Genomic DNA, 114038 nt, shown 5'->3' with positions numbered 1-114038 from the left:
GAGGATCAGTTCCGCCACCTTCGGACCGGCCTGTTCGAGGCTGAAGGAGCGGCCCATCTGCAGCGACATGAGGTCGATGCCGAGGGCCTTGGTGACGCGGGCGCCCAGTTCCACCGCCATGAGCGAATCCAGTCCCAGTTCTGGCACCGGCACCGTCATATCGATCGAATCCACCGGCACGCCCATCACGACGGCGAGCTCCTCGGCCATCTTGCGGGCGATGAACGGCCCGCGCTTGTTTTCTTCCATTGCGACCAATTCGGCCCGCAGCCGCGCCAGCTCGGAGGTGTCCTTCGCGGAGGCCTTGGCCAGCGCGACCGTGCGGCCGGTGCGGGTCAGCTGCGGGAAGGTGCCGGTGAGTTTGGCCCAGTCGGTGGGAATGATCGCGGCTCGGGTTTCCCCCAATCGCAGTGTCTGCTCCAAATACGCGGTGGCGTCGGCCATGTCGATCGGACCGAAGCCGACCAGGTCGAGGTATTTGGCGGCCGTCTCGTCGGCGGCCATCCCGCCCGTCGCGCCCGACAGGTGGCCCCAGCCGATGCACAGCACCCGCTCTCCGGCCCGGGCCCACTCCTCGGCCAGTGCCTCGACCGCCACATTGGCCGCGCAATAGTTGTACTGGCCGTAGATGCCGTACATCGAGCCGCCGGAGGAGTACAGCACGAACATATCGAGCCGGATGCCCGCCTCGGTGATCGCGCGGTGCAACGCACGCGCACCGTGCACCTTGGGCCGGTACACCTTGGCGAGTTGCTCGTGCTCCATGAGTTCGATGCGGTTATCCGCCACCGAGCCCGCCGCGTGGAACACCCCGCGCAACGGATGCGCGGCGCTGTGCGCGCGGGCGACCACATCGGCGACGGCGTCGGCGTCGGTCACATCGACCAACTCCTCGATCACCTCGACGCCGACCGTGCGCCAGGCCTCGAGCTGCCGCCGCGCCTCCTCGGTCGTCGCGCCACCGCGTCCCAGCAAAACCAGCCGACGCGCGCCGCGCAAGACCAGCCAGCGGCCGGTTGCCAACCCGAATCCGCCGAACCCTCCGGTAATGAGATAGCTTGCGGCACCGTTGATCTCGATGTGGGGCAGGTACGGTCGAACGGGCGGCTCCGGCGCATCCATGCGTAGCGCGATCCGGGCGAGCCGCGACGACCGGATGACCTCCTCGAAGGCCTTGCCCACGTCCTGGGTCTCGAACAGCTCGTACGGCAGCGGCCGGTAGATACCGGCGAGGACCTTCTCGTACACCCGTTGTAGCAGCCCCGCCAGTCGCTGCGGCCGAACCGCGACCAGGCGGTCCAGATCCATCGAGAAATAGGCGAGGTTCTTGTCGAAATTGGCCATCTCCAGCAGGCCGCCGGTGTAGATATCGGCCTTGCCGACCTCGACGATGCGCCCGAATTCGGCGGCGGCATTGAAGTTCTGGCGCAGGATCTCCCCGGGGGCGCTGCTGAGCACGACCTCGGCGCCGACGCCATTGGTCAATGCCAGCACGTCGTCGACGAAGTCGAGCGACCGCGAGTTCACCGCGTGGTCGGCGCCGAGCGCGAGGATATGCGCCCGCCGCTCGTCGGAACCGGCCGTGCCGATGATCCGCGCCCCCTGCGCCTTGGCGACCTGGATAGCGGCCGTACCGACGCCGCCCGCCGCACCGTGGATGAGCACCGTCTCGCCCGGCTCCAATCGGGCCAGATCCAGCAGGGCGTATTCGGCGGTGGCGAAAGCGATTGCACTGGTGCAATATCCGGGATCGGCGTCGGCGGGCAGCGGGATCACCAGCTGGCGATCGACGATGGCGAAGCGCCGCATCATGCCCTTGGCCGCGACCGCGACCAGGTCGCCGACGGCGATACCGTCGACCTCGGCGCCGACCCGCACCACGGTGCCGACGCCCTCCATACCGGGCACGGTGCCGAAATACGTTGGCGCCAGCTCTCGTTCGCCGAGTAGACCGATGACCTTGAGCGGATCCTTGTAGTTCAGCCCGATGACCCGCATGCGGACCTCGACCTGACCGGGACCCGGGTCCCGGCGTGGGCACTGCCGCCAGGCCAGCGCCGACAGCAAACGGGTTCTGGGGAGTTCGAGCTCGAAGTTGACCTCCGGCTCGGTCAGCGGCTCGGCGGTGTCGAGCACCTCCAGGCGCTTCGCCAGGGGTTTGGTCACCACCGGGACCCAGCGCTTGCCCTCGCGCAGCAGCACCTCATCGGAGTTGTCGTGCGAGAACGCGCCCGGCACAGCCAATTCCGTGACCAGGTCGGCGATGGCGGTTTCTGGCTCCACATCGATCAGCCGCCACCGCAACGGTGTCTGCTCGTTCAACAGCACTCGCCGCGCCCCGGCCAGCGCCGCGTGGCCGGAATCCGGTGCAATCGTGCTGTCGGGCAACGTGAATGCCCGTTCGGTCACCAGGGTGACGTGGGAACTACCGTCGCCGAAGACCGTCCGCGGCGTCTCGTCGGCCGATGACGGATTGGCGAATTCGTCCACCGTGACCGCGATCCGCTTCAGGGTCCACAGGTCCGCCAGATCATCCTGGACCGGACCAACGACCACACAGACATGCAGCCGCGCGGTCTCCTCGGTCCGGGCGGCCCGCAGATTCGCGATCAGCTCCGCTTCCAGATCCGGCCCGGCCGGATCGACGAGATACAGCCGCGACCCCGGGATCGCGGCCGCCAATTGCTCAGCGCGGCCGGTCTTCCCGAGGGCGACCACAACAGTGGCAACCGAATCGCCGTCGGGCAGCGCGGCCGGATCGATGGGATCGCGTTGTTCCATGGTGTCGCCGTAGTAGAAATCGGCCATCCGGTGCAGAGGATCGTCGCCGGGTTTCAGCGCACCGATCTGCAGCCCGGTCAACCGCAGCACCAGATTCTGTTCGGCGTCCAGCAGATCCACATCGGCGCGCAGCCGCGCCCGCGGATCGCGGTGCGCGACCACGGTGACCTCTTCGGGAATCGGCGCGAGCAACCGGACCGCCGCCACCCCGACGGGCACCATGACGCCTTCGTTGATCCGCTCGTCGGCGAACAGCAGCGCCGCGGTCTGCATCGCCGCGTCGACCACCGCCGGATGCGCGAGATGTCCGGAGTCCGTGGCGATCGTGGCGTCGACCGTCGCCACCACCGTATCCTTGCCGACCCGCACCGAGGTCACTCGCCGGAAGGCAGGGCCGTATTGCAGGCCAGCCGCGGCCAGTCCGGCGTAGAACATCTCCGGATCGATATCGATACCGACGTCGATCGTGGGCACCGTCGCCTTCGACGGCGCGTGGCTGCCGGTCAGCGTCCGGCCGAACGAGTGGACGGTCCACGCCGTCCCGGTGGCGTTGCGCGATCTGATCAGGAAACGTCCGCTGGACTCCTCGACGCTCAGCGCCATCAACGGCACATCCGGTGCGGCCATGATCAGCGGCGCGACGAATCGAACCTGTTCGAGCGCAACCCTTTTGACGCCCAGGCGAGTGGCCGTGGCGCTGAGCGCGGCGTCCAGATATGCCGCGCCCGGCATGATCGGCACCCCGTTGACCACGTGATCGGCCAGCCAGGGCAGCAGTTCGGAACCGACCTGCAGCAGCCAGTCCGCTCGACCCTCCACATCCGGATCGCCGAGCATCGCGTAGCTGTCCGGGGTGCCGAGCCGTGCCTGCTCGAAAAGCGGTAGGGCCGAATGCAATCGGGTCCGCTGCCACGGGTAGCGGGGGAGCGGGACATGTGCGGTGAGGGGGCGATTCGCTGGGAACAGCGCCTCTTGGTTCAGCACACCGGCGCCGTGAAGACCGATCAAGGTGCGACGGATGCTCGCCGAATCCGGTTCTTTGCGGTCGAGTGTCGCGACCGTGGTGCCGTGCACATCCGCGTCCAGCAGCGCCTCGCGAATATTGCCCGACAGCACCGGATGCGGGCCGATCTCCAGGAACACCCGGCTGCCCGCGCCGATCGCCTTGGTGACGGCATCGAAGAACCGCACCGGCCGACGGACATTCGCGCACCAGTATTCGCCGTCCCAGTCGGCCTCGGTGACGAGTTCGCCGGTGACCGTGGAATACAACGGCACGGTCGGCGGCCGCGGGGTCAGGTCGGCGAGTTCGGCGCGCAGCTCGTCGAGGATCGGATCCATCAACCGGCTGTGATACGGCACCTCCACTCGCAGCCGCCGCGCGAAAGCGGCGTCCCCGGTGAGCTTTTCGGCGAGCTCGTCGAGCAGGTCGACATCGCCGGACAGGGTGAGGGAACTCGCGCTGTTGATTGCCGCGATATCCACGCGCGTGTCATCGCCGATGAGTTCGCGGGCCCGCTCGGGTGTCAGCCCGACCGCGAGCATGCCGCCCGTTCCCGCGGTGGTCGCCTGCAACCGGGCTCGGTGGTAGGCGACTCGTACCGCGTCCGGCAGCGACAGCATCCCGCTCACATACGCCGCCGACACCTCGCCCACGCTGTGGCCGACCACGGCGGCGGGCGAAATCCCGAACCGGGCAAGCTCGTCCACCAATGCCACCTGGACGAGGAAGTTGGCCGGTTGCGCTACCTCGGTGCTGGTAACGCGCGACTCCACTTCGGGCCGCAGCAGCTCCTCGATGATCGACCAGTCCGCGACCTTGCAGAACTCCGCATCGATCCGTTCCGCGGTATCGGCGAATACGCCGCGCGCGCACAGCAATTCGCGCGCCATACCCCACCACTGCGGCCCCATGCCGGAGAAGACGAATACCGGCTCGTCGTTACGGGAGGCGACCGTGCGCACGGCGTCCCGGCCCTCACCCGCGGCGAAGTGCCGCAGATCCCGGACCAGGTCCTCGGTGTCACCGACGAGTACGCCGGTGCGGTACTGATGGTGGGCCAACCGGGTCCAGGCGGCCTCGGCCAGGTGGTCCGGACTGGCGCCAGCGCTGATCAGATCGGCGAAGCGACCGGCAAGTGCGCGGGCGGCGCCGGTGCTCCGGGCCGAAATGGGCAGGATCCCGAAATGCCGTCCGGTGCTCGGCTCTGCCGGTTCCGCGTGGTACTCCTGCAGGATGGCGTGGGCGTTGGTGCCGCCGTATCCGAAACCGTTGACCGCGATCATCATCGGATCGGCTTGCGCGGGTAACTGTTCGGCGTCCACCTGGACGCGCAGGCCGAGCTCGTCGAACGGAATATCCGGATTGGGCTTGTCGAGCCACCCCTGCGGCGGAATCGTGCGATGCCGGATCGCCAGCGCCGCCTTGATCACGCTCGCGATACCGGCCGCGGCTTCGGTGTGACCGAGTGTCGCCTTGACCGAGCCGACGCCGAGGACGTTCGCGCGTCCGGCCGGTGCGCCGAAAGCGCGTCCCAGTGCACGCAATTCGACCGGGTCACCCACGAGGGTGCCGGTGCCGTGCGCCTCCACGTAGGTGATCGAGTCCGGTGTCAGACCGGCGCGCCAACATACCGTACGGGCCAGCGCCTCTTGGGATTCGGCGTTCGGCACGGTGATCGCCGTGGTGCGCCCGTCCTGATTGGCGCCGGTGGCCTTGACCACCGCGTAGATGCGGTCACCGTCGCGCACCGCGTCGTCGAGCTTCTTCAGCACCACCATGCCCGCGCCCTCGCCGCGCCCGTAGCCATCGGCGGCGGCGTCGAAGGATTTGCAGCGGCCGTCGGCGGCGAGGAAGCTGCCCTTGCACATCAGCACGAATGTCTCCGGCTGCAGCATGACGTTCACGCCACCGGCCAGCGCCACCCCGCAGTCGCCGTTGTCGAGTGCCTGGCAGGCCAGATGGAAGGCGACCAGCGATGACGAGCAGGCCGTGTCGATGGTGAGCGCGGGGCCGGTCAGGTTGAGCGCGTAGGCGATTCGGTTGGACAGCATGGTGTAGGAGGCGCTCGCGGGTGTGTGCATATCGGTGTGGAACAGCGCCGGGCCGACCACGCCGATCACCGACTGGTCCACCACGAAACCGCCCACATACACCCCGACCGGCGCACCGGCCGCCCGGCCCGCCATGCCGGCGTCATCCAGGGCCTCCCAGGTCACCTCCAGCATCAGACGCTGCTGTGGATCCAGCACCGTCGCCTCACGGGCCGAGATCCCGAAGAAGTCCGGGTCGAACGCCCAGGGATCGATCGTCATGAACGCACCGTGCTTGGTGTAACTGCGGCCCGGGGTGCGCGGATCCGGATCGTAATACCTGCGGTAATCCCACCGGTCGCCCGGAATCTCGACCACGCCGTCGCGTTTGTCGACGACGAATTCCCAGAACGTGTCGGGCGAATCGATCCCGCCCGCATACCGACAACCGATACCAACAATAGCGATATCCGACACGCATGTCCTCCCGGATGCGGGTATTCGTAATCGCCGCGCGCGTGGTCGGCGATACGCATTACAAAGTCCAGCGCAGTGGACAAACCGGGCTCGAGTCTATCGACGCCGAGACGAGACATGGGACATCCTGTAGATCACTTCAAATCGAGTTCTATCTACTGTGAAATGCCATAATTCAGGGCCCTTTACGGGCCGCGAGGATATGCTGATTCGACTGTGTGGGCAGCGCTTCAGGTGCACTTCACAATCGGCATGCCGGTCGAATTGTGTGCTGTCGGAGTTCTCGGCGGTCCCCGGGTGGAATGTGTTGTCATGGGTACGATCTGGCGGGTTCGCGGGGGCCACGATTCACGCATATTAGGGAGGCGACGATTGTTCGCCGATTTCACGCAGTGGGCAGATATCATCGTCCGACGGCGATTCACGGTGATCGGCGTGGTAGTTGCCGCAATGTTGGCGCTCGGTGCTTACGGATTCGGTCTCGGTGACGAATTGAGCTCCAGCGGATGGGACGATCCGACCTCGGAATCCGCGCAAGCGGCACGCCTGCGCGACCAGGTATTCGGGCGCGATCACAGCGGTGATGTGATTGTGCTGTACCACGCGCCAGCGGGAAAGACGATCGACGATCCGGCGTTCGGCACGACGGTCGTCGACTATCTGAACGACCTGCCACGGCGCTTTCCGAATGAGATCGCGAAGATCAACGGTACGTACTGGCCGACCGAAACCGGTGTGGCGGTACCGGATCTCTTCGGCTCCAAGGACCGCGCGCATGCGTTCGCCTCGATCGCAGTCAGGGGCAGCGACGACACCGAGCTGATGCGCAACTTCCACAAGGTCGTCCACGACTTCGACATCCCGGGCATCGATATGGAGGTCGCCGGCGGGCAGCCGGTCGGCGGTGCGCTCAACGACACCATGGTCCACGACCAGACGCGGATGGAGCTGTTCGCCATTCCCGCCGTGGCGGTCCTGTTGTTCTTCCTGTTCGGCGGTGTCGTCGCCGCGGCCCTCCCGCTGATCGTCGGCGGGCTCACCGTACTCGCGGCATGGGGGATCATTCGCGCCATCACCACCATCACAGAGGTGAATTCCTTCGTCTCCCCGGTGGTTTCGATGATCGGTCTCGGCCTGGCCATCGACTACGGGCTGTTCATCGTGAGCCGATTCCGCGACGAACTCGCCGACGGCCACGAGGTATCGGTCGCGGTCCGACGGGCGGTGTCGACGGCGGGCCGCACGGTGGTGTTCTCCGCGACCATCGTGGTCGCCGCGGCGGGCGGCATCCTGCTGTTCCCCCAGGGCTTCCTGAGGTCGTTCGCCTACGGTGCGATCGTCACCATCGCACTGGCCGCGCTCACCGCGATCACGCTCTTGCCCGCGCTGCTCGCCGTGCTCGGCCATCGCGTGGACATGCTCGGATTCGACTGGTTCCGCAGGACCAGGTCCGCCGACGACGTACCGGACAATTTCTGGGGCCGCGTGGCCGCGGCGGTGATGAAAAGACCACTCGCCGTGGCGATCCCGGTCTGCGCCGGGCTAGTGCTGCTCATCGCGCCGGTGCAGGACCTGGTATTCGGTGGTATCAGCGAGCGATTCCTGCCGCCGGATCATCCGACTCGACTGGCGCAGCAGCACTTCGACGATATCTTCCCGCTGCGCCGGATCGACCCGATCTACCTGGTCATGGTCACCTACCACAGCCCGGACGTCGGCGCGGTATTGACGCGAGCGAATCAGGCTCCCGGCCTGGCCGCACCGTTCCCGGCTCCGACACAGCGCCCAGCGCAACCCTTCGTCTACACCACCGAGACAGTGCTCGCCGGCCCCGACGACGCCGCCGCGACCATCGACTACCTGCGATCCATGGAACTGCCGAGCGGCACGACGCTGATGGTCGGCGGCCAACCGGCAGCCCAGCGCGACAGCATCGACGCGCTGCTCGACCGGCTGCCGCTGATGATCACGCTGGTATTCATCGCCACAACCGCGCTGCTATTTCTGACCTTCGGCTCATTGGTGTTACCGCTGAAAGCGGCCGCGCTCAACCTACTCGGGCTCGGGGCCACCATCGGCGTACTGACCTGGATCTTCGTCGACGGGCACGGAGCCGATCTACTCGGCTTCACACCCCAGCCGATCATGTCGCTGGTGCTGATGCTGATCGTCTCGGTGATCTACGGACTGTCCACCGACTACGAAGTCTTCCTGCTCGCCCGCATCGTCGAGGCGCGCGCGGCGGGCGCGTCCACCGCCGAGGCGATCCGCACCGGTGTCGCCCGCACCGGGCGGATCATCACCGCCGCCGCGCTGATCCTGATAGTGGTGACCGGCGTGTTCGCGCTCTCCGATCTGGTGATGATGCAGTACATCGCGTTCGGCATGGTCACGGCGTTGTTCATCGACGCCACCGTGCTGCGCATGCTCCTGGTCCCCGCGACGATGAAGCTGCTCGGCGACGCGTGCTGGTGGGCCCCGGCATGGCTGGCCCGCATCCAGCGCAGGGTGGTTGTCCGCGAGCCGATTTCCGACGATTCAGCAGGCCATTCCGGTGAGGTGGGGCCTGCGGCCGGTTTCGGCGGCGCGCACGGCGGCGGCGATGGCGACGACCGGCGGGATCCAGCGGGCCTCGCTGGGGGAAATCCCCCAGCAGGCCGAACCGGCCGACAGGCGGGTCGGCGGTAGCGGGATGCTGGCGCCGTCGGTGTGGACGATCGCGCCGACGCCGCGCAGCGCACCGATCGCCATGGCGGCCTTGGCGGCGCCGACGACCAGATGGATCTCGCGGCGCTGAGCCCCCGGGATCTCGATCACCGGACCGGACAGGTTGTTCGCCCGCAGGAACCGGCGCACGGTGGCGGCCAGTGCGCCGGTGAGCTCGATGGCCGATATCTGTTCGTCGGTGATCAGGCAGACGCCATTGGCCGTTTCCGCGACCGTCCACCCACGTCGGCGGCAGTCTCGCACCGTATCCGATGTGGCCTCGGTGACGGAACTCGGAAACATCGTGGGCACTGTCTTCTCCGTTCTGGCGTCAATCTGCGACCATGAGCGTCACATCCGTACCTGGGCATCAAATCTGTTGTGGCTTAGAGTTTCCCAACAGATTTCTTACGGCCCCGATTCTGCGTGGTCACCAGAGGCGGTGACATCGCCCTATGGTCGCGGGCCGGGTCCTCCTTTCGTCGGACTCCAGCGCCGATGTCATCCGGGCAAACCCCAGAATGCCCGTGCAGTCCTACCTGGGCGAAAGAGGCCGTGGCGGAGGCGGATCGCGTCGGGTGTAGCCGGATTCCATGCGCCCTTGGTTAGTCTTGAACGCTGGAGTAGCAGGCCTCCCGAGCCCGAGCCCGAGCCCGAGCCCGAGCCCGAGCCCGAGCCCGAGCCCGAGCCCGAGCCCGAGCCCGAGCCCGAGCCCGAGCCCGAGCCCGAGCCCGAGCCCGAGCCCGAGCCCGAGCCGCGAAGCCCCGAGCATGTCTGCCACCCGAACTAAGCGAGTCGCCGCGCGACCTCGCCGAGTCCGGCCGCGATGGCCTGCTGTTGTTCCGGAGTCAGCACATCGATGAGCACGCGGCGGACCGTCTCGACGTGGCCGGGGGCGATCTCCTCGAGGCGGTGGCGGCCGTCGGCGGTGAGGACGGCGGTGACGCCGCGAATATCGGTCGGGCAGGCCTCACGGCGGACCAAACCGGACTTCTCCAGCTGCGTAATTTGGTAGTTCAGGCCGCTTTTCGAGGTGTAGAGCGCATCGGCCAACTCCGTCATCCGTAGCTGGCCTTCGGGAGTCGCGGCGAGGCGGACCAAGACTTCGTACTGGGTGTGCGAGAGACCCTCCTGTTTGAGCTGCTGTTCGACCTGTCGGCCGACCAGCGCCCCGGCGGCCAGGAAGCCCTGCCAGGTTCGCATCTCCTGCTCGTTGAGCCATCTCGCATCAGCCACGGCATCCACCCTACTCACGTTGTTCAAATTTGAACAACCGGCTATAGTCGATTAGAGTTCAAATTTGAACTACTTGGATGGAGAACAGCGATGACCGGACAAATGCCGGTGCTCTACCTCTCACACGGCGCACCGCCATTGGCCGACCACCCACGGTGGCCCGGTGAGCTCGCCGCGTGGTCGCGCGAACTGCCCCGGCCCACGGCGATTTTGATGATTTCCGCGCACTGGGAGGCCGCGCCGATCGCGCTCGGCGCCACCACCACGGTGCCGCTGGTCTATGACTTCAGCGGCTTTCCCGAGCGCTACTACCAGGTGCGATACGCCGCGCCGGGTGCGCGGGAACTGGCGGACAAGGTGCGCAAACTGCTCGGCGGCGGCGTGGTCGATGTCCCGGATCGCGGACTGGACCACGGCGCCTATGTGCCGCTGAAGGAGATGTATCCGGATGCCGATATTCCGGTGCTGCAACTCTCGATGCCGACGCTGGACCCCCAGCGCCTGATGGAGGTGGGTCGCAAACTCGCCCCGCTGCGCGCCGAGGGGGTGCTGATCATCGGCAGCGGCTTCTTCACCCACAACCTGCGCGCCATCACCGCCGATGACGAGCACGTCTACAGCTTCACCGCTGAATTCGACGACTGGGGTCGGGAAACCCTCGCCGCACAGGATCTCGACGCCCTGCTCGACTTCGAGAACAAGGCCCCCGCGGCACATCTCGCGCATCCGCGCACCGACCATTTCGCGCCGCTGTTCGTCGCCCTCGGCGCGGGCGCGGACGATCTGGCCGACCAACGCACCGTGATCGACGGGTTCTGGCTGGGCATGGCCCGGCGCTCCATCCAGTTCGGCTGATTCCACCCCTGACGAAAGGCATTCACATGACCGCGACCCTCACCGCTCCCGCGCCGCACACCGAAACGGCAACGCCCACACAGACCTACGATCTCGGTCTGCTGGTACTGCGTCTGGCCGTCGGGCTCACCATGGCCGCACATGGCGCGCAGAAACTGTTCGGCTGGTTCAACGGCGGTGGCCTCGACGGCACCGGCAAGTTCTTCGCGATGAGCGGATACCCCGCGAGCAAGGCGATGGCCGCGGTCGCCGGTCTGAGCGAAACCCTCGGCGGACTCGCCCTCGCCATCGGCCTGCTCACCCCGCTCGCCGCGGCGGCGCTGGTCGGAACCCTCCTCAATGCGATCGCGGTGAAATGGGGTGGCGGCTTCTTCGCCCCGAAGGGGATCGAGTACGAACTGATCCTGACTCTTGCCGCGGGCTCGCTGGCCCTCACCGGCCCGGGCCGGTACGCAGCCGACCGCTTCATCCCCGCCGTGCGCACACACCGGCTCAGCTACGGCATTGCGGCCGTGGTGCTGGCTCTGGTTGTCGCGGGTGCGGTTCTGCTCGTTCGCAATTGACAGCGGGCGCAGAGGGTCACCTTGCGGTCCAGGACCGAACTCCGGCGAGCCGGTCGGAGAATCAGCTCCTGACCGTCTGATCGGACGGCAGTCGACCGCTCGGGGGCAGCAGGATCTCGGTTGCGCCAACGGCTTCCCGCACGCACACGGCGTAAGCAGCCACTCGCAACTCTTTATTCACTCTGCGCGGCTACTCCAAGCGAACAGCCCTACTGGGCAACACAATTCGGCCTCGTATCGAACGGCCACGTCAACCAGCTGGCAGCCGCCACGAATTTCGAGGCCCTCCGAGGTGTGGGCCGCACCTGAACGGCACCGGGCAGGATGTCACAGTCGCGCGAGTGTTCGCGTGCGACTGTGACATCCAGCGGGCGCTACCCGACGCGCGCCGCCTCGCGGGCGAGGATGCGGGCGCGTTGTTCTTCGAACTTGATGACGTCGCGAGTGAGTTTCTCGAGGTACTCGCCGAGTTCTTCGCGGCTGCGTTCGCCGCGTGCGGTGAAGTCCGTGCGGTTGAAGACTTTCCAGATCCGCAGGACCGGCAATACGACCTCGTCGAGGTGCTGGCGCAGGTCGTAGATCCCATGCTTGACCATCAAAACGCCATTGCGACGCCAGTTCGGCATGCCGGTGCCGGGCATGGAGAACGTTTTCACGATCTTGGTCACCGACTCGATCGTCTGGTCTGGAGCGATATCGAACGCGGCGCCGGTGATGTTGCGATAGAACATCATGTGCAGATTCTCGTCGGCCGCGATGCGTTGCAGCATCCGGTCGGCGATCGGGTCGTCGCAGACTCGGGCAGTGGTGCGGTGGCTGATTCGGGTGGCCAACTCCTGGAAAGTCACATACGCGACCTGATCGAGCACGCCACCGAAGTTCTCCGGCGCGTGGACACCGCGCGTCAAATGCACCATCCGGTCGTTCTCCAAGGCGACGGGATCGACAGCGCGGGTGCATACGAGGTAGTCGCGCATGGCGATGGCGTGGCGGTTTTCCTCGGCGGTCCAGCGGCCGACCCAGGTGCCCCACGCGCCGTCGTTGGTGAAGTTCTCGGAGATCACGCGGTGGTAGGAAGGCAAATTGTCTTCGGTGAGCAGATTCGTGATCATCGCGACTTTGGCGACTTCCGAGAGCCGGGACTGCTCGGGATCCCAATCCTCGCCGCCCATTGCTGCGAAGTTGCGGCTCTCGTCCCAGGGCACATAATCGTGCGGATACCAGTCCTTGACGGTGGTCAGATGCCGGTCGATGTTGGCAGCGACAACCGGCTCCAGCTCCGTCAGTAGTTCGAGTTGCGTCAAGTCCTTTGCCATGCAGCGCCTTTCGATTCGGTGGAACCAACCACGGAACACGTACCGCTGTTCACGCATTACTGACTTTGCGGCCTCGCCGCACACTCACACACTAGACGAGCGCAATCGATTCGGCGCACATCAACCCCAGTTCCATCCGCCGATCGGTCGACCATAGCGAGAAGCGTGGCCGCCCGGCCAACCGGGCGATTGCGTGGAAATAGCTCGAGACCGTGCCCTGATGGACGTACGCCGCGCCCGTTTTGTCCCGACGCGCCCGAAATCGCACACGAAAACGTGCGCGGTGCGCGAATTCGCGCGCGCGAACTTCCGAGTCAGGCGGGCCGATCGCTACCGCTGTCCTCGAGGCGGGCATCCTGCACGCGGGGTGCCCGCCTCGAAGACGGAGGGCTCGGTCGGCGACCGATCCGGCAATGTGTGAGCGGATCGGTGTCGGATCAAACCTCCGCGGTCAGCTGGCGGCAGGTTTGGCGTCGGTGCGGATCTCGACGATCGGCAGGATCAGCGCCGCAGGGGCTCCAGCAGGGACGACCGGGCTATTGGGGGCGATCGGCTGAATCCGTTCATAGGCGACGCCTTGCGGGGGGCGCAGATCCTCCTCGCCCTTGTTGGGCCAGTAGGCGGCGCAGCGTTCGGCTTGGGCGGTGATGGTCAGTGACGGATTCACGCCGAGGTTCGCGGAGACGGCGGCGCCGTCGACCACGCTGAGGGTCGGGTACCCGAAAACTCGGTGGTAGGCGTCGATTACGCCGGAGTCGCGGTCCGCGCCGATGGGTGCGCCGCCGAGGAAGTGGGCGGTGAGGGGGATATTGAAGACTTCGCCCCAGCTGCCGCCCGCCACGCCGCCGATCTCCTCGGCGACCTTGCGGGTCACCTCGTTGCCCGCCGGAATCCAGGTCGGGTTCGGTTCGCCGTGCCCCTGTTTGCTGGTGAGCTTGCGGCCGAATACGGTTCGCTTGGTGTAGGTGGTGATCGAGTTGTCGAGGTGCTGCATTACCAGCGAGATGATGGTGCGCTCACTCCAGTTCTTGACGCTCAGGAAACTGATGAGTGTGAACGGGTTTCGCACCACCTGGCCGAGGAAGCGCAGCCAGCGCGGCATCCGGCCGCCGCCGTCGACCATCAAGGTCTGCAGCAGGCCCATGGCATTCGAACCCTTGCCGTATCGGACCGGCTCGATATGGGTGTCGTGGGTCGGGTGGATCGATGAGGTGATCGCGACGCCGCGGGTGAAGTCGACGTCCGGGTTCACCTTGCGGGTCGCCGCGCCCACAATGGATTCGGAGTTGGTGCGGGTGAGTTCGCCCAGCCGGTCGGACAATTCGGGGAGCACGCCCTTATCGCGCATGGCGTGCAACAACTTCTGGGTGCCGAGGGTGCCCGCGGCGAGTACGACCTGGCCTGCGGTGTAGGTCTGCGGGTGCTTGCGGAACCACGCCCCGGTGCGCTCGGTCGAGACATCCCAGGTGCCATCGGGCAGCGGGCGGATCGAGGTCACCGTGGTCATCGGAATCACCTGTGCGCCAGCCTTTTCCGCCAGGTACAGGTAGTTCTTGACCAGGGTGTTCTTCGCGCCGTGGCGGCAGCCGGTCATGCATTCACCGCATTCGAGACAGCCGGTGCGATCGGGGCCGACGCCGCCGAAGTACGGGTCCGCCACGGTCTTTCCCGGTTCGCCGAAGAAGACGCCGACGGGGGTCTGCACGAAGGTATCGCCGCAGCCCATATCATCGGCGACCTTCTTGAACACCTCGTCCGCCGGTGTCAGATGCGGATTCCGCACCACGCCGAGCATCGTCTTCGCGCGCTCGTAGTACGGGGTGAGTTCCGCGCGCCAGTCGGTGATATCGCGCCACTGCTGGTCCTGGAAGAACGGCTCCGGCGGCACGTAGAGCGTATTCGCGTAGTTGAGCGAACCGCCGCCGACGCCCGCACCGCCGAGGATCAGCACATTGCGCAGTGGGTGGATGCGCTGGATGCCGTAGCAGCCGAGCTTGGGCGCCCAGAGGAATTTGCGCAGGTCCCAGCTGGTTTCGGGGAGCTCGTCGTCGGCGTATCGCCGCCCCGCCTCGAGCACCCCGACCCGGTAGCCCTTCTCGATCAGCCGCAGCGCGGTGACGCTGCCGCCGAATCCTGAACCTACGACGAGTACGTCGAAATCCGTCTCCCGCTGGTCCATGTGGTGCTCCTCGATCTGTGTCGCCGGTGACACCGGTAACACTACTACCGAGTAGCTAAGCCTCGCCCGAGGGCTCAGAGCTGGGTTTTCCACCAGGCGACGGTCGCCGCGACGGCTTGGTCGATGGGTGTCGGGTGCAGTCCGAGGCGCTGCTCACTAACGGCGGAGTCGAGCACGAACGGGCGGGTGACCTGGTAACTCATCTCGGCGAGTTCCCGCATCAGTTCGCTGGTCATGCCGAGCAGGCGCAGCATCGCGGCCGGTGCCGCGAAGACCTTGGGCGATTCGACGCCCGCCTGCGCCGCGATGGCGTCGATGAGTTGGCGCTGGGTGATCGGTGGCGCGGTGGGCGCGTGCAGGACGGAGTTCCAGACCGATTCGTCGGCGGCCGCGCGGATCATGGCGGCGGCGAGGTCGGGCATGTACGTGTAGGAGTGCGGGAGATCGAGCTTGCCGAATGTCTGCACGCGCTTGCCGGTGAGGATCGGGAGGAACAGTTGCTCTCCGGCCACCGAATTGCGCACATACGGGCCGAGGAAGTCGGCGGCCGCGACGCTCACCGTCGCGGCGGCGTGCGCCTCGCGGGTGCGCAGCAGCTGGGTCCGGACGGCTGGTTTGCCGAAATCGGCGTTGCGGGGCAGGTTTTCGGTAATCGGCCCGTCGACCTTGCCGTAGGAGTACAGGTTCTCCGCGAAAACCACTACCGTGTCGGCCTTTTCGGCCTCGTCCAGCACGACCCGCTCGGCCGGCGGCAGCTCGGCCTGCCAGACCTTCGCGGTGTACTCCGAGCCGCCCAGGCAGTGGTAGACGGCCGTCGCGCCGTCGAATTCGCCGGAAAGCTGTTCGGGCACTGTCACATTGACCTTGCGCCGCTCGACCAGCGGATGGTCGGGACCGCTGCCGGAGCGAGTGAGCACCCGCACCTGCTTGCCCGCTGCCGCCAGCTGCTCGGCGATGGTGGTTCCGGCGGGCCCGGCTCCGGTGATGATGTGCAATTCCGACATGGTGCATCCTCTGGCGTGAGTCTACTTTGGTGAGCGGTGCTCTCTATTGTGAACAAGCATGCAATCGACGGACGGCAAAGTCAAGAGCGGTGCTCGCATTAGTTGACATCGCTCTCGCAAGCGCGCAAGGTGATGAATATGGCGACGACACCACGCGCCCGTGCCAGGGCCCAAACCATGAACGATATCGTCCGGATCGGGCGCGAACATCTGGCCACCGACGGCGCGGCCGCACTCTCGCTACGCGCCGTCGCCCGCGATCTCGGTGTCGTCTCCTCAGCGGTCTATCGCTACGTGCGCAGCCGCGACGAACTGCTGACCCTGCTCGTGATCGACGGCTACAACGCGCTAGGTGACGCGGTCGACGCGGCATTGGCCGATGCCCCCGATGATCCGATCGAGGGCCTGCGCATCGTCGGCCGCACCGTCCGCGCCTGGGCGCTGGCCGAACCCGCCCGCTACGGCCTGTTATTCGGCACACCGGTCCCCGGCTACGACGCCCCGGCCGAACAGACCACCGTTCCCGGCACCCGGGTAATCGCCACGATGCAGACCCTCTTCGCCCGCGCCTACCAAGCAGGCCTGCTCACCGCTCCGGCGAGAGAGCGCCCGATATCCTCCGCGCTCACCAGCAATTTCGCCGATATCAGAGCCGTCTTCGCCCACGACATCCCCGACTGGCTCATCGCCCGGGGTATCACGATGTGGGTCGGCCTCTTCGGTGCCGTGACATTCGACGTCTTCGACCAGTACGGCACCGACACCTTCGCCGACCGCGCCGAGTTGTTCGAAACCCAACTCGATGGCCTACTCGACCAACTGGGCTATCACGGCTGACCAACCTGGCCGCTCGCACCCGCGCCGGGCATACCCACCAGGCGGTCGCGTTCGTTGCGGGTGCCGGAATGCGGTCAGGTGGTGAGGCGGGGTGGGGGTGCGCCGTGGGGGAGGCGGGGTCCGATGGCGACCAAGGCGCCCGCGGTGCGGCCCTTGCCCCAGCCGAGCTTTTCGCGGTAGCGGCCGATGTGATCCTCGGCGATGGGGCTGCCCGGGGGTAAGGGGGTCGATTCGGGATCGACGTACAGTGCATCGGTGGGGCAGTAGGCCTCGCACATGAAGCAGGTCTGGCAATCGGATTGTCTTGCGATGACCGGTATTCCGGACTCGGTGCGATCGAAGACGTTGGTGGGGCAGGCGTCGACGCATTTATCGCAGCCGATGCAGGCGTCGGCGAGTACGCGTTCGATCATGACGCCACCGCGGCCGTCGCGGTCCACACGGTGTCGAGGCCGCCGGACAGGATGTGGTGGTGCTGGGCCGGATCCAGGTCGGGATGGTCGGCACGCTTACTCATGCCGCGAGTCTCGGTGCGCGTCAATGTCGATTCGTACATGAGCCTGCCGACCGCGGTGATGGCGGCGGCCTGGCGGGCCCGGATGCGCTCGTCACCGGTGCGGCCGCCGAGCTCCGAACCCGCACGCTCCCAGAGGGTGTCGAGTTCGTCGAGCGCGGGCCGGAGTCGATCACCGTGGCGTAGGTAGTTCTTCTCGAACGGAATCAGCTCCTGCTGCGCCGCATCGACGACCTCGGCGGCCGAGAGCGTGGGGGAGCCCGTCGGCCGCAATCCGACACGCCCCGCGCCGCGCAAGGCCGCGTCGTCGGGCCGCGTCGAACCCAGCGCGAACCGTGCCGCGCCCGCGCCCGCCCAACTCCCCGACGACATCGCCCACGCCGAATTGTGGCTGCCACCACCGGTGAAACCGCCGCAGATCCGCTCCCTGGTCGCCGCGTCACCCGCCGCGAAGAGACCGGGCACCGTGGTCGCGCAGTCGTCGTCCACGACATCGATGCCGCCGGTGCCGCGCACCGTGCCCTCGGCGAGTAGGTCGACCTCGAAACGGTCGGTGAACGGGTTGATCCCGCGCCGATCGAACTGCAAGAAGAAGTTGGGCTGCCCGAGTCGCATCTGCGCCTGTACCGCCGCGTCGGCTCGGTCCAGTTGTGCGAACACCTTCTCCGACAACAGGGTTCGGGCGATCACCGATCGTCCCTTCGTCGACCCCGCGCCCTCGAGCACCCGCCCGTCCTCGTGGAAGAACGTCGCGTAACCGTAGTACGCGGTTTTCGTGATGGTCGAACCCTTCGGCACGATCGCGTAGGCGTTGGAGAATTCCATGCCGGAGAAGCGCGCCCCCACCTCGGCGGCCATCAGCGCACCGTCGCCGGTGTCGACATTGGTGCCCAGCGCTCGTGACAGGAACGCGCAACCGCCACTGGCCAGCACCACCGCACCTGCCGAAATACGGTAGTCGCGGTCGAGTCGACGCTGGTATCCGGCCGCGCCACGAACCGTGCCCGCATCGTCGACCAGCAGTTCGAGAGCCGGTGCGTGATCGAGGATCCGGACACCGAGCCGCTTGATCCACGCACGCATCCGGCGCATGTACTCCGGCCCCTGCACCCCGGTACGCACCTGTTCGCCGGTCGCGGGGTCGATCGGGAATGGGTACTTGCCCTCCACCGCGAGCCGATTCATATTCGTGTAGGTCTGATCGAGGACCCGATCCATCCAGTAGTGGTCGGCCAGATGGCCGCCGAGCGTCTCTCGACTCGCCTTCGCGTTCGCGCGGGCGGTCGCCTCCGGGGCGACGTACCAGACGCCGGTACCGGAAGGCGCTGTGGCGCCGCTGGTTCCGCAGTAGCCCTTGTCGACCAGAGTCACCTCGGCCCCGGCTTCCCGCGCGTGGATGGCCGCCCATGCGGCGGCCGGACCGCCGCCGATCACCAATACATCGGCGTCGGTCTGCCAGAGTTCACTCATGCGTCTGCTCCTGAGGCGTCGGGATTGCCACCGAGAATGGGCAATCGTCAGCGGAATGCGGGGTCAGCGCAGGGAATTCGAATGTACGAACGCCGCCGGCATCGCAAAACCCTTCGGATCAGCGCGATTTTGACGGTGCGGGCATTGGTACGCGAGAAATCCGCGCAGCGGGCGCAGAACCATTGCCGCACCCGCAACGCCCGGCGATAGTTCTGGCGAAATCCCGATCGGTAGAAATATCAGGAGGAACAATGACTGCCGCCGATCAACCCCGTTCGGGTGCCCAAGCGGTCGACCGTGCGATCCACGTGCTGAACTGCTTCGAGGGCGATGATCCGGAACTGTCGGTGAGCGAATTGGCGCACCGCGCGGGCCTGCCGGTCAGCACCACCTATCGGCTGGCCCGAGCGCTGGTGCGGGGCCGGTTGCTGGAGCAGGATCCGGCGACCGATCGCTATCGCATCGGACAGGGGCTCGCCTCGCTGGCCCGGCCCGCGCTATCGCGGTTGGGCATCGACGCGGCCGCACCGCACCTATATGCGCTGGCCGCGGGCATCAAGATAACCGTGAGCCTGAGCATCGCCGACGACTGCGATGCGGTCACCGTCTTCCAGGCGCGTCCGCCGGTGTACTTCTGCCCCAACCAGTTGCCACAGGCCCGCCAGCCGCTGCGGTCCAGCGCCGTCGGCCGGGCCCTGCTCGCCTTCGCGCCGGTCGGCGACGGATTCGATCGAAGGCCCGCGTCGCTGCCGACGACGGATCTGGATCGCGTGCGGCGCAGCGGTTTTGCCGTGGAGATCATCGAGCGCGAGGATCCGGTCCGCTCGGTGGCGGTGCCGATCCTCGGCCCGGATAAGCAGGTGTGGGGTGCGCTCGGCGTGCAGGCCCGCTCGGCGCGGTTGAACGAGGAGCTGGTGCGTGGCATTGTGCCCGCCATGCGGCAGATCGCGGGCCGGATCGGGCCACTGTTCCAATCCACCGCCGCCGTCACCGATGCGCCGGTGGAGTTGTACTCACGGTGATTTTCACAATGTGAAATCGGCATTGTCGTCCGTGGCGGTCGACTCCACTATGGACACAAAGCCGCGGGGTCGCCGCTTCTATCCGAATCCCATGAAGGTCGTTGACATGGTCGAATCCATTGCGCTGATCCGCCGTCGCACGGTGGATCTCATGCGCCTGCCACATGGAGTCTGTCGCGCCTGAATCCGCGGTCACCGCAGGCGGTCGCCGCATTAGATGAACAGGTAAACCTCCGCGCTTTACCTGCCGCTTCGGCATGTTCGATTCCGCTGCGGCAGTGCGCATTCCGTGAAAGAACTGCCATGACGCTGTCCCACAAGACCAGTCCGCGGATCGTCCGTGCGCTGGCCGCCGCACTCACCATTCCCGCCGCAGTCGCGGTGCTCACCGGTTGCGGCAGATCCGAGCCGGGTACCACTGCCGACGGCAAGGCCGTACTGCGCTACCAGGGATCGACCGGCCAGGTCTCGGCCTTCGAACTGGCGGACGATCTCGGCTACTTCAGCAAGATCGCGCTGCACTGGGAAGGCGACACCACCAGCGGCCCGGCGAATATCCAGGCCGCCGCGACCCGCCAGATCGAGTTCGGCAGCGCGTTCAACGGCGCGGTCGTCAAGCTGGTCGCGGGCGGTGCGGCGGTGACGTCGGTGCTCAGCTCCTATGGGGCCGATGAGCAATCGTTCACCGGCTACTTCGTCCGCGACGATTCGGGCATCAACTCGCCGCGGGATCTGATAGGTAAGAAGGTGGGCATCAATACCCTTGGTGCACACCATGAATTCATCACTCGGGAATGGCTGCACCAGCAGGGGCTGACAGATCAGGAGATCAAACAGGTCGAGCTGATCGTGGTGCCGCCGGCCAATACCGAGGACGCGCTGCGCAAGGGCCAGATCGATGTCGCCGCACTCGGCGGGGTCTTCCGGGAGAGCGCGGTCGGGCGCGGCGGTATCCACGCGCTCTACACCGACAAGGCCTTGTTCGGTCAATTCGACTATGGCACTTATGTTTTCCGCAAGGACTACATCGCTCAGAATCCGGAGGCCGTCAAGGACTTCGTCCAGGGGACCGCGCGGGCGACGCGCTGGCTGCAGGTGACACCGCGCGATGAGGTGGTGGCGCGCTTCGCCTCGATCATCAACAAGCGCGGGCACAATGAGAACACCGATCTGCTGAAATTCTGGCGGAGCCCGGGCATTCCGGTGCCCGGTGCGGTGATCGCGGAGAAGGAACTGCAGATCTGGATCGACTGGCTGGTCCGCAATGGTGATGTGCCTTCCGGAAAGCTGTCGGCCAAGGATCTGTTCACCAACAAGGACAACCCGTACGCCAATGGCACCTACGGGCCGACCTCCGGTCCGACCGGAGAGGCGGTCGCGAAATGAGTCAGGTGAAACTCGCACTCACCGGAGTGCGCAAACAGTTCCCGGTCCGAGGCTCGAACCAGGAGTTCACCGCGATCGAGGATATTTCGCTGGAACTGCGTGACGGCGAATTTCTCGTGCTGGTCGGCCCGAGCGGTTCCGGAAAGTCGACGCTGCTGGATCTGCTCGGCGGGCTCAGCAAGCCGAGCGCCGGGCGGATCCTGCTGGACGGCAAGCCGATCAGCGGTCCTGGCCTGGATCGCGGCATTGTCTTCCAGCAGTACGCGCTGCTGCCTTGGCGCACCGCACGGGCCAATATCGAATTCGGTTTGGAGGCGAAGGGTATCCGGCGTCGGGAGCGCCGGAGAATCGCGGCCGAGTACCTGGAGCTGGTCGGGCTGGATGGTTTCGGCGATCGCTATCCGCATGAGCTGTCCGGCGGGATGAAACAGCGCGTCGCCATTGCGCGCAGCCTCGCCTTCGATCCCGAGGTGCTGCTGATGGACGAGCCGTTCGCCGCGCTCGATGCCCAGACCCGGGAGTCGTTGCAGGACGAGCTGCTACGGATCTGGCGGGCGACCGGCAAGACGATTCTGTTCATCACCCACGGCATCGACGAGGCCGTGTACCTCGGCCAGCGGGTTGCCGTGCTGACGTCCAGACCGGGACGAGTCAAGGCCGTGATCGATATCGAGATCGATCGGGATTCCGGTGCGGATGTGCGTTCGAGCGAACACTTCCGGGAAGCCCGGCACCAGATCTGGTCGCAGTTGCAGAGCGAGGTTACCCGGGCGCAGGGACTCGAACGGGAGTCGCTGTCGGCCGCGAGCATCGAGAGGAAGCCGGTTCATGTCTAGCGCAGTGCAAGTCGTAGAGAAGCCTCGACCGGTCCTGGTGCGGAGCCGGGCCGAGTCCGTCACACCGCCGCAGGTCGGCGTGCCGCAAGTGTTGCGCGCGCTCGCGCTGCTGGCCTGGCGAATCTTCAAGCCTACCTTCGCCATTGGTCTGCTGGTCGGCGCGTGGGAGGCGGCCCCGCGTCTCGGGCTGGTGGACGAGGTGTTCCTGCCGCCGTTCTCGACGGTCGCCCAAGCCTTTGTCGACCTGGTGCAGAGCGGCGAGATGTGGGAGCACGTCTCGACCAGCCTGACCCGATCGGCGACGGGATACTCGCTCGCGCTCGTGGTGGCCATTCCGGTCGGTGTCGCCATCGCCTGGTACAAGCCGGTGGCGGAGTTCCTCAATCCGATCCTCGAATTGTTCCGCAACACCGCGGCATTGGCGCTGCTGCCGGTTTTCATCCTGATTCTCGGGATCGGTGAGACCTCCAAGATCGCGCTGGTGGTCTACGCGAGCTTCTTCCCGATCCTGTTGAACACCATCACCGGTGTCCGCACGGTAGACCCGCTGCTGATCAAATCGGCTGTCTCGCTCGGCTTCTCGCCGATTCGACTGTTCCAGAAGGTGATCCTGCCCGCCGCTGTGCCATCGATATTCACCGGTGTGCGGATGGCGGCCGCCTCCTCGATCCTGGTGCTCATCGCCGCCGAGATGATCGGCGCGCGAGCCGGACTCGGCTACCTGATCAACGCGGCCCAGCAGAACTTCCAGATCCCCGATATGTATGCGGGCATCGTGGCCATCTCGCTGCTGGGCTTGGCCTTCAACGGCCTACTCGTCGCCCTCGAACGCCGCCTGTCCCGGTGGCGCACCGAGCCCTCCCGTTAAGGACTCCGATGTCATTATCTCGCAAGCAATTCCATCTCAATGCTTTCCTCATGGGGGTCGGCCATCACGAGGCGGCCTGGCGGCATCCCCGGACCGAGGAACGCCGGGTGCTGGATGTGCGGCACTTCCAGGAACTCGGGCAGATCGCCGAACGCGGCAAACTCGATTCGGTGTTCTTCGCCGACGGGTTAGCGGTCGGACCGCGGCTCGAGCGCAATACCCTGGCCGTCTTCGAGCCGGTCACGTTGCTCGCGGCGATCGCCGCCGCGACCGAACGTGTCGGGCTGATCGCGACCGCGTCGACCACCTACAACGAGCCGTTCAACCTCGCGCGCAAATTCGCCTCGCTCGATCACATCAGCAGCGGACGGGCCGGATGGAACATCGTCACCTCGGCCAATGAACAGGAGGCGTTCAACTTCGGCTTCGACGCCATTCCGGAGCATGCCCGGCGCTACGAACGGGCACAGGAGTTCGTGGATGTCACCGTGCGGTTGTGGGACAGCTGGGAGTCCTCGGCGATCGTGCTCGATCCGGACGACGGCGTGTTCGCCGACCCGGACAAGGTGCACACCATCGACTACGCCAGCGAGCGCTTCCGGGTCCGCGGTCCGCTGAATTCACCGCGCAGTCCGCAGGGGCGACCACTGCTGGTGCAGGCCGGATCGTCGGAGAGCGGTAAGGATTTCGCCGCGCGCTACGCCGAGGCGGTATTCACCGCGCAACGATCACTGGAGGAAGGACAGGCGTTCTACCGGGATCTGAAGGCGCGGCTGCTGAAGTACGGTCGCTCGCCCGACGATCTGAAGGTGCTGCCAGGGCTGGTGCCCTTCATCGCCGACACACGTGAAGAGGCGCTGGCGCTCGAACAGGAATTCACCGACCTCATCTCGCCGGATTACGCACTGCGGCAACTGTCTTCGCTGCTGGGCGTCGATCTCACCGAACACGCACTCGACGCACCACTGCCGCCGCTGCCGCAGGAAAGCGATATCGAGGGCGGGAAGAGCAGATTCACCTTGGTGAAGGATCTGGCCGAACGCGAGAACCTCACGGTGCGCCAGCTCATCGGCAAGCTCGGCGGTGGACGCGGGCATCGGACCCTCGCGGGCACACCCACCGATATCGCCGACGAACTGCAGTCGTGGTTCGAAAACGATGCCGCCGACGGATTCAACATCATGCCGCCGTATCTGCCCGGCGGGCTCGAGGATTTTGTGGACCGGGTGGTGCCGATCCTGCAGGAACGCGGCCTGTTCCGCACGGACTACACCGCGACGACCCTGCGCGGGCACTACGGGCTGGCGCCGGTGGAAAGCCAGTTCGCGCGGGTGCGGACCGAAGTCGGCGCATGAATATCCGTCTGACCAGGCGGCGCGCCGTCGACTTCATGCGCTTGGGCAGCAGCGGTTGTCGCCCCTGCCGCGCCGACCACCCCGACCGATCGCCGAAAGAAGCACGACCATGACAACCGTCAGCGAAAACCCCACCACCACCCTCCAGATCACGCCCGTCGCCGGACATATCGGCGCCGAGATCGCGGGCGTCGACCTACGGGCCGAGCTCACCGATCAGGAGGTCGCCGACATCACCGCGGCCCTGCACGAATACAAGGTGCTGTTCTTCCGCGACCAGCACATCGGTCACGCCGAGCACATCGCCTTCTCCCGGCGCTTCGGCGCCGTGACGCCATCGCATCCCTACGACGACGACGCGCCGACCGAGTTCCCGGAAATCCTCGCGGTCGACAGCCGTCTCTACGAAAAGCGTTTCGGCGTCAAGAAATTCACCTACACCAACCACTGGCACACCGATGTCTCCGCGCTGATCAACCCGCCCGCCGCCTCCCTGCTGCGGGCCGAGATCGCACCGGCGCGCGGCGGGGACACCAGTTGGACCAATCTCGTCGCGGCGTACGAGAACCTGCCCGAATCGCTGAAGAAGTTCGTCGAAGGGCTGCGGGCCGTGCACCGGTTCGGCGGCAGCAGGCCCGCATGGAACGAGGACAGCGATTATGCCAAGAAGGTCGCCAGCGCCCCGTTGGTGACCGAACATCCCGTGGTCCGAGTGCATCCCGTGACCGGCGAGAAGGTGCTCTTCGTCAACCCCGGCTTCACCACCCACATCGTCGGCCTGAGCCCCGCTCAGAGCGATGCCGTGCTGCAGCTGCTGTTCGACGAGCTGTCGAATCCGGCCTATACCGTCCGATTCCGTTGGGAGAAGGGCAGTCTGGCGTTCTGGGACAACCGTGCTACCGCACATCTGGCCCCGGGCGACCTCAACCACCTCGATGTGACCCGTGTGCTGTACCGCACCACACTCGAGGGTGATATCCCCGTTGGCGTCGACGGCGAGCAGTCCCGCTCGATCTCCGGCGAGCAGTTCACCGGGGCGTGATTCGAGGGTCGGCTCCCGGCATTCCCGGGAGCCGACCAATCGTCGCGGGTGCGGTCGATGCCCGATATGGCCCAGACTTCCGGCAAGTTTGTGACGATTTTATCACTTCCTGACGATCTCGAGCTAAACTGATGATACCGTCACATATCGGGCCGCAAAGGAAGGAATCGTCTTGTCGATCGACCGCATCGACGTGCACCAGCATTTGGTCCCACCGCCCTACCGGGAAGCGTTGCGCAGCCATGGCATCGCCGCGGCAGGTGGACGCGATATTCCCGAATGGAGCGTCGAATCAGCCGTGCGGCTGATGACGACAGCTGGCATCGCGTCCGCGGTTCTCTCGGTTTCGACCCCGGGCACGACATTCCTGACCGATCCGACAGCGGCACTGAAACTCGCACACGAGCTCAACGACTACTCGGCGGAATTGGTCGCCGATCAACCCGATCGGTTCGGATTCTTCGCCACGCTACCGATGCCCGACGTCGCCGCCGCCGCGACCGAAGCGGAACGAGCCCTCGATGTCCTGCACGCCGACGGCGTCGTGCTACTCGCCAACGCCCGCGGCACCTACCTCGGGGCCGAGGGGCAGGACGAACTGTTCGGCGTCCTCGACGACCGGTCGGCCGTGGTCTTCGTGCACCCCGGCGATCTGCCCTCGGACCCGGTGCCCGGTGTGCCGCCCTTCGCCGCCGATTTCCTCCTCGACACCACTCGCGCCGCCTATCTGTTGGTGCGCAACGGTATTCGCCGCAAATACCCCAACATTCGTTTCATTCTCAGTCACGGCGGCGGATTCGTCCCCTACGCGGCCCACCGGATGGCCCTCGGCATTCTCACCCAGACGGGAGCCAGCCTCGTCGACGTGCTCGACGACTTCGCCGGCTTCTACTTCGACACCGCGCTATCGGCCAGCGCGGCCGCCCTCCCGACATTGCTGTCATTCGCCGAACCGGGCCACGTCCTCTACGGCAGCGACTGGCCCTTCGCCCCCGACCCCGCGGTGCTGTACTTCAACGCCGGACTCGACGAGTACCACCTCGACGAATCCGCCCGCCGCGCCATCGAACGCTCGAACGCGACCGCCCTGTTCCCGCGCTTCGGCACGGCGCCGCCACCGCCGCAAGCGCCGATACGCGACAGAGTGCGAAGCAGCGTGCGCCAGCGGGCCTTCCGACTCGTAGCGCGAGCCGCGAGCAAGCGCTGACGACGTGCGCGCAGTAGCTGATCTCGCTCTAGCTCGCGAATATGGTGGTTGGTCGACGACCGCCCGCTGACTCCGGAAGAACTCGCCATGCGATACGCCCGGCTGGCCTCGGCCATCATTCGCGAGGCCGAGTCGCCGGAAATTCGGCACCCGGCCCGGGAATCTCGTCGCATGCAATCCGGCTAGCGGGGCACGGTGACCGGGTCGGCGCAGCTGGCGGCGGCGTCGACGAAGGAGCAGGGTTTGGGGTCGCGGGTGGGGCGGTAGCCGGGGGTGACGCCGCCGTCGCGCGTGATATCGGTGTAGGCGGGGACGGCGTCGGTAGGCCTGCGAGTGAGGGTGGGGTCGGTCAGGACATCGACCGTGTAAAGGCCGAAACGCGGTGTGTAGGAGCCCCATTCGTAGTTATCGGTGAGGCTCCAGTAGTTGTAGCCGATGAGGTTCATGCCGTCGGCCTTGGCGCGCTGCAGCCAGTAGACGGTGTCGCGCAGGTCGTCGGCGCGGGTGTAGCCATCGCTACGCGGTGCGCCGTTCTCGGTGGGCATACCGTTTTCGACGATGTAGAGCGGGCGGCCCGGGAATTTGCGTGAATAGTGTTGCAGGGCGTAGTAGATGCCCTCGGGTTCGAGTGGGTTCTTCCAGAGTTCGCTGAAGCTCATCTGGGTGACGGTGCCGGGGGAGGCGCCGTAGTAGTAGTCGATGCCGATGTAGTCGAGCTTCGCGGCGATCCTATCGATGAGCGACCCGTTGACCACATCTTCGCCCGCGGGAATGTAGGCGACGTTGCTGGTAACCATCGCGCCGGGCTGTACGGCGTGGATGTAGTCGTAGATGGCATTGTGCGCCTGGGCGATTCGGTCCTGCATCGCCGGGATGGCGACGGGGGAGAGGCCGCCGTGGGTGGACTCGTTCATGATGTAGGCGGCGGGTTCGTTGAACGTGACCCACAGCGGGTTGTTCGAGGCGTACCGATCGACGACGACGCGAGCGTTGGCGAGCCAGTCCTCGACGATATTCGGATTCGACCAGCCGCCGCGATCGACCTCCCAACCCGGGTAGACCCAGTGGTCGATGGTGAGCATCGGCCGCATTCCGGCGGCCGTGATCGCGGCGATCACATTGTCGTAGAAGCGAAGTCCGGTCTCATCCCACTCGCCCGGTCGCGGCTGCACACGCGCCCACTCGATGCCGATGCGGTAGACCTTGACGCCGAGCTTCGCGGCCAGGTCGATATCGGATCGGTAGCGGTGGAAGAAGTCGACCGACTCCAGATACGGATTGTCCGTCTTACCCTCGGCCACATACCGCGACCAATTGCTGTCCGGCGCATAACCTTCCGACTGATATCCCGATGCGGCGACGCCCCAGAGGAAGTCCGAGCCCAGCGGCGGCACCTGTGCGGGCGGCGCGGGCTGCGCCGACGCGGGCGCGATGCCGCCGGAAATGACGGCAATAGTGGCCGCCAGGATGGCCAAGACCCGGCGGTGACTCGGTGATCGCATCGAACTCCTGCTTCCTGAAGGGTGACGGGCGCTCGTGGACCTCCGGCGCGCGTGCCGGGTCGGGGCGGGACCACGCGAAGAGGGTAACTGGTCGGTCGACTTTGGCGCGGGCGTACACGCGGAATGGGTTGGGGGAGTAGGTATTGCCGGGGTTCTCCAGCGTGATGGGGGAGTGGGAGCAAAAACGAGGATCGACTATCTGAGGAGAGGCGCGGCAGAGCCAATAGATCCGCGTCGATGTGAGGAGTCGGGACTGGCAAGCTCTTACACAAACATGATGTTAAGTAGATATGCGCATCTACGCATGCAATCTTCTTCAAGCAAAACACCGCAACTCACCTTTCGAACACAACGCAGAGTCCCAGCGACCAAACCCAGCCCAGACGGGAAGGGGCGGCCTTGACTTCGAGCGCGCTCTAAAACCTAGCGTGGAGCCATGACAGCAACTCTGATCACTGGAGCGAACAAAGGGCTCGGCTTCGAGACCGCCCGCCAACTCGTTGCGGCGGGTCACACCGTGTACCTCGGCAGCCGGGACGCCGAACGCGGTCACCGGGCCGCCGAGGAGTTGGGTGCGCGGGCAGTCCAACTCGATATCACCGACGACGCGTCCGTGGCGGCCGCGGTAGCGGCCATCGAGGCCGACGGCGGTCTGGATGTGCTGGTCAATAACGCCGGTATCCAGGAAGAGATGACCGACAGGAACAATGTGATCGGCGCCGCGGACGTGACCGCGGATCTGATGCGGAGAACATTCGACACGAACGTCTTCGGCACGGTGCGCGTCCTGCACGCCTTTCTGCCGCTGCTGCAGCGGTCCGCCGCGCCGGTAGTGGTCAATGTCAGCAGCGGTCTGGCCTCACTGACCAGGGTCGCGACTCCGGGCACACCGGCCTACGCCTACCCGGGGGTCGCATATGCGGCGTCGAAGACCGTGGTGAACATGCTCACCGTTCAGTACGCGAAGGCGTTCCCGAATATCCGGATCAATGCCGTGGAGCCCGGCTTCACGAAGACCGATCTCAATGGGAATTCGGGCACCCAGACGGTCGAGGAGGGTGCCGAGATCATCGTGCGCATGGCGCAGATCGGGCCCGACGGACCCACCGGCGGCTACTTCGATGCCGAAGGCGCGCTGCCCTGGTAGTCCGCATCGACCATGGCCGTCGCGACGATGTAGCCCTTGGGATCGCGCCAGGTCCGCCCGGGATGATGGGTGAACCAATCTTCGACGTCCTCGCGCAGATCGCGCAGAATCGCCTGCCGCCGTGGGTGATTCGGCGTGACGCCGTAGAACGTGAACAGCGCCTCGGCGAAGCGCACCAGCGGATCCGGGGTATCGAAGACGAGCGCATTATCGGATCGTCGGATCCGCACGTCGCCGAAGACCTCGGACATCATTTGCGGCAAAGTGTCGGAGTCGACGGTCGTGGTGACCGCATCGGCCACGCCGACGCCGTACGTCGCGGCGTGCGCGGCCACGAGTTCGGTGGTGCACGGATAGGTTCCGGGGTGATTGACGACCACGGCGACCGTTCCGCCGGGCTTGGTCGTGCGCCGGAATTCGGTGAGCGCGGCGACCGGATCGGCCATGTGGTAGAGCATGTGCCGCGCCGTGAGCGCATCGAAGCTGTTGTCGTCGAAGGGGATCCGGTCGGCGCTGCCGAATACACCGCGCACCCCGGGCACGGCGTTCGCCGCCGCCACCATGGCGGGTGAGGTGTCGATTCCGACCAGCGGACCCTGATGACCGCTGGTGGCCAGGTGGGCGAGGAAGCGCGCGTCGCCGCAGCCGATATCGGCGAGATGTTCGGTTCCGGTGAGCGCTAGCGCGGCGAGCACGTCCGCGCCCGGATCGTCGGGCCGTTCGGAGTAGCGCTCGTGCGTGTCGATGCGCACCCTCAGCGGTGTCGGATCGGCGTATTCGGCATCGAGGCGGTAGCTGCACATCGCGGTCGTCCTTCGGTCCAATGGCCGGTGGTTGACCAGGTCGCCAGGTCGGGCGATCGGGTCCGCGGGCTTTCCGGCGCAGAGCGTACCTCCCGAGGCGGCGCGTGGCGTCCCTTTCGCGGAGCCGTCGGTTCCGCTAGGAACCCTCCGACCGTCCAGCGGTGACGACGGGGAGCTTCGGAGTGACCGGATCGCTGATCGGTGTGGCCTCGACCTGGTCGCGCATGTCCTCGGTGCCCGGGCGTTCATCGTCCAGAATAGGTTCGCCGAGTCCGATTTTCTCCTGAAGTCGCTTCATCCACGCCGGTGCCCACCAACAATCGTCGCCCAGCAACTTCATGACGGCGGGCACGAGCAGCATGCGCAGCACCGTCGCGTCGATGAACAGCGCGGCGATCATGCCGTAGGCGATGTACTGCATCATCACCAGATCGGAGAATGCGAATGCCCCGGTCACGACGAGCAGGATCAGTGCGGCGGCGGTGATGATGCGTCCGGTGTGCGCGGTGCCGGTGTGGACCGCATCGGTGGTGCTCGCGCCCTTGGCGCGGGCCTCGACCATGCGGGAGAGCAGGAAGACCTCGTAGTCGGTGGAGAGGCCGTAGATGATCGCGATGATCAGCACGAGCACGTTGGACTGGATCGGCTGCGGGGTGAAGTCGAGCAGTCCGGCGGCGTGTCCGTCGACGAAGATCCAGGTCAGAATGCCCAGAGTCGAGCCGAGGCCCAGCGCGCTCATCAGGGCGGCCTTGATCGGTAGCACCAGCGAGCCGAAGGTGAGGAACATCAGCAGCGTCGTCACCAGCAGCACGAGCACGATCATTACCGGTATCCGGTAGAGCAGCGCGTCGATGCTGTCCTTCTGCATTGCCGGTATTCCGCCGACGAGCATGGTGACGCCCTCGGGTAGTTCCATCGAGCGCAGGTATTCGATGGTCTCGCCTGCCTCGTTGGGGTTCACCAACGTTGCCTTGGTGCGGTAGACGTTTTCCTGGGTCAAGGATTTGGAGGGCATGTCGAACCGGCTGGCCAGGCCGGGTGCGTGTGCGGCGGCGCGCCAGGCATCGCCGACGGGGCCGCTGGCATCGGCGACGAAGACCAGTTCGATGGGGTCGGATCGGCGCTGCGGGAAGAAGGTGTCGATCTGTTCCTGTGCGATGCGAGTCGGGTTGTCCGGTGGTAGATATCGCTCGCTGAAGCCGCCGAAGATGAGGTTCTTGACCGGGATGATCAACAGGAACAATCCGATGACCAGCGGAATCGCGACGGTGAGCGGTCGGCGCATCACCCAGCGGGTGGTCTTGCCCCAGAGACCGTCCTCGACCTGTTCGGCGGTCCTGAGTCTTCGAAATCGCTGGAAACCCAGCATATCCACGCGCGGACCGAGGATGGCCAGGCTGGCGGGCAGGATGGTGATGGCGGTGAACGCGGCAAGCAGGACGGTCGCGATGGCGCCGTAGGCCATGGATTTGAGGAAGCCCTGGGGGAACAGCAGCATGCCGCCGAGGCTCGCGATGATCATGGTCGCGGAGAACACGACGGTTCGGCCCGCGGTCATGACGGTGCGGCGCACCGCGACGCGAGTGTCGTAGCCCGCGCCCAGCTCCTCGCGGAATCGGCTCACGATGAACAGCCCGTAGTCGATCGCCAGGCCCAATCCGATCATCGAGAGCACCGAGGAGACAAAGGAATTCACCTCGGTGAAGCGCGTCAGGAACATGATGATGCCCGATGCGCCGATCACGGTGAGCCCGCCGACCATGAGCGGCAGCGCGGCGGCGACGAGGCCGCCGAAGATGAAGAACAGCAGCACCGCGACGGCGGGGATGGCGAGGACTTCCATTCGGTGGACATCGTCGGCCATGGTGTCGTTGAGCGTGCCCGCCACGGCTTGTAGCCCGCTGACCTGCACGTCGATACCCGGAATGGCGATGGCGTCCTTGACCTTGCGGAAGTTGCGCACGGAGTCGGTGTCGTTATCGCCCGCGATGGCGATGGCGGCCACCGCGTGCTTCTTGTCCTCGGTGGCCGCCTTCGCACCGCTGATCTTGGCATTCTCGACGCGCCAATAGGAGGCGTTGATTCCGGTGATCTCGCCGGGATACTTGTGCGGCAGGCTGTTCAGATTGTCGATGATCGGCTGGCTGAATTCCGGGTCGTCGACCGTCTTGCCGTCCGGCGCGGTGTAGAGCACGACGATGTCGAAGTCGTGATTGCGTCCGAAGGCGGCGTCGGCGAGGCGTGCCGCCTGTGCGGATTCCGAGGTCGGATCGTCCATACCGCCGGAGCTGAGATGGTCGTCCAGGCCGAAGCCGTATCCGCCGAGCGTGAGCAGCGCGCCCACCACGATCCCGATGACGGCGAAGCGCAGCCGGTATACGAGATCCCCCCACCGCGTGAACATCAGCGCGCTCCTTGCCGCAGGGAAAAACGTTGTGCTGCTTGCTCTGCCGCGCCGATCGCCAAGGGGCTGCATCCTTTCCGGGGGTGCACGCTCGATGTGCCTGTAATCAAAGGTGCAGGCCGGTGTGGAATGGCATTGTTTCAGAAATGATGTCCGATTGGGCGTGGATGTGACCTGGACTGCATTGACTGTCAAGGTGATTCGATTGCAGGGCGTGCGGCGTTGCGGCCTATGAACTGCGCTGTCGCCGTGGCGCGATCGTGAGTTCGGTCGGACCCAGAATCTTGCCGAGAGTCGCGGCGAGGGCGTGCAGTTCGTCGGCGTCGAGCTTGTCCGCGAAGGAATCTTGGACGCTCGCAAGGTAACTGGGCGCCGCCGCGTGTAGGCGTTCGCGGCCCGCGTCGGTGATGGCGACGAATGCGGATCGGCCGTCGTCCGGATTGGCTTCGCGCACAACCAGTCCCGCGGCCGCCATCTCGGTGACGAGCCTGCTGACTCGGGTGCGGCTGAGCACGACGCGTTCGCCGAGGTCGGTCATGCGCAGCGGTTCGACGCCGTCGAGTTCGAGGAGTACGTCGTACCAGGCGAGTGGGAGTCCGAAGCCGCGGCGCAGCTCGGCATCCAATCGAGGTACCAGGTTCGCGTGCACCCGCAGCAGTGCCGACCATGCGCTGCTCGCGGCCTGGCGATGCTTCTCCGATTGCGTCACGGACCGATTCTAACCACTTGCGTGCACCCGCACGCATATAATAGCGTGCGCACGCACATAAAAATTGTGCGTCGTCAGGAAGGAAATCTCATGACCACAGTCATCGCCCGTGCCGAGCTGGCCGCCGCGATCGAGGCCGGTTCGGTCACGGTCCTCGACACCCTCGGAGCGGGTTACTACGAGAAGGCGCATCTGCCGGGTGCGCTCACCCTGGTCGAAGCGGACGTGGAATCCCGTGCCGCCCAGCTGCTTCCGGACCAGCACGCGCCAATCGTGACCTACTGCTCCAATAACGCCTGCCAGAACAGCGAGATCGTCGCCGTGAAACTGCGCGCGCTCGGCTACACCAACGTCCGCGCCTACCGCGCGGGCATCCAGGATTGGACCGAGGCGGGCCTGCCGATCGAATCCGAATCCTGAGTCGGGATCGCGGTCGGGCGGTGCACCGCCCGACCGCGCACTGCTGTCGGCGTTGTTGCCGCATGCCGACTATCGCGTCTACGAAAACGCCAGGCATGTCCTCGATCTGACGCCTCGACAGCGATCGGCTGGCGTTGATAAGGACGTGAACCTGTCGGTGGGGCGGGCTACCGTGGGTTGATGACCACGCATCTCACGCACTGGGGAGTGTTCGAAGCGGAAAGCGATGGCGAGCGGTTGACCTCGGTGCGGCCGTGGCGCGGGGATCCGGAGCCGATGGCGTTGATCGAGAATGTCGCGTCGGCGCAGCATCATCCGACGCGGATCGATCAACCATATGTGCGGCAAGGGTGGTTGGAGCGGGGGCCCGGGGCAGTGGGTCGGGGCGATGAGCCGTTCGTGCCGGTGTCGTGGGAGACCGCGTTCGAGTTGTTGTCCGGTGAGTTGAGCCGGGTGTATCGCGAGCACGGCGCGGAGTCGGTATACGGCGGGTCGTACGGGTGGGCGAGTGCGGGGCGGTTTCATCACGCGCAGAGTCAGGTGCATCGGTTTCTGAACTGTCTCGGCGGTTATGTCCGGAGTGTGCACAGCTACAGCCTGGGAACCTCAGAGGTGTTGTTGCCGCATGTGATCGGCTCGGTGGGGCTGTTCGAGGGGCACGCGACCGCGAAGAGCGTGCTCGTCGAACATGCGGAGTTGGTGGTGGCCTTCGGGGGGTTGTCGCCGAAGAATTCCGCGGTATCGCCGGGGGGTGTTTCGCGGCACAACACGAAGAACTGGATCGGCGCGGCGCGGGCGCGCGGCTGCCGATTCATCTCGGTCAGCCCACTGCGCGATGACATTCCGGCCGAGGCCGAGGCCGAGTGGATCGCGCCGCGGCCGGGTAGCGATACGGCGCTGATGTTGGCGCTCGCGCAGGTGCTGGATGCGGATGGATTGGCGGACAAGGAGTTTCTGGACCGGTACACGGTCGGATACGAGCGGTTCATCGGCTATGTGCGCGGCGAGACCGATGGCGTCGTCAAGGATCCCGCGTGGGCGGCGTCGATCACCGGGGTGGCGGCCGAGCGAATCGCGTCGCTGGCGCGCGAGATGGCCGCGGCGCGCACGATGATCAATGTCAGCTGGTCGCTACAGCGCGCCGAGCACGGGGTTCAGCCACTGTGGCTCGGGGTGGTGCTGGCGGCGATGCTGGGCCAGATCGGGCTGCCCGGTGGCGGATTCGGGCACGGCTACGGGTCGAGCGCCCATGTCGGCGAGCCGGCGCGCGGGCATTCGGTGCCGCGGCTTCGGCAGGGCAGCAACGGTGTGGCATCCTTCATCCCGGTCGCCAGAATCGCCGATATGCTGCTGAATCCGGGGCAGAGCTTCGATTACAACGGCACGCGGTCGGTGTATCCGGACATCAAGTTGGTGTACTGGTGCGGCGGGAATCCCTTTCACCACCACCAGAATCTGGCCCGGCTGCACACGGCGTTCGCACGTCCGGAGACCGTGGTCGTGCACGATGCGTTCTGGACCGCCACCGCGCGGCACGCCGACTTCGTGCTACCGGCGACCATGAGCATCGAACGCGATGACTACGGAGCCGGGCAGAACGATCGCGAATTCTTTCCGATGAAGGCACTGACCCGACCACACGGTGCGTCCCGCGACGATTACGCGATCTTCAGTGAGTTGGCCGAACGTATCGGCGTCGGTAAGGAATTCACCGAGGGACGCACCGTTGACGAATGGTTGCGGCACCTGTACGAGGAATGGCGCGCCGGGATCAACGATCCGGCGGTGCCGGATTTCGATGAGTTCTGGGACAGCGAGTCGCTCGCGCTTGCGGTGCCCGATCCGCAGCAGGTGCTGCTGGCCGATTTCCGCGCGGATCCGGAGCGCTTCGCGCTGACCACGCCCAGCGGCAGGATCGAGATCTTCTCGGCGACGATCGACGGTTTCGGATACGCCGATTGCCCCGGACATCCGGTCTGGCTCGAGCCCGAGGAATGGCTCGGTGGTGCGAGGGCGGCGCGGTTCCCGCTGCAGCTCGTCGCGAATCAGCCGCGGACCAAACTGCACAGCCAACTCGATGTCGGCGCGCACAGCCGGTCGGTGAAGATCGCCGGACGTGAACCGGTGCGGCTGCATCCCGAGGATGCCGCGGCGCGAGGTCTGCGGGATGGGGATATCGTGCGGATCTTCAACGACCGGGGGAGCTGTCTGGCCGGTCTGGTCGTCGATGCCGCGGTCCGCCCGCAGGTCGCGCAGTTGTCCACCGGGGCCTGGTACGACCCGGATCCGGCCGATCCCACGTTCTGCCGACACGGCAACCCGAACGTGCTGACCGCGGACCGGCCGGCGTCCAGTCTGAGTCAGGGTTGCTCCGGGCAACTGGCGTTGGTCGAGATCGAGCCCTACCACGGTCCGCTGCCCGAGTTGGCCGTCGACCAGCCACCGGCCACGATTCCGACGGGAGCCCAACGGTTTACGTGACTCAGAGCACACACTGGGCAACCCTGCGGGTGAGGCTGGTCTCACCACGGGGTCCCGGCGGCTCTGCGCTACGCGATTTCTGTCAGGATTTTCGATTATGGTGTCGAATCCGCTGCCCGCGCTAGCTCGCCGGATCGCGCAGAAACGTTGGGTCATGCGCATGGCGCCGGCCGTGCTGCGGCTGGAGCGGTTGGTTCGGCGGGTCAGCCGTGGGCGGCGCGGGGTGCTCGATCTGGCGGGTTTGCCGTCGATCGAGATCACCGTCGCGGGACGCAAGACCGGAATTCCGCGTACCACGTCGCTGCTGTATGTCCCGCGCGGTGACGACTTCCTTATCGTCGGCTCCAATTGGGGCAGTCCGAAGCATCCGGTGTGGTCGGCCAACCTGCGGGCCGCGAGCACCGCGACCGCTCGGCTCAAGGGCGAGGCGTTCGAGGTTACCGTCAGCGAGGTGACGGGGGTGGATCGGAAACGCGCGTGGGATCTCGCCGTCGAGTTCTGGCCGGGCTATGAGATGGAGTACGAGCTGTCCGGCTGGCGGGCCTTCCGCATTTTCGAGCTGCGCCGCAGCTGAAGTACCGGTTGTCGGTCGCTCATCTGCGGTCGCTGCTCATCTGCGGTCGCAAGGCGGCGACTCACCGTATGTCGGGCGTCGCTGCACGTCGGCGGTTACTGCACGGCGGGCACAATCGGTGCCCCGTGATTCGGGGCCGGCGCGGGTGGGGTCAGGGCCGCGGCGGGTGAATTCGGCTTGGCGGGCGGGGGCGGCGCGGCCGGTGTCAGCATCGGCGGGCCCACTGGTGGGGCCACGATGACCCGGCTCGGCGTCTTGTCCGGCTCGGTGCAATCGGGATCGGCGGAGTTGTCGCAGGTGGTGGCGGGCACGATTGGCGCCGCGTGGCTGGCGGTGCTGGTCGCGGTCGCGCTGGTGGCCAGGATCGCGGCGGTCGCGACCAGCAGCGCACCGGCGCCTTGTCGCGTGCGCGATGCGATGGTGTCGGCGGACATGGCGATCACAACCAGATCGGGTCGCCGTACACCGCGACCGAATTGTCCGCGGTGTCGGTGGAGATGGTGGCGATTACATATGAGCGCAGACTGACCGGTCCCGCACAGGCATCGATTTTGATCTGCACCTGGTCGGTGGTGATCGAACCGTGCGGTCCGGCGAGGGCTTTGGTGCCGAATGGGATGGTGGTGATGGTGCCCGGTTTGAAGGTGGTGGACACGCTGGGCAATGCCGCGGCGCCGACCCCGACGCTCAGTCCCGGCGTCGGCGCGACCATCACATTGACGTTCGGTCCGACCGAGGCCGCCAGTCCGACCGAGATGCCGTTGGAAACATCGATCTGGCAACCGATTTGGTAGCCCAGCGTGAGCGTGCCGGAATTCACCGACGCACTGCCCGCACCGGTGATATCGGCGACCGCGCGCACGCTGACGAACCCTTCCCGGGTGAAGGCGGTGTCCGCGAGATTGGGCACTCGATCGAGGTTCTCAGCGGATTTCGTGACCGTCAGCTGCCAACCGTCCTCGGTGGTGACCGTTCGGGACTGATCCGGCAGCGCGTCCGCCGAAGCCGATTGTGCCGGAACGATACTCAGCACACCCGCGGCCAGCAGGCATAGCGGGACGGCGGTCGAGCTATTCATATTGTCGATCTCCTCATTCACGTTGCAGTCGAACGATATCCGACGCCGTGGAACCACCGTTGACAGGTCGGTTGTCCAAAACGGTCCGTGGTTGGTATGGCAGCGCGCAGAATCCGGATATGCGATTCCATGCCTTCACCGACGATGTGCTCGCCGACCACGACGCAGTGACCATCGCGGAATTGGTGCGTCGACGGGAGATCAGCGCCGGCGAGGTCGCCGAGGCGGCGCGGGCGCGGGCCGCGCACGTCGATCCGACATTGCGCGCCATCGTGGTCTCGGCAAAATCCGCGCTGGTGGCGGGCGATCCGGATGCGCCGCTGTTCGGTGTGCCGACCTATGTCAAGGACAACACCGATGTGCGGGGGCTGCCGACCAATCACGGTACCGCGGCGTTCGTCGCACGGCCCTGCGCCGAGGACGGGCCGTATGCGAAACAGCTTATGAGCACCGGAATGACGGTGCTGGGCAAGAGTCGGCTGCCGGAGTTCGGTTTGAATGCGAGCACCGAATTCGTGGCGGCCGAACCGACGCGGAATCCGTGGCATACCGGCTATTCGTCGGGTGCGTCATCGGGTGGTGCGGCCGCGTTGGTGGCCGCGGGTGTGGTGCCGATCGCGCACGGCAACGACGGCGGCGGGTCGATCCGCATTCCCGCCGCATGTTGCGGCGTGGTCGGTTTGAAGCCGAGCCGTGGTCGCCATATCGATGGCCCGCAGGCACGGTCGATGCCGATCAATCTGATTTCCGAAGGTGTGCTCACCCGATCCGTGCGCGATACCGCGACCTATTTCGCGGCCGCCGAACGCCATTGGCACAATCCGAACCTGCCGCCGATCGGTTTGGTGGAGGGTCCGGCGCGTCGGCGGCTGCGGATCGGCGTCATCACCGATTCGATCACCGGCGCCGAAACCTGCCCGCAGACCCGTGCTGTGCTCGACGACACCGTCGCGCTGCTGGAGAAGCTGGGCCATGAGGTGCGGCCGGTCTCGCTGCCGGTCGGGCGGGGCTTCGTCGACGACTTCGCCACCTACTGGGGGTTATTGGCGTTCTTCATCGCGGTGGGCGGGAGGTTCGGGATCGATCCGCGGTTCCGGCCGAGTGGACTGGATGTGTTCACTCGCGGCCTCGGCGCTTTGTATCGGAAGTCCATGGCGCGCACCCCGGCGGTCCTCTATCGCCTGGCGCGGGTGCGCCGCGCCTACGCCGAGATGTCGCGCGACAACGAAGTGGTCCTGTCGCCGGTCCTGGTGCACACCACCCCGCAGCTGGGCTATCTGAACCCGACCGTCCCGTTCGACGAGCTCTTCGCGCGTCTGATGTCATGGGTCGCATTCACTCCGTTGAATAATGTCGCAGGCACACCGGCGATCTCGCTTCCCATGGGCGTCTCGCACGATGGCCTCCCGATCGGCATGCAATTCGCCGCCGCCCACGGCGACGAACGCACGCTGCTCGAAATCGCCTTCGCCCTGGAAGCCGAACGGCCGTGGCACCGAATCCAGGACTGAATTCGCCTGGACTACACCGGAATCGAGAGCCAATCCTCGCCGAACGGCCCATCGCGACGCTCGACAGTCGTCGGCGAGGCCCGGCAGCGGGCGGCACCGTTCGCGGCCACTGGGGCAGACGGTTGTCTACGGGTCTTGGGTGACGGTGCGGACGACGGCTTCGAGCGCGTCGGCGGTTCGATCGAGGGGGTCGGTGCTGCGCTGTGCTCGGCACATCGCGACCGTGCCCTCGATCGCGGCGACGATCAGGGTGGCGGTCTGTGCGGCGGCGGTGTCGCTTGCGCCGTGGGTGCGCAGCGATTCGGCCAGCAACTCGGTCCAATGGTCGAAGGCGGCGGCGGCCGCGCGGTGTGGTTCGTCGTCGGTGCCGGGCTGATCTTCCACCGAGACCGCCAGCACCGGGCACCCGGCCCGGAAGTCGCTGTCCACCACGACTTTCCGCCACATATCCACGAACGCTCGCAGCCCGGCGACCGGCCCGGCGGGTAGCTCCTTGGCCAATTTGCGTGCGGCCAGGGCGTCGGCGAAGCGGACCGCCTCGGCGGCCAGCTGGGATTTGCCGCCGGGGAAGTAGTGGTAGGAAGGCGCTGGCGGCGGGACAGCGCGGCTGATGCGGGAACTGCAATTGGTCCGCGCCCGCCGGCTCGAGTGGCGCGAGCGCCCCGAGCCGGGTCTGATCGAACCGGGGGATGCGATCGTGCGCCCGTTCGTCGCGGGCCGCTGCGACGGTGACACCCTGCCCATTCATCGCCACGTCTCGCGCGCCATGCAGATCGGCATCCGCGCCGGACTGATCGACCCCGTCGTCGCGAGCATCTGCGGAGCGGTTCCGTTCCAAGGGCCGTTCGGCATCGGCCACGAATGCATCGCCGAGGTCATCGAAATCGGCCCGGAAGTCGCCGACCTCGCACCCGGTGACTTCGTGGTGGTGCCGTGGGCGGTGTCGTGCGGAGACTGCCGCGAATGCCGCCGCGGCCTCACCGCCAAATGCGCCACCACCCGCACAAACACCTTGGCCGCATTCGGATTCGGGCCCGCGAGCGGTCCGTGGGGCGGCATGGTCGCCGACCGACTGCGCATCCCGTATGCCGACCACATGCTGGTGCGCCTGCCCGACGGGCTGGATCCGCTGCGGGTCGCCGCCGCTGCCAACGATAACCTCGCCGATGCCTGGCGCTGCATCGTGCCGCCGCTGGCCGAACGGCCCGGCGGGTCGGTGCTCGTCCTCGGTGGGGCGGCCCAGAGCCTCGGGCTCTACGCCGCCGGTCTGGCGGTCGCGCACGGCGCCGAGATCGTCGATTACGTCGATCACCGACCCGAACGCCTCGCGATCGCCGAAAAGCTCGGCGCCCGAGCGCATCCGGTCAAGAAAGGCAGACTCCGCCGTGCGGATCTGCCGCCGCGCCGCTACGACATCGTCGTGGAAGGAACCTCCACCGCCGCCGGTGTCGACGCCGGACTACGCGCACTGCAACCGGGCGGGACCTGCTCGCCGGTCGGCTACTACCTGCCACCCAGGACGAAGGTGCCGCTGATGCATATGTACGCCAACGACGCGACATTGAAAATCGGTGTCTCCCACGTGCGTCCGGTCCTGCTGGACTTCATCGCCCGCACCGGTTTCCCCGCCGAGCAAGTCACCACCTTGCTGGCCGACTGGGACGACGCCCCCGACGCCTACCGGGCACACACGACGAAACTTGTCCTGCACCGGCAACCGCTCGGCGTACGCTGACCACAGCCCTAGGAGCGCGCCATGTCGGGATGCGGCCACGGGCGTCGCGCGTGTGTCGTAATCCCGAAGGCGTATCGGCCCATGTCGTGACGCTGCTTCACGTTGTCCTAGCGTGTCGGGTCGGCCCCTGAGCGTGCCCGCCCCGGTTCAGCGGGTTTGCAGGATGATCTTGCCGGTGACGCGGCGCTCGTCGAGGTCCCGCAGGGCCAGGGCGGCCTTGTCGAGGGGGTAGGTGCCGCCGATCACGGTGGCCAAGGCCGCGGATTCGATATGGGGCAGCAGCCGATCCCATTGGGTGGCCAGGTAATCCGGTCGCAGCCACCAGTCAAATGTTACAGGTCATGCGACCCGTAACGCTAGAGTGGTTCCCGATGAGCACCACGCGCCGCGTCAGGCAGACCCAGAGCGAACGCCGCGCCCACACCAGGGCCGCACTGATCGCCGCCGCCCTCGACTGCCTGGCCGAGGAAGGCTACGCCGCGACGACCACCCGCCGCGTCGCCGAACGCGCGCACTCCTCCCTCGGCGCCATCGCACACCACTTCCCAACCCGCATGGACCTGATCACCGCCACACTCGACGAGACCGGCCAGCGATCTGTCGCAGAGTTCGACACCCACCTCGACACGCTGCGCCGCACCGGCAACCTCACCACCGCCGCCATCCTCGACGTCATCTGGGCAAGCTTCCACAACCGGCTGTTCACCGTCTGGCTGCGCGTATGGACCGCCGCCGGGGAAGACCGCGACCTCTACAACCGCCTGATCGCGGTGGAACAACGCCTCAGCAAAGCCATCGCCGACCTGGTCGCAGAAGCCGCACCCGCAGACCTTCCCCACTCCGAATGGAATCGCCGCCTCACCCTCGCCCTCGACACCATCCGCGGCCTCGCACTCCGCCTCAGCCTCACCCCCCGCAACCCCAACGAACCCGTCGCCGACCCCTGGCCCGCTACCCGCACCGAACTCATCACCCTCATCGACCGGCGCTGACCCAGCCGCGGGCCTGCTGCTCGCCGGAGTGCGGCTCGACCATTTCTGGTGGGGCTCGGTCTTTCTCGATCGAATTCATGGCGGTCGGTACGACCTGCCGGTCGGTGACGGCGGCGGGCGCTGAGGTGACCGCGGTGAGGGCGTTGTCGAGGCTGGTGCGGTAGTGGTGCCGGAAAGTCCGTTGTCGAGAACAACCGAGCGTCTGGCTGTGTCACGAGTGCGGGGTGCCACAGCTACTGTCGCAGTACGGAATCGGGGAGCCTTTGAAGGTTTCGCCCCACTGTCCTGCCGATATTGCGGTGAAGTTCCAACCGAAGGTTCAACGATACTGTTCATGCCATGAATGCGGCTGACGAGAATCTGGTTATCGAACTCAGCATGGCCGAATTGCGTGCGGTCACAAGCTATGCCGTGGCCTGCGCTGAGCCTGTTCTGGCGATCTTCGAGCGTGACTGTCCCGATGACCCGCGTCCCCGGGCCGTGCTCGAGGAGGCGCGCAGGTTCGCCGCTGGGGGCAAGCGAACGAAAGCCCTACGCGTGACCGCATTGGAGGCGCATAGGGCCGCACGAGCAGCCGGGGAAATGGAATATGCGGCCGCGGCCGACGCGGCGCGCGCCGCCGGTAACGCGGGAGCAGCCGCGTACCTGCACCCGCTGGCAAAGGCGACCCAGGGCGGACACATCCTCATGTCGGGCGCCCACGCTGCGCGAGCACTCGAACTCGATGCCGGCGACGACCGCGACGTCGGCGCCGGCTATATCGAGAAGGCAACGGGTCTGGCCAGCTCCACCGTGGTCAGCGTCCTGACGCGTTACCCGAACGCCCCGAGTGGCCGCGGCCGGGTGGGAGAGCTATGGCGGGAATTGGACGCATCATTGCGACGGTCGGCGGCCGATGTCGACCGGTAACGCAGCGGTAGCGGAATCGTGCAGTATTCGGTCCTGGCTCGGTATAAGAGGCCTCGCCGGTGTCGTCCACCAGAGTGGCCTCTTGAACTCGAGTGCGCAGGCGTCGGCGTTGGCCGGGGCACCGACGCCGACGCACTGCTCTGATTCGGTGCGCGCACTACGGCGCCTGGAAGCCGCCGATCTTCTGCTCGAGCAGTTCGGCCAGCCGCAGCGGGGTGCGGTCCTCGAACATCGGACCGATGAGCTGCACTCCCACCGGCAGGCCCTCGGGGGACCGGCCCGCCGGTATGGCGGTGGCGGGCAGGCCGGGCATGGTCGCCATACCGGCCCAGACGAGCTGGTCGAAGTACGGGTACTCGACACCGTCGATATCGATGTACCGGTTCTCCAGACCTCCGTCGTGGTTGTGCGGGAAGGCGGGAGTGGGCGTGATGGGGCACACCACGGCATCGAACTCGGCGAAGAGTTGCCGCCAGCCGTGGCGGTGGAGTTCGCGACGGTTGTTCGCCTCGACCCAGTCGCGGTGGCTGAGCACCATGCCGCGCAGCCGCGCCGCATCCAGACTCCGGTCGTCCGCGCTCAGGGCCGCGGCACGGGTCTGCAGCTGTTCGTACACGTCGACGGAAAGACTTGTGGCGGCGTTCGACAGCATCAGCAGCATGTAGAGCGTCGCCGCTTCGGTCGGATCGGGCAGCAGCGGACTGTGCCGTTCGACGCGGGCGCCCTCGTCGGCGAGCGCCTCGGCGACCCGGTTCACGCCCGCCCGCACCGCCGATCCGGTCGGAATGAGCGGATGGTCCTCGATGATCAGGACACGGAAGTCGGCCGGCCGCTCATGGCGCGGGGGCGGCAGTGCGACGTCGTAGGCGACGCCGTGGGTCAGGGGGTCCGGTCCGGCCATCACGTCGAGCAGCAGCGCGAGGTCGCGGGCGGTGCGCGCCATCGGACCGACAACAGCGAGGTCGAGCTCGATCGGCAATGCCGGCGCGGGCGGCGCGACCATGCCGCGGGTCGGCACCAGACCGAGTGTCGGCTTGTGCGCGTAGATGCCGCAGAAATGCGCGGGGGTGCGCAGCGAACCGGCGAGGTCGGAGCCGATGGACAGCGCGCCGAATCCGGACGCCAGGGCCGCCGCCGAACCGCCGGATGACCCACCCGACGTGCGTCCGTGATCCCACGGATTGTTGGTGGTGCCGTAGATCTCGTTGAAGCTCTGGATATCTCGCAGCATCAACGGCACATTGGTCTTACCGAGCAGCACCGCGCCGGCGGCCTTCAGTCGCGACACCTGTACCGCGTCCTCGGTCGGTACGTAGTTCGCGTGTTGCGGCATGCCCCAGGTCGTGGGCAGCCCGGCGATGTCGTAGGACTCTTTGACCGTCACCGGAATGCCGAGCAGCGGCCGATCCTCGCCGCGGGCGCGCGCCTGGTCGGCGCGGCGCGCGGCGTCCCGCGCACGATCGAAGTCAGGTACACAGATCGCGTTGATCACCTTGTCGTCGCGCTCGATACGCGCGATCGCCTCGTCGGTCAGTTCCACCGAGGTCACCGCACCGACACGCAAGGCAGCCGCGATTTCTTCGGCCGACTGAAAATTCCACTCCATGAATCCGACGCTATTGGTCTGCCACAGCGGACATAAAATGCCGCTTTGCGCAAACGGGAAAGTCGAACGGGTGACGTTCAGTGCAAATTTACGCACTCGTTCTGTCATATCCCAGGTCACGGTGTCGGCAGAGCCGACTCGACCGGCGCAGGCCATGAAATGCCGTTTCGCACAACGGGATAGATGTCACTATGGCTACCGTGTTCCGCTCCGGCCGCAGACTGTTCGGCCGACCGCTGGTCATGGCGACGTGCGGCGCGATCGGTGCCGGTGGAGTGTGCGTGAGTGAGTTCATAGAGCACGCGCCACATTCGTGAGTAGGTTCTTGAATATGGAGAACGACGGCCCCAGCCGGACAGCGCTCGTCACCGCCTACGCCCGCGCCTATCACCAGATCGCTGACCGACCACAGATCTTCACCGACCCCGTGGCGGCGCGTCTGCTCGGCGTCACCGCGGAGGAACTGACCGAATTGGGCAGGCCCACAACCGATCCCCTCGGTCTCGCGGTCAGCGATCGGGCACGCCGCCTGTTCTTCGCCGCCCGCGCCCGCTTCGCCGAGGACGCCGTGGCCGCGGCCATCACCGCTGGTGCGCGGCAGGTCGTGATCCTCGGTGCGGGCCTGGACACCTTCGCCTATCGCAATTCGCGCGCGGACTTGCGTGTCTTCGAGGTAGACCACCCCGCCACCCAAGCGTGGAAACACGAACGCCTTGCTGTAGCCGGAATCCACCGCCCTGAAACGTTGACCTTCGTGCCGGTCGATTTCGAAACCCAGACGCTGGCAGCGGAATTGGAATCCAGCGGATTCAAACGGACGGAGCCGGCCGTATTCGTATGGCTCGGCGTCGTGTTCTATCTGACCCCGAACGCCGCCCACGCCACCCTCGAATACATCGCTGGTCAGGCCCAGCCGGTCGAGGTGGTCTTCGACTACCTGCAGCCCGCGAACAGCGACGAGGACCGTGCGCACCAGCAGGCACGTGCCGATCGGCTGGCCGGCGTCGGCGAACCCGTGTTCAGCTACTTCACACCCGACGACATCGCCGCACAGCTGCGCACCCTCGGCTTCACCGGCCTCGAAGACCACTCCGCCCCCGACCTCATCGCCGGCTACCTCGACGGATCCGCAGGATTCGAGGGCGAACCGTCCCGCGCACTGCGCACGATCCGCATACTGCGCGCGAGCCGCTGAGGATTGCCTGCCGCGGCGACGTGCACCACATTCTGTCGCGGCGGCCGCGTCGCGGCCTCCATCGTGACAATGTGCAGTGTTGCATTGAATGCATTACAACCTAGTTGGTGACCTACAGCCCGAGTTTGGTAACGGCGTTGTCTTCCAAGGGGTTTGCGGTGCGGATGTAGTTGTGCACAGTGCGGGGGTTGGACCAGCGGCCCTGGCGCATTATCTCGCGGTCGCTGGCGCCGCCGAGTGCGGCTTGGGTGGCGAATCCGGCGCGCAGTGAGTGTCCGGAGAACAGGTCCGGATCGAGTCCGGCGCGGGCCGCGTAGCGTTTGACGAGTTCGGCGATGGCGCGGCCGGACATCGGTTCGGTGCCGATGCCGCCGTGGCGGTTGATGGTCGGAAACAATGCGAGCGTGGTGTTTTCGGCGAGTGCGGTGCCCTGGTAGCCGTGGCAGCGGTGGATCTCCGGGGGCGTCGCGGGTGTGTCGTCGAGCCAGGCGCGCACATCGCCGTGGTCGCGGTGGACTTCGAGTAGCCGGATCCAATCGGCGAACGCGCAGACCGGGCAGGTGTGCGGGCGCTGGCCGCGGGGGAGTGCGACGCGTTGTTCGGCGATACCGGTCGGGTCGGTTTTGGTCGTGGGAAGTTGTACGAGCAGCAGCGGCTCACCGGTGCCATGATCGAGATCCACCCGCACGTCGGCGATCCGCAAGCCGGCAAGTTCGCTGCGGCGCAACGCCCCCGCGAATCCGACGAGCAACGCCAAGGCATCGCGGCGGCGCGCGGGTTCGGTCGGCCACTGCGGTTCGGGCAGCCCAGCGAGGAGTTGTTCGAGGGTGTGCAACAGCACCGGGCGCTTGCGTTTGGGCTGCGTGCGGCGGGTCCGGCGGATGCCGCGCAGAGTTAGGCGAACCACATCGGAGCGTGTCGGCGACGGCAATCCGTTGGCGGCGTGCACCGCGGCGATAGCGGCGGATTTGCGTTCGAGGGTGGCGGCACTGAACGCCCACCGCCGCGACCCATCGTCACTGTGACGCAACGCATCCGCCGCCGCGGCCAGGTACACCGCGACATCGAGCGGATCCGCGGGCAGCGCCTGCCGACCTTCGGCCGCGCACCACCCCGACCACGCGATCCAATCGGTTCGATACGCCCGCAACGTATTCGCCGACTGCGACGCCTCCAGATACCGCCGCAACGCCCCGGCCTGCTCATCATCGAACCGCTCCCGCACCAACCGCAGCGCCACCGCATCGACGAGCACACTGCGCACCCCACGCCGCAACTCCGTGCGCACCGACTCCGGCACCGCGACCACCGCATCGCCCACCCGCCCACTCCCATCCATTCGCGCACCCAGCCCAGCAAAGCCTATGCGTTCTGCGGCGATTCGGGTGTCTTGGCAACACGCGTCAGTCCGGTAGCGGCACCAGCCGATGCGCATCGTCGAACAGGTAGGATTCGGCGACCCGCGCGCCGGTGAGCGCGGCCAGGGCGGTGGCCGCGAGCAGCATGTACATGACCACGATCTGGTAGCGAATGGCGGTGAGCGGGTCGACGCCGGCGAGGATCAGGCCGGTCATGGCGCCGGGCAGGCTGATCAACCCGACGACCTTGGTGGCATCGATGGTGGGGATCAGGGCGGTGCGCAGCGCGGATCGCCGGTGCGGGAGGAAGGCCTCGCGCGCCGAAAGACCCAGGCACAGCCGGGCTTCGATGGCCGGGCGCGCGTTTCGGGCATCCTCGTGGAGTCGGCGCAGCGCGATGCCGGTGGCTTGCATCGAGGCCGAGACGATCATGCCGCCGACCGGTACGACGACACGGGCCTGGGTGGAAATCACACCGAGCAGGATGAGCGCGCCGAGGGTGATGGCCGATCCGGTGCCGACACCGATGGTGGCGGCCCGGCGCGCCCGCGGCAGACCCTTGCCGCGTCGGCCCGCGACCTGTCCGGCGATCAGCACCATGAGCACGACCCAGGCGAGTCCGCCCGGTAAGCCGGTGTGCCGGAACAGGATCAGCAGAATGGCACCAACAGCGACCAACTGGGCCGCGGCGCGGGCGGCGGCGATGAGCAGTTCGCGGGTCAGGTGCAATTGCTGGCGATAGGCGATCGCGGCCGCCACGGCGACCAATACCAGCGAGGTCGCGACACCCGGCCAGCCGGGTACGGAAAGCTGTTCTGTCACTGGGGTTTCCGTTCATCGCTGGGGGACAGGTGCCCGTGTTGCAGAGTCCAGATGTCGTCGGCGACGTCGGTCACGAAGGTGGTGTCGTGGCTGACCAGGATGACACCGCCGCCGGCGGCGGTGTGCTCGCGTATGAGAGTGCCGATCGCCGTGGCGGATTCGGCGTCCAGGGCCGAGGTCGGTTCGTCGAGCAATAGGACTTCCGGTTCGACGGCGAGAGCGCGGGCCAGGCACACCCGCTGCGCCTGGCCGCCGGATAGTTCCAGACAGCGGCGGTCCCGGAAGTCCGGCAAACCCACCCGGGCGAGCAGCGTGTCGATGCGATCGGATCCGAGATCGGCGCGGCCGACGCGGATCTCGTCGGCGACGATATCGGTGAGCAGTGTCGGTCGCTGTGGCACCAGCCCGACGCGGCGGCGCAGATCCGGGGCGGGGAACTGGGTGATCGGGATGTCATCGAGCAGGATCCGGCCGTCGCTGGGTTCGTCGAGCCGGTTGAGCAGCCGCAGCAGGGTGGTCTTGCCGGTGCCGCTGGGTCCGAGCACCGCCGCACACCGACCTCCGGGGAACCTCACGGAGATGTCGGTGAGTATCGGCGTGCGGCCATACCTCGCACTGACCCGTTCCAGACTGATATTCGGCACGGTCCCACCATTCCCTATCGGCAGGATCATTGCCCGGTAGGGCCAGCAGATTTCCCTTGTCGACCAACGCTCTACACGCTGAGGCCGGTTCTGTACCTATTAGTATGTACACTCACTGGGTGAGCACCAGGGACCGCCTCGTCGAAAGCGCCCGCGCACTGCTGTGGGAACGCGGTTATGTCGGCACCAGCCCGAAGACCATCCAGCAGCGGGCCGACGCCGGTCAGGGCAGCATGTATCACCACTTCGCGGGCAAAGAGGATCTGGCACTCGCGGCCATCCGACGTACCGCCGACGAGACCCGAACCAGTATCGACGCGCAGTTGTCGTCCCCCGGCACGGCCGTCGAACGCATCACCGATTACCTACGCCGCGAGCGTGATGTATTGCGTGGCTGCCCGATCGGCCGATTGACCCAGGACCCCGAGGTCATGGCCAACCCCGCGCTGCGGGCTCCGGTCGAGGAGACCTTCTCCTGGCTGCGCGCACGGCTCGCGGATGTTGTTCGCGAGGGCCTGGATCGCGGCGAACTGGAACCCTCCCTCGACCCGGCGTCGATTGCCGCGACGATCGTCGCCACCCTCCAGGGCGGATACATCCTCGCTCGCGCGGACGGCACCACCGAACCCTTCGACCAGGCGGTCACGGGCATGCTCGCGCTACTTGCCGCACACACCAACCGGTAACAGCACAGAAGGAATCACAGCGTGCGTATATCTCGGACACCCGGCACCAGCGTTGCCGCTGCGTCCCAATGGATCACCGGTGACGTCGGGATCGACACGGTCGCCGCGCCCGAAGGAGGACAGCGCACGCATATCGACAGCGTCCGGTTCGCGCCCGGCGCTCGCACCGTCTGGCACCGCCACCCCCTCGGCCAAGTACTCATAATCACCGAGGGCACCGGTCTCGTTCAGCGCCGCGGTGGACCCGTCGAGACTATTCACACCGGCGATACCGTGCACATCGACGCCGACGAATGGCATTGGCACGGCGCCACACCCAGCACCGCTATGACCCATCTGGCCATCGAGGAGATCCCGGACGGTGCCACACCCGAGGCCGGCGCCCCGGTCACCGACGCCGAGTACCCGAGCGCCGATAGCGCCGACATCCCACCGATCACCCGCTCGATCCTGCTCGACCAGCTACTGCGAGTACCGCGCCCGACACACCGGGTCGAGATCCGTCGCATCACGATCGCCCCCGGCCACGCCGCCGGGTTGCATATCCACAACGGCCCGGTATTCGGGAGTATCGAAACCGGCTCGGTGATCTACCAGATCGACGGCCGCCCCCCGTCCACGCTCACCCCCGGCGATGTGTTCTACGAACCCGAAGGCGCCCGCATCGCCCGCTTCGACGCCCAGCACGAAGGCGTCACCTTCCTCGCCCACTTCCTCCTCGACCACGACCAAACACCCGAAATCGCATTCCCCGAGCACTAGGTCTGCGATCAAGATCAGGTGGCAGTGGTGGCGGAGTCTTCTCGGGCGATGCCGCCACAGCTTCCCCGTGATCACACGTCCAATCCCGGGGGGGTGATCCATGTCACTGGTTGGGGGTGTCCGGAATTCGGGGGCTGTCTCGTTCAGGGAGCACGTGAACCAGACAGGAGCGAATCATGAAGCACCGCATCGTCGTCCTCGGGGCCGGATACGCCGGAGCCTTTTCCGCCGGATACCTGGCCCGCCAATTGCATTCCGACGACTTCGAGATCACCGTCGTCAACGCCGAACCCGATTTCGTCGAGCGGCTGCGCTTACATCAGCTCGCCGCTGGGCAGGATCTGCGCCACCGGCCGTTGGCGGAGGTGTTCGCGGGCACCGGCATTCGGCTCCGAGTGGCGCGGGTAACCAGCCTCGACGCCGAAGACCGGGCTGTCACAGTCGTCGACGGCGAGGGCATCGACCGGCTCGAATACGACACCCTGCTCTACACCCTCGGCAGCACCGCCGCCGACCACGGCGTTGCCGGCGTGGCCGAGCACGCCTTTCACGTGGCCGCGCGGCCGGCCGCGCTGCGCCTGCGCGCCCGCCTGGACGAGCTGGGCGAGGACGCGAAGGTGCTGGTGGTCGGCGGCAATCTGACCGCGATCGAGGCCGCCACCGAGATCGCCGAATCCCGTCCAGTACTTCGGGTCAGCCTCGCCACCAGGGGCGAGGTGGGCGGCTGGCTGAGCACCAAGGCCCGCCAGCACCTGCTGCGTGCCTTCGACCGGTTCGATATCACGATCCATGAGCACACCACCATCGCGCGCGTCGAGGCGGCCGCTGCCCTCGCCGCCGACGGCACCGCTTTCGCCTCCGACGCGACCGTGTGGGCCGCCGGCTTCGCCGTCCACCCGATCGCCGCCGCCAGCGGCCTCGCGGTCGAAACCAACGGCCAGATCACCGTCGACCGTCAGATGCGGTCGATCTCGCACCCGAATGTCTACGTCGCCGGTGACAGCGCCTTCGTCATCGCCGAGAGCGGTCTTCCGTTGCCGATGTCCTGCGCGTCGACGGCACCGACCGCCAAGCAGGCGACGGCCACAATTATCGGGGACCTGACCGGGCGCAAGATCCCGACGATCACGATGTCCTATGCCGGCAACCACATCAGCCTCGGCCGCAAGGACGCGATCTACCAGTTGGTCGACAAAGCCGCGCGTACGAAGCCGCGGCCCCTGTGTGGCCGGACGGCCGCGCGAGTCAAGTCGTCGATCCTCGACGGTGCCGCCTGGGCCTTGAGCCACCCGAACCTCGGAAAGCCGAGTCACAAGTACCGCTTGGCCAGCACCCGAGAGCGCTCGATCGACGTGGTCTCCGCATAGAGTCGTGCTCATGGACACCGCCACCGTGGCGCGTTTCGAGGCCAGCCGGAATCGGCTGGCCTCGCTCGCCTACCGTCTGCTCGGCTCTGCCGCCGACGCCGAGGACACGGTGCAGGACGCATTCCTTCGGTGGCAGGCCGCCGATCGGGAGTACGTCGAGGTGCCCGAGGCATGGCTGACCAAGATCGTCACCAACCTCGCACTCGACCGACTCCGCTCGGCGAAGACGCGGCGCGAACGCGCGGTCGGCGCCTGGATGCCCGAACCGCTCCTCGACGGCGACCCGATGCTGGGCCCGGCCGACACCGTCGAGCAGCGCGAATCGGTCACCCTGGCGGTGCTGACGCTCATGGAGCGTCTATCGCCGCTCGAACGGGCCGCCTACGTGCTGCGCGAGGCCTTTGCCTACAGCCACGCCGAGATAGCCGAGATTCTCGGCATCACCGAGTCCGCGAGTCAGCAACACATCCACCGAGCCCGGCGTCGAATCGCCGCCGCCGGCAACCGAACTCACATCGACCAGGCCTGCGCACGCCGAATCGTCGAGGCGTTCGTCGAGGCCGCCTCCTCGGGCCGCACCGAAGCCCTGGTCGCGCTGCTGACCGACGACGCGACCGGCATCTCCGACGGCGGGCTGGGGCTGGCCGAGAAGCTGATCCGGTACGCGACCCCGCAGCGGATCGCCAGCGCGGTGCGGGCAGGCTTCAAACCGTCTCCGGCCAAGCGCAGACTCGCCGGTGGCTCCCCCTCGATCCATGCCGCCGTGATCAACAACTGCCCGGCCATGCTCGCTACGCTCGGCGACCGGGTCGTGGGCGTCGCGATCCTGGAGATTCGTGACGACAAGATCTCAGTCGTGCGCGGCATCGCCGCCCCGGACCGACTCGGTCGCCTCACCGAGGAATGGCAGCGGCAGGGCCACGATGTCCCGCTGATCGAATCGTGGTAACCGGCTGCCCGACACTCGATCTCACGTTCGTCTACCAATTCCCAGCTAGTGGGGATCCCGGTAGTAATCGCCGAAAAACAACGGTATCGCGCCGGTACGACCGGCCAGCCCGAGCATGCCCAGGGCCAGCAACGGCCCGAGCTATTGCGGCGGCGGTTATGCGAGGCGGACTTCCGCGGTAGCGAGGCCGAAAACCTTGCGGCCGGCCGACTTCGCGACGATGACGACAACAGCGGTCCTGGTGTCGGGATCGACCGACTTGATGCGCCCGGTGAACTCCACGGTTCCAGCGGAGGCGGCTTCGATGACCGTGTAATTCGACAGCCGAACCCCGTATCTGATGAGCGCGGCCGGGTCGCCGAGCCATCCGGTGACGAATCCCGCCCCTAGGCCCATCGTGAGCATGCCGTGGGCGATCACATCCGGAAGACCCGCGAGTGCGGCGACCTCGTCATGCCAATGGATGGGGTTCGCGTCGCCGGAGACCCCGGCATAGTTCACCAGATCGCCGCGTGTCAGGTTCACGGACCGAGCGGGAAGCTCGGCACCGACGGCGATGTCCTCGAATCGGAGCACGGTGCGCGGGACACGCGTGGATGAGATCGACGAAAGACGTGCAGTGGTCTCGGAATCCGGATCGGTCACCAGCAGCCCGTCCAGATCGGCGGACACGGCTGCGGTTCGGGCGGTTGTGTCGAGCCCGCTCATGATGACGCGCTCGATCATGTCGCTGATGTCAGCGTTGACGTCCTCGCTGGTGATGCCGACGACGGTGGTATGCATGATCTGCACGACGTCACCGGCCTGGTCGGTGAAAGTGTTGGTGATGGTGAGCAGGTCCTTGCCCGCGATACGGCGGACCGAGGAGAGCTCGACATCGCTGACCAACCGGTCGCCGGTGAGCACCGGCTTGTACATTTCGAAAACCTGATCGGTCTGCAACAACATGTCGTAGCCGGTCATGATGGTCTCGAGCATCCTGCGGTTGGCCAACATCGCGGCAGTGGACAGGAACGTGGTCGGCGCGATCAGACCGGCGTATCCGAGCTCACCGGCAGCGTCCTCACTCCAGTGCGCCGGGTGGAAATCCTGTACCGCTCGCGCGTACTCGCGGATCTTCTCCCGCCCCACCTCGTAGTAGTCATCCGTTCGATAGCGATGCCCCACCAGCCCAACCACATCGAACGCCGCTTCCGCCAAAGCCCCTCCTCCATCCGGATTCCTTCGGCACTCGTAACCGACACCGGCAGTGCCGAATTCACGAGTGAAACCCCACCTTCTCACAAGACGGCGCGCTAGTGCCGAAAAAGTCGATCGCCCCCAGCATTCGGATCCGCCCAGCAGTCGCGGGGAACGGGATGAATGCTCCGATCACCTGCGCCGCGACGACGAACTGATCATTCCCCGCCTGTCATCGCCGGTCCGATCTGTGCGGCAAATGGCCGAACTGGCCGCCACCGCTCGATGAAGCTTGTGAGTTCTCAGTGCAACTGGCGGACTGAGAGCGTCTGACCTGCGATCCGCCAGCCGCGCTAAGGCAGGCGCCGACGGATTCTTCTCGAGCTGAGTGGCGGTTTGCGCGGCGTCGGGCGTTGAGAGCCGCCTCAAATTCGCCCCAGGGGCGCACGCTTCGCTGGCAGAGTCCTGGGTCTAGCCTGCGATGGTGATGGATAGGCTGCATCGTCCTTTGCTGTTCCTCGACGTCGATGGACCGTTGATCCCGTTCGGTGAGTCCGGCGCTGGGCTTGCCGTCGCTGGCGGTGGTGGATTGGCCTGAGCGGCCGGACGATCCCGTCGATGAATGGTTCGGGCTGCATTGGAAGACCCGAGCATTGATCGAGTGGGCGGCGGGGCGATCGTTTATCTGGATCGACGACGAGATCGGTGACGGCGACCGGGAATGGGTGTCGGCGCATCACGGTGGCCGAGCCCTTCTGCATCATGTTGATCCTCGGATAGGACTGCAGCGCAGTGATTTCGACGCCCTCGTCGAGTGGATTGATGCCCCGGCGGCAGGTACTTGAGTCGTGGGGCTGTCGGGTCTGTGGTGGGATCTGCGCCGTGAAGATCAGCCAGTACTGCTATTTCTCGGTGAGGAGCACCTCACTGTCGGCTATAGAGATGGCCCGGCGGCTTGGGATGGAGCCGGACAATGTGCTTGTCATGGGCAGCCGGTCACCCGAACGTGTCCTTCCGCGCTTTCATGCGTGGCAGATCGTCCGCCGCAGCGATGAGAGCGTCGACGACCAGATTCGGCATCTGGTGGATCGGCTGGAATCGGTTCGTGCCGCGCTGGTCTCGTTGTGCTCCGACGACGAGGTCAGCTCGGTTATGCAGGTCGTGCGCTATTTCGGTGATCCGGATGGTGTCGAGGCCGCCCCCGATGACACCACCTGGGAGCGGGCTCAGGAGCGGCCTCGGCCGCTGGGATGGCATCTATCGCTGCCGGTGCTGCAATTCCTGGCGTCGACTCGGGCTGAGCTTGATGTCGACGAATACGACCTGAGCGATGATGCTGCGGATAGCTTGACAACTGGCGACGCCAGTCGGTGAGATGGTCGCGCGATGACCGAACCTGATCCAATTGAACTGGACCTCAACGCCGCTCGCAGAATGTATCCGGTCGGCAACCATGTGTCCGGGACGGTCACGCTGATCCCGCGCCCCGGTGCAATCGGGTTGTTCGTCGACTTGGGTCGGCCGCCATTCGGGTTCGTCGATGTGCTCAACCTGCCGGAGTCCGTCGATCGGTGGCCGACCGTCGGCACTGTCACCGAGTTCGAGGTGCTCCAGCACACGCACCAGCAGGTTCGGCTCTGGCCGCTCGACGCGGCCTTCCGATCGAGCACTGCGGGGTGGCCGACCATGAGCGAGCCTGAATGGCGTGCCGTGAAAAGCCGCCATCCTGTGGGTTCCGAGGTGACTGCCGAAATCACTCGGGTCTTCCCGCTGAACCGCGAATACTTCGTCGAATTCGACGGTTTCTGGTCCGCGCTCCCGTGGTCGGGCGCGCCGCCCGCTGTCGGAACCAGCGCTCTCTTCGTTGTCGACCGACATCTCGATGAGACCCGCAGGATCGTGCTGCGTGGTGCCTGACCACGGACGTGAGAACTCCGTCAGTTCGGCCGAGAAATCACCGTGAATTCTCAGCCGGACTGGCAAGAGCGAGCGTCTGGCCTGCGGTCCGCCAGCCGCGATCGCGCGGGCGCCGACGGGTGTTTCTCAGGCTGAGCCGCGGGTTTCCGTGGCGTCGGCCGTTGAAAGCCGCCTCATGCGTTGCCGAGAACCTATGGCCTGGTTGCGTTCAGGACCTCCAGCTTGACTGGCTCGATGAGTCCGTCAGGCTCGATGGCGCGCAGGGTGTCGGCGACTTCTTGCTCAAACTCGGCGCGGCGGTCGCCTAGCAGCCGACGAAGCGGCAGTGAGGTCGAGTAGAGATATCCGATCACCTGCTCAGTCGTCCAGGATCGGTCGAACTCATAGACTGAGCGATACACCTGCGCGAACGGTGAATTCGCAAGCACCTGCTCGTGTGTCTGGTGGTCAACGGCGCTTGTCTCGACGACCCGGCAACGGGTCCGCTGGCGCCAATTCCGGCGGCAGATAACGGTATTGGATGTCTTCGACGGACCTCTGCCATGCGGTGGCCGGCCGGACCAGGCAGTTGTCGTTGGCAATCACGATGGCGCCGTTCTTCTCGATCATGGCGTCAAGCTGTACCGCAGCCCAGATCGAGGAGCCTGCCGGTGCCGTCGAGGTGAAACCGCTCAACGAGATCATCGAAGAACCGCTGCGGGTAGTCCGGTCGATAGCGTGCGTAGTGCCATGCGGTTCCCTCGAACAGACCGCTGTCGGAGGGCCTGGATAAGTCGGTCATCTTCAACGGATATCAGAGCTCCGCGAATGGGTCTCGGCGAACGCGTCGCCTTCCGCTGAGGCTTTGAACGAGTGCAGGCTGGCCATGCAAAGCGTCTGTTCGGCATCGAACCATTCGAAGGTGCCGACAGGCTGGAATCCTAGGCGGACCGCGAGTCTGAGCGAGCGTCTGTTGGCGGTTTGGGTCGAGATGAGGACCGGTTGGTCGGGGAGTTCGTCCGCGGCTGCGCGTAAGACCGCAGTGGCGGCCTCGAACGCCAGTCCGGCGCCCCATGCCTCGCGCCGCATCAGGTATCCCAGTTCCAGTTCCTCGCCGTCGTCGGTGACGTGACCGGGCCAGTCGGCGCGGCGTCGTTTGAGTTCGAATGTTCCGATGAGATTGTTGGTGGCTTTGTCGGCGATAATGAAGGTGCCAGGGGTAGCGGTCGCGTTGGCTGCGCCGCCGATCCCGTCGAGGAACTGCTCGACGCCTTCCCGCGGAAGTGGGCCGCCGATATAGGCCGCGACCTCCGGGTCGGTCCGTAGTCCGATGAGCCGTTCCCGGTCAGCGTCGCAGGCCTTGCGCAGCAGCACCCGCTCTGCTGCGATCTGGACGGCGGACAGCATTGACAGCTGGTTCATGTGGTCCCTCCCCTTTGAACGTTGATCAATCAGATCATGTCACCGGCCCGTAGGTGCTCTGGTTGAGTTCTCGATGGACATCGATCCAGAGTCGGAGTGGATCGCCGTGGTAACCGAGCGCGTCGGCGAACGTCTTGGGCTGGCCGAGTCGGTGCGCTATGTGGCGATAGAAGTCGTTGAGGGAGAACAAGTTCGGTGCGGTGACGATGGCCCGGCGCAAATGCGGGTCGCACAGGATCTCGGTGAGGACGACGGCTTCGGGCAGGGTGACCAGGAAGGTCGGCGCGGGAGATCCCGCGGATTCGATGCTTCTTTCGCGGCGTCGCCAGGTTCGGGCCGGAAGTCCCGTTCGGAGCGTTGCAACCGCGCGAAACGTCTTTGTGCGGTGAGGATCTCGGGAGTGCCGGTGAGGTCGACCTGGTCCTTACAGTAGTCGGGTCCGGTGCGGACCCAGCGGCGATGACGCCGGCAGATGGCGGGCGCGTCATCGGGATAGACCTTGATCGTCGGTCGGCCGGGGATCCGGGCTGTGCAGGCGCTGCAGTGGTCGCCGATATGAGTGCTGTCGGCGCGTGCGCTGATGACGGGGCATCGCTCGGGAGGGTCGCCTGGGCTGTCGATTGTGTTGAGCATCGGCAGGATTCGTCGTAGCCGATCGAGTGGCATGTCCGCGAAGGCGGCCAGTCGATGCTTGGCCGGTTCGTTCAGGATCACCTCGTGGTTGTCGAGCATCGAGCGGCAGGGCGGGCCATGTCGTGGTTCTCCGATTGCTCGCAACAAGGTGGTGGGCATGGAGATGTCGTTGACGGCCGCGAGCCGGAAGACGTTGGTTGAGAATCCGCCACCTTAGGTGAGACCTCACAGCTACAGCGACATCGATTCCCGGGGGTACCCAGTTTTTCGCGAGTTACGTTGAGGTTTCGTTTCGTATGTACAAACCAAACGAAAACGAAACTCTGGCAAGCGGGTTGCGAGGATCGGGGTGAGGCTGACCCCCGATAATGTTCACTTATCGGGGGTCAGGATGGATCGGTTGGCGGGGAAAGTTCTTGGGCCGACACGGATTTCGTTTCGTGTGAATACGTTGGAAATGACGAAACCAACGCTACGATTCTGCGGTGTCCAACGTTTGTAGCTACCCGGGGTGTGCTCGACCGATTACGCGCGGGGGCGGGCCCGGGCGGCCCTCGGAATACTGTGACCATCCAGACCACACGCGGTGGCGGGCGTGGCGGGAACGGCAACGGCAGCAACAGGAATCGGAAACGCCCGCCAGTTCTGTCACTGTGACGCAGCAGGGGCCGGTGACGGTGGCCCGGTTGCGGGCCGATGAGTTGCTCACCCAATTCCGTGGGCTGGCAGATCAATTGGGGAACACGCTCACCGCGGCGGTGGCCGAGCTGTCCACGCTGTCCGATCCGGCCATCGCCGAGGCGCAGGTGCAGGCCGTGCAGGCGGATGCGGCGCGGCGGATCGCGGAGGCGGAGGTCGCGACCGTCGCGGCCGAACAGGCGCGACGGGAGGCCGAGCAGGCGCGCGCGGCCGCGGAATCGGCCGCCGACGATGCGGCGAGTGCGGCCGAACATGCCGAATCCCTGGTCACCGAGGCGGATACGGCGCGCGCGGATGCGATGCGTGAGGTCGAACGGGTGACCAAACAAGCCGCCGATGACGTATTCGCCGCGCGCAGCGAGGCGGAGTCGGAGATTCGCACCATCCGTCGCGAGGCCGCCGACGATGTGGAACGCGCGCGTCAGCAAGCAACCGAGGATGTGGAGTTGGCGCGACGGAAGGCGGCCGCCGAGATCGAGCAGATCCGGCGCGAATCCGCCCAGCAGATCACCGCGGCCGGTGCCGAACGTGATCTGGCGGTGCAGCGCGCCGCGGACGCCGAACGCGCCATCGAACGAGCCGAACAGGCTGCCGCCGAACGCAATCAGGCCGTCGCCGAGGCGCGTGAGGAATTGCACCGGGTGCGGCAGGAACTGGATCGGACCCGCGGTGAACTCGCCGAGGTTCGCCGCGCGGCGAGTACCGAAGTCGCGGCGGTGCGTGCCGAGTCGGCGGCCGCGCTCGAGCACGCGCGGCGCGAAGCGGCCGACCGGCTGGCCGCGCTCGACGATGCTCGAGCCCAGACTTTGGCGCGGGCAGAGCGCGCGGAACGTCAGCTGGACCACTTGGTTGCCGAATCTCGCCAAAGCCGAGACGGATTGGTATCCGACCGAGCGCCCGGGTAGGCGGAGTCGGGTCGCACGAAAGATCGAAGGCGGGATCGCATCAGGAGCTGGTCGCTGAGTCTGGTGGCCCGCCGGTGCCGGATCTACGGACGGTGCAGATGGGCGCTCGAGCGCGGTCGTCAATCCTTGTCGGGCCGAATGATGGCGCCGTTGAGGATCCGTAGCAGGTTGGCGACGTCGGCGGCTTGGGGGATAGCGCGATCCAGGGTGGCCAAGCCGTGCACAACGGTCCAAGCGAGCAGTGCCATGTACGGCGGTTCGACACCGCCACCCCACCCGTAGTCGGATTCTTGCGCGGCCGTCTGCAAGAGCAGGTTCCAGACCTGCAGGCGCTTGTCGACGAGTTCGGGGTCGGCATCGTCGACCTGGGTGGATCCGAGCATGAGCGTGAACAACGCCGGATGCTCGCGGGCGAACGCCACATACGTTGCCCCGACCGCGATGGCGTGTTCCCCGACGGGCACATCGGCGGGTACCTGTGCCAACGCATCGGTGATGTCGGCCGTCAGCCGGATGAAACCGTCGACTGCGACCGCGGTCAGAACCGCTCGGCGGTCAGCGAAGTGGTAGGTCAGCGCCTGATGGCTGACGCCCACCCGCCGGGCGATCGATCGCAGGCTGGCCCGCTCGGCACCGACGTCGGCGAGCTCGGCTGCCGCTGCGGTCAGAATCGCGCGGCGCACCTCTTCGTGCCGCCGACGACCGACCAGCGCTTTGTGTGTCGCAACCATGGACCAACTATGCCGGAATCCGCTTTTACTTGCCACTGGCAGGCTGAGGCCTTAGAGTTACATGCCACTGGCAGTCACAGATAGATCGGCGCCATAAGACCGACGTCGGACAGGCTCGAGCCGCCCGCCGACGTCCGGCGGATCTGCGGGTCTCATCCCTGCACAGGGCCTACGCCCTGGGAGACCCGCAGATCCGCACCCCCCCGACGACATCCGGCTCGGCGGCCGGAGCCGCCGCTCGGTACGGGGCAGTTCTGTCGTCTCGGTGTGATCGACCACGACCTGAAGGAGCAAGCCGCAATGCCGGAATTCGACTCGATCGTCATCGGATCAGGGCTGGGTGGGTCCTCGGCCGCCGCACATCTGGCGGCCGTGGGTCAGCGGGTGCTGCTGTTGGAGCGGTACTCGGTTCTCGGCGGCAGCTCGCATGTCTTCCGCCGGCAAGGCAAATGGGAGTTCGACTGCGGGGTGCACTACATCGGCGATTGCGGGCCGGGCGGGCAGATCCCGACGCTCATGCGGGGATTGGGCCTCGACGACCGCATCACCTGGCTTCCGCTCGACGCCGACGGATTCGACACCGTGCGAGGGCCGGATCTCGAGTTTCGGCTGCCCGCCGACTGGGACGGCTACGAGGCGAACCTTGTGGCCGCCTTTCCCGAGGACGCCAGAGGGTTACGCCGGATGGTCCGGATTCTGCGTGCCATCGGCGAACCGTGGGACCGCGACCGCACCCCTGCCACGATTTCCGCGCAGTGGTCGTGGATCCGCAAGGCCGGGCCCGCTGCCGCCTTCGCCGCTCTACCGGTGATCAGTTTGTTCACCATGTGCGGGCTCAAACCACGCACGATTCTCGCGCTCTCGGTGCACTGCGGACTGATGGGGTCGACCCCCACAAGAGCGACGACCACGCTCTATGCGGTGCTACTGCACAACTACATCGGTGGCGGCGCCTACTATCCCCGCGGCGGTGGGCAGGCCTTGTCGGCCGGATTCGCCGAGGTCACCGCGAGTCATGGCGGCACGATCCGCCGTAATGCCGCCGTGGAGAAGATCCTGATCGACAACAACCGCGTTCAAGGCATACGCCTGGCCGGCGGCGAGACGATCACCGCGTCTTCGGTCGTCTCCGCCGCCGACATCCTGCGTACCTTCCGTGACCTCGTAGGCCATGAACATCTGCCGTTACCGTATCGAGCGCGCATCAGCCAGCTGAAGATGTCGTTGCCGTTCATCAACGCTTATTTCGGTATCGAAATGGATCTGTCGACCGCACCGAACTGCAACTTCTTCGCGATTCCCACTTGGGACGACGCCAGCAGTCTGCTGAAGATGGCCGATATGCAACGCACGCTGCTCGGCGGTGCCGGCTTCTGTGACGGTGAGCAGTGGGCGCGCCAAGTCGCGGCCCGCCAGCCGATGTTCGTCCAATCGTCCTCGCGGCGCGATCCCGCCCATGCCGCAGCAGCACCTGCCGGGCACGCCACCGTCGAGGTGCAGTCGATCGTCCCGCACCGGCCGCGTCTGTGGGGCGTCGACGGCTACGACATCGACGGCCACGAATACCGCAACGACCGCACCTACAACAACGTCAAGGCCATCCTCATCGAGGGCATGGCTCAGCGAATGGGCCAAGCGTTCCCCGGAGCCGAATCCGCTATCAAATTCTGCGAACTCGCCACCCCGGCCACCCAGGAACGATACGTCGGCAACACCTGCGGCGCGCCGTTCGGCCTCGATGTCACCCCCACGCAGATCGGCGCGCTGCGGCCGGGAGCGAAGACTCCTATCGAGGGGCTGTACCTCGCCGGCACCAGCACCGCATGGGGTCCGGCTACCGAAGGCGCCATGCTCAGCGGGCGACAGGCGGCCAGCGCGATCCTGGGCCGGGACCTGAGCGCCGAAGTACGCGACGGCGTGGTGCTGGCCGACCCATCGAAGCTCACCGCCTGGTCTTCGGACTTCGACGCACTGCGCAGCGCGAGCAGCCAACTCGACAAGACCGCTTGATCGACGCGGACACAAGCACCGGCCGCCGCCAGATGGTGTATTTCGGCCGGCAGCTCAGCTGTCGGATTCCAGCAATTTCCACGACAGCAGATCCCACAGCTCAGGATCTCCGGCGCGCCAGGCGAGATACACCTTGTGCACGAGATCCATTCCGGCGAAACCATATAGGCCGGTAATCCTGGCGCGGTAATGCTTGTCCGGACCACCGTCGCGGAACTCGACGTCGTAGTCGACGTCGATTTCCTCGTCCACATCCGGGTTCTGGTCACCGACGTAATCGAGGTGAATCTGGAAGTAGAACTGGTCGGTTGGCTCGCGATCGAGCCTTTCCACGATCGCGAACATCCACCGTGCGTTCAGGCTCGCGAACAGGTCGTGCACCTCGGAGTCGGTGGGATCGGTCAGCGTCCGTCCGCTCGCATCGAATGCTCGAAGTTTCGGTGCACTCACGCGAACGATCGTAGTCCGTCGAACGCCCGCCGCCACCGGGCAGGATCCACGATGCCAGCGGCGGTCAGTGCTAATTCGGCTGTGTCACAAACGAACACGACATGATCACGCAGTGCCCACGCTCCTGCTAGCGGCCACACCGACCATCACCCACCGCCGCTGTCGGCCGCCTCGAAGGCTGGCTGGAGTACAAGCGGGGCTTCGTCCCAGCCCCATGAGGCATGCCTCAGGCTGGCGGTGGGTGGGGGCTTCGGCGCGGATGAAAGACCAGACCGGCGAGGCCGATTCGGTGTATGAACCGCCTCTAGCTCAGCGTCTTCAGTGTCGCCGCATCGTATGGCTTCAGCTCGTCGATCCGCCCCCCGAGGACCTTGGACGCCCACTCCGGGTCCTGGAGCAGGGCGCGGCCGACGGCGACCAGGTCGAACTCGTCGCGCTCCAGGCGATCGAGGAGGTTGTCGAGGCTGCCGAGCTCGGCGCCCTCGCCCGTGAACGCGCGGATGAAGTCGCCGTCGAGGCCGACCGAACCGACGGTGATGGTGGGCCTGCCGGTGAGCTTCTTGGTCCAGCCGGCCAGGTTCAGGTCCGAACCATCGAACTCCGGGAGCCAGTAGCGGCGGGTGGAGGCGTGGAAGGCGTCGACGCCGGCCGCGGCGAGCGGGGCCAGGATCGCCTCGAGCTCCTGCGGGGTCTCGGCGAGCTGCGCGTCGTAGGCCTCCTGCTTCCACTGCGAGTAGCGGAAGATCACCGGGAAGCCGGGCGAGACGGCCGCCCGGACCGCGGCCACGATCTCGGCCGCGAACTTCGTCCGGGCCACGGGGTCGCCGCCGTAGGCATCGGTACGGCGGTTCGTGCGCGCCCACAGGAACTGGTCGAGCAGATAGCCGTGGGCACCGTGCAGTTCGACGCCGTCGAAGCCGATGCGCTCGGCGGCCGCGGCGGCCTCGGCGAAGGCGCCGATGACATCGTCCAGATCACGCTGGATCATCGCCTTGCCGGTGCCCTCGGTGCCGTCGACGCGGATACCGGAGGGGCCGACGGCGGGGGCGTCGGCGTAGGGCGCGTCGCCCTGATTGCGCACCATGCCGATGTGCCACAGCTGCGGCACGATCGTGCCGCCCGCCGCGTGCACGGCCTCGGCGATCTTGGCCCACCCCGCCAACTGCTCCTCGCCGTGGAACCGCGGCACACGATCACTCTGTCCGGCCGAATCGTGGCCGACGTAGGTCCCCTCGGTGACGATCAGGCCCACGCCGGCGGCGGCGCGGCGGGCGTAGTACGAGCCCACGTCGTCACCAGGAACGCCGCCAGGGGAGAACATGCGCGTCATCGGCGCCATCACGATGCGGTTCGGGACGGTCAGGCCGTTCAGCGCGACGGGTCGGGACAGGATCTCGGCCGCGCGGGAGGCGGGGGACGCGGTGACGGTCACGGGGACACTCCTGGTAGCTACTGGACAACTTGATACTTGAGAACTTCAAGCAATGCGGACACGGTAGAGGTAGATATTTGAGATAGTCAAGTTTCAGTCGATAGGGTGGCTCTCATGACAGAAGCTCCCCGCGTCGACACGGCCCAGCTCATGGAGCTGCTGTCGGTGTCGCTCGGCGCCTACTACGGCGACTTCACAGTCGCGGCGGCGAGCGAGAATCTCACGGCGAGCCAGGGCAAGGCGCTGACCGTGCTGCGCCGGGGCCCCGCCGCGATGCGCGCCTTGGCCGAGATCTTGGCCTGCGACGCCTCCAACGTGACCGGGATCATCAACCGGCTGGAGAAGCGCGGCCTCGTGCGCCGCGAGGCCGGCGCATCCGACCGGCGCGTCAAGAATCTCGTCCTCACGGCCGAGGGCGAGCGTGTCACCGACACGATCCGCGCGAAGATGCGCGCCACCCAAGATGGCCTGAACAGGCTCAGCGACCAGGACCGGGACTGCCTGTACGCCCTGCTGGAACGGGTTTTCGTCGCACCGAAAGTCGCGCGAATTCCCGCGGGGCCGAACTGAATTGGCGCACACCCGAGTTGGCGCCCTTCGGTGGCGCGATGATCATATGGCGGGTTAACTGTCGTTCATGGCGCCCACGCAGAGTGGTTCGGAACTGATCGTTGTCACCCACGGTGCCCGCGAGGGTATCGATCCGAATGCGGTGCGCGAGAGTCTCGCGGCGCAATCGCGGCTGGTCGAGCTGCTGCCGGAAGGCGGTGCGCCGGTGCGGATCTTCGGTCCCGCCGATCGGCTGCCGCGGCGGATCGCGGGCACCGAGCAGGAGCCGGTCGGCGCGGAGTATCTGAACTATTTCGCCGTACGCGGTATCGAAGCCGAACTCGAGTCGGTCGCGGATCGGCTGCGAGCCGATGACGCGGTCGAGGCGGCCTACGTCAAACCGCCCGCCGAGCCGCCGATCGCACCGCCGGTCGTCCTGGCCGATATCGCGGTCCGCCGACTCGAGGACGCACCGCCGGTCACGCCGAATTACGAAGCCAGGCAGGGATATCTGGACGCCGCGCCGCAAGGTGTGAACGCGCGCTGGGCCTGGACCCAGCCCGGCGGTCGCGGGGCCGGGATCCGCATCGTGGATGTGGAGGGTGCGTGGCGGTTCACCCATGAGGACCTGCTCGCGAATCAGGGCGGGGTGATCGGCAACGCGCCGTCGCAGGATCTGGGCTGGCGCAATCACGGCACCGCGGTGGCCGGTGAGATCAGCGGTGACGTCAATACCTTCGGTATCACCGGCATTGCCGCCGATGCCGCCATCCGCGCGGTCTCGGTTTTCGACGCGGGCTCCGCGGCCGCCATCCGCACCGCCGCCGACGCGCTCGGCGCGGGCGACATCATCCTGCTCGAACTGCATCGCCCCGGACCGCGCCACAACTACCAGAACCGTTCGGATCAGGCGGGATACATCGCGATCGAATGGTGGCCCGACGACTGGGCGGCGATCCGCTACGCCGTCGGGCGCGGTGTCATCGTGGTCGGGGCCGCGGGCAACGGTGCCGAGGACTTGGACAGCGCGCTCTACGACACCCGGCCCACTGATTTCCCGGCCTCCTGGAGCAATCCTTTTCGCGGCGGCGCCGCCGATTCGGGCGCGATCCTGGTCGGTGCCGGCGCCCCGCCGCCGGGATTCCACGGCCGCGATCACGGACCCGCGCGCTCACGGCTGTCCTTCTCCAACTACGGATCCCGCGTCGACGCGCAGGGCTGGGGCCTCGAGGTGACCACCACCGGATACGGTGACCTGCAGGGCGGCACGGACGAAGACTATTGGTACACCGACACATTCAGCGGAACCTCGAGCGCGTCGCCGATCGTCGTCGGCTCCGTCGCCAGCTACCAGGGTCTGGCCGCCGCGGCCGCAGGTCGCAAGACGCCGGCCGAAGTGCGGGCCCGGCTGCGCGCCGTCGGCTCACCCCAGATGGATGCGCCTGGACGGCCCGCGACCCAGCGGATCGGGAATCTGCCCGATATCCAGGCCATGATCACACCGTGAATCCCGGACGCGCCGTGTAGATCCACTCGTGCGGCGGGATCACTGCTGTGGTGCCCGACTGTCTGCGGGGTCAGGGCAGCAGTTCGCGGGTCATGGCGTCGTGGATCCACTGCTGGTACCGATCGATGCTCCAGCCGCGGTGGCGGCACAGCACTTGGTGGGTATGCGGTGCGGTGAGTAGGTAGAGGATATCGGCGGCGGTCGGTGCGTCGAGGCCGGTTCGCAGAGCGCCGCGGTGGTGCAGGTTCTCGGCGATGGTCTGTTGCACCTGGTAGGTGGCCTCGGCTCCGGCGTCGGCGGTGGCGCGCATGTCGGGGTCGGCGCCGGCGGCCTGGATGCTGACCATGATCAGGTCCCCGGCGCGGTCCATCAAGGTGGCGGTGTTGGCCGCCAGCAGCCGCAGCGTCTCGACAGGGTCGGTGTGCTCCAAAGCCTCTCGCAGCCAAGGGCGTTCGGCGAAGGTCGCGGGCTCCTCATCGCCGACGATGGCCACGCCGAGTGTGTGGGCGAACAGGGCGGCCTTGGTGGGGAAGGCGTCGTAGAGGGTGCGTTCGCCTACTCCGGCCGCGCTGGCGATCTGGCGCAGTGTGGTGGCCGCGTAGCCCTGACTGGTGAACAAACCGGCTGCGGCCGCGCGGATCCGGTGACGGGTTTCGGCCGCGGCGGCTTCGCGGACGCTGGATCGGTACGGCCTCTTGACGGTTTCGGGCATGGGGAGGATTCTAGAAAGGAATTAAGCGCAGTATCACTGCGGTCAATATTTTGGGAGGTTCACATGCCCCGTCCCGACCTGGCCGGTATCCATCACCTGAAGATCCCGGTCACCGATCTGCGGCGGTCGCTGCCGTGGTATGAGCAGGTGTTCGGCTACACCGTCGTGCTGGAGGTCACCGATGACGACGGCGTCGTCCGCGGCGTGGGCGGGGAGATCCCCGGCCTGGCGGGCACGAAACTCGCGCTGCGGCAGAACCCCACGCTGGCCGCCGCCATGACGGGGTTCGACCCGGTCGCCTTCGCGGTCGAGGATCAGGCCGCTGTGCGGGCGTGGGCCGAGCATCTCGATCGGCTCGGCATCGCGCATACCCCGCTCATCGAGGGCAAGACCGGCTGGTTGATCGCGCTCACCGACCCCGATGGGATCAACCTCGTCATCTACAGCTGGACCGCCCCCGCCGAATCCGGCTCCCGCGCAACGACCGCATCGGCGGCGCAGTCGTGAACCAGGCAAGAACCATGCTCGGAGCTATTCGCTCGACCGGTCGGACCGCGCGTGTCGCGGTCGGCCTGCTCGTGTCCACGGCCGCGATGTTGCTCACCTCGGCGCCCGCCCAGGCCGACCCGGGCGCCTTGATTCCGCCCGGCGCGCTGGACTCGCAGACGGGCTACGTGTCCATCTCGGAAGCGACCCTCACCGGCTACCCGTACGTCGGAATGTTTCTGTCGGTCAAGGGCACTTCCAATGTCCCGTTGTCGTGCACCTACCAGCTCTACGACGTGGCGGACGGGCGCTACCTGGGCGGGCCGCAGACCGTCGACACGAAGAACCAGGGCGCCACCGCCTTCACTATCGGCGGGTACGTACAGGGCGTGGCGAACCACGACCACTGGGCCGTGGTGCACTGCGACGGCGTGTGGCCGGGGCATGTGTCCTACGCCGAGGGATATGCCTGGACGAACATCACGAACATGGGCCCGGTCATCCACTAGATGAACGAATCCCACCTGTGTCCCGCCACCAGTAGGGCGCACAGCCCAGCTGGTGGCGGCGCGCGGTTTCGTTGGAAACATGCGGACAACGCGGGGTGGCGAAAGGTGAATGGCGCGTTGAACTTTCGGCGCGAGTTCGGGGCCGAGTTGTCGAGGGCTCGGGGTCCGGGGCGGCTTGGGACGGTATGGATTTCGGGCAGTGATTCGGCGCTGACCTGGGCAGAGGCGATGGATAGCAGTCCGTGGCAGTTGCCTACGGGCACAGTCGAAGTGGGATTCGCTCGCCAGTGATGGGGGTGTCGTCGGTGTCGGATCGGGGGAAAGTTTCGGTAGGGTTCGTCGGCGCGGGCAGGGGTGGGGTGCCGTCGCGATCCGAGATCGATGTGACGCCGAGGAGACTGTGGTGGGTGTCGTTACTGTCCGCGAAGAGCAGGCGATCCAGCGGTTGACCGATCGCCTGGTCGACGACTACCCGGCCGAGCAGGTCGAGTCCGTGGTGGGGACCGCGCGGCAGCGGTTCGAGGGGCATCCGGTGCGCGAATTCGTCCCGATTCTCATCGAGCGGATCGCTCGCCGGGAGTTGGCGGCGACATCCGCCGTGGCGGACGGAAGCGATACCGAATCCAGGACGGAAAGCGTTGCCGTTCAAGCGGATCCGGCGACAAAAGCGCGGGGGATAGGCCGGATCGTCGCATCCGGAGCCGGCAAGCTCGTCGCCGATAAGCGGTTGTTGGCCCTCGCCGCCGCCGTTGTGGTCCTGGTCCTCGCACTGGTGATCGGGTTCGCCGTGCGGCAGCCCGATGAACCCACCGCGGCCGGTGTGGCAGCGCCCGGGGTGAGCACGGTGCACGGTGTGGTCGGCTCGGAGAAAATGGCGTTCTTCGAGGATTCCCGTGTCGTGGAGGCGCTGGCCCGCAAGGGTGTCCAGGTGGCGGTCGATCCGGCGGGTTCGCGGCAGATCGCGACCTCGATCGACCTCGGAAAGTACGACTTCGCCTTCCCGTCGAGTGCACCCGCGGCCGAGCGGATTCAGCGGGCACGCAATATCAGCACGAAATACACCCCGTTCTCCTCGCCCATGGCGATCGCGACATTCCAGCCGATCGCGGACCTGCTGACCGCGGCCGGTGTGCTGCGTCCAGGACCTGCGCCGACCTTCGATATCGCCCGGTATCTCGAGCTCGTGCGCAATGACGTGGAATGGGACAAGCTCCCCGGCAACACCGTATACCCGGTGCACAAGAACATCCTGGTCTCGACCACGGATCCGCGCACCTCGAACTCCGCGGCCATGTACCTGGCCATCGCCAGCCACGTCGCCAACGACAACACCATCGTGCAGGGCCCGGCCGCCGAACAGGCCGTACTGCCCACGCTGTCGCGGCTGTTCGTGCGGCAGGGGTACACCGAGAATTCCACCGAAGGCCCCTTCCGTGAATACCTTTCGGCGGGCATGGGGCCGACGCCCATGGTCTGGATCTATGAGGCACAGTTCGTCGAGGCGAGCGTGCGCGGGCAGCTCAAACCCGGCATGGTGCTGACCTACCCGTCCCCTACCGTGCTCTCCCAGCACACCCTGGTGCCGCTCACCGCGTCCGGTGACCGCATCGGCCGCCTGCTGGCCACCGATCCGGACCTGCAGCGGCTGGCCGCCGAACACGGCTTCCGCACCAGCGATCCGACCCAGTTCACCAAAGTCACCGCCGATAACCATGTCCCCGTGGCCACCGACCTGATCGATATGATCGACACCCCGACCAACGACACCCTCGAACACCTCCTCGACGGCGTCACCAAGTCCTACAACTAGCCGCGGGCCCTTTGCCAGGGCATTTACCGGCGACCCTTATGTCCAGGTCATGACCGATTGCCCGCTCGGCGCAATCGGGGGATCGTGGAGTACAGAAGGGGACAAATCGGAAACCGGAGGTCGAGTAGTGGGGGTTGGGGGATTCGAGTAGCCGGACACTCGTGGCAAGGGGGTGTGCTCGGACCAAGCTGGGGGTCGGGGACGGAGGAAAGGAGCCTCCTCATGAGTGGGGTGTTCACCAAGACGGCCGTGCATGCGGGTCCATGCCGGTCGGCGCCCACGGTAGGTACGCATGGCATGGTGGTCTTCGGGACCGGCACCGACTGCTATTTCTCGCATCGGCCGATGTTCTTCTCGCCATATGACTTTCAGGTGCTGCTCGATGTCGAACTGGACCAACGCGGCCGCCGGGCGCTCGGCGCCGACCGGCGCGTCGGATTCGGCGGTTGCCACGCCTTCGATCCGGCGGACCTGTCGCTCGGCGAACTCGATCCGTGCGCGGCGCGCCCGCGAACCACGTTCCGGGGCAACCTGATTCGCGGACATCTGGGTCGCGGCGGCATCGTGATAGCGCGCGACATCGTCGCCACCGTGCGCAATGTCATATCTTTCGCACAGCTGGATCCGCATCCATTGCGCACCGCTGAGTTGCTGACCCACCTGTGCTTCGGGCGGGCAGGCAAAATATACCTGGCACACCGGATCGCGCGGCGTCCGAGCTTCGATCAGATCGTCGCGGCCCGGCTCATTCCCGGCACCGTCACCGACCTGCTGGGCGTCCCATTGCCCGACGATGTCGGCGAGCTGGAGTTCGAGCGGGCGCAGCCGATCATTCTGGGACAGCGCGAGTTCACCGGCCAGCGGTTGCGGGTCGGGGAGGTCGCGGTGGCGGCGTTCCACGCGACGGCCTCGGCGGGTGGGGAGCGCGGCTTCCTCGTCGAGATCGCGGTCGAGCGGCAGATCTATCTGGAGGTCGCCGACCTGGCGTGATGTCGATACGTCGGAGGTAGCGGTTGGGGGCGGATCACGGAATAGAGAGTCGCGCTGTCGCGTCCGGTGTGGCCGACGCCCGTCCAACCGATCAGACCGGACCGCGGCGGCCACCGACTGCGATGCCGGTCCGAACTCGTGACCGGCATCGCCGCGCTGCAGCTGGGACGGTTCAGCGTCCGGTGGTGACGCTGGCCGTCAGCGTTTCGAGGAGAGTGCGGGCGAATTCGGTTGGGGTTTCGCGGACTCCGCTGTGTCCGCCCGGGAATTCGATGAGTGGGCGGTGCAACTCGGTCGCCAGGGTTTCGGCGGTGCGGTAGGGGAGTTGGCCACGGGTTTCCCGTCCCGCTGCCAGTATGAGGCGGTCCGCGACGGCGGCGAGTGCGGCCGTGTCGGGGCGGTAGGCGGTGACCAGGCGCAGTTCGTGGGCGAACATCACCGCAGTGTTGGCCATGAGGCGGGCGAGCATTTCGGCGGTGCGGGCCGGGACCTCCGCCGGATTGGGCAGCGGCTTGGTGGTTACGCCGACGGCCTGCATAAAACGCGCGCCCGCGACGGCAGGTCCCTGCTCCTGGAAGAGTTCGACCACCTCCTCGATCATCGCCCGATGCGCGTCCGCGTCGGGCAGGACCGCGAAGCACGGCGGCTCATGGGCGAGAACCAGTCGCAGTCGTTCGGAATGGCGGGCGAGTAGGTCGAGGGCGACGACCGCGCCACCGCTGACACCGGCAACGTAGGCGTATTCGCCCGCGGGCGTGAGATGTTCGAGCAGTCGATGGGCGTCGTCACTGAATACCTCGACCCGCTGGTCCACGGGTTCGGGATCGTCCAGGACACTGCGCGAGTAACCGCGCGGATCGGCCGCCACGACGGTGAAGTGTTCGGCGAGCGCATCGGCGATCGGGTCGAAGATCCCCGCATCGCCGCCGCTGCCCGGCAGCAGGAGCAGCACCGGGCCACTGCCCCGCACCTCGTAGTACAGCGTGGCGCCGGGCACGGCGAATGTTTCTGTTCTCACTGCGTTTTCGCTTTCTCGTCGGTCGTCGGCCAATGGGTGAGAGTGATGTGCAAAGCGTCGATGATGCGGTCCCAGGACGTTGCCGTCGGCCGCGAGTGTCCGAAGCCGCCGCTCGCCTCCAAGGTGGCGTATCCGTGAAAAGTGCTGCGCAACAGGCGAACCGCGTCGGTGACATCGGGTTCGCCGAGGCCGTAGGCGCGCAGCATGCCGTAGGTCAAATCGATTGCCCGCCGCCCCCCGGCGCAGTCCGCGGCGAAGCTCGGATCCATGGGCATCTGAGTGGCGGCATAGCGCCCCGGATGTTCCAACGCGTAGCCACGCCATTCGTCCGCGAACGCAGCGAGCGCATCCCGCCCGGCACGCCCGGCAATGGCTGCGGCGATCCGGCTGATCTTCTCATCAGCGGCCAGCATGGCCACGCGATGGCGCAAATCCTCGAGATTTCTGATGTGCGAGTAGAGACTCGCGTCCTTCACCCCGAACTTCCTGGCCACTGCGGCAACGGTGACATTGTCGAAGCCGACCTCATCGGCGAGCTCAGCTGCTGCCTGCGTGATCCGCTCGGCGGTGAGCCCAGCGCGCGGCGACATCGCACCTCCTTGAAGCTAGGATATCTAGGTTATATCCTAGGGGTCCTAGCTTTGGCAAGTTTTGGTGGGGGACCGATTAATTCGCGGGGGTGCGGCGGTCCACATTCGTGGAGAGAACCATGACTACTGTTCGAGGAGATCTTGATGACCCCGATTCCGACCGCCACCGCGCACACCCTCGACGTGCCGGGCGCGCGACTGCATTACGAGGTACGCGGTAGTGGACCGCTCGTCGTGCTGGTCGGCGCGCCGATGGACGCGGCGGCCTTTGCGCCGCTGGCCGAGTTGCTCGCCACCGACCACACTGTGCTCACTACCGATCCGCGCGGGCACCAGAGCAGCGTGCTCGACGATCCGGACCAGGACTCGACCCCGCGACTGCGTGCCGACGACCTCGCCCGCCTCATATCGCACCTCGGCATCGGCCCGGCGGCGCTCTTCGGCTCCAGTGGCGGCGCCGTGAGCGCGCTGGCCCTGGCCGAAGCCCAACCCGACCTGGTCACCACCGTGATCGCCCACGAACCCCCGCTCGGCGAACTGCTCGACGACCGCGACCGTGTTCGCGCCAATACCGAGGACATGATCGCCACCTATCAGACGGGCGATGTGGTCGGCGCATGGCGAAAGTTCATGGCCAACGCCAACATCCAGATGCCGGAACCGGTGCTACAGCAGATGTTCGGCGGCGAGCGCGACCCGCGGCAGCGGGCCAGCGAGCGCTACTGGTTCAACCATGAGCTCCTCGGCACCGTCACCTGGGAGCCGAACAACACTGTGCTGCAATCGACTCCGGCGCGCATCGTAATCGGCATAGGCGCCGATTCGACCGACCAGCTCTGTGACCGCGCCTCCCGAGCCCTCGGCACAGTCATCGGCGTCACCCCGACGATATTCCCAGGCGGACACACCGGATTCGTGGAGGATCCAACCGCATTCGCCACTCGGCTCCGTGAGGTGCTCGAAGCAGCTTCCTAGCCATACGAGCCCTGCACTACGACTACGGTCGACATCCGGCTCCGTAAGGTGGCGGGCGCCGCGGGCTGGGTCAGGTCAGGCCGCGGATGAATTCGGCGAGGTATTGGGCGCTGTAGTCGGGTTTTCCGTTGTTCTGCATGGCGGCGGCGCCGATGGTGTCGATGTGGTTGTAGCCGGGGAGGATTTCGACCTGGGCGGTGGGCGGGGTGGGGATCCAGGTGCCGACGCCGTACTGGACGACGCTATCGCCCGCGTAGACGACGAAGTTCGGTTTGGTGCGGCTCATATTGTGGTAGCGGAGGTTGACCATATCGCCGCCGCGGGCGCCACCGAGGCCCGCGGCGATATCGACGACGACGCGCAGTGGGAAGTAGGTCTCCCAGTAGGCGGTCGGTGCGCCGGTGGCCAATTGGCGTGCGACCTCGTGGATATCGGCCACCTCGTGATTGGGTGCGGTCCAGGCGACGCCGCCGACGTCGTTGTAGTTGCGCCAGGTGTAGAGCGCATCGCGGTCGGCAGGTGCGATGCGCACCTGCGGTCCCGCACTGATGCGCAGATAGTTGCCCAGGACCGGAATCTGCGCCGCGCCACCGGGATTGGGGAAGGTCTTCTCCTGCACCGGTCCGCCCGACAGCGCACCGACGCCCTGTTGCAACAGGGCGAAGTTGCCGGAGTTGTTGTCGATGAATACCCCGAGCAGCGCGGTGTTGGTGAAGTGGTAGTCGCGGATCGTGCCCTCGCCATCGGCACCGCCGGTGGCGAGCGCGGCCCAACTCTGGCCGAACATGATCGCCAGTGTCGCCTCGACCTCCGGATCGTGAATATGGGCCAACAGTTGGCTTTCGGCGTCGGGCTCCAGATGCGCGGCCAGGCCCGCGAGGCGGTACAGCATCATCGCCTTGGTGCCGATCACCGGGGTCGGGCCGAGGATGCGCAGCGGCAGCACACCGGAGTCGAAGCCCGACTTCAGCAGATCATTGCTCGGGCCGACGATGGCATTGGTGATGTCGTGGAAGATCGGGGTGTTCTGGATCGCGGCCGGGTCGGAGGAGACCATGGTGTCCTGGGCGGCGAAGGCCGCGCACTGGTTGTAGCCCGCGTCGGACTGGGTGGCCGGATTGCCGTCGAAATCCCAGTCGGAGAACAGACCGGTCACCATGCCGCCCATGGAGATTCCGGTGCAGATGAACTTGTGCTGGCGCTCGGCCTGGTCGGGGAGTTCGGCGAGCATGATCTCGTACTGGTCGCGGATCACCCGCTCCACGCCCATCGCGTCGAGGATCGGCAGATCCTGAGAGGCCTTGAACCCTGGAAAGATTCGACCGTCGATCGGCTTGGCGTTGAAGTAGTAGTCGACGGCGTCGAGGTAGTTCCCGGTCCGCAGTGCCTCGTCGAAACCGGTCATCTCATCCAGACAGGCACTGCGCCTTGCCATCGCCCAGAATTCGACGGTGCGCCCGAGCGATTTGGCCGAGCGCACCGTATTGGCGGCCACCGCATCGGAATTCACCGCACCGCCGCCGAAACCCTGCTGCTGCACCACCACCGCGTCGGCGTCGCGCGAATTCTCCGGCGAACCCACGCGACGATAACGCAGGAATCCGGCCCGGTCGCAGGCCTGCGAATGTGCGGGCACACCGGCGGGCAGCGGCAACCGAAAGCTCACATACGACACCGCGACACCGTCGCGCGTCGCCAACTGCTGCTCCTGCCGATCCACGGCCGCACTCACCGGCGGATTATCGGCCGTCGCGGCGGTGGGCTGGATGAACCCGGCCGCCACTATGCCCAGCGCGACGGCCACCGCCCACCCGCCCCGATTCGTGCCGAGCTTCCCGGCACGAAGCGCCGACCGAACAGAGTGCCGCACCGCATCTTTCACGGACAATGACGTTTCCACCGGACAGCGGGTACGTCACTGGACTATTTGTCAGGACTTGCCCGTTACGTTCATGCACTTGGCCCAACCAACGACAGTACGGCTGCCGACCGACTGCGCTCGCGTGGACTCATCGGGCGACACCGCGTCGAGGATGGCAGGGTAGTGGGATGGTGATCAACGGATGAGTCGCGGTGTATTGGTGACAGGGGCTTCGCGCGGGATCGGGCGGGCGATCGCGGTGGCGTTCGCGGAGAACGGTGATCGGGTGGCGGTGCATTACTCGTCCGGGCGAGCCGATGCCGAGGAGACTTTGCGGCGGTTGCCAGGTGACGGGCATGTGCTCGTCGACGGGGATATCGGTGCGCCGGAGGCGGCCGAGGGGATTGTTGCGGCGGCCGTGGAGGCACTCGGCACCGTACATGTGCTCGTCAACAATGCGGCGGTGAATCTGGCGCATCCGCTCGCGAAAACCTCATATGCCGAATGGCAGGAGGTTTGGCGAAAGACCGTGGACGTCAACCTGTTCGGTACGGCGAACGTGTCCTTTTGCGCTGCCCGCCACATGATCGACAAGGGTGTCCCCGGCCGGATCATCAATATCGGCTCCCGTGGCGCGTTCCGCGGCGAACCCGACTACCCCGCCTACGGCGCCACCAAGGCGGGCGTCCACGCCCTCGGCCAATCGCTGGCGGTCTACTTGGCGCCCTACGGGATCGCGGTCGCGTCGGTGGCACCCGGCTTCGTGGCGACCGAACGCGTCGCCCACCGCGTCACCGACGAAGTCCGCGCCCAGAGCCCCTTCGATCGCGTCGCCCAACCCGAGGAAATCGCCTCGGCCGTACGCTACCTCGCCTCCCCGGAAGCCACGTGGAGCTCCGGCGCGGTCCTGAACGTCAACGGAGCGTCATACCTGCACTGAATCGCACCGCCCATTCCTATTCCAGCCCACCGGGATTCCGCGGCTGGCGGATGGCGCTCAACGCAGTCGCAAGCCGCTTACGACCGGAAACGTAACGAACACCGCCGCACCTCGGAAAGGGGGCGGCGGTGTCGGGGCGAGGCTCAGCGGGCGAAAGTTGATGCGCGGTCGGCCAGGTCGAGCAGCATTTGGGGGAGGATGCCCAGTAGGAGTGTGGCGCCGGCGGTGAAGGTGACTACCGCGGTGGTCAGGAATGGGGTGACGACGGTGGGGGCGTCGGCGGGTGGGTCGGTGAAGAACATCAGGACGATGACGCGGATGTAGAAGAACGCGGCGATGGCGCTCGAGATGACGCCGACGATCACCAGGTAGGTGGCGTTGCCGGAGGCCGCGGCTTGGAAGACCGCGAATTTGGCGACGAAGCCGCCGGTGAGGGGCAGGCCCGCGAATGACAGCAGGAAGAGCGCGAAAATCGTTGCCAGCCACGGGGAGCGGCGGCCCAGACCGGCCCATTGGGACATGGCGGTGGCTTCATCGCCGTTGGTGTCGCGGACCAGGCTGACGACCGCGAACGCGCCGAGCGTGCCGAGACCATATGCCAGCAGGTAGAACAGGATGGCCGAGGTGCCCGCGTCATTGGCCGCGACCAGACCGGTGAGTATGAAACCGGCGTGCGCGACCGAGGAGTAGGCGAGCATCCGCTTGACGTCGGTCTGGGTAATGGCCATGACCGCGCCGATGACCATGGTGGCGATGGCGATGGCGGCGAGCACCGGCCGCCAGTCGTCGCGCAGCCCGGGGACGGCGATCTGCAGGATCCGCAGCAGCGCGCCGACGGCCGCGATCTTGGTCGCGGCGGCCATGAATCCGGTGACCGCACTCGGTGCGCCCTGGTACACATCGGGCACCCAGGACTGGAAGGGCACCGCGCCGATCTTGAACAACAGTCCCACCGACAGCATCGCCACACCGAGCAGCGCCAGGGTGGTGTTCTGCGGATACTGGGTTATCGCATCGGCGATCCCGCCGAGCTTGACGGTGCCCGCCTGCCCGTACAGCAGCGCAACCCCATAGAGGAAGAACGCCGACGAAAACGCGCCGAGCAGAAAGTATTTCAGCGCTGCCTCTTGGGAGAGCAGCCGCTTGCGCCGCGCCAGCCCGCACAGCAGATACAGCGGCAGCGACAGCACCTCCAAAGCGACGAACATGGTCAGCAGATCATTCGACGCCGGGAACAGCAGCAGCCCGCCGATCGCGAGCATGGCCAGCGGGAACACCTCGGTGGTCGCGACACCCGCACGGACAGCGGCCATCTCACCCGCGCTATCCGGCACCGCGGAGGCCTGCGAGGTGAACGCGTCCACTCCGCTACCGACCGTCGCCGCGGCCAGACTCCAGGTCCCGGGCCCGGACCGTCCCTGCGGCCGCGGCTCGGCACCGCGCTCGGCCATGAACAGCAGCGCCAGAATCGACACCACCAGAATCGTGCCCTGCAGGAACAGCGTCACGCCATCGACCGCGACCGCACCGACCATCGCGGTCGCCTTGGTCCCCGACAATCGCACCACCGCCACCAGCGCCGCCACCAATCCGGCCAGTCCCAAAGGCACTTGGATGGCATAGCGATAGCGGCGCGGCGCGAACGCCTCCACGAGCACTCCGATCACCGCGGCGCCGAAAACGATCAGCATCGGCGACAGCTCGGCGTATTCGATGCTCGGCGCGGGCACACTGGCCGCGAGCAGCACTGTCATTTGTGGGCACCTCCGTGATCGGCCCCGGCCGTTCCTGCTTCGGGGAGCGCGGGCGTCTTCGGCGCGGGATCGTGGACGCCGATGGTGGTGAGCGTCTGGCCCACCGCGGGGTTGATGAAGTCCAGCACCGGTTTCGGGTAGATGCCGAGGAACAGCAGCGCGGCGATCAACGGCACCACCACGGCCAGCTCGCGCGGGAGGAGATCGTAGAGCCGTTCGTTGCCCTCCTTGACCGGGCCGTTCATCATCCGCTGGTACATCCACAGCACGTACAGCGCGGCCAGCACCAGCGCGCCGGTCGCGATCACCGCCGCGAACCCGTAGCGCGTGAAGGTGCCGAGCAGCACCAGGAATTCGCTGATGAAGGGCGCGAGACCGGGCAGTGACAGCGTGGCCAGACCGGCGATGAGGAAGGTGCCCGCCAACACCGGCGCCACCTTCTGCACCCCGCCGTAGGCGGCGATGGCCCGCGTTCCCCGGCGCGACACCAGGAATCCGGCGATCAGGAACAGTGCGGCCGTCGAGATGCCGTGGTTGACCATGTACAGCGTCGCCCCCGACTGCGCCTGGCTGGTCATGGCGAAGATGCCGAGGATGATGAATCCGAAGTGTGAGATCGAGGTGTAGGCGATCAGGCGCATCACGTCGGTCTGCCCGATGGCCAGCAGCGCACCGTAGATGATGCCGATCACCGCGAGCGTAATGACAAGGGGCGCGTAGGTTCCCGAGGCATCCGGGAACAGCTGCAGGCAATACCGCAACATGCCGAAGGTGCCGACCTTGTCGACCACCGCCATCATCAGCACCGCACTCGACGGCGTCGCCGCCACCGCCGCATCGGGCAGCCAGGTGTGCAGCGGCCACAGCGGCGCCTTCACAGCGAACGCGAACATGAACCCGAGGAACAGCGCATTCAGCACCGCCGGACCCGCACCGAGCTGCCCGGCATTGGCCGCCGCGACAACCGTGCGGAAGTCGAAGGTGCCCGACGAACCGGACCCGAGCCCCTGCCGCGCGGTGAGCACGTACAACCCGATCACCGCGGCCAGCATGATCAGCCCGCCGAACAGGTTGTACAGCAGGAACTTCACCGCCGCCCGGGAACGCTGCTGGCGATGCGCGAGATCCGCACTGCGCGGCCCGAATCCGCCGATGAGGAAGTACATCGGGATGAGCATCGCCTCGAAGAACACGTAGAACAGCAGAATATCCAGCGAGACAAAGGAAATCAGCACCATCGCCTCGACCAGCAGAGTCAGGGCGACGTAGGTGTGCGACACCCGACGTCCGCTGCCGACCTCACGCTCGTCGTTCCAACCGGCCAGAATCAGCAGCGGCACCAGCGCCGTGGTGAGCAGCACCAGCACCAACGCGATGCCGTCCAACCCGAGCGTATAGCCCGCACCGAAGGCCGGAATCCACTCATGCGATTCGACGAACTGATACTGCGCCCCACCGGGTTCGAAGCGCACAGCCAGCACGATGCCGAGCACCAGCACCACCAACGCGACACCGAATGCCAGCCCGCGGGCCAGCGTGCGCCTGGACGCGGGCAGCAGCAGCACCGCCACCGCGCCGACGACCGGCAACACCCACAGCGTGGTCAACCAGGGAAAGTCACTCACCAGAGCCTCACTGCCAGCAGGGCTGCGGCCACCAGGGCCGCGCCGGTGAACATGGACACATCGGGTACGAGCACCGCCGCTACCGGACGCAACCGTGCAGCCAACCCGGAATACGCACTCACCAGAGCCTCACCGCCAATAGCGCCGCGGCCACCAGGGCCGCGCCGGTGAACATGGACAGGGCGTAGGACCGTACGAATCCGGACTGCACCCTGCGGATTCGCCCGGACAGTCCGCCGATCAATGCGGCGGTTCCGTTGACGATGCCGTCGATGCCGCGGTTGTCGAGGAATACCAGCGACCGGGTCAGATACGCGCCCGGCCGCATGAATACGCCCTCGTTGAACGCATCGCCGTAGAGGTCCTTGCGGGCCGCGATGGTGAGCGCCGATACGGCTTCCGGTGCGGTCTCGGGCACTTCGCGCTGTGCGAACTGCTGGTAGGCGACGCCGATGCCGACCGCGACCACCAGCAGGGCGAGTGCGGTGACGACGCCCGCGGGCACGACCTCCTCGCCGTGATGCGCCCCGACAACGGGCTCGAGCCAGTTCTGCAGCGACGAGCCGAAGACGAAAAGCCCACCCGCGGCGACCGATCCAATGGCGAGCAGGATCATCGGTCCCGTCATCACTGCCGGTGCCTCGTGCGGATGTGTGTCGGCCCCCGCGGCGGAGCCGCGTAAGTGTTCGGGCCAGCGAGGTTCGCCGAAGAAGGTCATCGTCATCACCCGCGTCATATAGAACGCGGTGAGCCCCGCACCGAACAGCGTCACCGTCCCCAACGCGAAACCGCTTGCGCCGCCTTGGTTGAACGCCGCCTCGATGATCCGGTCTTTGGAAAAGAACCCGGCGAACGGCGGCACCCCGATAATCGCCAGATAGCCGAACCCGAAGGTGGCGTAGGTGACCGGAAGCAGCTTGCGCAGCCCGCCGTAGCGGCGCATATCGGTCTCGTCGTCCATCGCGTGCATCACCGATCCGGCCCCGAGGAACAATCCCGCCTTGAAGAAGCCATGGGTGAGCAGATGCATGATGGCGATCGCGTATCCGGCCGGTCCCAGGCCGGCGGCCAGCACCATATAGCCGATCTGGCTCATGGTGGATGCCGCGAGCGCCTTCTTGATGTCGTCCTTCGCGCAACCGACGATCGCACCGAACAGCAAGGTCACCGCACCCACCAGCACCACTCCGAGCCGCGCGTTGGGTGCGAGATCGAAGATCGGACCGGAGCGGGCGATCAGGTAGACCCCCGCCGTCACCATGGTGGCCGCGTGGATGAGCGCGGAGACCGGGGTCGGACCTTCCATCGCATCCCCGAGCCAGGACTGCAGTGGCACCTGTGCGGACTTACCGCATGCGGCGAGCAGCAGCAGCAACCCGATCGCGGTCAGCGTGCCCTCGCTCGCCTGCGGTGCGGTCGCGAACACCGCGCCGAAGTCGATCGAGCCGAAGGTCGCGAACATGGTGAACATGGCGATCGCCAGGCCCATATCACCGACCCGGTTGACCACGAATGCCTTCTTGGCCGCGGTCGCGGCGGTCGGCTTGTGATACCAGAACCCGATCAGCAGGTAGGACGCCAGGCCGACGCCTTCCCAGCCGAGGTAGAGCACCAGGTAGTTGTTCGCCAGCACCAGCAGCAGCATGGCCGCAAGGAACAGATTCAGGTAGGCGAAGAACCGCCGCCGTCCCGGATCGTGGCCCATATAGCCGACCGAGTAGATGTGGATCAGCGATCCGACCCCGGTGATCAGCAGTGCGAAACACACTGACAGCTGGTCCAATTGGAGGCTGAAGTCGACCTGCAGTCCGTCGACCGGGACCCAGCTGAACAGATTCTTGTGGATCGCGCGGGCGGCATCGTCGCGGCCGTGCATATGCAGGAATGCGACCACGGCGAAGCCGAACGAGGCCAGCGCGGTGGCGCAGCCGAGCAGATGACCCCACTTGTCGCTGTAGCGTCCGATCAGCAGCAGCACGACGGCACCGGCCAGCGGCAGTGCGGGCAGCACCCAGAGCGTTGCGGTATCCACGTCAGAACTTCAGCAGGTTGGCGTCGTCGACCGAGGTCGAACGGCGGGTGCGGAAGATGGTCATGATGATGGCCAGGCCGACAACGACTTCGGCCGCGGCCACCACCATGGTGAAGAACGCGAACACCTGACCGTCCAGATTCGAATGCAGCCGGGCGAAGGTGACGAATGCGAGGTTCACCGCGTTGAGCATCAGCTCGATGCACATGAACACCACGATGGCGTTGCGCCGCAGCAGCACACCGGCCGCGCCGATGGTGAACAGCAGGGCGGACAGGAACAGGTAGTTCTCAGGATTCACCGCTTGCCTTCCTCGTCTGCCTCGCGGGTGGGGGTTTCGGGCTCCTGGGCCGCTGGCGCGCGGGTCGGGGGCGCGCCGACCGAGATCACCGCCGCCTCCGTGAGCGCCCTGGTGCGGCGGTGTCGCAGGATGGTGCTGACCGACAGTTCTTCGAATGAACCGTCCGGCAGTCGGGCCGGGATATCGACCGCGTTGTGCCTGGCGTACACACCGGGCGTCGGCAGTGGCGTGGCCCGATCGGAGGGACGGTCCGGGTCATAGGCGCTGCGGAACCGCCGGCGAGAGAGCTCGCGCTGATCCAGTCGCTGTCCGAAGTTCTCCCGGTGCGCCAGGATCATCGCGCCGATGGTCGCGGTGATGAGCAGCGCGCCGGTGAGTTCGAAGGCCCACACATATCGGACGAAGATCAGCTCGGCGAGCTGGCCGATCACCTGCTGATACGCGAATCCCTTTGCCGGATAGGTGATTCCGGAGTTGCGGATGCCGTTGGCGATACCGCTGATCAGCAGCAGCCCGAACCCGAGGCCGACCGTGCCCGCGGCGAGCCGCTGCCCGCGCAGCGTTTCCCCGAGCGATTCCGGGGAGTCGACGCCGACCAGCATGAGCACGAACAGGAACAGCATCATGACCGCGCCGGTGTAGACGACGATCTGCACGACACCGAGGAACAGCGCGTCCTGGGCCATATAGAAGGTGGCGAGCGCGATCATGGTGGCGGCCAGGCAGATCGCCGAATGCACGGCCTTGCCCGCGAACACCATGCCGAGCGCCCCGATCACCGCGAGCGGGCCGAGGATCCAGAATTGGACGGCCTCACCGGTGGAGGTGTGGGTCAATGGCTCGGCGGCCAGGATCAATTCGGTCACCGCGCGCCTCCTTCCGCGCCCGCCGCGGCGGGCGCCCTGCCGGTCTCGGAATGCGATGTCTCCGAACCGCTTTCACCGCCCGGGACGTTGCCGCGGTAGTAATCACCCTCGGTGGCACCGGGATACATCGCATGCGGCGGCGCGGTCATACCGGGCTGCAGCGGGGCGAGCAGCCGATCCTTCTCGTAGATCAGGTCGGCGCGGTTGTCATCGGCCATCTCGTAGTCGTTGGTCATGGTCAGCGCCCTGGTCGGACACGCCTCGATGCACAATCCGCAGCCGATGCAGCGCAGATAGTTGATCTGGTAGACCTGCCCGTAGCGTTCGCCGGGCGAAAAGCGTTCGGTCTCGGTGTTATCCGCGCCCTCGACGTAGATCGCGTCCGCGGGGCAGGCCCACGCACACAGCTCGCAGCCGATGCACTTCTCCAGACCGTCCGGGTGCCGGTTGAGCTGGTGACGGCCGTGATAGCGCGGCGCGGTCGGCACCTTCTGCTCCGGATAGGACTCGGTATTGGGCTTCTTGAACATGGTCAGGAAGGTGACCGCGAAGCCCGTCAACGGTTCCAGCAGTCCCGGCTGAGGCTCCGGACGCCGCGTCGATGGATCCGGCAGCGGTGGCGTCGGGAAGCCGAGGAAGACCGCACCCGGCTCGCTCGGCTGCTCGACCGTCGGCGGCGCGACCTGCCTGCGTCCGGCCCGCAGGAACATCAGGACCATCAGTCCGGAGATGACCAGCCCGCCGATCACCAGGAACGGCGTCTGAATGTTATAGCCCTCGTTCTGCAGCACTCGGGCCGTGGCGACCAGCATCACCCACAGCAGCGAGGTCGGAATCAGCAGCTTCCAGCCGAGATTCATGAACTGGTCGTAGCGCAGGCGGGGCAGGGTGCCGCGCAACCAGATGAATACGAACAGGAACGTCCACATCTTGGCCGTGAACCACAGCACCGGCCACCACCCGGAATTCGCGCCGTCCCACAGGTTGATCGGGAACGGCGCATGCCAGCCGCCGAGGAACAGCGTGGTCGCCAGCGCGGAAACCGTTGCCATGTTGATGTATTCGGCCATCATGAACATGGCGAATTTGAGTGAGGAGTACTCGGTGTGGAAGCCGCCGACCAGCTCGCCCTCGGCCTCGGGCAGGTCGAATGGCGCGCGGTTGGTCTCACCGACCATTGAGACGCAGTAGATCAGGAACGACGGCAGCAGCAGGAACACATACCAGGTGCCCTCCTGCGCCCGCACGATGCCGGAGGTGGCCATGGTGCCGCCGAGCAGGAAGACCGTGGCGAAGCACAGCGCCATCGCGATCTCGTAGGAGATCACCTGCGCGGTCGAACGCAGCCCGCCCAGTAGCGGATACGTAGAACCGGACGACCAGCCCGCCAGCACGATGCCGTACACGCCGATCGAGGTGATGGCGAGGATATAGAGCACCGCCACCGGCAGATCGGTGAGTTGCAAGGCGGTCTGATGCCCCAGGATCGACACCTGCGGCCCGAACGGGATGACCGCGAACGCCATGAATGCGGGCACCACCGAAATGACCGGCGCGAGAATGAAAATGGGCTTATCGACGATGGCCGGGACGATGTCTTCCTTCAGCGCCATCTTCACGCCGTCTGCGATGCTCTGCAGCGTGCCCTTGGGACCGACGCGGTTCGGGCCGACGCGCATCTGCATCCACGCCACGATCTTGCGTTCCAGATACACCGCCATCATCGGCGTGAGCAGTAGGAAGGCGAAGATCGCCAGGGATTTCCCGATGACGAGCCACAGCGGGTCGTGGCCGAAAAGAGAGAGATCACTCATGGCGGTGTTCCTTCATCCTCTCGTCGGCGCGATGCAGATGCACCACACCGCCCGGCTGGGTGACGAGCTGTTCGTTGACCGAGCAGCCCGGCGAGTTCAACGGCAGCCACACCACCCGATCGGGCAGATCGGTGATCAGCAGCGGCAGCGTGACGGTGCCGCGGTCGGTGGCGACGACGATCGCATCGTCGTCGGCCGCACCGATTTCGGCCGCGGTGGCGGGGGACAGGCGCACCACCGGCGGTCGCGCGACACCCGCCAGATTCGGCTCGCCGTCCTGCATACGCCCCTGGTCCAGCAGCATCCGCCAGCCGGACAGGATCGCGGCGCCCGGATTCGGCTGGGTGACCGGATGCGGCCGATGCGCGGGCGCGGCGACCGGGGGGCCGTCCCAGGCGCCGAGTTCGGCGAGTTCGGCGCGCGCGGCCGCGGTGTCGGGGAGTCCGAGCGCCACCTTCATCTCGCCGGCGATTGCCTGCAGCACGCGCTGATCCGACAGCGGTGCGGGTTCGCGGCGCACCATCGAGTCACCCAGTGCGGCATCGAATGGGCGCGGCCGGCCCTCCCAGGTGCGGAAGGTGCCGGACTTCTGCATTGCCGAGGCCACCGGGAAGACGACATCGGCGCGATCGGTGACCGCGCTGTGCCGCAGCTCCAGGCTGACCACGAAACGCGCGGCATCGATGGCGTCGAGTGCGGCCTGCGGATCCGGCAGATCGGCGATATCGACCCCGCCGATGACCAGCGCGCCCAAGCTGGGTGCGGCCTCGAGGATGGCCGCGGTATCGCGCCCGACGGTGACCGGCAGGTCCGGGACGTTCCAGACCGCCCGAACCTCTTGGCGCGCACGGGGATCCACCAGGGGTCGGCCACCGGGCAGCAGGCCCGGCAGCGCCCCCGCCTCGACCGCACCGCGCTCACCGGCGCGCCGCGGCACCCAGGCCAGTGCGGCACCGGTCTCGTCGGCGAGCCGGACCGCGGCCGACAACGCACCGGATATTCCGGCCATCCGTTCGCCGACCAGGACCACCGCACCGGGCTGACGCAGCAGCTGCGCGGCCGTCGCCAGAGCAGCGGAGTCCGCGGCGATCTCACCGGTGCGCAGGGCATCGAGCAGATGGGGTTCGGCACCGGGCACGGCCTGCAACAGGGTGCCCGACATCCGGTCCAGTCCGCGCGAGGAGTAGGCGGCCAGCGAGAAGATCGGCATGCCGCGCTTGCGTGCGGCCTTGCGCAGCCGCAGATAGATGATCGGCGACTCCTCTTCGGGTTCGAGTCCGGCGAGCAGCACCACCGGTGCGTTCTCCAGCGCGTCGTAGTCGACGGTGACGCCCTGCCCCGCGACGCGGGCGGCGAGGAAGTCCGCCTCTTCGACCGAGTGCACCCGGGCACGGAAGTCGATGTCATTGGTGCCCAACGCGATTCGCGCGAACTTTGCGTAGGCGTAGGCGTCTTCCTCGGTGACACGACCGCCGACCAGCACACCCGCGCTGCCGAAGGCCGAGGCCAGACCCTCCGCGGCCGCGGCCAGCGCCTCGGACCAGGATGCGGGGGCGAGGTTGCCGTCCCAGCCGCGCACCAGCGGTGTGGTGAGCCGGTCGCGTTCGGTCGCGTAGTTGAATGCCCACCGGCCCTTATCGCAGTTCCACTCCTCATTGACCTGCGGATCGTCACCGGCCAAGCGGCGCAATATCTTTCCGCGCCGATGGTCGGTGCGCTGCGCACAACCGGAGGCGCAGTGCTCGCAGACGCTCGGGCTGGAGACCAGGTCGAACGGGCGGGCCCGGAATCGGTAGCTGGTGCCGGTGAGCGCGCCCACCGGGCAGATCTGCACGGTATTGCCGGAGAAGTAGGAGTCGAACGGTTCGGCCTGCGCGGTGCCGACCTGCTCGAGCGCACCGCGATCCATCAGTTCGATGAACGGATCCCCTGCGACCTGCTGTGAGAAGCGGGTGCAGCGCGCGCACAGCACACAGCGTTCGCGGTCCAGCAGTACCGCTGTCGAGAGCGGAATCGGCTTGGGATAGGTGCGTTTCACGCCGTCGAATCGGGTCTCGGGCCGACCGCTGGACATCGCCTGGTTCTGCAGCGGACATTCGCCGCCCTTATCGCAGACGGGGCAGTCGAGGGGATGGTTGATCAGCAGCAGTTCCATCACCCCTTCCTGCGCCTTATCGGCAGCGGGTGAAGTCAGCTGTGTGCGCACGATCATGCCGTCGGCGACGGCCATGGTGCAGGAGGCGACCGGTTTGCGCTGGCCCTCCACCTCGACCAGGCACTGACGGCACGCGCCGACCGGATCCAGCAGCGGATGGTCGCAGAAGCGCGGGATCTGGATACCGATCAGTTCGGCGGCCCGGATCAGCAGGGTGCCCGCGGGCACGCTGACCTGGGTGTCGTCGATGGTGACGGTGACCAGGTCGGCCGGAACCAGCCCGCTTGCGTTGGTATTAACCGTGGCGGGCCCACCCGTCACCCGGCCACCACCCCCCATCGAATCGCTGCGCGATGCTGTACTCATTGCACTCCTTCGGCCCAGGCGGTGGATCGCGCGGGATCGAACGGGCAGCCGTCGAGCCGCAGATGGTCGAGGTATTCCTGGCGGAAGTACTTCAGTGAGGACAGGATCGGGCTGGCCGCGCCGTCGCCGAGTGCGCAGAACGACTTACCGTTGATCGTGTCGCTGATATCGAGAAGCTTCTCCAGGTCCGATTCGGTGCCTCGGCCCGCCTCGATGCGCTTCAGTAATTGGACCAGCCAGTAGGTGCCCTCTCGGCATGGCGTGCATTTGCCGCAGGATTCGTGGGCGTAGAACTCGGTCCAGCGCAGCACCGCGCGCACCACGCAGGTGGTGTCGTCGAAGATCTGTAATGCCTTGGTGCCCAACATGGATCCGGCTGCGGCGACACCCTCGTAGTCCAGCGGCACGTCGAGGTGTTCGTCGGTGAACAGCGGCGTCGACGAACCACCGGGCGTCCAGAATTTCACCTGATGTCCGGCGCGCACGCCACCGGCATAGCCGAGCAGTTCGCGCAGCGTAATGCCCAGTGGCGCCTCGTATTGACCGGGCCGGGCGACATGGCCCGACAGCGAGTAGAGCGTGAAGCCCGGGGACTTCTCACTGCCCATGGACCGGAACCAGGCGGTGCCGTTGAGGATGATCGGCGGCACGCTGGCGATGGATTCGACGTTGTTGACCACCGTCGGGCAGGCGTACAAGCCTGCGACGGCGGGAAACGGCGGCCGCAGCCGCGGCTGGCCGCGCCGACCCTCGAGCGAATCCAGCAGCGCGGTTTCCTCACCGCAGATATACGCGCCTGCCCCGGCGTGCACGATCAGTTCCAGGTCGTAGCCGGAGCCGAGAATGTTCTTGCCGAGGAATCCGGCCGCATACGCCTGGGCCACCGCGGCCTGCAGTCGCCGCAGCACCGGAACAACCTCACCGCGCACATAGATGAACGCGTGCGCCGCCCGAATCGCGTAGGAGGCGATGATGACGCCCTCGATGAGCGTGTGCGGGGTGGCGAGCATGAGCGGAATGTCCTTGCAGGTACCGGGTTCCGACTCGTCGGCGTTGACCACTAGGTAGTGCGGCTTGGTGACGCCATCCGGCCCGGTGCCCTGCGGGATGAAGCTCCATTTCATGCCGGTCGGGAACCCTGCGCCGCCGCGGCCGCGCAGGCCAGCGTCCTTGATGGTCTGGATGACCTGATCGGGTTGCATGCGCAAGGCTTTGCGCAGCGCCTGGTAGCCGTCGTGGCCGCGGTAGTGCTCGATGGTCCACGACCGCGGGTCGTCCCAGTACCGGGTGAGTACGGGAGTCAGTGTCATCACACGCCCTCCGAATTCGGTTCCGGCGCTTGCATATTCTGTTCCCGCGCGATGCGCAGCCCGGCCAGCGTCGGTTCGCCCGCCGCGCCGTCCAGGACACCGGGACGTTCGTCCGGGAATCCGGCCAGGATGCGCGCGGTCTGCCTGAACGTGCACAGCGGCGCACCGCGCGTCGGCGTCACCTGCTCGCCCCTGCGCAGCGAATCCACCAGTGCGGCAGCCGATTCCGGGGTCTGGTTGTCGAAGAACTCCCAGTTGACCATCACCACCGGCGCGAAATCGCAGGCGGCGTTGCACTCGATGTGCTCGAGGGTGATCGCCCCGTCCGGTGTGGTCTCGCCGTGCCCGATACCGAGGCGACGCTGCAGCGTTTCGAGGATGGCGTCGCCGCCCATCACCGCGCAGAGGGTGTTGGTGCAGACACCGACGTGGTAGTCGCCGGTGGGGGTGCGCCGGTACATCGAGTAGAAGGTGGCCACCGCGGTGACCTCCGCGCCGGTCAATCCCAGTTGCTCGGCACAGAATTCGATGCCGGTGCCGGTGACACAACCCTCCTCGGCCTGCACCAGATGCAGCAGTGGCAGCAGCGCCGAGCGCGGCTCCGGGTACCGGGCGATGATCTCCTTCGCATCGACCTCCAGCCGCTGGCGCACAAAGGGCGCGAACGGCTGGGGCCGGGCGGAAAGCTTCAACAGAATTTCGGTCATCGGTCCACTCCGCCCATGACAGGGTCGATGCTGGCAACGGAGGCGATGACGTCGGCGACCATACCGCCCTCGCACATCGCCGCCACCGCTTGCAGATTCGTGAACGAGGGGTCGCGATAGTGCACCCGATACGGGCGGGTGCCGCCGTCGCTGACCATATGCACACCGAGTTCGCCGCGCGGCGATTCGACCGCCACATACACCTGCCCCGCCGGGACCCGCATGCCCTCGGTGACGAGTTTGAAGTGGTGGATGAGCCCCTCCATGGACGTGCCCATGATGCGGCCGATGTGCTTGGGGGAGTTGCCGAGTCCGTCCGGGCCCAGTTGCAGATCGGCGGGCCAGGCGATCTTCTTGTCGTCCACCATCACCGGTCCTGGCCGCAGCTTGTCCAGGCACTGCTCGACGATCTTGAGCGACTCCTTCATCTCCGCAACCCGAATCCAGTAGCGGCCGTAGCAGTCACAGCCGGTGGTGGTGGGGACGTCGAATTCATAATTCTCGTAACCGCAGTACGGTGCGGCCTTGCGCAGGTCGTGCGGCAGGCCGGTGCAGCGCAGCACCGGGCCGGTGATGCCGAGGGCCATGCAGCCGGTGAGGTCCAGATAGCCGATGTTCTGGGTGCGCGCCTTCCAGATCGGGTTCTGGGTGAGCAGATGGTCCATATCGCGCAGCCGCTTGGGCAAAAGGGCAAGCAGCTCACGGACTTTGGCGACCCCGTCATCGGGCAGGTCCTGGGCGAGGCCGCCGGGCCGGATGTAGGCGTGGTTCATGCGCAGGCCGGTGATGGTCTCGAAGACGTCCAGGATCAGTTCGCGTTCCCGGAAGCCGAACAGCATCGGAGTGAGTGCGCCCAGTTCCATGCCGCCGGTCGCCAGCGCCACCAGATGTGAGGAGATCCGGTTGAGCTCCATGAGCATGACGCGCACGATGGTGGCGCGCTCGGGAATCTGATCCTCGATATCGAGCAACCGCTCGACGCCGAGACAGTAGGCCGTCTCGTTGAAGAACGGCGAGAGGTAATCCATCCGGGTCACGAACGTGGTGCCCTGCGCCCAGTTGCGGAATTCGAGATTCTTCTCGATGCCGGTGTGCAGGTAGCCGATGCCGCAGCGGGCCTCGGTGACCGTCTCGCCCTCGATCTCCAGGATGAGCCGGAGCACGCCGTGCGTGGAGGGATGCTGCGGACCCATATTGACGACGATGCGTTCTTCGCCCGCGCCGTCCAGCGTTTCGGTGACCGCGTCCCAGTCCTGGCCCGCCACCGTGACCACGGTTGGCTCCGTCCGCGGCGTGCCGGCAGGCTGTGATTTGTCGTCGGGCTGGGGCCCGGTGTCGTTGTTGACGCCGGGCCGGGTGTCGATGTCGTTCATTACTTGTACGCCCTCCGCTCGTCGGGCGGCGGAATGCGCGCGCCCTTGTACTCGACCGGGATCCCGCCGAGCGGGTAGTCCTTGCGCTGGGGGTGGCCACGCCAGTCGTCGGGCATCGCGATGCGGGTCAGCGAGGGGTGGCCGTCGAAGAGGATGCCGAAGAAGTCGTAGGTTTCCCGCTCATGCCAGTCGGTGGTCGGGTACACGCTGAACAGCGACGGGATATGCGGGTCGGCGTCCGGCGCGGAGACCTCCACGCGCAGGCGCCGGTTATGGGTGATGGACATGAGGTGGTACACCGCGTGCAATTCGCGGCCCTCGTCCTCGGGATAGTGCACGCCGTTCACGCCCAGGCACAGCTCGAAACGCAATGCGGCATAGTCACGCAACGCCTTTGCGACCGTCACGAGGTGCGCACGCCGCACGTGCAGGGTGAGTTCGCCGCGGAAGACGATCACCTTCTCGATGGCGCTGTCCCAGCGGGTACCGACCGCGCCGAGCGCGGCATGCAATTCGACGACGATCTCGTCGAAGTAGCCGCCGTAGGGCGCGGGGGTGCTGCCGGGCAGCGTCACCGGGCGGACCAGGCGTCCGTACCCGGAGGTGTCGCCCGTGCCGCTGACACCGAACATCCCGCGTCGCACACCGATCACCTCGGCCGATGGCGATTGTGGCTCCGGCGGAGTGCCTTCCGGACCGGCGGTGGCCGCGGCGTCGACGAACTCCTGCGGCGTCCCGGTCTCGGTATTGTCGGGGGAATCGAAGGTCATCGCAGCAGGCCCTCCATTCGGATGGTCGGCGTGGAGGCCAGCGCGGCCTGCTCGGCGGCGCGGATGGCCTCCTCGCGATTGACCCCGAGCGGCATCTGCTGAATCTTGGCGTGCAGTGTCAGGATCGCGTTCAACAGCATCTCCGGCCGCGGCGGGCAGCCGGGCAGGTAGATGTCGACCGGCACCACATGGTCCACGCCCTGCACGATGGCGTAGTTGTTGAACATGCCGCCCGAGGACGCGCAGACGCCCATGGCCAGCACCCATTTCGGTTCGGTCATCTGGTCGTAGACCTGACGCAGTACCGGTGCCATCTTCTGGCTGACCCGGCCCGCGACGATCATCAGATCGGCCTGCCGCGGCGAGGCCCGGAACGCCTCCATGCCGAATCGGGCGATATCGAAACGTCCAGCGCCGGTGGCCATCATCTCGATGGCGCAGCAGGCCAGACCGAAGGTGGCGGGCCACAGCGAGCCCTTGCGCAGGTATCCGGCGAAATCTTCTACCGTGCTCAGCAGGAAGCCGCTGGGCAGTTTTTCCTCGAGACCCATGTTCGACTAACTCTCCACTTCCACTGTGCGTACCGCCCCCGAGGCGAAATACCTTGTGGGCCAATGCGTATGGGCGATCAGTCCCAGCTGAGACCGCCGCGGCGCCATTCGTAGGCGTAGGCCACGGAGACGTTGAAGATGAACAGCGCCATCGCGACCAGACCGAAGAGACCGAGCGCATCGAAGTGGACAGCCCACGGGTAGAGGAACACGATCTCGATATCGAAGATGATGAACAGCATGGCGGTGAGGTAGTACTTCACCGGAAACCGTTGTCCGGTAACGTTTCCCGGCCCGCCCGCGACGGCGTGCGGTGTCGGTTCGATGCCGCACTCGTAGGCCTCTTGTTTGGCGCGGTTGTAGCGCTTCGGGCCGACGAGGGCCGAGAGGATGATGGAGAACACCGCGAACGCGGCGGCGACCGCGCCGAGGACCAGAGTGGGCATCTCGATATTCACGACTGCACTTCCCCTCCTTGCGAGCTGTAGCTGGCGGTTGGGCGTCATGTCCCGACGGCGCCGGGGTGTGGGATGTCGGCGTCGGAGTTCATGACGGCAGCTTCCGAGGCGGGCTGACGTCGTTGTCCGCCTCGGTCAGACTCGCCTCATGGCCTGCTCGCACCGCGCGGGTCCGTCATATCGAGGCCCGCGCTCATGTGAGCTACGGCACAGCCTACAACTGACGCGCGGGGTCGACCGTTTATTCGATTGGGGTCTTTGATCGAAAACGGGACTGCTATTTATGACTGAATCGGGGGTAATCCGACCCGTCGGATCGCTGAGCGATTGCCCCGTCACGTGACATTCGAGTGCCCGCGTCCGAAAGACGCGGGCACGGCGCGGCGACTAGGGGTTATCGGCGAAATTCGGTCAGGCCGCGGTGCGGTTGCGCAGCACCGCGACGACGGCCTCGGTGAGCCGGATCGGATCGATCGGATGCGCCACCGCGGCCTCGGCGCGCGACCAGTTCGCGAGCCAGGCATCGTCGGGGCGGCCGGTGAGCACCAGAACCGGCGGGCACTGGTCGATCTCGTCCTTGAGCTGTTTGGCGATGCCGAGCCCACCTGCCGGGGCGGATTCGCCGTCCAGGATGGCCAGGTCGATACCGCCCGCGTCCATCTGCTCGATGACCACGGGTGCGGTCGCCACCTCGAGGTATTCGAAGGCCGGCAGTTCGGGGTGCGGCTGTCTGCCCAGCGCCAGCATCACTTGACGCCGGGTATCGGCGTCGTTGCTATAGACCAGAACCCGCAGCGGGGTGGAACGAATCGCGTCGGCCACGCAGGGATGGTACGTCGGCGAGGGGGTGCGGCGTGGCAGGTTGCCCCAGATCGGCGGCGCGAGTCGGACAAGCCGATCGCAAGCCTTTGCCAAGTTCGGGCCGGTAGCATCCGGAAAATGCGGGGAGATATCACCCGGGAACTCGTCGAAACCGACGTGTGGACCGATGAGATGGTGGGCCGGGCGGGGATTCCGGTGGTGGACGTTGGGTTCGTGACGATCGGCAGCGGGATCGGATCCTTCGTCACCTATGACACCCTGCGGATCTACGGTGTGCCGGCGGCATCGATGGCGGTGCTCGGGCCCCAGGAGGTGCCGTGGTCGTCGTATGAGTATCTGACGCGGGTGTCGCAGATTCCGCGCGGGGAGCGGTTGCGCAGTGACTCGGCGTCGATGCCGGACAATATCTGGGGGTTTCCGTCCTATGCGGTGCGTGAGGCATTGGCGGAGAAGACGATTCGGCCGCTGTGGAATGTGTTCACCGAGCCGATCTTCGCCAATTACTACACGCCAAGGGCCGGGCAGGCGTTCGTTTCGATGGAGCGCGAGTTCCATCGGATCGGGTATGCCGGGTCGTTGCGCAAAGGGCATGTACGCATGGTGCGCAAACGCTACGGCGGAGGATATTTCACGATTCTGACCCCGCCCGCCGGCGCGACGCCGACCAAGCGGATCGCGTTTCGCAGTACGTATGTCCATGTGGGCGTGGGATATCCGGGGCTGAAGTTGCTGCCCGATCTGCAGGAGTATCGGGAGAAGTATCGCGATCCGACCCGGGTGGTGAATGCCTATGAACCGCATGAGCACGTCTATCAGGCGTTGCAGCGCAGGCCGGGGACGGTGATGATCCGCGGCAGCGGCATCGTGGCCAGTCGGGTGTTGCAGCGGATTATCGACGACCGCGACAACCTTCGGCTGAATACGCAGATCCTGCATCTGTTCCGTCACTATGTGGGCAAGGCGCAAGGGTCGAATCCGTTCAACCGGCGCAAGTCCGGTGACGGCTGGTCCTATCAGGGATTCAACTATCCGAAGTCGGTGTGGGGCGGGCAGCTCAAGGCGAAAATGCGCACGCTGCAAGGGGAACAGCGGGCGCGGGCGTACCAGGAGATGGGCGGTACGAGCACGCCTATCCGCGACTATTGGCAGGAGCAGTTGCGGCGTGGTCGCAAGGAAGGCTGGTATCAGGTGATGGCGGGTACGGCGCGCGATCTGCGGCCCACGCCGGGGCGGGGCGGGGTGATCACGACAATCGTGCCGGATCCGACCGCGCCGCTGCCGTTTCCGCCGCTGACCGAGCCCTTCGACACCTCGGCCGACTACATCATCGACTGCACCGGGTTGGAGGCCGACGTGCGCGAGCACCGGTTGCTGGCGGATCTGCTCGATCATGCCGGGGCCGGTCGTAATCCGGTGGGGCGGATGGATGTGGCGACCACCTTCGAATTGATCGGCACGCGAAGTGGCAGCGGACGCATCTATGCATCGGGTAGCGCGACGCTGGGTGGTCCGTTTCCGGGTGTGGATACCTTCCTCGGCTTGCAGATCGCGGCGCAGGAGATCGCGGACGACCTTGCGGCGCTGGGTTTCTGCGAGCGCATGGGACCGCTGCGCTCGACGCGGCAATGGTGGTTGTGGGCGACGAACAAGAAGATCTGAACCGATGTTGCTTACCTTGAACGGGCGGATTCAGACCCGTGTCCTCGCGCTCGGCATCCTCGGATTCCTTGTCGCGCTGATCATCACGCCAGTCTTGCCGACCGGCTCGCTGTCCGTGGGGCAGGCCTATCGCGTGACGTTGTCGGTGCTGCTCGCGACTGTACTCATGGGCGTGCTGTGGGAGTTGCTCTACCATTTTCTGCAGCAGTTCCGGTGGGAGAAGGACTGGCCGACGCTCTTCGGCTTCTGGACGATCCTCAACGAGGCGGCGCTGATGTGGGTCCTCGTGCACTACACGACGATCGTGCTGCCGCGTGCGCTGCACCCCGCACTGACGGCTTTCCTCATCCAGTTCATCGTCACCTGGATCGTGTTCTGGCTCATCGTGAACGGGCCGATGCGGGTGGTGTTCCACCGGTGGCGGTTCCGGGGTGGTCGATTCCTGTGACCGATCCGCAGCTCGAGGTGTTGGCGGGTGGTACGCATCTGATCGCGAACGCCGGTGGCGTTGTCGTGGTGGTCGCCCATCGCGCCGATGTCGCCGCGACTGCGGAATCGCCTGCGGGCCGGACGATGACGGCGCTGCTAGAGCTGGTTCGGGAGGCGGGAGCCAAGGAGAAGCGACGCACCGGGCGCATGTTTGCACGCCTTGCCACCACGTGGTTGATGAATCTGGCCGACGAGGATCAGGTGGAGTTCGGGGTGATCACACCGAGCGCGGGCGGGGTGGCATTGTTCCTGCACGGTCGGGTGAGTGCGGTGCTGGAGGGCTCGGATCGCTCGGAGGTGTTGCACGGCAGGGACGCCGGGTTCACGGTGGATCGGGTGGTTATTCCGGCACCCGATGTCGGGGTGGGGTTGTTCGTGGACGAGGACGGGGACAGTGCGGTCACGCTACCGGGGCGCGGTATCGCCGGGCTCGGTCAGGGGACGGTGCCGGGGGCCGGGGCGGTGCTGTGGTTCGGGGTGCCGGCGTCGGATCGCGCACCTGCTGTGCGGAAGTCGAGCGGTGAAGGTGGTTCGCAGCTACCGGAAGTTGACAACGCGGGGGCCGGGGCATCGGCGGAGCACGAGTCGTCGTCGGACGGCGTGCGCGATCCGGAGACCGATGTGGATACGTTGGTGCCGAATGTGCCCATCCCGGTGCCGGTTCGGACCGGCGGCGTGGTTCCGGTGGTGCTGCCCGAGGGGGGTGGGATTGTTGTGCGGGGATTCATGTGTTCGCGGCAGCATCTGAATGATCCGCGGGTGTCGTTCTGTGCGGTGTGCGGGATTCGGATGGATCAGTTGACCTGCGTGTTGACCGAGGGGGTTCGGCCGCCGCTCGGGTTGTTGATGCTCGATGACGGGACGTCGTTCGTGCTCGATAATGACATCGTCCTCGGGCGCGAACCCGAGCATGCGGCCGCGGTAAGGCGGGGTGCGCGACCGATTCGGTTGCCGGACCGGTCGGGGGGAATGTCGCGGGCGCATGTGGAGATTCGGCTCGTCGAATGGGAGGTGACCGTGGTCGACCAGGGGTCGGCGAACGGTACGTACATCAGGATGCCCGGGCATCAGGAGTGGATCCGTGCGATGCCGAACCATCCGACGACCCTGGCCGCGGGCTCGCAGATCCTGCTGGGCGGCCGCGTCCTGACCTTCGACTCCCAGCACAGCCAGTTCTGAAACCCCACCGAAGCGTGAGCGACTGGACGGGAGCTGACGCGCCGCAGTCGGGTCGCGATATGTTCAGGTGTCGTCGCGGGGTACTGACGGGTGCGCTATGTGCGCTGGAACCGGACGACGCCGGACCAGGGGTTGCGGCCCGGCTTGCGCGGGTTGGGCTGGGGGAGGTAGGTGAACGGGCGCAGATACCAGGGGGCGCGGTTGAGTTTGCGGGCATGGACGAGGAGATGCTCGACCTCGACGGGTTGCCAGCCCAGATCCTCATAGAAGCGGATGCCGTTCGCGGGTTCGAACCGCAGCGGGGCGTTGTCGAACATCGAACCGGAACGCATGCGCTTCATCGACACGGTGACATCCATGACCCACCAGCTGATTTCGGGTCGGTCCAGGGCGGCCGCGATGGCGCGCACCGTCTCCTCTTCGAGGTACATCAGCAGCCCCTCGGTGAGGACCAAAGCCTTTGCGGCGGGCGAGTTTTCGGGGCCGAGCGGGCCGAGCGCCGTATCCAGGAACTTCGCCAGCGCGGCCGGATCGGCGAGGTCGACACCGCGGCGGATCAGCGTGCAATGCGGCTTCTGGTCGGCGAGGGCGGCCTCCTTCTCCGCGGTGAGCGCGGGCAGATCGGCCTCCACCCAGACGAAGTCGGCGGGTAGGTCTAGGCGGTAAGGGCGGGTGTCTAGTCCGGCAGCGAGATTCAGCACCCGGTCGCAGCCCTCGCCGATGGCGGTCGCGATCAGGTCGTCGATGAGCTTGGTCCGGGTGACCACCGGCCAGCCGCCGCGCATGATCCGCGGAGCGGCCGCGACCATGGCGTGTCCGCGTTCCCCGGCGAGCCGATCGGCGAGCGGATCATCGAACAGCGCATCCGTGCGGGCAGTCTCGATGGCGCGGTAGGCGGCCACCCACCGCGCGGTATCGGACACATTCGAAATCAACGCTTCCCCACCAGTCATGCGCGCCAGTCTGGCACAGCCGTGCGCCCTCGTTCGGCACGGTCCCCTGGTAGGCGCGGCGGTGCCCTCCGATAGAATCTCCAGGTCGAAACGGGCCGTCAGGGAACACGATATTCACCGGCTCGTAACAGCGAAACATGCTGCTGGGGCCGTATTTGGGCCACAATCATCGCAATGGCGAATTCCGCCGATATCCTGCGCGATCATTTGATCGCCAGTCGGGTGGAGTCCGGGTGTCGTGCCCCCCGGACTCCACCGCCCGACCCTCCGCGATCAACCGGTGCCGATACGGTTCACGTCACCAGCGGCGAAGGCGTTCTGGTAAGAACCACACAGGATCTCGCCGGAGTCGAGCGGGCCTTGACCGTTGCGTGGTCAGGCTGTCTTCAGCAGGTGGGCAGTGTCTCGCCACGGGTGGTTTCCAGTAGTTGCCGGCGCTTGTCATCGGTGACCCACGTGAGCGAGCCGGGCTTGTGTGCCTCGTCCGCCAGATGCTTGACGGTGTGCTTGCACACGAACTCCTTGAGCTTTGCGCCAGGGCGGCCGCTCACGTAGTACCTGTTCGCGGTGTCATCCTTGTCGGCGAACTGGAAGATGCCGGCGCGACGTCCCAGACTGATGCACTGGCCGAAGAAACCCAGGTTGATGGGCGCCGGTTGCTCGCCCGCGATCCGGGCCAGCACCGTGTCGGCGGCATGAGCGCCGATTCTCGTGGCGGACTGACAGCTCATCCGGAACGGCAGATCCGATGGTGCCGCCGAATCCCCGGCCGCGACGATGTGCGTATCGTCCACACTCGTCAGCGTTTCGTCGGTGCGCAGACGGCCGATGGCGTCGGTGCTCAGCCCGCTACCGGTGGCCAGGTCCGGCACGCCGAACCCCGCCGTCCAAATCGTCACCGCGCTCGACAGCGTGTGACCGCCGGCGAGCCGCACGATATCGCGTGTCACCGCCGTCACTGTCGCGTCGGGGCCTTCGAGCACAGTCACACCGAGTTCTGCCAGCCGCTTGGCCACCGAGCGCCGGCCCCGAGGGTGCAGGTACGGGCCGAGCACCGCACCGCACACCAGGTTGACCCGGCGGCCCTGCTCGGCCAGCTCGGCAGCGGTCTCGATGCCGGTCGGACCGGCGCCGACCACCGTCACAGCGGCCGTGGCCGGCGCGGCGTCGATGACCCGTCGCAGCCGCTGCGCCTCCTCCAAAGTGGCGAGCGGATAGGCGAACTCGGCCGCTCCTCGCACCCGCGCGTCGGCGCTGCCACTGCCCACCGCGTAGACCAGGTAGTCGTAGCCGACCGTGCCACCGCCCGCCAACTCCACGCTGCGGATGGCAGCGTCGATCCGGGTCACGGTGTCGACCACCAGCCGACCACGCTCGCCCAGCACATCTCGATAGTCGACGACCGCGGCATGGGTCCCGGCCACCAGCTGATGCAGGCGGATCCGTTCGACGAAGCTCGGGCGCGGGTTGATCAGAGTCACTGCCACGTCATCACGCTGCGTGAGTCGGTTGGCCGCCATCACACCGGCGTATCCGCCTCCGATTACGACCACATCGGTTTTCCCAGCCATGGCATCTCCTCAGATTCAAAAGGGGTTCGGCCACCAGACACCGCGCGATCGATCGTTGTGACAGTAGGGTGAGGCAGATCACTCCACAGGAGTCCTTTACCGCCACATCCTCCGTCGGTTGTCTTGGACGGCGGACATTCAGCTTGCCGAACCGTCCCAGCTCCACCGCACGTCGTCCACGTCCAGCATCCGCGCGATCAACCGGTGTGGAAGGCGTGCGGGCCGACTTCGGTGGGGTCGAGGATGTGGGCGAGGAACAGGCGGGTGGTTGGGGTCGGGGTGCGGGTGGTGATGGCGTGCCAGGGGCGGTCCATGGGGGTGCCGTCGACCGGGAGTATTTGCAGCAGACCGGATTCCAGGTCCTGAGCCAGGGCGTCGCTGTGGATGAGGGTGACGCCGAGGCCCTCGCGGGCGGCGGCGAGAACCGCGCCGTGGCTGCCGAGGGTGAGGGTGGGCGGTGCGATTTCGAGGCGGTCGATGAGGCTGAGGGTGGCGTCGCGGGTGCCGGAGCCGCGGCCGCGTAGCAACCAGGTGCTGTGCAGCGGGTCCGGGCAGCCGGGTGCGCCGACGAGGACGAGCTGGCTGGGGCGGCGGGCGCGGATGACGAGTCCGGTGTCGCGGGGCGGGCGGCCCGCGATGACGAGATCCGTTTCGTGGTGGTGCAATTCGAGGAACAGCACGTCGCGGGGGTGCACGGATAGGCTGAGTTCGATATCCGGATAGCGCCGGCGGAACGACGCGAGCAGCTGCAACAGCACGTACTCACCCGCGGTGGCGACGACACCGATCCGCAGTTTGCCGGTCTCGGCGCGACGGACGGCCGCGTTGGCCTCCTTCATGAGGCCGAGGATGGTGCGGCAGTATTCGGAGTAGATGCGTCCGGCCTCGGTGAGCGCGATGCCGCGCCCGGATTTCGCGATGAGCTTCGCGCCGAGCTGCTTTTCGATGTGGGCGACGGCCGCGGATACCGCTGCCTCGGTGATGTGCAGTTGGGTGGCGGCGCGGCGGATGCTGCCCTGCCGGGCCACGGCCAGGAATGTTTCCATCCGAGCCGCACTCACCATACCCACAATTCGACGGTATCAAACTCTATGAATCCGTTGAGTATTCCGAGAAACAATCAAATTGTTTGTCGTTAACGCCCCCGTCATCCTTGAACTCATCAGGCGTTCACCCGGAGCGGAGGAATGATGACCGAGGAAACCGAACCGAACCGCTGGGATCCGGGTGTCCACTCCTACGCTTCGATGGGCTACTACGCGCCCGACTACGTCCCCAAAGATACCGACGTCCTCGCCGTCTTCCGCGTCACCCCGCAGCAGGGTGTGGATCCGATCGAGGCGGCGGCCGCCGTCGCGGGTGAATCCTCAACGGCCACTTGGACTGTCGTGTGGACCGACCGTCTGACCGCACACGACCGCTACCAAGCCAAGTGCTACCGCATCGACGAGGTGCCCGGCCGCCCGGGGGAGTACTTCGCCTACATCGCTTACGATCTCGACCTGTTCGAGGAGGGGTCGATAACCAACCTCACCTCCTCGATCATCGGCAATGTCTTCGGATTCAAGCCACTGCTGGCATTGCGCCTGGAGGACATGCGGATTCCGGTGGCCTACGTCAAGACCTTCCAGGGTCCCCCGCACGGCACCGTCATGGAACGCGAGTACCTGAACAAATACGGCAGGCCGCTGCTCGGCGCGACGGTGAAGCCGAAACTCGGCCTGTCCGCGCGCAATTACGGTCGGGTGATCTACGAGGCGTGCAAGGGCGGACTGGATTTCACCAAGGACGACGAGAACATCAACTCCCAGCCGTTCATGCGCTGGCGCGACCGCTACCTGTTCGCGATGGAGGGCGTCAACCGCGCCGTGGCCGAAACCGGTGAGATCAAAGGCCACTACCTCAACGTCACCGCGGCGACGATGGAGGATATGTACGAGCGCGCCGAGTTCGCCAAGGAACTGGGCAGCGTGGTGATCATGATGGACCTCACCGTGGGATTCACCGCGATGCAGTCGATGTCGCACTGGGCGCGGCGCAACGGTGTACTGCTGCACCTGCATCGGGCCGGGCACTCCACCTACACCCGGCAGAAGACCCACGGCGTGAGCTTCCGGGTGCTGGCCAAGTGGTGCAGGTTGATCGGCGTCGATCATGTGCACGCGGGCACGGTGGTCGGCAAGCTCGAGGGCGATCCGGCGACCACCAGGGGCTTCTACGACACGTTGCGGGAGAACCACATTCCCACCAACCCGGGCAACGGCATCTTCTTCGACCAGGATTGGGCGAGTCTGGGCGGGGTCATGCCGGTCGCCTCCGGCGGTATCCACGCGGGCCAGATGCACCAGCTGCTCGACCTTTTCGGCGATGACGTGGTGTTGCAGTTCGGCGGCGGCACCATCGGACATCCCCTGGGTATCGCCGCGGGTGCGGAGGCGAATCGGGTGGCGCTGGAGGCGGTCGTCAAGGCCCGCAACGAGGGCCGGGATCTGCTGAAGGAAGGTCCGGACGTGCTGCGCAAGGCCGCCGAGATCTGCCGCCCGCTCGATGTCGCCCTCTCGACCTGGGGCGATGTCACCTTCGACTACACCTCCACCGACGCACCGGATGCCGTGCCGACGGCCAGCCGCTGAACGACAGGACCTGCCCATGTATCTGCGTCACGGAACCTTCTCGTATCTGCCCGAACTCACCGACGCCGAGATCGCGGCCCAGGTGCGCTATGCACTGCTCAACAACTGGCCGGTGTCCATCGAGTACACCGATGACCCGCACCCCCGCAACGCCTACTGGGAAATGTGGGGGCTGCCGCTGTTCGATCTCGACGAGCCCGACGGCGTGCTCGCCGAGATCGACGCGTGCCGCAATACCTTTCCACGGCACTACATTCGGGTCCTCGCCTACGACGCCCGCTACGGCAGGCAGACCACCGCATTGAGCTTCCTGGTGCAGCGTCCCGCCGACGAACCCGGATTCCTGCTGACCCGCACCGAAGGCGCGGATCGGCGCCAGAGCTACGGACTGCGCGCCTATGCCACCGACGAACGGCCGGGTACCCGGTATGGCGGCTGAAAGGTCGAGCGCGGCAAGCGGTTTCCGATTGCACCGGCCCGGCGTGGACGATGCCAGGCCGGTGCGCGCCGTGCCCGCGGACGCACCGCCGGACGAGGTGCTGGCCGAGGACGCGGTGCTGGATCTGTCCACCGATATCGCGGGCAACGACGTCGAGGACGTATTGACCAGACTCGATGCCGAACTCGTGGGGCTGGCGAATGTGAAGCGCCGGGTGCGCGAGATCGCGGCGCTACTGCTCATCGACCGGGCCCGGCACCGGTTCGGTCTGCAGGCCTCCCGGCCCACCATGCACATGAGCTTCACCGGCGGTCCCGGCACCGGCAAGACCACCGTCGCGCTGCGGATGGCCGAAATGCTGCACGCGCTCGGCTACATCCGCAAACCCAAGGTGCACACGGTGACTCGCGACGATCTGGTCGGCCAGTTCATCGGACACACCGCACCCAAAACCAAGGAGGCCCTTGCCAAGGCGGCCGGGGGAGTGCTGTTCATCGACGAGGCCTACTACCTGTTCCGTCCGGAGAACGAACGCGATTACGGGCAGGAAGTCATCGAAATCCTGCTGCAGGAAATGGAAAGCGAGCGCACCAGCCTGGTGGTGATCTTCGCGGGCTATCCGGATCGGATGGAGAAATTCTTCTCCGCCAATCCCGGGCTGTCCTCGCGGGTCGCCCATCATCTGGAATTCAGCGACTACACCCATGAGGAGCTGGTGCGAATCGCCGAACTCATGGTGGCGCGCGACAACTTCCGGTTCGACGAGGCCGGATCCGCCGCCTTCGGTGAATATCTCGCGCTGCGGATGACCAGGCCCCGATTCTCCAATGCCCGCAGCGTGCGCAATGCCTTGGACCGCTGCCGGTTGCGGCAGGCCAAGCGGCTGGTCGAGCTGCGGCGACCGCTCACCAAGACCGACCTGATCACGCTGAGCGACCGGGATGTCTACGGCAGCAGTGTGTTCCGGGCAGAACAGCAGCCGGATGGGCCGACGGCCAGGGCCCCCGCGTGACGAGATCGAGAACATATGCCAGAAGGACTGAAGACCCTCACCCGTTACACGATCGAGGAAGAACACCGGCATCCCGGATCGTCCGGTGAATTCTCCGCTCTGGTGAATGTCGTCGCGACCGCGACGAAGATCATCGCCAACCAGGTGACCAGGGGTGCCATCGTCGGCTCGCTGGGCGCCTCGGAACCGGACAACATGCCGCCGACAGTGCACCGCAAGCTCGACGCAATCGCCAATGACATCATGGTGGCCGAGACCCAATGGACGGGGCATCTGTCGGCGCTGTTGTCCGAGCAGATGACCGATGTCCATCCGGTGCCCGATGTGCACCGGCGGGGCAAATACCTGCTGGCCTTCGATCCGTTGGACGGATCCTCCAATATCGATGTAAATCTGCCTGTCGGAACGATTTTCAGCGTGCTGCGGGCACCGGATGGCGGCCCGCCGAGCGCCGATGACTTCCTGCAGCCGGGGGTGCGTCAGGTGTGCGCCGGATTCACCCTGTACGGACCGGCGACGATGCTGGTGCTCACGACCGGCAGCGGCGTCGACGGGTTCACCCTCGATCGGGAGATCGGGGCGTTCGTGCTGACCCATCCGCGGATGCGAATCCCCGAGGACACTTCGGGTTTCGCGATCAACGCGGCCAATGAGCGGTTCTGGGAGCGGCCGGTGCGCCGGTATGTGCACGAATGCCTCGACGGTGTGGACGGGCCGCGCGGGCGGGATTTCAATATGCGCTGGGTGGCTTCGCTGGTCGCGGACACTTTCCACATTCTGACTCGCGGCGGGGTCTATCTGTACCCGCACGACACTCGGCGGCCGGGGCGGGTCTCGTTGCTGTACGGCGCGAATCCGATCGCCTTCATCGTCGAACAGGCCGGGGGATGGGCGACCACCGGCGGCGATCGGGTGCTGGAGGTGCCGCCGGAGCATGTGCACCACCAGGTGCCGCTGATCTTCGGTTCGCGCAATGAGGTCGAGCGGATCGAGCGCTATCACAGCCAGCCCGAGGAAGGGCCGAGTTTCGACAGCTCATTGTTCGGTTCCCGGTCACTGTTCCGTCCGGCCGGTCGCTGAAACCGTTGTCCGGCAATCGAGGAGGTGCCATGTCGGTCAAGCATCCCGTCGTCGCCATCACCGGATCATCCGGTGCGGGAACGACCAGTGTCACGCGGACCTTCCAGGAGATATTCCGCCGCGAAGGCATCAGTGCGGTAATCGTGGAAGGCGATTCGTTCCACCGCTATGACCGCAACGAGATGAAACTCGCGATGGCCGAGGCGGAGCAGAACCGCAATCTCACCTTCTCGCACTTCGGTGAGGAAGCGAATCTGCTCAAAGAGTTGGAGACCCTGTTTCGCGATTACGGTGAGACCGGCGTCGGCTCGGTGCGCAAATACCTCCATGACGAGTTCGAGGCCAAGCCCTACGGACAACCCGCTGGCACCTTCACACCGTGGGAAGATCTGACGCCCGGCAGTGATCTGCTGTTCTACGAGGGTCTGCACGGCGCCGCGATCACCGACTCGGTGAATGTCGCGCAATACGCGGATCTGCTGGTCGGGGTGGTGCCGATCGTCAACCTCGAATGGATCCAGAAGGTGATCCGCGATAAAACCGAACGCGGCTATTCCAGTGAGGCCGTGATCGATACGATCCTGCGCCGCATGCCCGACTACGTGAAATACATCTGCCCCCAGTTCTCCCACACCTACGTCAACTTTCAGCGCGTGCCCACCGTGGACACCTCCAACCCCTTCATCGCTCGCACCATCCCCACCGCCGACGAGAGCTTCGTCGTCATCCGCTTCGCCGACCCCAAGGTCATCGACTTCCCCTACCTGCTATCGATGCTGCACGACTCGTTCATGTCCCGCCCCAATTGCATAGTCGTCCCCGGCGGGAAAATGGATCTGGCCATGCAACTCATCTTCACTCCGCTCATCCTGCGCTTGATGGACAAGCGTCCGAAGCGCTTCCGCTGACCGTTGTGCGGCGCGCTGTCGGCATGCGCGCGAGCCCGGGGTCGCGGGGGGGTGGCGGCTCGGCGTACAGTGTCATAAGTTAATCGTCGTTCACGCAGACGATCGCAGACACAAGGAGCCGTCATGACATCCGCAGTCATCGTCGACGTTGTCCGCACACCCTCGGGGAAGGGGAAACCCGGTGGTGGACTCTCGGATGTGCATCCGGCGACGCTGCTGGCCGGGGTGCTGGAGACGCTGATCGAACGCAATGGCATCGATCCGGCGCTCGTCGACGATGTGATCGGCGGTTGCGTCACGCAGAGTGGCGAGCAGGCGTTCAATATCTCGCGCACCGCGGTGCTGGCGGCCGGTTTTCCGGAGTCGGTGCCCGCGACCACCGTCGACCGGCAGTGCGGATCCAGCCAGCAGGCCGCGCATTTCGCGGCGCAGGGCGTGATCGCGGGGGCCTATGACATCGCGATCGCCTGTGGCGTGGAATCGATGAGCCGGGTGCCGATGTTCTCCAACGCCCAGGGCAAGGACGCCAACCGCGGCCCGCTGGCCCACCGCTTCCCGGAAGGCCTTATCGGACAGGGTATTTCGGCGGAGATCATCACCCAGCGCTGGAAGCTGGACCGGGAGACCCTCGACGCATTCGCAGCCCGCTCGCATCGCCTCGCCGCCGAAACCGCCGCGGCCGGTGGCTTCGACAACGAACTCGTCCCCGCGGGCGCCCTTACCGCCGATGAGACCATCCGCCCGACCACCACCGCCGAAGGCCTGGCCGGACTGCGCCCCGCCTTCGCCGACGACGAATTCAAGGCGCGCTTCCCGGAAATCGAATGGTCGATTACCCCGGGCAACTCCTCACCACTCACCGACGGCGCCTCGGCCGCCCTGATCATGAGCGAAGAAAGGGCCAACGCACTGGGCCTGCGGCCGCGCGCCCGCTTCCACTCCTTCGCGGTCACCGGCGACGACCCGCTGCTCATGCTCACCGCCGTCATCCCCGCGACCCGCAAGGCCCTCGACCGCGTCGGTCTCACCATCGACGATATCGACACCTACGAAGTGAACGAGGCCTTCGCCCCCGTCCCACTTGTCTGGCAGCACGACCTCAACGCCGACCCCGCCAAACTCAATCCCCGCGGCGGCGCCATCGCCCTCGGACACCCCCTCGGCGCCTCTGGCACCCGCATCCTGGCCACCATGGTCAACCACCTCGAACAGACCAACGGCCGCTACGGTCTGATGACCATGTGCGAAGCGGGTGGCCTGGCCAACGCCACCATCATCGAACGCCTCTGATCACCGCGCTGTCGGGGTTGTTCACCGATCAGACGCTCGAAGCGACCACCGCGCCGGTGGTCGCTTCGAATTCTCCGGAAATAGAAGTGGAATGAGTCTCATTGGGCCGCGGATAATTCAGAGGCACCAGACCAAGTTTGCTGATCCTGGGAAAGGAATGACGAAGCACAGGCCGATCGACCCATCCACGGGCGAAGCCTGAGTCTCGCTGGCGGAAGCGGTGGATGCCCCGATGACGCCGAGGGACAGGATGATTGCGGTTGCTCCGATGGAACCGGCGATTTTGGTAAACATCTGATCGACTCTTCTCATGTGGACGGGCGCACCGGAAAGGCGCGGGAGAAAGAAGCGCGAGAAACGAGCGCCTCAGACATTTCGTGCTACGAAGCCAATCGTCCCGTGTACCCGTGTCCATCCACAAGGGACCTTCGACCCCAACCCCGGCGTCGGAGGATTCTAGCTACCGACGAGTTTTCCCGGTCAGCGTCTTATCTAATTCGAAAAACAGGCTCTGACCGGTATCCCGTTATGTCCTTTTATTTCGATTTCCGGCGCCTTCCATGGCGCACGGGCAAATCGGTAACGAAACTGCTCACTGGTCCGTGGCCGTCTTCCTGCTCGGCATGCTCGGATGCGGATGCTGAGCCGCAATAACCTCGACGGGAGGGTGGTGCACAGAGCGGGCCGAAAACGGCCGCCGGATCACAGCCGAATAGTCGGCAGTCCTTGGAAACCTGTGCGTGTGGTCGAGGTGCGCGACCTCCTGATTCGGATTCGGTCAGCTACCGCGTGGATGCGCCGCTGTTCTCCGCCGTCCGCATCGAACGGCTCTGATTCCGTTGCTCCGCTGAGGCTTACGGCTCGCGCTGTTCGCGTCGGCGCTCCAGATCGCGTTGGCGTTCTTCCTCTTGGCGGCGGGCCTCGCGGCGCTGGGATTCGGCGCGTTCGCGCAGGCCGCGCAGGAAGGCCTCGTCGTCGTCCGGGTTCTGCGGGACGTAGCGGCCGGGGCGATCGTATTCGGCGTAGCGGGTGGCGGAGCGCGGACCGCCTTCGTGCAGGGGGCGGCCGGCGAACAGCCACAGCAGCGCGCCCGCGGTCGGCACCAGGATGACGATGATGAGCCAGCCCATTTTGGGGAGGTGGCGGATGCCCGCGTCGGGGCAGGTGACGATGTCGACCAGGCAGTAGACCCACAGGGCCAGCGTGAGCAGGCCGAGTATTGCGTAGGGCATCGGAAATCTCCTCGGGCGCACGGCAATAGGTACGGCCTGCTCATCCGCGGATTCCGAGAATTCGATGGTCACCCCCCGCCGAACCGGCCTGCATGGAGGATACACGCCACGCTCGAGCGGATCAGTCCGGCAGCAGCGGCACCGAGAGGCCTTCGCCGCGGCCGATGAGGGCGGCACGGGTGACGGCGGCGGAGCCGAAGCGGCGGCGCAGGTCATCGAGGGTGGCGTCCAGGGTGTTGGCGGCGCGGGGCTCGAGCGGGAGGGTGAGTTGGACGGCGTCGGCGTTGTCGAGATTGGTCAGCGCCAGGCCGATAAGGGTGAGGCCGCGCTCCTGGATCATGGGCATCGCGGTGCGTAGCAGGGTGCGGGCGGCGTACAGAATCGTCTCGGTGTGATCGGTCGCCTCGGGCAGGGTGTGTGAGCGGGTGGCGCGGGTGAAATCGTCGAAACGCATGCGCAGCACCACCGTTCGGCACACGCGCTCGGCCGCGCGCAACCGGCGGCCGAGGCGGTCGGTGAGGCCGTGCAGGTAGGCCTCGATCTCGTCCGGCGGCCGGTGTCGACGGCCGAGTGCGCGCTGGGCGCCGATGGAGCGGCGGCGCACGCCGGTTTCGACGCGGCGCGGGTCGCGGGCCCACGACAGTGCGTACAGGTGTCGAGCGGCGGCGGGTCCGAGGATCGAGCGCAGCGGCGCCTCACCGAGATCGGCCAGCTGGCCGATCCGGGTGATGCCGTGTTCATGCAGGGTGCGGGCGGTGACCTCGCCGACGCCCCAGAGCCGTTCGACCGGCAGCGGATGCAGGAAGTCGAGCTCGAGTTCCGGTGGCACCAGCCGCAATCCGTCTGGTTTGGCGACCGCGCTGGCCACCTTGGCCAGGAATTTGGTGCGGGCGATGCCGACCGAAATCGGCAACCCGACCCGCTCGCGCACCGCATCCCGCAGCCGCCGGCCGATCTCGATGGGTTCGCCCGCGATCCGCCGCAGCCCGCCCACATCCAGAAACGCCTCGTCGATGGAAATGCCCTCGACCACCGGCGTGGTGTCGTGGAAGACCTCGAATACGGCCTTACTCGCCTCGGCATAGGCCGACATGCGCGGCGGCACGACAATCGCATGCGGGCAAAGCCGCAGCGCCGCACCACCATTCATCGGTGTGCGCACCCCGAACGCCTTCGCCTCATAACTGGCCGCGAGTACCACCCCGCCGCCGACGATGACCGGACGTCCGCGCAGCCGCGGGTTGTCGCGCTGTTCGACCGAGGCATAGAACGAGTCGAGATCCGCATGCAGAATCGACGCCTCGGCCCGAGCCTGGATCCGCGGCCGCCCTGATCGCGCGCGAGCACCGTTGACCTGGGGGTCTGGTGGGCGGACGAAGTTCGACACGAACATATGTTCGCATAGTCCTCGCCCCACTGCATCAAGTTCACATCACCATAGTTGTTGGCGCGGCCAACGAAACTCTGTATAGTTGGCGACACCAATGTTGGAGAGACCAATGAAAGAGGATGCTATGTCCGCCGATACTCTGATCGCCGACCGTATCGAGATCGCCGACCTGTTCACTCGCTTCGCCCGCCTGCTCGACGAGGTGCGATATGCGGATGTCGACACCGTCTTCACCGACGATGTCCGGGTCCACTCGCCGCGCATCCAAGTTCGCGGCATCGACAACGTCGCCGACTTCATCCGACAGTCTCAGGTCGAGGGCGAACTCACCCAGCACACGACCACCGATCTGCTGGCGAATATCGACGGCGACGAGGCCGAGGTCTCGGCGAACTCGCTCGTGTACTACTACCGCGACGGCCAGCCGCCCCACCAAACCGGCGGCCTGCGACTGGCCGGCACCGCAGTGCGGACGCCGGCGGGCTGGCGCTTGCGCGAGACACGGATCATGCTCGCCTGGATCCGCAAGGATTGATGTCTCTCCCGAGAGCTTGTAGCGCCTCGGGTTACCAGCTCTCGGGGCTCGCGGTCGCGCCGCTTCGCCTCGCTCGATTGCGGCCGATATCAGGGACACTCCTATCCCGTCGGCTCGATCACGTTGGCGGGCTGAATAAGTCGGAATGTTCTGGACGTTGCGCGTGCGGACAATTTCGCTGCGCCCAGCGGCAAACAGCGCGCCTGCACCGCGCCTACGGTGAGACGAGGACTGCGGTGTCCACACCACCTCGGGTCCGACCGACTAACCAACAATCATCAGGAGTGTCGATGCGCAGGAAAAAGACGAGCAGGCTACTGGCAGGGGCCGCTATTGCCGCCGCGGCGGTCGGTCTCTCGGCCGCCGCCGCCTCCTCCGCGTCCGCTGAAGAAGGCACAGCCAACGGCATCGACGTCACCATCACCCCGCAAGACCCGACTGCCATCCGGCCCGGCGCAGCGCCGATGCGCTTCACGGTCACCCTGGCCAACACCACGACCGCCGACAATCCCGAGGTGGGCTTGGTGGTGTCGCTGGGGCACTGTTCGTGCAATCCGGCCCCCGTCAAGATGATGCCCGCCGGATCGATGCACATGCTCGATCCCGGCACCAACACCTGGCAGACGGTGCCCTACATCGCCGAAGGCGGCGGCACCGACTTCCTCACCCGAACCCTCGTCGCACCATTCGCCATCGCTCACGGACAAACCATCACCTACCAACTGGAAGTGCAGCTCGACACCAACCAGGCAATGTCCATCACCAGCGGCGAGTCCGCCCTCGACGTGACAATCACCAATCCCTCCACCAACACCGCCATCGGCCACACCCCCACGGCATCGCTGCCCATCACTGTCGAACCCTAGACCGGCAACCCCGTTCGAAGTGTCGCGGGTTGCCGGAACCCGTCCCTGTGGATGGCACGATCGGACCATGAATCACCTGACCAGCCGGTTCGCGGGGCCCGTCAAACAACTGTGAGGCTGTTACCGACAAGGTCTTCCTCGACCATCTACTCCTCGTCGGCATTGCGATCAGCCCCGCGGCGACGGAACGTGTTCTCGCACTCGACTTCGCAATCGGCGCTGATAAGCCCACCGACCAGCTGCTCGTCGCCGTGTGGGATCGGAACAACACCATTACCGTCCACCACGAAAGTTGAGGGCGGCGCATCACCCGTCAGTAGGCGCTACGCCATGTCGAAAGGGCTGGGCACCGAGCAGCGCGCCACAAGGCCGTCGCGCGGTTGGGACATTCCTGTGGCTGAAGCAGAGCCGCGGCAGACAGGATCATCGCTGCCGCACCCGATCTGGCCTCCGGGCGCGCGGCCACGCGGCGCAGCGAACGCCATGGTGCGGTAAGTTGTGGCGGCCATGAGGAGTCGCGATGAGGTCACGCACCGAATCGATCAGGTGTTCGCGGGCTCGCTGCCGCTCACCGAGGACGAACTCGCACCGCCGAGCATCGACGCGCCGTACGTCATCGCGCATTTTCACGGTCGCTCGCGGGCGGACATCGACCGCTCGACCTTTCTGCCCGGCCTGCACATGGAAGACTTCACGTACATGACCGCGCAAGCCGTCGAGTACTACCTCCCGGCGGTGCTGAAGCTGATGCTGATCCAACCGTACGACTTCGAGCTCTGGATCCATCTCAGCAGCTTTCTCGGCAGTGCGCGACGCGACGACGAGACGACCCTGCGCGGCCTGCGCCCCGCACAGCACGCGGCGATCGCGGACTGGCTCGAGCTCCTGTCCCGCGAGATCGACGAGGGGATCGGATTCGATCGCACAGACGCCGCGAAGCTGACGCGGCTCTATTTCGATCGCAAAGACGCCGCGAAACTGGCGCGGTTCTATCGGCAGCTCGCGAACGCCGCGACGTAGCCAGGCGCTCGCGTGCGCCGAAGCACTGAACGATGTTGCGTTCGTGCAAGTCGGATCACCCGAGAGGCGTCAGAGTTTGCGGGCTTGCGCCGATGCGAGCAGAGGTCGCGCGAAGCGGTGGATTTCCGCGGCGGCATCGAATTCCATGGTCACGCCCGCGCCCGGTCGGTCGGCCCATTCCGGCGGAACCGGCGTGCCCGGCCAAGTATGGCCGCCGCCGAATACCGTCCAAGCTGTGACCTGTGTGCCGCCGGCGCCGCCGGTCGCGGTGTGTCGGCTCGAGGTATCGGTCCTGATCGTGGGCTGGTCGTCCGCGCAGCGGTCGAGTGCCTGCCAGTGCTGAACGGATTCGAGCAATCCCAGTGTGCGGCCGCGCAATTCACCGTCGGGCCCGCGGTGGCGGGAAAAGCCGCCGGAGATCGGTTGGATAGGGTCGGCGTCACCGTTGACGAGCATCGCCGATACGGCGTGGGTGGGCCGAATATCGAGCAGCGCGGCGGGGAAGCCACCGGCGACCGCGGCGAATACCGGCACCAGGTCGGCGGCCGCGAGGGCGAATCGGTGAGACATGAACGCGCCGTTGGACATACCGACGACAATGGTCCGATCCGGTGCGGTGCCGAACCGGTCGGCACACCAATCGATCAGCGCGCGGAGAAACGAGACGTCGTCCACGCCCGCCGCGTCGGCCGTCGTCACACCCCGCCCGTCGGCCCAGCAACCGCCGTGCCCGTCGGGGTATGCGACCGCGATGCCCCAGTCGTCGGCATGGGTCGCGAAACTGGTCCAGTCGTACATGATCGGTGTGGTGGCCGCGGCCTGATTGCCCGACAGATTGCCGTGCAGCACCAACACCAACGGCACATTCCGATCACGGGGCGGGCGCACGGCGAAGGTGCGTACGAGTCCGTCGATGGCCAATTGGCCGGTTACCAGGTCATCGCCCATCGCCTGCCTCCTTCGAGCCGAGGTCTACAGCCTAACGACCGAATCTACGGTATGACTACGTAGTAATGAGCCGAGCCAGCTACCCTTGGACGTCATAGATGGCCAGTAGTGGTGAGGGAGTCGGCATCGTGCGTGGTTTCGGGGATTTGGAGGCGGTGATCATGGACCGCATCTGGGATCGGGACGCGGAGACCACAACAGTCCGCGAAATCTTCGACGAACTGGCCACCGAACGCGGAATCGCCTACACCACCGTCATGTCGACCATGGACAACCTGCACCGCAAGGGGTGGCTGGCGCGCGAACGCGCGGGCAAGGCCTACCGCTACTGGCCCACCCTCACCCGCGAGGAACACAGCGCCCGGCTCATGCTCGAGGCGCTCGGCTCCGGCGGCCGCTCGGATCTGGTGCTCAGCCATTTCGTGGATCGGATCAGCGAGGAGGAATCGGCCGGGCTGCGCGCCGCGCTGCGTCGGCTGACCTCGCGCAAGACCCCAGAGGCGCCGTGAACGGGATCGGGCCGAGCGCTCGGTGGCCCCGGTCGGCCCGATGCGACGCGCGACCAACCGGACGGCCTTGCTCGCTGTCATCGCGGCGACGGTGATCGGTCTACTGGAAATCGTCGTCGGAGTACTGTTCTGGACCACAGTGCTGGGATGAATCCGATGCCGGTCGAACGCGGCGCGGCATGCTGGTCGGCTGAATAGAGGAGGGGAAATAGGTGTACGTCACCTGGGATCAGGTCTTTACTTGGCGACTGCGCAGACAACACGTCACGCCACGAGTCGACGCGGGGGTCACCGAGATCGTCGAGCGGTTGTGCGGCGTGCAGGCCCAGGTGACCGCGGCGGCCGATCTCGCAGTGGCGCTACGACGGCCCACCCCTCGACCCGGCGCGCTGTTACCCGAGTTGTGTGCGGGCACCCTGATGAAGACCTGGGCCATGCGCGGCACCCTGCACGCGCTCGCCCCGGAGATGGCGGCCGCGGTCCTCTCGTTGATCGGCTCGGCCCGCACCTGGGAAAAGCCCACCTGGCAGCGCACCTTCAAGGCCTCCCCGGCGGAGGTCGCGGCACTGGCCGACGCTGTGTCGCAGGTGCTCGATGGGGTGGTGCTCAGCCGTGACGAACTGGTCGACACCCTGGTCGCCGATCCCGCCTTCCACCGGCTCGGTGCGGAGCTGCGCTCCGGTTGGGGTGCGCTGCTCAAGCCGCTCGCCTGGCAGGGCGCGCTCTGTCACGGTCCGGCGCAGGGCAATCGGATCACCTTCACCAGTCCGTCCCATCTGATCCGCGGCTGGCGCGGGCTGCCCGATCCGGATGCGGCCGCACCCGTGGCCATCACCGGCTATCTCGGCGCCTACGGCCCGGCCACTCCGGAAACCTTCGATGCGTGGCTCAGCCGCAACAGTCTGAAGAAGACGACGGTGCGTCGCTGGTTTGCGGAACTGGGGGAGGCGCTGACCGAGGTCGATATCGCGGGCCGTCGCGCCTATGTGCTCACCGAACACGCCGACGAACTCGCCGCCACGAAACCGTCGCACACCTCGGTCCATCTGCTGGGTGCCTTCGACCAATACGTGCTCGGCCCCGGCACGGGTGACACCGAACTGCTGCCCGCCGAACATCGCGCGCGCGTGAGCCGAGCCGCGGGGTGGATTTCCCCGATCCTGGTCGTCGGCGGTCGCATCGCGGGCACCTGGGAGATCAGCGGCAGCGATCTATCCGTCACGACCTTCGACGGGTGCCTGCCGCCGACGCGTGACCTGAAGGCCGCCGCCGATCATGTCGCGGCGGCCATGGGCCACAACGGTTTTGCCGTGCACGTGGCCTAGCGTTCAGGCCCTGGCGGGCTCGCTCACCGGTTTCTCTTGCACCGCAGCCGGTTTCGGCATCTTCGCACCGAGTCCGATGAGTCCGGCCAGCACCGCGACGACCGCGGTGACATACCAACTGCGGTGGAACGCATCGAGTGTGGCCTGCGGCCCGGCGGGGGAGCCGAGCGTCGCGACCACCACCGCGACGCCGACGGCGAGACCGAGCTGGCGGGACATGCTCAGCACCGCCGACCCGGTCGCGAACCGTTGCGGCGGCAAACCCGCACTGCCCGCGGCGAATGCGGTCGGCAGTGTGAGCCCGACGCCGAGGCCGCTGACCACCATGCCGCCGAGCAGCCCGCCCGCATAGTCGGGTTCCAGGGTGATGGCCTGTGCCCACCACACCATGCCCGCCCCGAACAGCGCACCACCGGCCGCGATCACCGGACCCGCACCGATGCGGCCGATG

At 66.4% G+C, this 114038-nt stretch carries 104 protein-coding genes and 1 pseudogene (2 of these 105 running past the window's edge); 51 read left to right on the top strand and 54 right to left on the bottom strand.

From position 1 onward, the window contains the following. Window positions 1-6291 carry the 5' portion of a type I polyketide synthase gene (locus tag ACHQ4I_RS27010; RefSeq protein WP_420774650.1) on the bottom strand. 57 nt of this gene lie to the left of the window's left edge, so only the first 6291 of its 6348 coding nucleotides appear in the window; it begins with the start codon at window positions 6289-6291; its stop codon lies beyond the left edge, outside the window. A 372-nt stretch (window positions 6292-6663) separates the two neighbouring features. On the opposite strand from ACHQ4I_RS27010, the gene ACHQ4I_RS27005 reads away from it, so the two are divergent. Further along, a complete protein-coding gene (locus tag ACHQ4I_RS27005; protein WP_420774649.1) occupies window positions 6664-8979 on the top strand; it encodes an MMPL family transporter in 2316 nt (771 codons plus the stop codon). Between the two features lie 804 nt (window positions 8980-9783). Here the strand turns inward: ACHQ4I_RS27005 and ACHQ4I_RS27000 are convergent. Continuing rightward, complete coding sequence (locus ACHQ4I_RS27000) at window positions 9784-10233, bottom strand: MarR family winged helix-turn-helix transcriptional regulator (RefSeq protein ID WP_420774648.1); 450 nt, start codon at window positions 10231-10233, stop codon at window positions 9784-9786. Window positions 10234-10323: 90 nt separating this feature from the next. Here ACHQ4I_RS27000 and ACHQ4I_RS26995 point away from each other — a divergent pair, with 90 nt between their 5' ends. Both ACHQ4I_RS26995 and ACHQ4I_RS26990 read left to right on the top strand, forming a co-directional pair. Further along, the gene (locus tag ACHQ4I_RS26995; protein WP_420774647.1) at window positions 10324-11088 is read left to right on the top strand and encodes a dioxygenase family protein; all 765 of its coding nucleotides are present in this window, start codon (window positions 10324-10326) and stop codon (window positions 11086-11088) included. Between the two features lie 26 nt (window positions 11089-11114). Next, window positions 11115-11651, top strand: a complete 537-nt coding sequence (locus tag ACHQ4I_RS26990; protein WP_420774646.1) for a DoxX family protein — start codon at window positions 11115-11117, stop codon at window positions 11649-11651. Between the two features lie 374 nt (window positions 11652-12025). Here ACHQ4I_RS26990 and ACHQ4I_RS26985 read toward each other — a convergent pair whose 3' ends face one another. From ACHQ4I_RS26985 to ACHQ4I_RS26975, 3 genes are all read right to left on the bottom strand, one after another. Then, window positions 12026-12967 (bottom strand): acyl-ACP desaturase, encoded by a 942-nt coding sequence (locus ACHQ4I_RS26985; protein WP_420774645.1) that lies wholly within the window; start codon window positions 12965-12967, stop codon window positions 12026-12028. A gap of 451 nt (window positions 12968-13418) precedes the next feature. Next, on the bottom strand, window positions 13419-15146 hold the full coding sequence (locus tag ACHQ4I_RS26980; RefSeq protein WP_420774644.1) for a GMC oxidoreductase: 1728 nt from the start codon (window positions 15144-15146) through the stop codon (window positions 13419-13421). A gap of 74 nt (window positions 15147-15220) precedes the next feature. Then, entirely contained in the window at window positions 15221-16150 is a 930-nt protein-coding gene (locus tag ACHQ4I_RS26975) for an NAD-dependent epimerase/dehydratase family protein (protein ID WP_420774643.1), read from the bottom strand. Between the two features lie 138 nt (window positions 16151-16288). Here ACHQ4I_RS26975 and ACHQ4I_RS26970 point away from each other — a divergent pair, with 138 nt between their 5' ends. Then, entirely contained in the window at window positions 16289-16987 is a 699-nt protein-coding gene (locus tag ACHQ4I_RS26970) for a TetR/AcrR family transcriptional regulator (RefSeq protein ID WP_420774642.1), read from the top strand. Between the two features lie 74 nt (window positions 16988-17061). Here ACHQ4I_RS26970 and ACHQ4I_RS26965 read toward each other — a convergent pair whose 3' ends face one another. Next, window positions 17062-17400 (bottom strand): 4Fe-4S dicluster domain-containing protein, encoded by a 339-nt coding sequence (locus tag ACHQ4I_RS26965; protein ID WP_420774641.1) that lies wholly within the window; start codon window positions 17398-17400, stop codon window positions 17062-17064. Next, the gene (locus ACHQ4I_RS26960) at window positions 17397-18971 is read right to left on the bottom strand and encodes an FAD-binding protein (RefSeq protein ID WP_420774640.1); all 1575 of its coding nucleotides are present in this window, start codon (window positions 18969-18971) and stop codon (window positions 17397-17399) included. Before ACHQ4I_RS26960 ends, ACHQ4I_RS26965 begins: the two co-directional genes overlap by 4 nt. Window positions 18972-19222: 251 nt before the next feature. Here ACHQ4I_RS26960 and ACHQ4I_RS26955 point away from each other — a divergent pair, with 251 nt between their 5' ends. The 7 genes from ACHQ4I_RS26955 to ACHQ4I_RS26925 all read left to right on the top strand — a co-directional run bounded on the left by ACHQ4I_RS26955 (window position 19223) and on the right by ACHQ4I_RS26925 (window position 26687). Then, a complete protein-coding gene (locus ACHQ4I_RS26955) occupies window positions 19223-19993 on the top strand; it encodes an IclR family transcriptional regulator (protein ID WP_420774639.1) in 771 nt (256 codons plus the stop codon). Window positions 19994-20296: 303 nt separating this feature from the next. After that, on the top strand, window positions 20297-21379 hold the full coding sequence (locus tag ACHQ4I_RS26950; RefSeq protein WP_420774638.1) for an ABC transporter substrate-binding protein: 1083 nt from the start codon (window positions 20297-20299) through the stop codon (window positions 21377-21379). Further along, window positions 21376-22215, top strand: coding sequence for an ABC transporter ATP-binding protein (locus ACHQ4I_RS26945; RefSeq protein WP_420774637.1), 840 nt, complete (start codon window positions 21376-21378; stop codon window positions 22213-22215). The genes ACHQ4I_RS26950 and ACHQ4I_RS26945 overlap by 4 nt, the downstream gene beginning before the upstream one ends. Beyond that, window positions 22208-23083, top strand: a complete 876-nt coding sequence (locus ACHQ4I_RS26940; RefSeq protein WP_420774636.1) for an ABC transporter permease — start codon at window positions 22208-22210, stop codon at window positions 23081-23083. Before ACHQ4I_RS26945 ends, ACHQ4I_RS26940 begins: the two co-directional genes overlap by 8 nt. An 8-nt stretch (window positions 23084-23091) precedes the next feature. Further along, on the top strand, window positions 23092-24438 hold the full coding sequence (locus ACHQ4I_RS26935; RefSeq protein ID WP_420774635.1) for an LLM class flavin-dependent oxidoreductase: 1347 nt from the start codon (window positions 23092-23094) through the stop codon (window positions 24436-24438). 109 nt (window positions 24439-24547) lie between these two features. Next, on the top strand, window positions 24548-25480 hold the full coding sequence (locus tag ACHQ4I_RS26930; protein WP_420774634.1) for a TauD/TfdA dioxygenase family protein: 933 nt from the start codon (window positions 24548-24550) through the stop codon (window positions 25478-25480). 178 nt (window positions 25481-25658) lie between these two features. Next, the gene (locus ACHQ4I_RS26925; protein ID WP_420774957.1) at window positions 25659-26687 is read left to right on the top strand and encodes an amidohydrolase family protein; all 1029 of its coding nucleotides are present in this window, start codon (window positions 25659-25661) and stop codon (window positions 26685-26687) included. Between the two features lie 182 nt (window positions 26688-26869). Here ACHQ4I_RS26925 and ACHQ4I_RS26920 read toward each other — a convergent pair whose 3' ends face one another. Then, window positions 26870-28189, bottom strand: coding sequence for a glycoside hydrolase family 1 protein (locus tag ACHQ4I_RS26920; RefSeq protein ID WP_420774633.1), 1320 nt, complete (start codon window positions 28187-28189; stop codon window positions 26870-26872). Window positions 28190-28625: 436 nt separating this feature from the next. On the opposite strand from ACHQ4I_RS26920, the gene ACHQ4I_RS26915 reads away from it, so the two are divergent. Next, window positions 28626-29336 carry an SDR family NAD(P)-dependent oxidoreductase gene (locus ACHQ4I_RS26915; RefSeq protein WP_420774632.1) on the top strand — a complete coding sequence of 237 codons (711 nt, stop codon included), beginning with the start codon at window positions 28626-28628 and terminating at the stop codon, window positions 29334-29336. On the opposite strand, the gene ACHQ4I_RS26910 is transcribed toward ACHQ4I_RS26915, so the two are convergent. The 3 genes and pseudogenes from ACHQ4I_RS26910 to ACHQ4I_RS26900 all read right to left on the bottom strand — a co-directional run bounded on the left by ACHQ4I_RS26910 (window position 29303) and on the right by ACHQ4I_RS26900 (window position 33252). Further along, window positions 29303-30139, bottom strand: coding sequence for a class I SAM-dependent methyltransferase (locus tag ACHQ4I_RS26910; protein ID WP_420774631.1), 837 nt, complete (start codon window positions 30137-30139; stop codon window positions 29303-29305). The genes ACHQ4I_RS26915 and ACHQ4I_RS26910 overlap by 34 nt on opposite strands. After that, a pseudogene (locus tag ACHQ4I_RS26905) lies at window positions 30091-32543 on the bottom strand (MMPL family transporter). The gene ACHQ4I_RS26910 and the pseudogene ACHQ4I_RS26905 overlap by 49 nt, the downstream one beginning before the upstream one ends. A gap of 229 nt (window positions 32544-32772) precedes the next feature. Then, complete coding sequence (locus ACHQ4I_RS26900; protein ID WP_420774630.1) at window positions 32773-33252, bottom strand: MarR family winged helix-turn-helix transcriptional regulator; 480 nt, start codon at window positions 33250-33252, stop codon at window positions 32773-32775. Window positions 33253-33342: 90 nt separating this feature from the next. Between ACHQ4I_RS26900 and ACHQ4I_RS26895 the strand changes: the two genes are divergently transcribed. The 3 genes from ACHQ4I_RS26895 to ACHQ4I_RS26885 all read left to right on the top strand — a co-directional run bounded on the left by ACHQ4I_RS26895 (window position 33343) and on the right by ACHQ4I_RS26885 (window position 36727). After that, window positions 33343-33672: a rhodanese-like domain-containing protein gene (locus tag ACHQ4I_RS26895; protein ID WP_420774629.1), complete on the top strand. Its 330-nt coding sequence runs from the start codon at window positions 33343-33345 to the stop codon at window positions 33670-33672. A 180-nt stretch (window positions 33673-33852) separates the two neighbouring features. After that, entirely contained in the window at window positions 33853-36153 is a 2301-nt protein-coding gene (locus ACHQ4I_RS26890; RefSeq protein WP_420774628.1) for a molybdopterin-dependent oxidoreductase, read from the top strand. Window positions 36154-36307: 154 nt separating this feature from the next. Next, window positions 36308-36727: a nitroreductase family deazaflavin-dependent oxidoreductase gene (locus ACHQ4I_RS26885; RefSeq protein ID WP_420774627.1), complete on the top strand. Its 420-nt coding sequence runs from the start codon at window positions 36308-36310 to the stop codon at window positions 36725-36727. Window positions 36728-36822: 95 nt separating this feature from the next. Here the strand turns inward: ACHQ4I_RS26885 and ACHQ4I_RS26880 are convergent, their stop codons facing one another. After that, window positions 36823-37161 carry a hypothetical protein gene (locus ACHQ4I_RS26880; protein ID WP_420774626.1) on the bottom strand — a complete coding sequence of 113 codons (339 nt, stop codon included), beginning with the start codon at window positions 37159-37161 and terminating at the stop codon, window positions 36823-36825. 5 nt (window positions 37162-37166) lie between these two features. Continuing rightward, complete coding sequence (locus ACHQ4I_RS26875; protein ID WP_420774625.1) at window positions 37167-37805, bottom strand: MspA family porin; 639 nt, start codon at window positions 37803-37805, stop codon at window positions 37167-37169. Between the two features lie 119 nt (window positions 37806-37924). Between ACHQ4I_RS26875 and ACHQ4I_RS26870 the strand changes: the two genes are divergently transcribed. Next, a complete protein-coding gene (locus tag ACHQ4I_RS26870; protein ID WP_420774624.1) occupies window positions 37925-39316 on the top strand; it encodes an amidase in 1392 nt (463 codons plus the stop codon). A gap of 126 nt (window positions 39317-39442) precedes the next feature. Here ACHQ4I_RS26870 and ACHQ4I_RS26865 read toward each other — a convergent pair whose 3' ends face one another. Continuing rightward, window positions 39443-39817: an LmrA/YxaF family transcription factor gene (locus tag ACHQ4I_RS26865; protein ID WP_420774623.1), complete on the bottom strand. Its 375-nt coding sequence runs from the start codon at window positions 39815-39817 to the stop codon at window positions 39443-39445. A gap of 109 nt (window positions 39818-39926) precedes the next feature. Here ACHQ4I_RS26865 and ACHQ4I_RS26860 point away from each other — a divergent pair, with 109 nt between their 5' ends. Continuing rightward, window positions 39927-41051, top strand: coding sequence for a zinc-dependent alcohol dehydrogenase (locus tag ACHQ4I_RS26860; RefSeq protein ID WP_420774622.1), 1125 nt, complete (start codon window positions 39927-39929; stop codon window positions 41049-41051). Between the two features lie 147 nt (window positions 41052-41198). Here the strand turns inward: ACHQ4I_RS26860 and ACHQ4I_RS26855 are convergent, their stop codons facing one another. Further along, window positions 41199-41354, bottom strand: a complete 156-nt coding sequence (locus tag ACHQ4I_RS26855; RefSeq protein ID WP_420774956.1) for a zinc-binding dehydrogenase — start codon at window positions 41352-41354, stop codon at window positions 41199-41201. 68 nt (window positions 41355-41422) lie between these two features. On the opposite strand from ACHQ4I_RS26855, the gene ACHQ4I_RS26850 reads away from it, so the two are divergent. Next, window positions 41423-42043 (top strand): TetR/AcrR family transcriptional regulator, encoded by a 621-nt coding sequence (locus ACHQ4I_RS26850; RefSeq protein ID WP_420774621.1) that lies wholly within the window; start codon window positions 41423-41425, stop codon window positions 42041-42043. Between the two features lie 339 nt (window positions 42044-42382). Continuing rightward, complete coding sequence (locus tag ACHQ4I_RS26845; protein ID WP_420774620.1) at window positions 42383-42952, top strand: putative immunity protein; 570 nt, start codon at window positions 42383-42385, stop codon at window positions 42950-42952. A 157-nt stretch (window positions 42953-43109) separates the two neighbouring features. On the opposite strand, the gene ACHQ4I_RS26840 is transcribed toward ACHQ4I_RS26845, so the two are convergent. After that, the gene (locus tag ACHQ4I_RS26840) at window positions 43110-44654 is read right to left on the bottom strand and encodes an amidase (protein WP_420774619.1); all 1545 of its coding nucleotides are present in this window, start codon (window positions 44652-44654) and stop codon (window positions 43110-43112) included. A 235-nt stretch (window positions 44655-44889) separates the two neighbouring features. Here ACHQ4I_RS26840 and ACHQ4I_RS26835 point away from each other — a divergent pair, with 235 nt between their 5' ends. Beyond that, window positions 44890-45753, top strand: coding sequence for a class I SAM-dependent methyltransferase (locus ACHQ4I_RS26835; protein WP_420774955.1), 864 nt, complete (start codon window positions 44890-44892; stop codon window positions 45751-45753). A 112-nt stretch (window positions 45754-45865) separates the two neighbouring features. On the opposite strand, the gene ACHQ4I_RS26830 is transcribed toward ACHQ4I_RS26835, so the two are convergent. The 3 genes from ACHQ4I_RS26830 to ACHQ4I_RS26820 all read right to left on the bottom strand — a co-directional run bounded on the left by ACHQ4I_RS26830 (window position 45866) and on the right by ACHQ4I_RS26820 (window position 48577). After that, on the bottom strand, window positions 45866-47092 hold the full coding sequence (locus ACHQ4I_RS26830; RefSeq protein WP_420774618.1) for a site-specific integrase: 1227 nt from the start codon (window positions 47090-47092) through the stop codon (window positions 45866-45868). A 64-nt stretch (window positions 47093-47156) separates the two neighbouring features. Beyond that, a complete protein-coding gene (locus tag ACHQ4I_RS26825; protein WP_420774617.1) occupies window positions 47157-47933 on the bottom strand; it encodes an ABC transporter permease in 777 nt (258 codons plus the stop codon). Then, a complete protein-coding gene (locus tag ACHQ4I_RS26820) occupies window positions 47930-48577 on the bottom strand; it encodes an ABC transporter ATP-binding protein (RefSeq protein ID WP_420774616.1) in 648 nt (215 codons plus the stop codon). The genes ACHQ4I_RS26825 and ACHQ4I_RS26820 overlap by 4 nt, the downstream gene beginning before the upstream one ends. Before the next feature lie 119 nt (window positions 48578-48696). Between ACHQ4I_RS26820 and ACHQ4I_RS26815 the strand changes: the two genes are divergently transcribed. The 4 genes from ACHQ4I_RS26815 to ACHQ4I_RS26800 all read left to right on the top strand — a co-directional run bounded on the left by ACHQ4I_RS26815 (window position 48697) and on the right by ACHQ4I_RS26800 (window position 52341). Then, window positions 48697-49263 carry a TetR/AcrR family transcriptional regulator gene (locus ACHQ4I_RS26815; RefSeq protein WP_420774615.1) on the top strand — a complete coding sequence of 189 codons (567 nt, stop codon included), beginning with the start codon at window positions 48697-48699 and terminating at the stop codon, window positions 49261-49263. A 21-nt stretch (window positions 49264-49284) separates the two neighbouring features. Then, window positions 49285-50025, top strand: coding sequence for a cupin domain-containing protein (locus ACHQ4I_RS26810; protein ID WP_420774614.1), 741 nt, complete (start codon window positions 49285-49287; stop codon window positions 50023-50025). A 176-nt stretch (window positions 50026-50201) separates the two neighbouring features. Beyond that, window positions 50202-51392, top strand: coding sequence for an NAD(P)/FAD-dependent oxidoreductase (locus ACHQ4I_RS26805; RefSeq protein ID WP_420774613.1), 1191 nt, complete (start codon window positions 50202-50204; stop codon window positions 51390-51392). A gap of 10 nt (window positions 51393-51402) precedes the next feature. Continuing rightward, window positions 51403-52341: a sigma-70 family RNA polymerase sigma factor gene (locus ACHQ4I_RS26800; RefSeq protein ID WP_420774612.1), complete on the top strand. Its 939-nt coding sequence runs from the start codon at window positions 51403-51405 to the stop codon at window positions 52339-52341. 156 nt (window positions 52342-52497) lie between these two features. On the opposite strand, the gene ACHQ4I_RS26795 is transcribed toward ACHQ4I_RS26800, so the two are convergent. Further along, window positions 52498-53541: a fused (3R)-hydroxyacyl-ACP dehydratase subunits HadA/HadB gene (locus ACHQ4I_RS26795; protein ID WP_420774611.1), complete on the bottom strand. Its 1044-nt coding sequence runs from the start codon at window positions 53539-53541 to the stop codon at window positions 52498-52500. 527 nt (window positions 53542-54068) lie between these two features. On the opposite strand from ACHQ4I_RS26795, the gene ACHQ4I_RS26790 reads away from it, so the two are divergent. Genes ACHQ4I_RS26790 through ACHQ4I_RS26780 form a run of 3 tightly spaced genes read left to right on the top strand, consistent with a single transcriptional unit; the run spans window position 54069 to window position 55437 of the window. Then, on the top strand, window positions 54069-54365 hold the full coding sequence (locus ACHQ4I_RS26790; RefSeq protein ID WP_420774610.1) for a hypothetical protein: 297 nt from the start codon (window positions 54069-54071) through the stop codon (window positions 54363-54365). Continuing rightward, window positions 54343-54894 carry a DUF4279 domain-containing protein gene (locus ACHQ4I_RS26785; RefSeq protein WP_420774609.1) on the top strand — a complete coding sequence of 184 codons (552 nt, stop codon included), beginning with the start codon at window positions 54343-54345 and terminating at the stop codon, window positions 54892-54894. Before ACHQ4I_RS26790 ends, ACHQ4I_RS26785 begins: the two co-directional genes overlap by 23 nt. A 12-nt stretch (window positions 54895-54906) precedes the next feature. Further along, window positions 54907-55437 carry a hypothetical protein gene (locus ACHQ4I_RS26780; RefSeq protein WP_420774608.1) on the top strand — a complete coding sequence of 177 codons (531 nt, stop codon included), beginning with the start codon at window positions 54907-54909 and terminating at the stop codon, window positions 55435-55437. A gap of 191 nt (window positions 55438-55628) precedes the next feature. Here ACHQ4I_RS26780 and ACHQ4I_RS26775 read toward each other — a convergent pair whose 3' ends face one another. The 4 genes from ACHQ4I_RS26775 to ACHQ4I_RS26760 form a co-directional block, all read right to left on the bottom strand. Beyond that, complete coding sequence (locus ACHQ4I_RS26775; protein ID WP_420774607.1) at window positions 55629-55838, bottom strand: hypothetical protein; 210 nt, start codon at window positions 55836-55838, stop codon at window positions 55629-55631. A gap of 46 nt (window positions 55839-55884) precedes the next feature. Then, window positions 55885-56121, bottom strand: a complete 237-nt coding sequence (locus ACHQ4I_RS26770) for a hypothetical protein (RefSeq protein WP_420774606.1) — start codon at window positions 56119-56121, stop codon at window positions 55885-55887. Between the two features lie 99 nt (window positions 56122-56220). Beyond that, window positions 56221-56838: a GNAT family N-acetyltransferase gene (locus tag ACHQ4I_RS26765; RefSeq protein ID WP_420774605.1), complete on the bottom strand. Its 618-nt coding sequence runs from the start codon at window positions 56836-56838 to the stop codon at window positions 56221-56223. 34 nt (window positions 56839-56872) lie between these two features. After that, window positions 56873-57058 (bottom strand): hypothetical protein, encoded by a 186-nt coding sequence (locus ACHQ4I_RS26760; protein WP_420774604.1) that lies wholly within the window; start codon window positions 57056-57058, stop codon window positions 56873-56875. Between the two features lie 1066 nt (window positions 57059-58124). On the opposite strand from ACHQ4I_RS26760, the gene ACHQ4I_RS26755 reads away from it, so the two are divergent. Then, entirely contained in the window at window positions 58125-59075 is a 951-nt protein-coding gene (locus ACHQ4I_RS26755) for a coiled-coil domain-containing protein (protein ID WP_420774603.1), read from the top strand. 119 nt (window positions 59076-59194) lie between these two features. On the opposite strand, the gene ACHQ4I_RS26750 is transcribed toward ACHQ4I_RS26755, so the two are convergent. Then, window positions 59195-59806 carry a TetR/AcrR family transcriptional regulator gene (locus ACHQ4I_RS26750; protein WP_420774602.1) on the bottom strand — a complete coding sequence of 204 codons (612 nt, stop codon included), beginning with the start codon at window positions 59804-59806 and terminating at the stop codon, window positions 59195-59197. Between the two features lie 300 nt (window positions 59807-60106). Here ACHQ4I_RS26750 and ACHQ4I_RS26745 point away from each other — a divergent pair, with 300 nt between their 5' ends. Next, window positions 60107-61816 carry a phytoene desaturase family protein gene (locus tag ACHQ4I_RS26745; protein WP_420774601.1) on the top strand — a complete coding sequence of 570 codons (1710 nt, stop codon included), beginning with the start codon at window positions 60107-60109 and terminating at the stop codon, window positions 61814-61816. Window positions 61817-61870: 54 nt separating this feature from the next. Here the strand turns inward: ACHQ4I_RS26745 and ACHQ4I_RS26740 are convergent, their stop codons facing one another. Together ACHQ4I_RS26740 and ACHQ4I_RS26735 are read right to left on the bottom strand one after the other, a co-directional pair. After that, window positions 61871-62266: a hypothetical protein gene (locus tag ACHQ4I_RS26740; RefSeq protein ID WP_420774600.1), complete on the bottom strand. Its 396-nt coding sequence runs from the start codon at window positions 62264-62266 to the stop codon at window positions 61871-61873. A gap of 304 nt (window positions 62267-62570) precedes the next feature. Continuing rightward, window positions 62571-63698: an NADH:flavin oxidoreductase gene (locus tag ACHQ4I_RS26735; protein WP_420774599.1), complete on the bottom strand. Its 1128-nt coding sequence runs from the start codon at window positions 63696-63698 to the stop codon at window positions 62571-62573. A 114-nt stretch (window positions 63699-63812) separates the two neighbouring features. Between ACHQ4I_RS26735 and ACHQ4I_RS26730 the strand changes: the two genes are divergently transcribed. Then, entirely contained in the window at window positions 63813-64268 is a 456-nt protein-coding gene (locus ACHQ4I_RS26730; protein ID WP_420774598.1) for a MarR family winged helix-turn-helix transcriptional regulator, read from the top strand. Between the two features lie 67 nt (window positions 64269-64335). Further along, window positions 64336-65754, top strand: coding sequence for a S8 family serine peptidase (locus ACHQ4I_RS26725; protein WP_420774597.1), 1419 nt, complete (start codon window positions 64336-64338; stop codon window positions 65752-65754). 70 nt (window positions 65755-65824) lie between these two features. Here ACHQ4I_RS26725 and ACHQ4I_RS26720 read toward each other — a convergent pair whose 3' ends face one another. Next, window positions 65825-66466: a TetR/AcrR family transcriptional regulator gene (locus ACHQ4I_RS26720; protein ID WP_420774596.1), complete on the bottom strand. Its 642-nt coding sequence runs from the start codon at window positions 66464-66466 to the stop codon at window positions 65825-65827. Between the two features lie 63 nt (window positions 66467-66529). Between ACHQ4I_RS26720 and ACHQ4I_RS26715 the strand changes: the two genes are divergently transcribed. From ACHQ4I_RS26715 to ACHQ4I_RS26700, 4 genes are all read left to right on the top strand, one after another. After that, a complete protein-coding gene (locus ACHQ4I_RS26715; RefSeq protein WP_420774595.1) occupies window positions 66530-66973 on the top strand; it encodes a VOC family protein in 444 nt (147 codons plus the stop codon). Next, window positions 66970-67461, top strand: coding sequence for a hypothetical protein (locus ACHQ4I_RS26710; RefSeq protein WP_420774594.1), 492 nt, complete (start codon window positions 66970-66972; stop codon window positions 67459-67461). The genes ACHQ4I_RS26715 and ACHQ4I_RS26710 overlap by 4 nt, the downstream gene beginning before the upstream one ends. A gap of 403 nt (window positions 67462-67864) precedes the next feature. Further along, a complete protein-coding gene (locus ACHQ4I_RS26705; RefSeq protein WP_420774593.1) occupies window positions 67865-69271 on the top strand; it encodes a three-helix bundle dimerization domain-containing protein in 1407 nt (468 codons plus the stop codon). Window positions 69272-69493: 222 nt separating this feature from the next. Further along, on the top strand, window positions 69494-70261 hold the full coding sequence (locus tag ACHQ4I_RS26700; RefSeq protein ID WP_420774592.1) for a hypothetical protein: 768 nt from the start codon (window positions 69494-69496) through the stop codon (window positions 70259-70261). A 172-nt stretch (window positions 70262-70433) separates the two neighbouring features. Here the strand turns inward: ACHQ4I_RS26700 and ACHQ4I_RS26695 are convergent, their stop codons facing one another. Continuing rightward, entirely contained in the window at window positions 70434-71279 is an 846-nt protein-coding gene (locus ACHQ4I_RS26695; protein WP_420774591.1) for an alpha/beta fold hydrolase, read from the bottom strand. Continuing rightward, window positions 71276-71869 carry a TetR/AcrR family transcriptional regulator gene (locus tag ACHQ4I_RS26690; RefSeq protein ID WP_420774590.1) on the bottom strand — a complete coding sequence of 198 codons (594 nt, stop codon included), beginning with the start codon at window positions 71867-71869 and terminating at the stop codon, window positions 71276-71278. The genes ACHQ4I_RS26695 and ACHQ4I_RS26690 overlap by 4 nt, the downstream gene beginning before the upstream one ends. A gap of 144 nt (window positions 71870-72013) precedes the next feature. Between ACHQ4I_RS26690 and ACHQ4I_RS26685 the strand changes: the two genes are divergently transcribed. Further along, window positions 72014-72844, top strand: coding sequence for an alpha/beta fold hydrolase (locus tag ACHQ4I_RS26685; RefSeq protein ID WP_420774589.1), 831 nt, complete (start codon window positions 72014-72016; stop codon window positions 72842-72844). 70 nt (window positions 72845-72914) lie between these two features. On the opposite strand, the gene ACHQ4I_RS26680 is transcribed toward ACHQ4I_RS26685, so the two are convergent. Continuing rightward, window positions 72915-74726 (bottom strand): hypothetical protein, encoded by a 1812-nt coding sequence (locus ACHQ4I_RS26680; protein ID WP_420774954.1) that lies wholly within the window; start codon window positions 74724-74726, stop codon window positions 72915-72917. A gap of 181 nt (window positions 74727-74907) precedes the next feature. On the opposite strand from ACHQ4I_RS26680, the gene ACHQ4I_RS26675 reads away from it, so the two are divergent. Then, window positions 74908-75645 carry an SDR family NAD(P)-dependent oxidoreductase gene (locus ACHQ4I_RS26675; RefSeq protein WP_420774588.1) on the top strand — a complete coding sequence of 246 codons (738 nt, stop codon included), beginning with the start codon at window positions 74908-74910 and terminating at the stop codon, window positions 75643-75645. Between the two features lie 143 nt (window positions 75646-75788). Here the strand turns inward: ACHQ4I_RS26675 and nuoN are convergent, their stop codons facing one another. The 15 genes from nuoN to ACHQ4I_RS26600 all read right to left on the bottom strand — a co-directional run bounded on the left by nuoN (window position 75789) and on the right by ACHQ4I_RS26600 (window position 92474). Next, window positions 75789-77399, bottom strand: coding sequence for an NADH-quinone oxidoreductase subunit NuoN (gene nuoN, locus ACHQ4I_RS26670; RefSeq protein WP_420774587.1), 1611 nt, complete (start codon window positions 77397-77399; stop codon window positions 75789-75791). After that, entirely contained in the window at window positions 77396-79024 is a 1629-nt protein-coding gene (locus ACHQ4I_RS26665) for an NADH-quinone oxidoreductase subunit M (RefSeq protein WP_420774586.1), read from the bottom strand. Before ACHQ4I_RS26665 ends, nuoN begins: the two co-directional genes overlap by 4 nt. After that, on the bottom strand, window positions 79021-79146 hold the full coding sequence (locus tag ACHQ4I_RS26660; protein WP_420774585.1) for a hypothetical protein: 126 nt from the start codon (window positions 79144-79146) through the stop codon (window positions 79021-79023). The genes ACHQ4I_RS26665 and ACHQ4I_RS26660 overlap by 4 nt, the downstream gene beginning before the upstream one ends. Further along, window positions 79143-81056, bottom strand: coding sequence for an NADH-quinone oxidoreductase subunit L (gene nuoL, locus ACHQ4I_RS26655; protein WP_420774584.1), 1914 nt, complete (start codon window positions 81054-81056; stop codon window positions 79143-79145). The genes ACHQ4I_RS26660 and nuoL overlap by 4 nt, the downstream gene beginning before the upstream one ends. A gap of 1 nt (window position 81057) precedes the next feature. Beyond that, window positions 81058-81357, bottom strand: a complete 300-nt coding sequence (gene nuoK / locus ACHQ4I_RS26650) for an NADH-quinone oxidoreductase subunit NuoK (protein ID WP_062982135.1) — start codon at window positions 81355-81357, stop codon at window positions 81058-81060. Beyond that, window positions 81354-82223: an NADH-quinone oxidoreductase subunit J gene (locus tag ACHQ4I_RS26645; protein ID WP_420774583.1), complete on the bottom strand. Its 870-nt coding sequence runs from the start codon at window positions 82221-82223 to the stop codon at window positions 81354-81356. The genes nuoK and ACHQ4I_RS26645 overlap by 4 nt, the downstream gene beginning before the upstream one ends. After that, window positions 82220-84037 carry an NADH-quinone oxidoreductase subunit NuoH gene (gene nuoH / locus ACHQ4I_RS26640; RefSeq protein ID WP_420774582.1) on the bottom strand — a complete coding sequence of 606 codons (1818 nt, stop codon included), beginning with the start codon at window positions 84035-84037 and terminating at the stop codon, window positions 82220-82222. Before nuoH ends, ACHQ4I_RS26645 begins: the two co-directional genes overlap by 4 nt. Further along, the gene (locus ACHQ4I_RS26635; RefSeq protein WP_420774581.1) at window positions 84030-86558 is read right to left on the bottom strand and encodes an NADH-quinone oxidoreductase subunit G; all 2529 of its coding nucleotides are present in this window, start codon (window positions 86556-86558) and stop codon (window positions 84030-84032) included. Before ACHQ4I_RS26635 ends, nuoH begins: the two co-directional genes overlap by 8 nt. Next, window positions 86555-87868 carry an NADH-quinone oxidoreductase subunit NuoF gene (gene nuoF, locus ACHQ4I_RS26630; RefSeq protein ID WP_420774580.1) on the bottom strand — a complete coding sequence of 438 codons (1314 nt, stop codon included), beginning with the start codon at window positions 87866-87868 and terminating at the stop codon, window positions 86555-86557. Before nuoF ends, ACHQ4I_RS26635 begins: the two co-directional genes overlap by 4 nt. Beyond that, window positions 87868-88575 carry an NADH-quinone oxidoreductase subunit NuoE gene (nuoE, locus tag ACHQ4I_RS26625; protein WP_420774579.1) on the bottom strand — a complete coding sequence of 236 codons (708 nt, stop codon included), beginning with the start codon at window positions 88573-88575 and terminating at the stop codon, window positions 87868-87870. The genes nuoF and nuoE overlap by 1 nt, the downstream gene beginning before the upstream one ends. After that, complete coding sequence (locus tag ACHQ4I_RS26620) at window positions 88572-89948, bottom strand: NADH-quinone oxidoreductase subunit D (RefSeq protein ID WP_420774578.1); 1377 nt, start codon at window positions 89946-89948, stop codon at window positions 88572-88574. Before ACHQ4I_RS26620 ends, nuoE begins: the two co-directional genes overlap by 4 nt. Next, complete coding sequence (locus tag ACHQ4I_RS26615; protein WP_420774577.1) at window positions 89948-90718, bottom strand: NADH-quinone oxidoreductase subunit C; 771 nt, start codon at window positions 90716-90718, stop codon at window positions 89948-89950. The genes ACHQ4I_RS26620 and ACHQ4I_RS26615 overlap by 1 nt, the downstream gene beginning before the upstream one ends. Next, window positions 90715-91269, bottom strand: coding sequence for a NuoB/complex I 20 kDa subunit family protein (locus ACHQ4I_RS26610; protein WP_420774576.1), 555 nt, complete (start codon window positions 91267-91269; stop codon window positions 90715-90717). The genes ACHQ4I_RS26615 and ACHQ4I_RS26610 overlap by 4 nt, the downstream gene beginning before the upstream one ends. Window positions 91270-91346: 77 nt before the next feature. Then, window positions 91347-91715 (bottom strand): NADH-quinone oxidoreductase subunit A, encoded by a 369-nt coding sequence (locus ACHQ4I_RS26605; protein WP_420774953.1) that lies wholly within the window; start codon window positions 91713-91715, stop codon window positions 91347-91349. 423 nt (window positions 91716-92138) lie between these two features. Continuing rightward, window positions 92139-92474 carry a DNA-binding transcriptional response regulator gene (locus ACHQ4I_RS26600; protein ID WP_420774952.1) on the bottom strand — a complete coding sequence of 112 codons (336 nt, stop codon included), beginning with the start codon at window positions 92472-92474 and terminating at the stop codon, window positions 92139-92141. A gap of 192 nt (window positions 92475-92666) precedes the next feature. Between ACHQ4I_RS26600 and ACHQ4I_RS26595 the strand changes: the two genes are divergently transcribed. The 3 genes from ACHQ4I_RS26595 to ACHQ4I_RS26585 are packed head-to-tail and all read left to right on the top strand — an operon-like array spanning window position 92667 to window position 95876. After that, complete coding sequence (locus ACHQ4I_RS26595) at window positions 92667-94208, top strand: hypothetical protein (RefSeq protein WP_420774575.1); 1542 nt, start codon at window positions 92667-92669, stop codon at window positions 94206-94208. Between the two features lie 4 nt (window positions 94209-94212). Next, window positions 94213-94656 carry a hypothetical protein gene (locus ACHQ4I_RS26590; RefSeq protein WP_420774574.1) on the top strand — a complete coding sequence of 148 codons (444 nt, stop codon included), beginning with the start codon at window positions 94213-94215 and terminating at the stop codon, window positions 94654-94656. Then, the gene (locus ACHQ4I_RS26585) at window positions 94653-95876 is read left to right on the top strand and encodes an FHA domain-containing protein (protein WP_420774573.1); all 1224 of its coding nucleotides are present in this window, start codon (window positions 94653-94655) and stop codon (window positions 95874-95876) included. Before ACHQ4I_RS26590 ends, ACHQ4I_RS26585 begins: the two co-directional genes overlap by 4 nt. A 95-nt stretch (window positions 95877-95971) precedes the next feature. On the opposite strand, the gene ACHQ4I_RS26580 is transcribed toward ACHQ4I_RS26585, so the two are convergent. The 3 genes from ACHQ4I_RS26580 to ACHQ4I_RS26570 all read right to left on the bottom strand — a co-directional run bounded on the left by ACHQ4I_RS26580 (window position 95972) and on the right by ACHQ4I_RS26570 (window position 99446). After that, window positions 95972-96829, bottom strand: a complete 858-nt coding sequence (locus ACHQ4I_RS26580; protein WP_420774572.1) for a class I SAM-dependent methyltransferase — start codon at window positions 96827-96829, stop codon at window positions 95972-95974. Window positions 96830-97215: 386 nt separating this feature from the next. After that, window positions 97216-98400 (bottom strand): NAD(P)/FAD-dependent oxidoreductase, encoded by a 1185-nt coding sequence (locus ACHQ4I_RS26575; protein ID WP_420774571.1) that lies wholly within the window; start codon window positions 98398-98400, stop codon window positions 97216-97218. A gap of 197 nt (window positions 98401-98597) precedes the next feature. After that, window positions 98598-99446: a LysR family transcriptional regulator gene (locus ACHQ4I_RS26570; RefSeq protein WP_420774570.1), complete on the bottom strand. Its 849-nt coding sequence runs from the start codon at window positions 99444-99446 to the stop codon at window positions 98598-98600. A gap of 144 nt (window positions 99447-99590) precedes the next feature. On the opposite strand from ACHQ4I_RS26570, the gene ACHQ4I_RS26565 reads away from it, so the two are divergent. From ACHQ4I_RS26565 to ACHQ4I_RS26540, 6 genes are all read left to right on the top strand, one after another. Continuing rightward, the gene (locus ACHQ4I_RS26565) at window positions 99591-101033 is read left to right on the top strand and encodes a form I ribulose bisphosphate carboxylase large subunit (protein WP_420774569.1); all 1443 of its coding nucleotides are present in this window, start codon (window positions 99591-99593) and stop codon (window positions 101031-101033) included. Between the two features lie 16 nt (window positions 101034-101049). Further along, on the top strand, window positions 101050-101472 hold the full coding sequence (locus ACHQ4I_RS26560; RefSeq protein ID WP_420774568.1) for a ribulose bisphosphate carboxylase small subunit: 423 nt from the start codon (window positions 101050-101052) through the stop codon (window positions 101470-101472). A gap of 43 nt (window positions 101473-101515) precedes the next feature. Continuing rightward, window positions 101516-102484 carry an AAA family ATPase gene (locus ACHQ4I_RS26555; protein ID WP_420774567.1) on the top strand — a complete coding sequence of 323 codons (969 nt, stop codon included), beginning with the start codon at window positions 101516-101518 and terminating at the stop codon, window positions 102482-102484. Window positions 102485-102499: 15 nt separating this feature from the next. Continuing rightward, window positions 102500-103564 carry a class 1 fructose-bisphosphatase gene (locus tag ACHQ4I_RS26550; RefSeq protein WP_420774566.1) on the top strand — a complete coding sequence of 355 codons (1065 nt, stop codon included), beginning with the start codon at window positions 102500-102502 and terminating at the stop codon, window positions 103562-103564. A 29-nt stretch (window positions 103565-103593) separates the two neighbouring features. Further along, on the top strand, window positions 103594-104472 hold the full coding sequence (locus ACHQ4I_RS26545; protein WP_420774565.1) for a phosphoribulokinase: 879 nt from the start codon (window positions 103594-103596) through the stop codon (window positions 104470-104472). Between the two features lie 123 nt (window positions 104473-104595). Beyond that, window positions 104596-105762: a thiolase family protein gene (locus ACHQ4I_RS26540; RefSeq protein ID WP_420774564.1), complete on the top strand. Its 1167-nt coding sequence runs from the start codon at window positions 104596-104598 to the stop codon at window positions 105760-105762. A gap of 117 nt (window positions 105763-105879) precedes the next feature. Here the strand turns inward: ACHQ4I_RS26540 and ACHQ4I_RS26535 are convergent, their stop codons facing one another. The 3 genes from ACHQ4I_RS26535 to dinB all read right to left on the bottom strand — a co-directional run bounded on the left by ACHQ4I_RS26535 (window position 105880) and on the right by dinB (window position 108387). Then, window positions 105880-106056 carry a hypothetical protein gene (locus ACHQ4I_RS26535; protein ID WP_420774563.1) on the bottom strand — a complete coding sequence of 59 codons (177 nt, stop codon included), beginning with the start codon at window positions 106054-106056 and terminating at the stop codon, window positions 105880-105882. 560 nt (window positions 106057-106616) lie between these two features. Then, window positions 106617-106994 (bottom strand): PLD nuclease N-terminal domain-containing protein, encoded by a 378-nt coding sequence (locus tag ACHQ4I_RS26530; protein ID WP_420774562.1) that lies wholly within the window; start codon window positions 106992-106994, stop codon window positions 106617-106619. Between the two features lie 121 nt (window positions 106995-107115). Beyond that, window positions 107116-108387, bottom strand: a complete 1272-nt coding sequence (gene dinB / locus ACHQ4I_RS26525) for a DNA polymerase IV (RefSeq protein ID WP_420774561.1) — start codon at window positions 108385-108387, stop codon at window positions 107116-107118. A 121-nt stretch (window positions 108388-108508) separates the two neighbouring features. Here dinB and ACHQ4I_RS26520 point away from each other — a divergent pair, with 121 nt between their 5' ends. From ACHQ4I_RS26520 to ACHQ4I_RS26510, 3 genes are all read left to right on the top strand, one after another. Then, entirely contained in the window at window positions 108509-108919 is a 411-nt protein-coding gene (locus ACHQ4I_RS26520) for a nuclear transport factor 2 family protein (protein WP_420774560.1), read from the top strand. A 290-nt stretch (window positions 108920-109209) separates the two neighbouring features. Then, window positions 109210-109785 (top strand): hypothetical protein, encoded by a 576-nt coding sequence (locus ACHQ4I_RS26515; protein ID WP_420774559.1) that lies wholly within the window; start codon window positions 109210-109212, stop codon window positions 109783-109785. A 507-nt stretch (window positions 109786-110292) separates the two neighbouring features. Continuing rightward, complete coding sequence (locus tag ACHQ4I_RS26510) at window positions 110293-110805, top strand: hypothetical protein (protein ID WP_420774558.1); 513 nt, start codon at window positions 110293-110295, stop codon at window positions 110803-110805. 69 nt (window positions 110806-110874) lie between these two features. Here ACHQ4I_RS26510 and ACHQ4I_RS26505 read toward each other — a convergent pair whose 3' ends face one another. Then, window positions 110875-111753 carry a CE1 family esterase gene (locus ACHQ4I_RS26505; RefSeq protein WP_420774557.1) on the bottom strand — a complete coding sequence of 293 codons (879 nt, stop codon included), beginning with the start codon at window positions 111751-111753 and terminating at the stop codon, window positions 110875-110877. Between the two features lie 98 nt (window positions 111754-111851). On the opposite strand from ACHQ4I_RS26505, the gene ACHQ4I_RS26500 reads away from it, so the two are divergent. Beyond that, window positions 111852-112262 (top strand): BlaI/MecI/CopY family transcriptional regulator, encoded by a 411-nt coding sequence (locus tag ACHQ4I_RS26500; protein ID WP_420774556.1) that lies wholly within the window; start codon window positions 111852-111854, stop codon window positions 112260-112262. Between the two features lie 212 nt (window positions 112263-112474). Beyond that, on the top strand, window positions 112475-113587 hold the full coding sequence (locus ACHQ4I_RS26495; protein WP_420774555.1) for a winged helix DNA-binding domain-containing protein: 1113 nt from the start codon (window positions 112475-112477) through the stop codon (window positions 113585-113587). Between the two features lie 3 nt (window positions 113588-113590). On the opposite strand, the gene ACHQ4I_RS26490 is transcribed toward ACHQ4I_RS26495, so the two are convergent. After that, window positions 113591-114038 carry the 3' portion of an MFS transporter gene (locus ACHQ4I_RS26490; protein ID WP_420774554.1) on the bottom strand. Its footprint extends 983 nt past the window's final position, so 448 of the gene's 1431 nt are visible here — the last part of the coding sequence; its start codon lies beyond the right edge, outside the window; its stop codon occupies window positions 113591-113593.

It is taken from the genome of Nocardia nepalensis, from assembly GCF_048910785.1.
Lineage (GTDB): Bacteria > Actinomycetota > Actinomycetes > Mycobacteriales > Mycobacteriaceae > Nocardia > Nocardia nepalensis.
This window is presented reverse-complemented; position numbering and strand designations above follow the sequence as displayed.

Excerpts from the sequence above, each read along its gene's own strand:
- ACHQ4I_RS26995 (WP_420774647.1), top strand. The coding sequence starts at position 10,324 with ATGACCGGACAAATGCCGGTGCTCTACCTCTCACACGGCGCACCGCCA.
- ACHQ4I_RS26990 (WP_420774646.1), top strand. The coding sequence starts at position 11,115 with ATGACCGCGACCCTCACCGCTCCCGCGCCGCACACCGAAACGGCAACG.
- ACHQ4I_RS26985 (WP_420774645.1), bottom strand. The coding sequence starts at position 12,967 with ATGGCAAAGGACTTGACGCAACTCGAACTACTGACGGAGCTGGAGCCG.
- ACHQ4I_RS26980 (WP_420774644.1), bottom strand. The coding sequence starts at position 15,146 with ATGGACCAGCGGGAGACGGATTTCGACGTACTCGTCGTAGGTTCAGGA.
- ACHQ4I_RS26975 (WP_420774643.1), bottom strand. The coding sequence starts at position 16,150 with ATGTCGGAATTGCACATCATCACCGGAGCCGGGCCCGCCGGAACCACC.
- ACHQ4I_RS26970 (WP_420774642.1), top strand. The coding sequence starts at position 16,289 with ATGGCGACGACACCACGCGCCCGTGCCAGGGCCCAAACCATGAACGAT.
- ACHQ4I_RS26965 (WP_420774641.1), bottom strand. The coding sequence starts at position 17,400 with ATGATCGAACGCGTACTCGCCGACGCCTGCATCGGCTGCGATAAATGC.
- ACHQ4I_RS26960 (WP_420774640.1), bottom strand. The coding sequence starts at position 18,971 with ATGAGTGAACTCTGGCAGACCGACGCCGATGTATTGGTGATCGGCGGC.
- ACHQ4I_RS26955 (WP_420774639.1), top strand. The coding sequence starts at position 19,223 with ATGACTGCCGCCGATCAACCCCGTTCGGGTGCCCAAGCGGTCGACCGT.
- ACHQ4I_RS26950 (WP_420774638.1), top strand. The coding sequence starts at position 20,297 with ATGACGCTGTCCCACAAGACCAGTCCGCGGATCGTCCGTGCGCTGGCC.
- ACHQ4I_RS26945 (WP_420774637.1), top strand. The coding sequence starts at position 21,376 with ATGAGTCAGGTGAAACTCGCACTCACCGGAGTGCGCAAACAGTTCCCG.
- ACHQ4I_RS26940 (WP_420774636.1), top strand. The coding sequence starts at position 22,208 with ATGTCTAGCGCAGTGCAAGTCGTAGAGAAGCCTCGACCGGTCCTGGTG.
- ACHQ4I_RS26935 (WP_420774635.1), top strand. The coding sequence starts at position 23,092 with ATGTCATTATCTCGCAAGCAATTCCATCTCAATGCTTTCCTCATGGGG.
- ACHQ4I_RS26930 (WP_420774634.1), top strand. The coding sequence starts at position 24,548 with ATGACAACCGTCAGCGAAAACCCCACCACCACCCTCCAGATCACGCCC.
- ACHQ4I_RS26920 (WP_420774633.1), bottom strand. The coding sequence starts at position 28,189 with ATGCGATCACCGAGTCACCGCCGGGTCTTGGCCATCCTGGCGGCCACT.
- ACHQ4I_RS26915 (WP_420774632.1), top strand. The coding sequence starts at position 28,626 with ATGACAGCAACTCTGATCACTGGAGCGAACAAAGGGCTCGGCTTCGAG.
- ACHQ4I_RS26910 (WP_420774631.1), bottom strand. The coding sequence starts at position 30,139 with ATGTGCAGCTACCGCCTCGATGCCGAATACGCCGATCCGACACCGCTG.
- ACHQ4I_RS26895 (WP_420774629.1), top strand. The coding sequence starts at position 33,343 with ATGACCACAGTCATCGCCCGTGCCGAGCTGGCCGCCGCGATCGAGGCC.
- ACHQ4I_RS26890 (WP_420774628.1), top strand. The coding sequence starts at position 33,853 with ATGACCACGCATCTCACGCACTGGGGAGTGTTCGAAGCGGAAAGCGAT.
- ACHQ4I_RS26885 (WP_420774627.1), top strand. The coding sequence starts at position 36,308 with ATGCGCATGGCGCCGGCCGTGCTGCGGCTGGAGCGGTTGGTTCGGCGG.
- ACHQ4I_RS26880 (WP_420774626.1), bottom strand. The coding sequence starts at position 37,161 with ATGTCCGCCGACACCATCGCATCGCGCACGCGACAAGGCGCCGGTGCG.
- ACHQ4I_RS26875 (WP_420774625.1), bottom strand. The coding sequence starts at position 37,805 with ATGAATAGCTCGACCGCCGTCCCGCTATGCCTGCTGGCCGCGGGTGTG.
- ACHQ4I_RS26870 (WP_420774624.1), top strand. The coding sequence starts at position 37,925 with ATGCGATTCCATGCCTTCACCGACGATGTGCTCGCCGACCACGACGCA.
- ACHQ4I_RS26860 (WP_420774622.1), top strand. The coding sequence starts at position 39,927 with ATGCGGGAACTGCAATTGGTCCGCGCCCGCCGGCTCGAGTGGCGCGAG.
- ACHQ4I_RS26850 (WP_420774621.1), top strand. The coding sequence starts at position 41,423 with ATGAGCACCACGCGCCGCGTCAGGCAGACCCAGAGCGAACGCCGCGCC.
- ACHQ4I_RS26845 (WP_420774620.1), top strand. The coding sequence starts at position 42,383 with ATGAATGCGGCTGACGAGAATCTGGTTATCGAACTCAGCATGGCCGAA.
- ACHQ4I_RS26835 (WP_420774955.1), top strand. The coding sequence starts at position 44,890 with ATGGAGAACGACGGCCCCAGCCGGACAGCGCTCGTCACCGCCTACGCC.
- ACHQ4I_RS26830 (WP_420774618.1), bottom strand. The coding sequence starts at position 47,092 with ATGGATGGGAGTGGGCGGGTGGGCGATGCGGTGGTCGCGGTGCCGGAG.
- ACHQ4I_RS26805 (WP_420774613.1), top strand. The coding sequence starts at position 50,202 with ATGAAGCACCGCATCGTCGTCCTCGGGGCCGGATACGCCGGAGCCTTT.
- ACHQ4I_RS26800 (WP_420774612.1), top strand. The coding sequence starts at position 51,403 with ATGGACACCGCCACCGTGGCGCGTTTCGAGGCCAGCCGGAATCGGCTG.
- ACHQ4I_RS26785 (WP_420774609.1), top strand. The coding sequence starts at position 54,343 with ATGCCCCGGCGGCAGGTACTTGAGTCGTGGGGCTGTCGGGTCTGTGGT.
- ACHQ4I_RS26780 (WP_420774608.1), top strand. The coding sequence starts at position 54,907 with ATGACCGAACCTGATCCAATTGAACTGGACCTCAACGCCGCTCGCAGA.
- ACHQ4I_RS26770 (WP_420774606.1), bottom strand. The coding sequence starts at position 56,121 with ATGATCTCGTTGAGCGGTTTCACCTCGACGGCACCGGCAGGCTCCTCG.
- ACHQ4I_RS26765 (WP_420774605.1), bottom strand. The coding sequence starts at position 56,838 with ATGAACCAGCTGTCAATGCTGTCCGCCGTCCAGATCGCAGCAGAGCGG.
- ACHQ4I_RS26750 (WP_420774602.1), bottom strand. The coding sequence starts at position 59,806 with ATGGTTGCGACACACAAAGCGCTGGTCGGTCGTCGGCGGCACGAAGAG.
- ACHQ4I_RS26745 (WP_420774601.1), top strand. The coding sequence starts at position 60,107 with ATGCCGGAATTCGACTCGATCGTCATCGGATCAGGGCTGGGTGGGTCC.
- ACHQ4I_RS26730 (WP_420774598.1), top strand. The coding sequence starts at position 63,813 with ATGACAGAAGCTCCCCGCGTCGACACGGCCCAGCTCATGGAGCTGCTG.
- ACHQ4I_RS26725 (WP_420774597.1), top strand. The coding sequence starts at position 64,336 with ATGGCGCCCACGCAGAGTGGTTCGGAACTGATCGTTGTCACCCACGGT.
- ACHQ4I_RS26720 (WP_420774596.1), bottom strand. The coding sequence starts at position 66,466 with ATGCCCGAAACCGTCAAGAGGCCGTACCGATCCAGCGTCCGCGAAGCC.
- ACHQ4I_RS26715 (WP_420774595.1), top strand. The coding sequence starts at position 66,530 with ATGCCCCGTCCCGACCTGGCCGGTATCCATCACCTGAAGATCCCGGTC.
- ACHQ4I_RS26700 (WP_420774592.1), top strand. The coding sequence starts at position 69,494 with ATGAGTGGGGTGTTCACCAAGACGGCCGTGCATGCGGGTCCATGCCGG.
- ACHQ4I_RS26690 (WP_420774590.1), bottom strand. The coding sequence starts at position 71,869 with ATGTCGCCGCGCGCTGGGCTCACCGCCGAGCGGATCACGCAGGCAGCA.
- ACHQ4I_RS26685 (WP_420774589.1), top strand. The coding sequence starts at position 72,014 with ATGACCCCGATTCCGACCGCCACCGCGCACACCCTCGACGTGCCGGGC.
- ACHQ4I_RS26675 (WP_420774588.1), top strand. The coding sequence starts at position 74,908 with ATGAGTCGCGGTGTATTGGTGACAGGGGCTTCGCGCGGGATCGGGCGG.
- nuoN (WP_420774587.1), bottom strand. The coding sequence starts at position 77,399 with ATGACAGTGCTGCTCGCGGCCAGTGTGCCCGCGCCGAGCATCGAATAC.
- nuoH (WP_420774582.1), bottom strand. The coding sequence starts at position 84,037 with ATGAGTGATCTCTCTCTTTTCGGCCACGACCCGCTGTGGCTCGTCATC.
- ACHQ4I_RS26635 (WP_420774581.1), bottom strand. The coding sequence starts at position 86,558 with ATGAGTACAGCATCGCGCAGCGATTCGATGGGGGGTGGTGGCCGGGTG.
- nuoF (WP_420774580.1), bottom strand. The coding sequence starts at position 87,868 with ATGACACTGACTCCCGTACTCACCCGGTACTGGGACGACCCGCGGTCG.
- nuoE (WP_420774579.1), bottom strand. The coding sequence starts at position 88,575 with ATGACCGAAATTCTGTTGAAGCTTTCCGCCCGGCCCCAGCCGTTCGCG.
- ACHQ4I_RS26620 (WP_420774578.1), bottom strand. The coding sequence starts at position 89,948 with ATGAACGACATCGACACCCGGCCCGGCGTCAACAACGACACCGGGCCC.
- ACHQ4I_RS26615 (WP_420774577.1), bottom strand. The coding sequence starts at position 90,718 with ATGACCTTCGATTCCCCCGACAATACCGAGACCGGGACGCCGCAGGAG.
- ACHQ4I_RS26610 (WP_420774576.1), bottom strand. The coding sequence starts at position 91,269 with ATGGGTCTCGAGGAAAAACTGCCCAGCGGCTTCCTGCTGAGCACGGTA.
- ACHQ4I_RS26605 (WP_420774953.1), bottom strand. The coding sequence starts at position 91,715 with ATGCCCACTCTGGTCCTCGGCGCGGTCGCCGCCGCGTTCGCGGTGTTC.
- ACHQ4I_RS26600 (WP_420774952.1), bottom strand. The coding sequence starts at position 92,474 with ATGCTGGCGCTGGGCAGACAGCCGCACCCCGAACTGCCGGCCTTCGAA.
- ACHQ4I_RS26595 (WP_420774575.1), top strand. The coding sequence starts at position 92,667 with ATGCGGGGAGATATCACCCGGGAACTCGTCGAAACCGACGTGTGGACC.
- ACHQ4I_RS26590 (WP_420774574.1), top strand. The coding sequence starts at position 94,213 with ATGTTGCTTACCTTGAACGGGCGGATTCAGACCCGTGTCCTCGCGCTC.
- ACHQ4I_RS26580 (WP_420774572.1), bottom strand. The coding sequence starts at position 96,829 with ATGACTGGTGGGGAAGCGTTGATTTCGAATGTGTCCGATACCGCGCGG.
- ACHQ4I_RS26575 (WP_420774571.1), bottom strand. The coding sequence starts at position 98,400 with ATGGCTGGGAAAACCGATGTGGTCGTAATCGGAGGCGGATACGCCGGT.
- ACHQ4I_RS26570 (WP_420774570.1), bottom strand. The coding sequence starts at position 99,446 with ATGGAAACATTCCTGGCCGTGGCCCGGCAGGGCAGCATCCGCCGCGCC.
- ACHQ4I_RS26565 (WP_420774569.1), top strand. The coding sequence starts at position 99,591 with ATGACCGAGGAAACCGAACCGAACCGCTGGGATCCGGGTGTCCACTCC.
- ACHQ4I_RS26560 (WP_420774568.1), top strand. The coding sequence starts at position 101,050 with ATGTATCTGCGTCACGGAACCTTCTCGTATCTGCCCGAACTCACCGAC.
- ACHQ4I_RS26550 (WP_420774566.1), top strand. The coding sequence starts at position 102,500 with ATGCCAGAAGGACTGAAGACCCTCACCCGTTACACGATCGAGGAAGAA.
- ACHQ4I_RS26545 (WP_420774565.1), top strand. The coding sequence starts at position 103,594 with ATGTCGGTCAAGCATCCCGTCGTCGCCATCACCGGATCATCCGGTGCG.
- ACHQ4I_RS26540 (WP_420774564.1), top strand. The coding sequence starts at position 104,596 with ATGACATCCGCAGTCATCGTCGACGTTGTCCGCACACCCTCGGGGAAG.
- ACHQ4I_RS26535 (WP_420774563.1), bottom strand. The coding sequence starts at position 106,056 with ATGTTTACCAAAATCGCCGGTTCCATCGGAGCAACCGCAATCATCCTG.
- ACHQ4I_RS26530 (WP_420774562.1), bottom strand. The coding sequence starts at position 106,994 with ATGCCCTACGCAATACTCGGCCTGCTCACGCTGGCCCTGTGGGTCTAC.
- dinB (WP_420774561.1), bottom strand. The coding sequence starts at position 108,387 with ATGTTCGTGTCGAACTTCGTCCGCCCACCAGACCCCCAGGTCAACGGT.
- ACHQ4I_RS26520 (WP_420774560.1), top strand. The coding sequence starts at position 108,509 with ATGTCCGCCGATACTCTGATCGCCGACCGTATCGAGATCGCCGACCTG.
- ACHQ4I_RS26515 (WP_420774559.1), top strand. The coding sequence starts at position 109,210 with ATGCGCAGGAAAAAGACGAGCAGGCTACTGGCAGGGGCCGCTATTGCC.
- ACHQ4I_RS26510 (WP_420774558.1), top strand. The coding sequence starts at position 110,293 with ATGAGGAGTCGCGATGAGGTCACGCACCGAATCGATCAGGTGTTCGCG.
- ACHQ4I_RS26505 (WP_420774557.1), bottom strand. The coding sequence starts at position 111,753 with ATGGGCGATGACCTGGTAACCGGCCAATTGGCCATCGACGGACTCGTA.
- ACHQ4I_RS26500 (WP_420774556.1), top strand. The coding sequence starts at position 111,852 with ATGGCCAGTAGTGGTGAGGGAGTCGGCATCGTGCGTGGTTTCGGGGAT.